Source organism: Arenibacter aquaticus (assembly GCF_003957295.1).
GTDB classification, from domain to species: Bacteria; Bacteroidota; Bacteroidia; order Flavobacteriales; family Flavobacteriaceae; genus Arenibacter; species Arenibacter aquaticus.
Window position 1 is genome coordinate 576715 of the sequence record NZ_RQPJ01000002.1, and the last position, 115343, is coordinate 692057.

Below are 115343 nucleotides of genomic sequence, written 5' to 3' on the forward strand. Positions count from 1 at the left end.
GCAAAGGCCAACATCATCTGGCTGGGGTCGTTCTCAAATATGACCTTTACAAATTCCCTATATGCCAAATGATGACGCATTTCGTCACCGGCAATTATGGTACACATCTTACCTAAAAGGCTATTCCCTCCTTTTTTGCACATTTGCCCAACTCTTTTATGGGAAATATTGGTAGCCAATTCCTGAAATGTAGTATATACAAAGTTCTTATAGGGATCCCTATCTGTTCCAATATCAAAACCATCGGCAATTAAATGCTGGGTGGTAATTTCCATTTCCCTCATATTTACCCTACCGGAAAGATATAAATATTTGTTCAATACATCCCCGTGACGGTTTTCCTCCGCAGTCCAATGACGGACCCATTTAGACCAACCGTTCTTATTTTCACCATGTTGGTCTATCCCTTCTACATCCATTAACCAAGACTCATAGGTTGGCAATGCTTCCTCGGTTATGGTATCGGCTACCAAGGTAACCCAAAGATCATAACCCAATTCTTTTGCTTCTTCCCTAATCTGGTTTACATGATCCATAAACCCCTCACTTTGGGTATCGGGCAAAAAATCTGTGGGCTGCCAAATATCCTGGATTGGAATAAGGTACTGGTCTATAAACCCATCCACCTTATCCTCTATGGATTTCATTACTTCTATTCTAACGTTCTTATTAGACATGCTTCAAATTTTATGTAAATATCTTCATTAATCTTGATAATCTACCTGTGGAGACAGATTAATTTAATTCCTACCACTTTCGGAAGGATAAAACAAATATACCGGATCACTTTGCCAATATTGCTTGGTACTTATATCCATTATGGTCAAAGGCCCCCGAAAGGCAGCCCCAGTATCAACATTCCAAATATTGGCCGCATTTTTAGGGGTAGTCCTACCTATTCTGGTAACAGGGGTATGCCCTATAAATATCTCCTTATAATGGGTTAGTCGCTGTGGGTATATTTCATCCCCTAACGAAAGGTTTGGATCTAACGAAAGCGCCATTTCCCACAAGGTCCTGTCCCAATAATAAGTTTTGGTAAAATATTCATGTGACACTCCCCTTAAGTTAGTAAATCCTGCATGGATAAACAAGCGATTATCCTCATCTAAGTAATAATTCTCTAAATTATCATAAAAATCTATATGTGCCAATTTTATTTCTTCCCCCGCCTTGGCATACGATTCCAAGGTTGCCTTGCCCCCATGTTGCAACCAGAGTGGATTGTGCTTCCTTTCTTTTAGCCAATCATTACAGAGTTCATCATGGTTACCCCTAATAAAAGTACAGCGATGGGTGGTTTTAAGTTCCATTAAAAAATTCACCGTACCAACAGCTTCGCTCCAACCGTCTACATAGTCCCCTAAAAATATTAGATGGTCACTTGGAGTGACTTTTGCCTTTTCCAATACCTGCTTAAGAGCTTTTAATCCGGAATGTAAATCTCCAATTACCAATTTTCTCATTCCGCAAAAATCGCAAATAACAGGAAAATAACCATGGTAAAAATGGAATTTTATAAAACCATAACACTTCCAACAGCCCTTTTTTTTCCTTCGTTTACATCCTTAAAAAATAGTCAGACCCTAGCCTCCTTAAAAAGAGATCTTTACAAAACACATTAAAAGAAAAGTAATATTTATTTGTTAACTTTTTTATGTTGATAAATTCTTAGATTACTGACTACTAGCTCTTTACATCAATTTACTTGTAAACTTTCATGATATATGTCATATTATATGTACCTCTTTTTTTAATACTTTTGCACCTTATCGCAGAAGCACATTAACTTAAAAATACCACTATATGTCAACAGAAATTGCCAAGGAACCCAAGAAAACATACACTCAGGATGAAGCTTTCAATGCTTCCCTGGAATATTTTAAAGGAGATGACCTTGCAGCCAGGGTTTGGGTCAACAAATACGCTCTTAAAGATTCTGAAGGCAACATATATGAGTTGACACCAGATGACATGCATAGGCGCATTGCTAGAGAAATTGCACGCGTAGAACAAAAATACCCCAATCCTTTAAGTGAGCAGGAAATTTTTGAGCACATCCAAAACTTTAAATACATAGTACCCCAAGGCAGCCCAATGGCCGGCATAGGAAATCCATTTCAAATTGCCTCCCTGTCCAACTGCTTTGTTATTGGCAACGAAGGGTTATCGGATTCCTACGGAGGAATCATGAAAATAGATCAAGAGCAGGTACAGCTTATGAAGCGCCGAGGCGGCGTTGGCCACGACCTATCCCACATTAGACCCAAAGGTTCGTCAGTTAAGAACTCGGCCCTCACCTCTACCGGGTTGGTACCCTTTATGGAACGCTACTCCAACAGTACCCGTGAAGTGGCCCAAGATGGCCGGAGAGGCGCGCTAATGTTATCGGTATCCATAAACCATCCGGATGCGGAAGACTTTATTGATGCCAAAATGGAACAAGGAAAAGTAACCGGGGCCAATGTCTCCGTAAGGATAGACGATGATTTTATGTCCTCTGTTGAAAGCGGAAAACCATATACCCAAAAATTCCCTACCCATAATTCCAATCCCAAAGTGTCCAAAAATATAGACGCAAAAAAAGTATGGGATAAAATAGTTCATAATGCATGGCAATCTGCCGAACCCGGTATTCTATTTTGGGATACCATTATTAAGGAATCCGTTCCGGATTGTTATTCAGACTTAGGCTACAAGACCGTTTCAACAAACCCCTGTGGCGAAATCCCGCTTTGTCCCTACGATTCCTGTAGATTGTTGGCCATTAACCTATTCTCCTATGTAGAGCAGCCTTTTACAGACAAGGCCAGCTTTAATTATGACTTGTTCAAGAAACATATTGCCGTGGCCCAACGCATAATGGACGACATTATTGACCTTGAATTGGAAAAAATAGATGTCATCTTGGAAAAGATAGAGTCGGATCCAGAATTGGAGGAAACCAAATCCGTGGAATACAACCTATGGAAGAATATAAAAGAAAAAGCCGCCCAAGGACGCAGAACTGGGATAGGCATCACTGCCGAAGGGGATATGCTGGCTGCTCTGGGCCTACGCTACGGTAGTGACGAGGCCAACAAATTTGCAATAGAAGTCCATAAGACCATTGCATTGGAAGCTTACCGCGCCTCTGTACATACGGCTAAGGATCGTGGTGCGTTTCAGATTTTTGATGCTGAAAGGGAAAAAAACAACCCTTTTATATTGCGACTAAAGGATGCTGATGAGAAGTTATATTATGAGATGCTGGAATACGGGCGTAGAAATATAGCCTTGTTAACCATTGCCCCTACTGGCACCACAAGCCTTATGACCCAAACTACCTCGGGTATTGAACCAGTATTCCTACCTGTATACAAGCGCCGTAGAAAAGTTAATCCCAACGATAAGGATGTCCGGGTAGATTTCGTGGATGAAGTAGGGGACTCTTGGGAAGAATACATTGTTTTTCACCATAAATTTAAACAATGGATGTCTGTAAACGGTTTAGACACCACCAAAAATTACAGTCAGGAAGAACTGGAAAAGATAGTACAACAATCCCCGTACTATAAAGCCACCTCCAATGATGTGGACTGGCTGCAAAAAGTACGTTTACAAGGTGCCGTACAAAAATGGGTAGACCACAGCATAAGTGTTACCATAAACCTCCCCAACGATGTCTCCGAATCCCTTGTTGGGAAATTGTATTTGGAGGCTTGGAAAGCAGGTTGCAAAGGTGTTACCGTATACAGGGACGGCTCCAGGTCTGGTGTTTTGATCTCCAACGAAACAACAAACGCCGAAAAAGAAGAATCCCTAACCCCTTTCCCCACCAAAAGGCCCCAGGTCCTGGATGCAGATGTGGTTCGACTCCAAAATAACAAAGAAAAATGGATTGCCTTTATAGGTATAATAGACGACCGTCCTTATGAGATTTTTACGGGTATGGCAGACGATGAAGATGGGATCCTTCTTCCACGTTGGGTAAATAACGGACTCATCATTAAAAGCAAGAACGATGACGGCACTACCAGATACGACTTTCAGTATAAAAACAAGAGGGGATATAAAACCACCATTGAGGGCCTATCACATAAATTTAATCCAGAATACTGGAATTACGCCAAATTAATTTCTAGTACACTTAGACATGGAATGGCTATAGAAAAGGTAGTAGACCTAATTAACAGCCTACAATTGGACAGCGAGTCTATAAACACTTGGAAGAATGGGGTGGCCAGAGCCCTAAAACGATATGTGGCCGACGGAACGGCTGCAAAGGGTCAAAAATGTGATTCCTGCAGTTCCAGTAATCTAATCTATCAAGAAGGTTGTCTTACCTGCAAGGATTGCGGATCCTCTAAATGTGGATAAACATCTTATTTGGAACTTTAAAATAGTTACATTTCACAACTTGCCCCTAATTAAACTAAATTAGGGGCAAGTTGTTTACAATAAATCCATATTTCTGCTTAATTTACACTTTAAAACAACATAGGGGATGAAAAATGTTTTCTGCATTGGGGAATTACTAATAGATTTTGTAGCCGAAAAACAGGGCAATGACCTTTCCAAGGCCACCAATTTTAGTAAAAAAGCCGGTGGTGCCCCGGCCAATGTAGCCTCTGCCATTTCTAAACTGGAAGGCAACAGTTATTTTATAGGCTGCGTAGGCAACGACCCATTTGGCACTTTCCTTATGAATACCCTAAAAAATTACCGGGTAGATGTTAGCCTGGCACAGCGCTCCAATACTTTTACCACCTTGGCTTTTGTTTCTTTGGCCGAGGATGGGGAACGCGATTTTGTCTTTAGCCGCGGAGCGGATAAAGAATTGACCCATGACCCCAATCTAAAAAGTAGGTTCAAGGATCAGATTTTACATTTTGGTGCCGCCACTTCTTTTCTCGGCGGTCAATTGGAAGAGACCTATTCCCGATATTTCCAGGAAGCCATTTTGAGTGATAGTTTTATTTCCTTCGACCCTAATTTCAGGACCGACCTCTGGAAGGGAACAGAGGACGTTTTTGTGCAAAAATGCCTCCCGTTCATTAAAAAATCCCATTTGTGCAAATTTAGCCTTGAGGAAGCCCAGCTCATTTCAGGCAAAGACAATATTGAAGATGCCTGTACGTATTTACATGGCCTTGGAACAAAGATAATAACGGTAACCCTAGGCGGGGAAGGCACGTATTTGAGCAGCCCGACCCATAAAAAAATAATCCCCAGCATCAAGGTTAACCCTGTAGATACCACCGGAGCAGGTGATGCCTTTATTGGGTGTCTACTTAAACAAATCTCCCAAGTCAAGGAGGTGGACACTCTATTTTCCGAGTCTGCCATATTGGAAAAAATGGTAGAACAGGCCAATAAGGCCGGAGCTATCACCACCATGAACTATGGAGCCATAGAATCCCTACCAGACCAGACACAACTAGATAAGGCCTAAGATAAAGACTATCTAATTGTATTTCATCTTTCTTATTATGCGCAAGGATTCTTTAAGGGACTGATATACATGATTGTTATACCTTTTCATCATAGGTTTTGCATTTTCCATGATCTCCTTGGAATCTTCAAAACCGTTGACGTAACAAATTAAAAAAGTATCGGAAATAAGTTGCAGATCCTCCTCTTCATGCGGAACCAAAGGAATGCCTTTTTCTATTTTCTTTAGTAAGGCAATATTGGCATTATATATATGGTGTAGATTCTTTTTATCATATTGGGGCGGCTCAAATATTAAATCACTCTTAATGGTATAAGTACCATTATCCATAAAGGTAATGACTACCTTTTCCAGAGGAAAGTATTTTTGTCGATTGCTCAAACCCAACTGCACATATTCTATGGTAGTAAAGGAATCTTCGTCATAGGCAATAGTAATCTCGTCAAATTCCGAATAAAACAGTTTGACCTGTTCATTAATGAGTTCTATGTCCACACGCGAATAATAGGTTTCATCCTTGACCTTCTTTTGAATGCCTGCCCAACATACCACAAATTGCTCCTTAAACACCTTATAGTAGCTGTTCAAATCCTTATGACGCTCATTGAGAAAATCTACTACCCCGTCAAGGGTCAGCTCTATATTATTTTTGGCATGTTGCTCTATCCTTGCAACTGCCCCCGCATTGGTGTCCTTTAATTCGATGCCATAAGCTTTGGGCATACTTATACTCCCATCCCTAAAAAAAACAGCCCCTCCGTAATACTTCCAAATATTCTTTCGCAAGGAACACACCTTACCACCCGATTTAATGGTGACCAAGCCAACCACCTTGCCTTGGGGCAAATTGGGAAAGGGTATATTTTCATAGGCAATCAAGGGCGGATTGTCCAAATAGGCATTGACTAGATTTTGAATTTTACTATCATCAAAAAAATCTACCCCCACTATCTTATTGTCCTCATCCTCTACCCCTACAACAATAAAGGAATTGTTGTAAGGATTACTATTGGCCAAGGCGCAAACATGTTTTAAAAATTTGGCCTTCCCTTCCTTCTGCCCAATATTGATAAAGCGCTTTTTGTCATAAAAACTATTTTCATCATTATGGGCCAGCAGGTTTTTTACAAGAAGGCGCTTATTGATCATTTTTGCTTATTCACTATAGTAGCACTGGCCTGTGCCGTTGGCAACACCAGCAAGTCGGCTATGTTTACATGGTATGGCCTCGTGACCACAAAATGGATTATATCCGCAATATCCTCGGGACGCAAGGGCTGGTAGCCCTCATAGGTATCGGAAGCTTTCTCCTTATCGCCTTTAAATCGGACCTCACTAAATTCTGTTTCCACCAATCCCGGATTTATGGCACCTACACGAATGCCGTATTTGTTCAAATCTATACGCATCCCCTGATTTATTGCATCTACCGCATACTTACTTGCACAGTACACATTACCTTTTGGATATACTTCCTTGCCCGCTATAGAGCCTATGTTTATAATATGTCCAAACTTATTCTCTATCATTTTAGGCATAATGGCCTTGGAAACGTACAACAGCCCCTTCACGTTTATATCCATCATAGCTTCCCAATCATCCAAATCCCCATCCTCTATAGAATGTAGTCCGTGGGCATTGCCCGCGTTATTGATTAAAATACTGATGTTGGAAAATTCTTCCGGAAGAGAATCAACAGCCTCAAATACGGCATTTTTGTCCTGTACATCAAACTCCAGAAAAAAAACCTTGGTATACCTGGAAAGCTCTTTTTTCAATGCCTCCAAACGCTGCCTGCGCCTTCCGCAAATAACCAAATTTATTTTATGTGTTGCAAAAAGTTTGGCCGTCTCCAAACCTATCCCACTGGTGGCCCCTGTTATAAATGCTATTGGTTTCTCATTCATGGAAATACTCATAAAGCTAAATTCTATATTAATTAATTCTTTTACTGGTCTGCCCATTCTCAAGCATCACCCACCAATCCGTCCTATACAACAAAAAATAAATCTTCAAAATAAACGATGATCTTGACAAAAACGGCAATAGCCTAAGAGCCTCTGGGCACAAAACTTGCTGTAAGATATTAAGAAATACAAAAAAATCCCTACATCTCCCTCATATTTCCATCAAGTCCACCAAGCTCTATTCTTAAAATAAAAAGGCCCCCTTAGACCCAAGCAGGTCTAATAAATAAAAGCAACCACAATTAAGTCAGGACATAAATTATCTGGAAACGGCCTAAAGGCAAATAGGGGACCTTTAATTCCTCCTCAAGCCAAGGCCACTATAAAACTTGCGAAACAACTACTTTCTTATGCCCAGTACTGCTCCCCAAAATAATTCTGGAATAAGATGTTTTATTTTTCATATGTTTGTGAAATTATGAATAATTCCCTTAAATAGTTCATAAAACTAGGGGCATTGCATAACTTTTAACCATACATTAACAGCCATTAACTAAATAAATTTTCAATTTGCATCCACTTTTTGGAGCAAACCACTTTAACAAAACAAAACAAAGGATTATATGGAAGAAAATACTTCGGTTGATATTAGCGCCGTGAATGAGAAGATTGCCAAGGAGAGTGCTTTTATAGACCTACTTATTTTGGAAATGAACAAAGTAATCGTTGGTCAAAAACATATGGTTGAACGATTGCTTATTGGTCTTTTGGGAAAAGGGCACATTCTTTTGGAAGGTGTTCCCGGATTGGCAAAAACATTGGCCATAAACACTTTGGCAAAAGCTGTCCAGGGAAGTTTTAGCCGAATACAATTTACCCCGGATCTTTTACCTGCCGATGTGGTAGGAACCATGATCTATAATATGAAGGTAAACGACTTTTCTATCAAGAAAGGCCCCATATTCGCCAATTTTGTTTTAGCGGATGAGATAAACCGTGCTCCTGCCAAGGTACAATCTGCCTTACTGGAAGCCATGCAGGAAAAACAGGTGACCATTGGAGATGAAACTTTTACTTTGGACAAGCCATTTTTGGTTATGGCAACCCAGAATCCCGTGGAACAGGAAGGTACTTACCCTCTACCAGAAGCCCAGGTAGACCGTTTTATGTTAAAAACCGTTATAGACTACCCTAAGCTCAGCGAAGAACAATTAATTATTCGCCAAAATCTCAACGGCGCCTATGAGAAGGTAAATCCAGTGGTGAGCATTGAACAGATTTTAAGTGCCCAAAACGCGGTCAAGGATGTTTATATGGACGAGAAAATTGAAAAATATATTCTGGACATTATTTTTGCGACCCGTTATCCCGAAAAATACAATCTGGAAAGCCTAAAACCTCTAATTAGCTTTGGTGCCTCCCCTAGGGGTAGTATCAACTTGGCGGTTGCTGCCAAATGCTATGCCTTTATCAAGAGGCGGGGCTACGTTGTACCGGAAGATGTAAGGGCGGTTATCCATGACGTGCTTAGGCATAGAATAGGGATCACCTATGAGGCTGAAGCCGAAAACATTACTTCTGAGGAGATCATAAATAAGATCGTAAACGAGATAGAAGTACCTTAATCAGTCTACAGTTATCCGCCCACAGTAAGCCAAGGTCTTTTTACCCCTAAAAACTGTGCCTGAATACTTTTACTGCAAACTGAAAACTGAAAATGGACACCAAGGAATTATTAAAAAAAGTTCGAAAAATTGAGATAAAGACAAGACGTCTTTCCGACCATATCTTTGGTGGGGAGTACCACTCTACCTTTAAGGGAAGGGGTATGACTTTCAGCGAGGTGCGTCAATATCAATTTGGTGATGACGTACGCTCCATAGATTGGAATGTTACTGCCCGCTACAATGAACCATACGTAAAGGTCTTTGAAGAGGAAAGGGAACTTACCATGATGTTGATGGTAGACGTTAGTGGATCGGAGCTCTTTGGAACCAGCAATCAGTTTAAGAAAGAAGTAATCACAGAGATATCGGCCACATTGGCTTTTTCTGCACTCCAGAACAATGACAAGGTTGGACTCTTATTATTTACCAATGAGGTTGAGCTCTACATACCTCCAAAAAAGGGAAAAAGTCATGCCCTGAGAATTATAAGGGAATTATTGGAATTCTCCCCAAAAAGCACGGAAACAAATCTAGGGGCCGCGCTTAAATTCCTTACGAACGTAATGAAGAAAAAGGCTATTGTATTTGTTCTCTCGGATTTTATCGCCGACGATTATTTACAAACCCTACGCATTACGGGCAAGAAACACGATCTCACCGGAATTAGGGTTTTTGATGAAAGGGAAGAGACCATTCCCAATTTAGGAATGGTTCAAATGCAGGATGCGGAAACAGGAGCCATTCAACTGGTAAACACCCAGTCCAAAAAAGTAAGAATGGCCTATGGCAAGCATTACAATGAACGTGTTGCCTATTTCCAGGATACCTTCACCAAATCTGGTTGCGGGGTACTGAACTGTAGGGTGGATGAAAGTTATGTGAAAAAATTATTGGGCTATTTTAAGCGAAGAGGTTGATATAAATGATGAACTTGAAATTGAGATTAAATACCGGTTGCCTGCAGTTTCTGCACTGTATTACCTTGTGCCTTTTATTTGCTACAACACAGGGTTTTTCCCAAGAAGACCCTATCATTAGATCTGGGGTAGATACCACCTCTATAAGGATAGGTGAACAAATCCAATTTAAGGTAAGCGTAGAAACCGATACCCTGGCACAGGTAATATTTCCAGAGGGGCAAACCTTTTCCCCGTTAGAAACCATAGAGGCCCTAAAGACCGACACCATAAAGGAACAGGATAGGATGACCCTACAAAGAATATACGCCCTGACCCAATTTGATTCGGGCTCCTACACCCTTCCCCAACAACAGGTGATGATTAATGGGAAGCCTTATTTCACTGATTCCCTAAACATTGACGTAGCAACGGTACCCGTAGATACCCTGAAACAGAAGATGTACGATATAAAACCCATTATCAATGTTGAAAAGGCCCATACGGACCTTTGGAAAATTCTTCTTTGGATATTGGGCATAGCCATTATTGCCGCAGCCTTATTATATTGGTTTGTTTTCAGAAAAAAACCATTGAGCGAAGAAGAAAAGGCAGCCTTATTACCTCCTTTTGACCGTGCTATTCTAGGGCTAAAACAATTGGAAAAATCCAAATACCTGATCCAAGACGACTACAAGACCTACTATTCTGAACTTACGGACATAGTACGCTCTTATTTGGAAGAAGATGTACACGTTACCGCTCTTGAAAGCACCACGGAACAGCTGATAGACAAATTGGAAATGATGAAGGATGCGGGACAGTTGAAATTGGATACGGAAACCATACAACAGTTTAAAAAGGTATTGCAGACCTCAGATTTGGTGAAATTTGCCAAATCCAAGCCAGAAACCTCTGTTGCGGAACAGGATAGGAAGTCCGTGGAACAAATTGTAATTAAAACAAAGGAGGCCATTCCAGAGCCCACTGAAGAAGAACTGCTGCAAAAGGCAGAATATCTGGAGGAACTTGAAAGAAAGAAACAAAAGAAAAAAGTTGTTCTAACTGCAGTAGCGGCTGTAGCCCTACTGTTATTGTCCACTGCGGCCGCAATTGGGTATTACGGTTTTGGTTACGTTAAGGATACCGTGTTGGGCCATCCCACAAAAGAACTATTGGAAGGGGATTGGGTACAAAGTGATTATGGATACCCCCCTGTTAGCATACAAACACCAAGGGTACTGCTTCGCCAGCCCGTAAAGTTACCGGCAGAGGCCAAGGCCTCCATAAAGGAAATGCAGGCTTTTGCATACAGGAGCTCTATAGGTCTTTTCAGCATAGGCACCACCTCCATCACCCTGGCACAACCAGAAGAGCCGGATTTTGAAAAGGCTTCGGAACAAATTCTGAAAAATTTTGAGGCACAAGGCGCCAAAAATATTATCACTAAACAAGAAGAATTTACCACTTTAACCGGGGTCAAAGGCGTAAAGTTATACGGGAGTGGCAAATTTAGCATCCCGGGATCGGACGAATTGGTATCAGGAAATTACGCGGTTCTCTTTTTTGGAGGCAAAGGCTTTCAACAAAATGTGATCTTGACCTGGCTAGAGGACGATTCCTATGCCGACCAGATCGTGGAGCGAATATTAAATTCTGTAGAAGTAAAAACGAGCTTATAAATGTTTGAGAATATCTCCTTTGCGAATCCACAGTTTTTCTGGCTGTTATTACTACTGCCAGTGGCCATGCTTTGGTATATCTTTAAAAGAAGGGAACAGTCGGCTTCTTTAAAAATATCCAGTATCAAAGGGTTTTCCAAAGGCGGGATTTTACCCAAGTTAAGACCTGCCCTTTTTGTGATGCGCCTTTTGGCCCTGTCGGCAATTATTGTCGCCATGGCCAGACCACAGACCGAAGACATTTCTACAAGGACCAAAACCACAAAGGGCATTGATATTGTTATGGCCATAGACGTTTCGTCCAGTATGCTTGCCAAAGATTTAAAGCCCTACCGTTTGGCAGCCCTAAAAAAAGTAGCGGCCGATTTTATAAACGAACGCCCCAACGACCGTATAGGATTAGTGGCCTATGCAGGGGAGAGTTATACCAAAACACCCATTACCAGCGATAAGTCTATTGTACTAAGGGCACTTGACGAGATTACCTATGGGCAATTAAATGATGGAACGGCCATAGGAATGGGACTCGCTACTTCAGTAAATAGACTGAAGGAAAGCAAAGCGCTAAGTAAAGTCATTATTCTCCTTACTGATGGTGTAAATAATCAAGGTTTTATAGAGCCTCAGACCGCCGCAGAACTCGCCGTAGAATTTGGGATCAAAACCTACACCATAGGCCTTGGCACCAACGGAAATGCCATGACGCCCATTGCCTATAACGCAGACGGTTCCTTTAGGTATGGTATGCGCGAGGTGGAAATAGAGGAAGACCTTTTAAAATCTATTGCAGCAACTACGGGAGGACAGTATTTTAGGGCCACCAACAACAAAAAACTGGAGGCTATTTATGAAGAAATAAACAAGTTGGAAAAGACGGAAGTAGAGGAATTTAAATATTACAAATACGAGGAAAAATTTAGGCCCTGGGTTTATTTGGCAGGGATCTTACTCCTATTGGAATGGTTACTTAGGAATACCTTATTCAGAAGTTTCATTTAAAGAAGGCTTTCCAATGGATGTACAAATGAAGAAAACAAAATGATTCAATTAGACGAGAAAACATATCTATACCTGTTGTTCATCATTCCTATGATGATAGTCCTTTTTGTACTTCTTCAAATATGGAAAAAAAGAACACAGAAAAAATTTGCAGACCTGAGTCTTTTAAAGCGATTAACCCCGGAGCGATCCAAATTTAAGGCAACCGTTAAACTAATTTTAATACTATTGGGAATAGCCTCGCTTACCTTGGCATTGGCTAATCCGAAAATTGGCACTAAACTGGAAACCGTAAAAAGGGAAGGGGTAGATATTGTCTTTGCCGTTGACGTTTCCAAAAGTATGTTGGCAGAGGATATAGCCCCAAACAGGTTGGAAAAAGCAAAAAGATTGGTATCAGAAATAATAAACCAACTGGCCAGTGATAGGATTGGAATCATAGCCTATGCCGGCCAAGCATTTCCTCAATTGCCCATTACAACCGATTATGGTGCCGCTAAGATGTTCCTGCAAAACATGAACACCGATATGCTTTCTTCCCAAGGAACGGCAATAGACCAGGCCATAGAATTGGCTTCTACCTATTACGATGATGAAGAACAGACCAACCGCGTTCTCTTTATTATTTCTGATGGGGAAGACCATTCTGAGGGGAATACCGCCAATGCCGTAGAGGAAGCTACCAATGAAGGCATAAGAGTTTTCACCATAGGGGTAGGAAAAGCAAAGGGAGCACCCATTCCCCTTAAAAGAAACGGTATAGTTGAAAGCTTAAAGAAGGATAGTAAGGGAGAAGTGGTAATTACCAAACTAAACGAAACAGTACTCCAAGAAATAGCCAACGAAGGCAATGGGGAATATATAAATGGGGAAAATACCGAAGAGGCCGTAGCGATTATTAAGGAGCAACTAAACCAAATGGACAAAAAGGAGTTTGAGGCCAAGCAATTTGCCGAATACAAGGATCAGTTCCAATGGTTTTTGGCCGCAGGGCTTTTATTCTTATTTTTAGACATTTTTGTCCTAGATAGAAAAACAAAATGGCTTAAAAAATTGAATCTATTTAACGAGCAATAAGGGAGCGGACATGAAAAAGATATTATTGATCATTGGTTTATTAGGTTCTGTTGCACAGGCACAGGAGTTGGATAAGGAAAAAGAAAAAGCGGCAAAAATTGCCACCAATTTCACTTGGGAAGGCAACAAAGAGCTTTCCGAAAGCAACTTTGTAAATGCAGAAGCCAATTACCGCAAGGCCATATCCCAGAATGCAGCGAATAGTATTGCCCCCTACAATCTGGGGAATGCGTATTACCAAAATGAAACCTATAGTGAGGCCTTTGGACGTTTTAAACAGGCCGGAGAAAATGCCACTAACAAGGCAGACAAACACAGGGCATACCACAATATGGGCAATGTCTTTATGAAAAACAAAGAGTACCAAAAAGCGGTGGATGCCTATAAGGAAGCCCTGAGAAATGATCCTACGGACGAAGAAACCCGTTATAATCTTGCCCTTGCCAAGGAAATGCTGAAAAAAGAACAGGAACAACAGCAAAACGATCAGAACCAGGACGACAATAAGGATCAAGACGATCAAAAAGATCAAGATCAGAATCAGGATCAGGATCAGGATAAAAAAGACGGGGACAATAAAGAAGATAATAAAGGTGGCGAGGACGAGCAGGATCAAAACAAGGATGAGGGCGACCAAGAAGATAAAGGAGACGAAAAGCAAGAAGAGAATAAAGAGGGTGAAGGAGACAATGAAAATGAACAAGATGACATACCCAACACTGATGATCAACCACAGCAACAACCCCGACCTAATCAACTATCTCCACAGCAGATAAAAAATCTGCTTGAGGCCATGCAGAACGAGGAGAAAAAAGTGCAGGAAAAAATTGACGCCCAAAAAGTTAAAGGCGCCAAAATTAAAAATGAAAAAGATTGGTAAGAAAAGTGAAATATAAAAGATACATATCAATATTTTCGCTATTGTTCTTGGGAATACTATTGCACGCCCAAAACGATGAGACCGTAACCTTTCAAATGAAACTAAGCAAAGAGGTGCTAGGAATCAATGAAAGGCTAAGGGTAGACTTCACCATGAACAGGGATGGCGATAATTTTGTACCTCCAAATTTTGAGGGCTTTAGAGTAGTTATGGGGCCTTCCCAGTCCATTAGTTCATCTTGGGTGAACGGGGTTCGTAGTTTTTCCAAAACCTACAGTTACACCTTGGCACCAACGGCCAGGGGGAAATTCACCATAAATCAAGCAACCATAGTGATCAAAGGGGAAACCTATAAATCACTTCCAAAGGAGGTAGAGGTCACGGCTGCTGTAGACCGGCCCGATGGTGAAAAAACTGCTGATGATGTTGCCGATGAAAGTCTGCACCTAGTTGCCGAAATATCCAAAACCAGTCCCTATCTCAATGAGGCTGTTACAGTGGTTTACAAACTCTACGCCAGTACCTCAATAGATGTCACCAATTTTAGGGCCTTGGACAACCCCAAGTACAACAATTTCTGGAGCCAGGACATCCCGGTAACCAAATATGACGTTCAAAATACCACCTATGATGGAAAGCCCTATAATTCGGTAATTTTAAAAAGAGTGGTCCTCTACCCCCAGAAAACCGGCAAATTGGCAATAGAACCGCTTTCGTTGGACGTCAGCGTACAGGTTCCCACCAATAAACGCGATTTTTTTGGAGGACGAATATTTGCACAAACCAGCAAAACCGTATCGGCCGGTAACAGGACCATTAACGTGAAAGCCTTGCCAACCCAAGGAAAACCCACGGACTTTAGCGGAGCAGTAGGTGATTTTAAATTTTCTGTCACTAGCAGCAAAACCCATTTAAACGCTTCCGAATCCCTACAGGCCAAGGTATCTATTAGCGGAAAGGGGAATTTAAAATTATTTGAAATCCCTAGTTTAAACCTCCCCAGTTCCTTGGAAGTATACGAACCGGAATTCAATGAGAGCGTTAGAACTACCCTCTCCGGTATGGAAGGCAGTGTAAGCGATAGCTATACGGTGGTTCCCACATATAGGGGAAAATACCCCATACCAAGCATAAGTTTTAGCTATTTTAACCCCAAGACCGAGACCTATCAGACCCTAAACTCTGAAGAAATCCTCATCAACGTTTTGGAAGGTCCTACAAGCGGACCATCCAATACTGCCAATTCCAATTCCAGCAACAAACAGATGGTTGTGGCCACAGGAAATCAATTTGTGTTCAACAAGTTAAAGCCCAACCTCACTGCCATTGGACGCCAACATTTTTTTGGAAGCCGCAGTTTTTATCTTTGGTGGCTGCTTCCCCTAATCCTTATACCATTGGCCATTCTTTTTGGAAAGAAAAGGGAAGCCATTGCCAGTGATGTTGAAGGAAATAAAATTAAAAGGGCCAATAGGCTGGCAAGGAAATACCTTTCGGCAGCTAAAAAAGCCCTGGGTTCCAAGGACTCCTTTTATGTGGCACTGGAAAAGGCCTTACACAACTATTTAAAGGCCAAACTAAAAATTGAGACCTCGGAATTCAGCAAGGACAAAATAACGACTTTATTGGCCGAAAAAAATGTAGACCCAACTACCCAGGAAGGTTTTGTTGGATTACTGAAAAATTGTGAAATGGCCAGGTACAGTCCGTTCTCGGATGTACAAATGCAGCAAGATTACAAGAAAGCCAGTGAAGTAATTTCGCAATTGGATAAACAAATTTAAGCCATGCTACGTGTAATAAACATTTTCGTCTATTTGTTCTGTATTTTGGGATTTTCCCAAAACCAAGAACTATTCAACAAGGCCACCACTTATTACAATGAGGGGGAGTACACCAAGGCAGCGGACAACTATTTACAAATATTGGAGAATGGCGAGCATTCGGCCGCACTTTATTTTAATTTGGGCAACACCTATTACAAGCTCAATGATATAGCACCCAGTATATATTATTATGAAAAGGCCCTATTGCTAAAACCCAATGATAAGGACATAAAAAATAATTTGGCCTATGCCCAAAATATGACCTTGGATGCTATTGAGCCTCTTCCCCAAACCAGTTTGGCCAAATTTTACAACAAGCTTACACACTATCTTACTTTTGACCAATTGGCCTATGTAGGCATCGTCTTAATGATGCTATTTGTTGGCTGTTATATAGCCTTTTATTATTTTAAGTTTGCCACCCAAAAACGAATAGCCTTTATTAGCAGCATTATTTTCCTATTGGGCAGTCTTATGGCCGTTTTTTTAGCCTACTTTCAATTTCAAAAGTTTAATTCTGACCAACCAGCCATAGTTTTTGCCGAAGAGGTGAGTATAAAATCGGAACCCAACAACAGGGGTCAGACTGTTTTTAGCTTGCACGCCGGCACTAAAGTCAACATCCTTGAACACTTAAACGACTGGACAAGGATAGGTATTTCGGACGGATCCACGGGTTGGATACCATCTGAGGAAATAAAAAATCTCAAAGATTTTTAATATTTCCTTAACGACTATTAAAACAGTTGGTGTTATATTTGCTGCAATCTTCATTTTTATGAAAGTATTTGCTCGTTTTGTTTTACTTGGTTTTTGGCTATTTGCCATAGTGGCTCCGAGCGCCATAACATTACTGGATAAAGACAATCCGGTTATTGTAACCAACCTTAACGAAGAAGAACAACAAGAAATCCTTAAGAAATCTCCGGTTGAGGAGAAGTTCGTAAATAATGGATATCTTGATTTTTTGTTGATAGCCCTCTCCCAAAAATCTTTGAAGGGACTATACCATCCTATGGGCATCAAAGACTTTTCACTAGAAATTCTCCTACCTCCACCTGAACATATAGGTTAATCTTATCAGTCACATTTTTATTTGATTAACTAATAACCTGTCCTTTCTTATCATTAAGGACAAAACTATTATTTTTATATGTTTAAAACTTTAAAAAGCGACCTTCCTGCAAGTGTCGTAGTATTTTTTGTTGCTTTACCCCTTTGTTTGGGAATTGCATTAGCCAGTGGAGCACCTTTATTTTCCGGTTTAATTGCCGGTATTGTTGGCGGTATCGTTGTTGGAGCACTTAGCGGTTCCAAAATTGGAGTTAGTGGACCTGCAGCCGGATTGGCCGCGATTGTATTAACGGCTATAGGCGCCTTGGGAGGCTATGAAAACTTCCTGGTTGCAGTTGTACTTGGAGGAATCATTCAATTAATATTTGGTATACTCAAGGCTGGAATTATTGGGTATTATTTTCCCTCATCGGTCATAAAAGGTATGCTTACCGGTATTGGAATTATTATCATTTTAAAACAAATCCCTCATTTCTTTGGTTACGACCCAGATCCTGAAGGCGATCTCGCATTTTTTCAGGTAGATGGGGAAAATACCTTTTCAGAAATTTTTAATACCGTAAACAATATCAGCCCTGGGGCAACACTAGTGGCCATCATAGGTTTGTCCATATTATTGTTGTGGGATAAAGTACTTTCCAAAAAAGGTAAGATCTTTCAACTAATCCAAGGACCTTTGGTTGCTGTGGCAATAGGTATCATCTTCTTTGTTCTTACCCAGAACAATACATTTTTGTCCATTTCTTCCGATCACTTGGTAAGTGTGCCGATCCCAGAGGATGCCGCATCATTTTTAGCACAATTCAGCTTCCCCAATTTTTCTGCCATCACCAACCCGGATGTATGGGTCACGGCTTTTACCATAGCATTGGTTGCCAGTCTTGAAACCCTTTTATGTGTAGAGGCTACCGATAAATTGGACCCAGAAAAAAACGTAACGCCTACCAACCGCGAGCTACTTGCCCAAGGGACTGGAAATATAATTTCCGGATTAATTGGAGGGCTTCCAATTACCCAAGTTATTGTAAGAAGTTCTGCCAATATTCAATCTGGCGGAAAATCAAAACTATCGGCTATTATTCATGGTTTTCTACTACTTATATCCGTTATACTAATCCCAACATTGTTGAATAAAATTCCTTTGTCGGTATTAGCCGCTATATTGTTTATAGTTGGTTTTAAATTGGCAAAACCAGCTCTATTCGTTCAAATGTATAAATTGGGATGGAAGCAATTTGTGCCCTTTACGGTAACCGTTGTGGGTATCATATTTACTGATCTACTGGTTGGTATAAGCCTTGGTCTTCTCGTTGGAATAGTAGTAATTCTATTGAAGAACTACCAAAATTCCCATTTTCTGCATATTGAAGATGTAAGCAATGGCAAGCACAAGATAAAAATGACCCTTGCAGAAGAAGTTACCTTCTTTAACAAAGGAGCCATCCTAAAGGAATTGGATAGCCTTCCTCGCGACACTTATTTAGAAATAGATTTGCTCAAGACCAGATATCTTGATATTGATATTATTGAAATTCTGGACGATTTCTCGGTAAAAGCCAAAGAACGCAATATAGATATACAATTGGTCTCAAAACGCGGGGTAGTGGAAAACCCCAATAGTTTTTCCGAATTCTTTAGAACAAGGCCAAAATCAAAACTAAGTCTAAGTTAATGGAACCAGCAAGAAACAAACAGCATATAGCTGTAATCACAGATACGGAGGATGACATGTCATACCTTCTAAAAAGCGCTGTTAGTTTGGCTAAAATGATTAGTGGTGAAATTCAGGTTTTAAGCGTAAAAAAACCCACCCAAGTTATTGGGAAAGGCAATCAATTGTCTGCCATGCGCTCTATAAACCAAAACTATATTCTCACGGACAAACGAATAAAGAACCTTGTCCTTCCCATAATGGAAAAATATGATGTTTCCATCAATTATACCAGTACTTTTGGAAATATAAAAAGTGAAATTGAAAGATACTTGAATGTAAATAAACCTGACATTTTGGTATTGGGAAGACGTAAGAGCAAAGCTTTTAATACGGCTGACGACAGGATTATCAACTTTGTCTTAGGTATATTTGAAGGTACGGTACTAATTGTTTCGCCCAACAAAGGTCTTGAACCTGGCAAAAAGATAGGTATAGGCTCCCTCAACTGTTCCAAGGCGGCCTTTGCCACCTCTTTTACCGAAGACCTCTTTTTTAATGCGAACAGCAGCTTGAAGTCGTTCAATTTATTGGAGAATTCAGATTTGGAACAAGGAATTGGTAATGTTTTAGGACGAAAGACCATCAATTATGTTTTTGATCGCAGTGAGAATACCGTGAAAAAACTTCCCGACTATCTGACAAAAAGCAAAATTGATCTTTTGTTTATGGAAAGAAGAAAAAGGGAAAAAATAAGTCTGTCCAAACCATTAAACACCTATGATATAGTTAGGAATTCTGATATAAATCTTTTAATAATAGGAAAATCACAGACCTATTACAACAACAATTTAAAAATAGCTTAATTTAAATAAATAGATATGAAAGCACATACTAAAGAAACCCAAGCCACAATGACTCCTGAAAAAGCGATGCAGTTTTTAAAGGAGGGCAACCAGCGGTTTCAAGACAACCTGAAGGCCAACAGAAACCTTCTTGAACAAGTAAATGATACTAGTGAGGGACAATTTCCATTCGCTACCATTTTAAGCTGTATAGACTCCAGGGTTTCTGCCGAATTGGTCTTTGACCAAGGTTTGGGTGATATTTTTAGCATTAGAATAGCGGGTAACTTTGTAAACGAGGATATTTTAGGAAGTATGGAGTTTGCTTGCAAACTTGCCGGAACCAAACTAATAGTTGTTCTGGGCCATACAAGCTGTGGTGCCGTTAAAGGGGCATGTGACCACGCAAGATTGGGCAACCTTACCGCCCTTATCAACAAGATTGAGCCAGCAGTGGAAGCAGTTACGGAACCTGCCGATGAGAGTCTGAGAAATTCCAAAAATCTGGAGTTTGTAGATAAAGTTGCCGAGAAGAACGTACATTTAACCATTGAGAATTTACGTAAGCAAAGTCCTGTTTTGGCCGAAATGGAAGAAAATGCAGAAATTAAAGTAGTTGGTGCCATGTACGATGTTTCTAATGGCAAGGTTGTTTTTTACGACTAAACACCTCATATTATAGAAGGTCAATGTAGCAACATTGGCCTTCTAATTACTGAAACCAAGGATTGGTTTCTAGCTTAAACTAAAACGAGTACTAAATTCAATATTATGAAAAATCTATTTTCACATTTTAGAGGAGACCTTTTTGGAGGAATTACCGCTGGTATTGTTGCCCTTCCATTAGCCTTAGCTTTTGGTGTAAGTTCTGGTCTGGGCCCAAGTGCCGGACTTTACGGAGCCATATTCATCAGTTTCTTTGCTGCCCTTTTTGGCGGTACCAATACTCAAATTTCTGGCCCCACGGCTCCAATGACTGCCGTTAGTATGGTAGTCATTGCCGGGATCGTAGCCCTAAATGATGGAAGTATAGAGAAAGCACTTCCCGCCATTCTTCTTGTTTTCTTATTGGCCGGCCTGATGCAAATTGGACTTGGTCTTTTAGGAATTGGCAAGTACATCCGCTATATCCCCTACCCGGTGGTTTCCGGTTTTATGACAGCAATAGGGGTAATTATATTGGTTACTCAAATTCTTCCCGCTGTTGGATATTACCCAAAAGAAGACGTGGATTTTGTATCGCAATACAAACCAATGGCCGAAGAAATCATATTGGAAAATATTTTAAAAGAAGAGGCCGGCGAAGGTATTTTGGTTTTGGAAGATTTTGAAGAAACTATAAAACGTTCCTCAAGCATTACCCAGGACGACGTACTAAAAGAAGCTGCCACCTTGGCTAAAAGTGAGGCTTCAGGGGTTTTTGGGACTATAAAAGTACTTCCCAGGGCCATGCAAAACATTAATTGGCTAGAGCTTATCCTAGCCCTAGCAACAATAGCCATAATTTACGGCTTTAAAAAAATTACAACGGCCATTCCAAGTGCCTTGGTAGCCCTAATTGTTGTCTCTGGTGTGGCATACGGATTTGGACTCAATTACCGCCCTATAGAGGAAATCCCCAGTGGCTTTCCTGTCCCTAACTTGGACATATTCACCGGTTTTCAACTTAATTCGATAACCCCTTATATTTTCACTGCTTTGACCTTGGCCCTTTTAGGAGCTATAGACTCCCTTTTAACCTCCGTTGTAGCGGACAACATGACCAAAACTAAGCATAAGCCCAACAAAGAGCTTGTAGGCCAGGGTATAGGTAACAGTATAGCTGCTATTTTTGGAGGAATTCCCGGAGCCGGTGCCACCATTCGTACCGTAGTAAACATAAATGCAGGGGGCAAGACACGGTTATCAGGGATGATCGCAGGTGTTCTGCTATTGGTAATTCTTCTGGCCTTGGGCCCAATTGCATCGCAAATACCTGCAGCTGTACTAGCCGGTATTTTGGTTACCGTAGGTATAGGTGTAATGGACTACAAAGGCTTAAAAGCCATACCAAGTTTACCTAAAGATGTAAGCCTAGGGCCTATAAAATTGAGTTCTGAAGTAATGATAATGCTTGTGGTACTTGTACTTTCTTCTGTATGGAATTTGGTTTATGCAGTGGGTGTTGGCCTGGTTATAGCCTCCCTAATGTTTATGAAAAAAATGGGCGACCTAACAGCCGAAAGATCGGATGTGAAAACCTTGGTGCATGAAAAGGGATGGGCAGATGAAGCCAATTTTCCACAACATTTAAAGGAAAAAGTATTTATAAAACACATTAAAGGACCTCTTTTCTTTGGTTCTACCAGTGACTTTCAAGTTCTGGCAGACCAGATTCCAAGAACGGCCTCTACGGTTATTATCCGTATGGACCGTATGCAGTACATGGACCAATCCGGTCTCTACACCCTGGAAGATGTTCTTATAGATTTATACAATTCCAATATAGAGGTATTATTGGTAGATGTACTGAATCAGCCACGCTATATGATGGAACGTGTAGATATAATACCCGATCTGATACCAAAAGAACACATTTTTGACACCTTTGATGAGTGTATAAAATACTTGGACCAAAAGAATAATAACCAGAGGGTTGAAGCTTCGGCTTAGGCAGTAAACCAATTTATGATGAAATATGTATTCGGTAATGCCGTAAATATCTTAAATTTGCGGCATTAGCCGAACAACATGATCGATACTATAAAAAATCACATTAGAGAGGTAGAACATTTTACTGCCACCACTAAGGAAGAACTAGAAAGTTTCCGTATAAAATACTTAGGTAAAAAGGGACTTTTAAACGATTTTTTCTCCGAGTTCAAGAATGTACCCAATGAACAAAAAAAGGAATTTGGGCAGATCATAAACCAACTAAAGACCCTTGCCTCCGACAAGGTTACTACCCTAAGGCAGTCACTTGAAAACAACAAGGAAGAAAAGGGCATATACGGGGATTTAACCAGGCCAGGGGAACCCTTACAGCTAGGTACACGACACCCCATTTCCATAGTCAAAAATCAGATAATCGAAATTTTTTCGAGAATAGGCTTCAATGTCTCCGAAGGTCCTGAAATAGAGGATGATTGGCATAATTTTACGGCCTTGAACCTCCCAGAATATCACCCGGCCAGGGACATGCAGGATACTTTTTTTATACAGACGGACCCTGATATTCTACTTCGTACCCACACCTCATCGGTACAGGTACGCTATATGGAAAACAACAAGCCGCCTATACGGACCATTTCTCCGGGCAGGGTGTATAGAAACGAGGCCATATCGGCAAGATCACATTGCTTTTTCCATCAGGTTGAAGGCCTGTACATAGACAAGGATGTATCATTTGCCGATCTTAAACAAACCTTACAATTTTTTACCACCGAGCTTTTTGGTAAATCCAAGATAAGACTTAGACCATCTTACTTCCCCTTTACGGAACCTAGTGCCGAGGTAGACGTATATTGGGGGCTGGAAACCGAAACAGATTACAAGATGACCAAAGGAACCGGTTGGCTTGAAATCATGGGCTGTGGTATGGTAGACCCCAACGTTCTCACCAATTGCGGTATAGATGCCAATGAGTACTCTGGATTTGCCTTTGGAATGGGTATAGACCGAATTGCCCTGTTACTCCATCAAATTTCCGATATTCGCCTTTTAAGTGAAAATGACCTGCGTTTCTTAAATCAGTTCAAGAGTACTTTTTAGGTAACCATCCCTTGCTTCTATGTATTATGGACAAACCGAAATATAAATAATTCAAAGGGTAGGGATATACAACTACTATTGGTACATATTAAATAACCCCCTTAGCTCCTAAGGGGATTCTTAAAAATTGGGTTAAAGTGAAAAAAGATATAGAAATTCCAATCGCAAAAGATGTTCATGTGGCCATTGTACATGAGTGGAATTCAGAATTTTTGGAAAAAAATTGGAACGCCTATATAATCAATGATAGGGACACCATCATTGAGGCTGTGATTGTAGTGTCCAACGGTTATGAAGGCGACAGAAAAACCTCTACTATGCGCCACGGTTTGGGCGACATTCGCGCTAAGGACTTCAAAAAAATAGAAGTATTACAAGAAGATGTTCTGGCCTTTAACAACGAGTTCTTTGTAACTTATTTTGCCGATGACAAGTTATATGAAAAACGATTCTTGTTTAAAAAACATTCCATTAAGGAATCTAATGCCCAATCTCTGCCAGTAATGGACCTTGAAGGCGTTATGACAAAATAGTAAACCCCTCCATATCACATAGATAACACAGCTATTCCCCAGCCCATTACTTCATTGGGCCGAGCGGGATAAAAAAGATAATGCCCTACGCTTTATCTTATTTAACAAAACTTTAATTTCGTTTAGTTCGGATTGTTCAGAACTAACAGGTAAATTTGCATCTTATATTATTGCAAATGGATAAATTATAATTGAAAAACCGCAATAAAATACTTAAAAATGAAACAGAACATCTGCAAGAAAAAAATGGCACTAGTTGAAAAACTGGGCGTTCATTTAGAAGATAGAGAGCAATTGGCCCCTGTTGCAGCACGTATTTTAGCCTATATAATCCTTACGGGGAAAAAAGGATCCACCTTTGAAGACATGGTTACTATACTATGCGCAAGCAAAAGCACTATTTCCACACACCTTAACCATTTACAGGACTTAAACAAAATTCAGTATTTCACCAAGACAGGAGACCGCAAAAAATATTTTATCATCAACAAAGGAATGGTGGTACACCATATAGATAGCATGGTAAATAAATGGAAGGAAGAGCGTGAAATACACTTGGAATTAAAAAATTACAAAGAGACCATAAACAACAATAAAATTGAAAATGAAGATGAAAAATTCGATTTAAGTTTTCACGATGACTACATCAAATTCATAAATGGAGCAATAGCTTCGGTACAGGAATTAAGGACAAAATTAGCCGACAATAAATTCAACATCTAATCTCAAGCAAAAATGAAAAATAATAAATTATATAGCATTCTAGGACTAAGTTTATTCTTGGTAATAGTGAGTTGTGGCAACAAAGAAAAAAACACTGCTGCAGCACAACAAGCAGCCCCTCCTCCTTTTCCCGTGGCTCAAGTGCAACCTAAAACCGTAACGGGATATACAGATTATCCTGCTACTATAGAAGGAGTGGTAAACAGTGATGTAAGAGCAAAAACAACGGGATATATTGAAAAGGTATATGTGGATGAAGGACAAAAAGTAGAAAAGGGACAACTGTTGTTTAGATTAGAAACCCAATCCTTGAGCCAAGATGCAGGAGCGGCAAAGGCACGTGTTAATCTGGCGCAAGTAGAAGTAGATAAATTAATTCCACTTGTAGAAAAAAACATAATCAGTCCTGTACAATTGGAAACAGCCAAAGCAAATTTGGCCCAAGCAAAAGCCAGCTATAGCAGTATAGTGGCAAACATTGGTTACGCAACAATTAAAAGTCCTATAGATGGCTATGTTGGTTCCATAAATTTTAGGGAAGGTACCTTAGTTGGCCCAAGTGACGCAACACCGCTAACTACGGTAAGTGAAATTGACCAGGTATATGCATTTTTTAGTTTTAACGAAGCACAGTACATAGACCATTTACAGCGATCCAAAGGGAAAAGCAAAGCAGAACGCATTAAAAATTCGCCCGATTTAAGCCTGGTATTGGCCAACGGTAAAATTTATTCCGAAAAAGGCCGTATACAAACCAGTACCGGTCAAATAAATCAGAACACCGGTACTATCAAGATTAGGGCTGCCTTTGATAATCCGAACGAAATCTTGACCAATGGAAACAGTGGTAAAATAAGGTTTCCCATAGAATATAAAAACGCAATAGTAGTACCACAATCCGCCACTTATGAGCAACAGGGAAACATTATGATCTTTAAACTTGGCGCAGACAACACAGCGGAAACTACCATTCTAAAAATTAAAGGTACTGTAGATAATTTATATGTGGTAGAATCCGGAGTGGAGGAAACCGATAAAATTATAGTTTCAGGTGTTGGTAAATTAAGAAACGGAATGGCCATTACTCCACAGGAAACTTCTTTTGAAGAAGCCATTGCCCCAGTCGCAACTTTATTCAGAAATTAGGTAAACAAAAAACATATTAGGCATGTTAAAAACATTTATTGAAAGACCTGTTCTTTCAACGGTAATCTCTATTATCATAGTACTGTTGGGAATTATCAGTATTACTAGCTTACCTATAGAGGAATATCCAGATATTGCACCACCAACAATTAAGGTTACAGCCAATTATACTGGAGCGAACGCAGAAACAGTTTTGGAGAGTGTCATAGTTCCAATTGAAGAACAAATTAACGGTGTAGAAGGTATGACCTACATTACCTCTACCGCATCCAATACAGGATCTGCAGAAATTACCGTTTATTTTGACCAGGCCATTGATGCAGATATTGCTGCGGTAAACGTACAAAATAGGGTTGCCAGGGCAACCCCTTTACTGCCCCAGGAGGTAACCCAGACTGGTGTAACTACCCAAAAGCAAGAAACCAGTGCGTTAATGTTTATCTCCATGTATTCTGAAAGCGAGGATTACGATGCTACCTTTATTCAGAATTATTTAAAAATAAACGTTATTCCGGCCATGCAGCGTATTAACGGTGTTGGGGATGTTAGTGTCTTTTCACAACAGGACTATGCGATGCGAATCTGGCTAAACCCTGAAAAATTAGCTTCCTATGGTTTAATCCCTTCTGATATCTCTGCGGCATTGGCAGAACAAAATTTGGAAGCAGCGGCAGGTTCCCTAGGTCAAAACAGTGGAGAATCGTTTTCATATACTTTAACCTATAGCGGTAGATTTAAAGATGAAAGTCAGTATAGTGATATCGTAATTAAGGCCTTGGGGAATGGTGAGTTTTTACGTTTAAAAGATATTGCCACCATTGAATTGGACGCTCAATCCTACGCGGCCAATGCCATGAGTAAAGGTCATCCAGCAGTGTTTATGGGTATCTTTCAAACAAAAGGTTCTAACGCCCAGGAAATTATTGAAGATATTAAAGTTACCTTGGAGTCGGTCAAAGCTGATCTTCCAGAAGGTCTGGACATTTTTGTACCCTACGACACAAGTTTGTTCCTAAATGCATCTATTGACAAGGTAATAACCACTTTGCTAGAAGCATTTTTATTGGTATTCCTAGTGGTATTTATCTTCTTACAGGATTTTCGTTCTACGCTTATACCCGCCATTGCTGTACCAGTTTCCATTATAGGTACATTCTTTTTCTTGAACGTTTTTGGCTATTCCATCAATTTATTAACACTATTTGCCTTAGTACTAGCCATTGGTATTGTGGTAGATGATGCCATTGTTGTTGTAGAGGCCGTTCATGCCAAACTGGACCAGGGTGAACGCAATCCTAAAAAAGCCACCTTAACAGCGATGAACGAAATTTCTGGCGCTATTGTATCCATTACATTGGTAATGGCGGCAGTTTTTATTCCAGTAACTTTTGTCACGGGCCCAACCGGAGTCTTTTATGAACAATTTGGGGTTACTTTAATTATTGCCATCCTTATTTCGGCTGTAAACGCATTAACCTTAAGTCCGGCCTTATGTGCACTATTATTAAAAGGACACAAAGAAGACGAAGAGCTAAAGGGAAAAAGCCCCTTACAACGTTTTTACACATTGTTTAATCGTGGCTTCAATGCAACCGTTGACAAATATGGCAAATCACTTCAGTTTTTATACAAAAGAAAATATGTTTCCGCTGTATTATTGATCATTGCTGCAATTGGGATCTTTTGGGCATCCACTACCACTCCAACAGGTTTTGTGCCCAATGAAGACAGGGGGATTATTTTTGCAAATATCGAATTGCCTCCAGGAGCCTCCTTGGATAGGACCGATGCTGTGGCCAGAAAATTATACGACAAAATTGATGGTATGGATGGCATCGTAGCCGTTAACTTCATTAAAGGTAGAAGTATCATTAGCGGAACGGGCAGCAACTTTGGTTTTGGTATTATTAAACTTAAAGATTGGAGCGAACGTAAAGATGACGCACTATCCGCACAGGCCATTACAGGAAAATTGTTTGGTATAGCTGCCACCATTCCAGATGCCAATATTATTTTCTTTTCACCACCAAGTATTCGTGGTTTTGGTAATTCTGCTGGATTTGAGATTAATTTACTGGATAAATTTGGGGGGGAATTCTCGGATTTGGACCAAGCCAAGAACGACTTTACAATGGCTTTAATGAAGCATCCTGAAATTAAATACGCCACCTCTGCTTTCAACACCAATTACCCACAATATGAAATGGAGGTAAATGTACCATTGGCAAAGGAAAAAGGAGTTTCCATAACCAGTATCTTTTCTACCTTACAAGGTTATATAGGTGGTATTTATGCATCCGATTTCTCTAGATTTGGAAAGCAATTTAGGGTATATATACAGGCATTACCGGAAGATAGGGCGGATGAAAGTGCCTTAAACAGTATGTACGTGAGAACAGATACCGGAGAAATGACACCCATTACGCAGTTTGTAAAATTAAAACGTGTTTACGGTCCTCAATCGGTTACCCGTTTTAACTTATTTAATTCTACCACCATAACAGGAGCAACCAACGACGGTTATAGTACGGGTGATGCCATAAGGGTTATTGAGGAAGAAGTAGCAAAACTGCCCACTAATTATACCGTTGCCTATTCTGGCCTAACACGGGAAGAGGTGAATGCAGGAAACCAAACTACCTTTATTTTTATATTGAGCATTTTGTTCGTGTATTTCTTATTGAGTGCCCAGTACGAAAGCTATCTATTGCCTTTTGCTGTAGTTTTATCGCTTCCATTTGGTGTATTTGGGGCCTACATTAGTACAAAGTTTCTAGGACTTGAAAATAATATATATTTCCAAATAGCCCTGATCATGCTTATTGGTCTGCTCGCTAAAAATGCGATTCTTATTGTGGAATTTGCCCTACAAAGAAGAAAGAATGGTGAAAGTATTGTTGATGCGGCCATCCATGGTGCAAAAGCACGTCTACGTCCAATTTTAATGACCTCATTTGCCTTTATTTTAGGACTAATGCCATTGGTGTTGGCAAATGGTGTAGGAGCAGAAGGAAATAATTCCATTGGTACTGGAGCTGCGGGAGGAATGCTTATTGGTACCGTTTTAGGGGTCTTTGTAATACCCATCCTATTTATTTTATTCCAATGGTTACAAGAAAAAGTCTCCAGTAAACCAGCAGTACAAACTATTGAAGAATAAGAATTATGAAATTAACAATAACACATAGAAATTTTAGTAAAGGTGCGCTTTTACTAGTCGTAACCCTCACATTACAAAGTTGTTTTGTGGCCCGGGAGTATGTAAGGCCAGATTTAGAGATAGAAACCGAAGCCCTTTATAGGACCGAAAACCTGCCTACAGATAGTGTATCCATAGCAGACATTTCCTGGAGAGATTTATTTACAGATCAATATCTTAAAAATTATATAGAAGAGGGTCTGCAGAATAATATGGACATCAGAATAGCTCTTCAGCAAATGACAGCTGCCGAAGCCTATGCCAAACAAGGGAAGGCAGGTTATTTGCCAACATTAAGCCTAGGCCCAAACTACACCCATCAAGAATATTCAGAGAACAGTCAGTTTGGATCTATTTTTAGTGGAGGATTGGATACTTATGATGTTACGGCCAACCTGTCTTGGGAAGCTGATATTTGGGGAAAGATCCGCAGCAACAAAAGAGCTACGCAGGCAGCCTATTTACAAAGTGTTGCCGGACATCAAGCTGTAAAAACACAATTGATTTCCAGTATTGCGAATGCCTATTACAACCTGTTGGCCCTGGATGCACAGTTAGAAGTAACCAAGCAGACCATAGCAACAAGGGAGAGTAGTGTAGAAACTATAAAAGCCTTAAAGGATGCGGGGCAGGTAACCCAGGTTGCAGTGGACCAAAACATAGCCCAATACAACAGCGCTAGAGCACTACAAGTAGATATTGAAACCGCTATTTTTAAGACCGAAAACACCCTTAGTATTTTATTGGGCAAATCTCCCCAACACTTTGAAAGAAGCAGTTTGGATAACCAAATAATTAAAAGGGATATACAACTTGGGGTACCGGCCAGTTTACTTAGCAACAGGCCAGATGTTATGGCTGCCGAGTATGGCTTAATACAATCTTTTGAACTTACCAATGTGGCCAGAAGTAATTTATATCCGTCCCTAACCTTAACAGCTTCGGGAGGCTTACAGAGTTTGGAGCTGGACAATTTATTTAATGCAAATTCCTTATTTGCAACTGTGGTAGGCGGATTAACACAGCCACTTTTAAACCAACGTAAGCTAAGGACCCAAAAAGAAGTAGCTATGGCACAACAGCAACAATCCCTACTTCAGTTTAAAAAGGCACTGCTGGTGGCAGGAAGTGAAGTTTCCAATGCTTTGTTTACTTATGAATCCGAAACCAAAAAATTCGTATTCAAAAAAAACGAGGTAGAAGCCCTACGAACCGCCGAAGCCAACTCAGAGGAGTTACTTAAAAATGGTTACGCCAACTATTTGGATCTATTAACTGCAAGACAAAGTGCACTGAGTGCAGAATTAAATCTTATAACCAATAAGCTATCCCAATTATCCGCAACCGTAGAATTGTATAGGGCACTTGGTGGTGGTTGGAAATAGATCAACATCTTAAAAACATGGAATCAGCCCTATTTTATTAATCTAAAGGATTAGCAAAATAGGGCTGATTCTTTTATGGACTTTGTTTCCAGCTGTTTATTTATCTGGAACAATACTAGCTCAGAAATAACGATATGGTTCGGAAATCTTGCAAATTTCCTCAGCTGGGTACTAGAAAGAAAATAATATTGTGATTGGACTACCTCAACTTAAATCCCTTTGCTGCCCACCAAGGATGTATCTCAATCGTTAACCTTCCCGATTTCACCATGGGATCCATCTTGGCCAAACTATCTGCCATTTGTAGATTGGGTACATTGTAGATTGTAATGCCACGTATCTCCCCGTCATCACCAAAAGGTCCTGAAATATCGGCAAAACCCTCTTCGTACATCCGACCCAAATGCGCAAGGTGTAGCCTCTGAAGACTATCAACTTCCTCCTTGGAGCTGGATCTATTGGGACCCTTTTTTAAAAAGGCAATAAAATATTGCTGCATCAATAATGTATCCTTGGTCTTTTCATCCACATAGTCGAAAGTTTGAAACCCTCTTTCATCCAATTCCTTTTTTAATTGGGATACAGGAATCTCCTGAACAGAAGTTGTTTTCTCCACCACATTTACTTTTGTCTTTGTTGCTTCCATACAGGACAGAAACAGTGCACAAACCAAAACAGTATATAATTTTTCCATTTTTACCAGGCTTTAAAGGGTATTTTACTTAGTTGTGAGTTGTAATATTTAACTTCATTTGTAACCTCCTCCCCTAGCCAATCCGGTCTTGTGTACGCTTCCTCCTCATGGTTCAACTCAATTTCCGCTATAATCAGTCCGGCATTATCCCCAAAAAATTCATCCACTTCAAAAACATGCTTCCCCACCTCCACAAAGTACCTTTTCTTATCTATTACCCCAGGCTCACACAAAGGAATTAAGGCCTCTGCCTCATGTATTGGTATTTCCTTTTCCCATTCAAAGCGGGTGGTGCCACTTTGGTTTCCCTTCCCCTTAACGGTTATGAACCCTTTATCCCCACTTACACGCACCCTAACCGTCCTTAAGGGGTCGGTATTTAGAAATCCCTGTACAATTCTATTGCTTGACTTGGCCTCCTTTTTAAAAGCCTGTGACTTCACCAAAAACTTCCGCTCTATTTCTACCATTTTACCTATGCAATCTTTATATTTTTAACGGGCTAACTTCCCATTTTTTTTATTTCATCGGAAGCTATACGTAGCCTATCATCACTGTTATTGGCCAACCAGACCATGGCCTTGGCTATAGATTCCGGATGTATGGACCTATACTTTCCCAATGGCCCTACCATAACCAAATTTAGCACCTTCATAAGCTGTTTGGCCACCCATTCTCCCCATCTTTTCTCTTTCCTTTTTCCAGCTATCAATGATGGCTGTAAAATATGGGTTTTGGGCAATCCAAGGTCTATAACGGCCTCTTCCATTTCTCCCTTTAGGCTATTATAGGTTATGTTGCTATTGGCATTGGCCCCAAGGGCAGAAATCACCAAGAATGTCCCTATATTGTTTGCCCTGCACAAAGTTGCAGCGGAAACCGGTATCCCATAGTCAATGCTCCTATAAACTTTGGGGTCTGGGGTTTTTGCCTTGGTAGTACCCACACAACAAAACACTTCGTCTGCCGTGAACTGGGCTTTAAATTCATACAGCTTTAATAGATCCCCAATATGTTCTTCCACTTTGGGATGTTGTAGTCCGAGTCTAGTCCTGGAAAAAATCTTTATCTTGCTATAGCGCGTATCCTTTAGTAGCAGTTGCAGCACATTTCCGCCGCTTAGCCCTGAAGCCCCCAATATAATGGCCGTTTTATCCTGTGTTTTTAATTGTTCCTGTTCCATTGTTGCGCTTTAACAATACTGGGGAATCCCTTTACCGTAAACTTGTTATAAATTTACGGTATGAAAATGGATTTCCCACAACGAAAGATCATCCATGTGGACATGGATGCATTCTACGCCTCTGTAGAGCAAATGGATGACCCCAATCTAAAGGGCAAGCCCATTGCCGTTGGAGGGGCAGAAAAGCGTGGTGTGGTTGCCGCAGCCAGTTACGAAGCCCGGAAATTTGGCGTACGTAGCGCCATGAGCGGCTTTATGGCGAAAAGAAATTGCCCAGAGTTAATATTTGTACCCCCTCGATTTCCCCGCTATAAAGAGATTTCCCTGAAAATCAGAAATATATTCTTTGATTATACCGATTTGGTAGAACCGCTTTCATTGGATGAGGCCTATCTGGATGTTACCCTAAACAAGAAGGGAAATCCCTCTGCCTCCCTAATTGCCGCAGAAATAAGGCAGCGAATATTAGAAGAAGTAGGACTAACCGCCTCGGCAGGTATATCTATCAATAAGTTTATTGCCAAAGTGGCAAGTGACTACAATAAACCCAATGGGCAAAAGACCGTTAACCCAGAAGAGGTTCTTGCCTTCCTAGAGCAACTGGAAATACGTAAGTTCTATGGAGTAGGAAAGGTTACGGCCGATAAAATGTACCACCTTGGCATTTTCACCGGTAACGACCTAAAGAGCAAAAGCCTTGAGTTTTTACAAATGCATTTTGGAAAAAGTGGCAGTTATTACTATCAGGTGGTAAGGGGAATACACAACAGCCCGGTAAAGCCCAACAGAATTCCCAAATCGGTTGGTGCAGAACGCACATTTAACGAAAACCTCAGTAGCGAAATCTTTATGCTAGAACGCTTGGAGCATATCGCCATAGAACTGGAAAAGCGACTAAAAAAGTCCAAAATCTCCGGAAAAACCATCACCCTTAAAATAAAGTACAGTGACTTTACCCTTCAGACACGCAGTAAGACCCTCCCATATTATATAGCGGAAAAATCCTTGATCTTGGAAACCACCAAGGAGCTTTTATACCAAGACCGACTAAATAACTCGGTTCGACTTTTGGGCATCTCCATATCCAACCTAAATACCGATAGGAACAAGCCCTTGGAAGAAAAGTCGTTATCGGTACAATTAAAGTTTGATTTATAAAAGCAAAAAAGCCTGACCGATATACGTACCGACCAGGCTTATAAAATACTTAACCTCTATTCTAGAAGTTACAACTTTCAATTTCAGAAACCCTAAGGGTATTTACCATCCCCTTATCTTTGATAGGCATGGCTGCCAAACTTACCAGCATGTCCCCAACATCCAAATATCCTTTCTCACAGGCTATTTTGTTAACGTCCTCAATAGTTTCATCCGTAGAGACAAACTTATCGTAGTAAAAAGCCTTTACCCCCCATAAAAGGTTAAGCTGGGTCAAGATTCTTTTATTGGAAGTAAACACTAAAATATGTGCTTTTGGTCTCCATGCAGATATTTGAAAAGCAGTATATCCACTATTGGTCAATGTAGAAATGGCACTTGCCTCAATCTCATTGGCCATAAGTGCTGCATGATAACAAATAGACTTGGTAATATATCTATTGGTCCTAACATGTGGTGGCTGATGTGGTACTTTTATCAATTCCGAATTTTCCACACTTTCCAAAATACTGGACATTTTCTCTATCACTTGTACGGGATAGTTACCAACAGAAGTTTCACCAGAAAGCATAACGGCATCTGCACCGTCCATAACAGAATTAGCTACATCGTTTACCTCTGCACGGGTAGGGGTAAGACTGGTAATCATGGTCTCCATCATTTGGGTTGCAATAATCACCGGTATACGCGCCTTTTTTGCCCGTAGCACCAATTGTTTTTGTATTAAAGGCACTTCTTGGGCAGGAACCTCAACACCTAAGTCGCCCCGTGCCACCATTAATCCATCACAATAGGCAACAATCTTATCTATGTTCTCTACTGCTTCCGGTTTTTCTATTTTGGCAATGATCGGAATTTTATGTTCTGAATGCTCTTTTATAATATTTTGTAGATCTATAAGATCCTGACTAAACCTCACAAAAGATAAGGCAATCCAATCAACATTTAGGGAAATGGCAAAAATAGCATCTTTAACATCCTTTTCTGTAAGGGCAGGTAAGGAAATATTGGTATTGGGCAGGTTAACCCCTTTTTTGGACTTCAATGGTCCTCCTTGTATAACCTTGGCCTTTACCTCGTCCTTTCTATTGGTAGTCACCACTTCAAACATCAACTTCCCGTCGTCCAAAAGGATGCGCTCTCCAGCCTTTACATCTTGAGGGAAATTGGTATAGTTCATATATACTTTCTCGGCATTTCCTTCAAAAGGCTCGCCCGTAACAAAAGTAATCTCATCATCTGGTGCTACCACCACTTCTCCTGCCATTACCCCAACCCTTAATTTAGGGCCTTGTAAATCTGCAAGGATAGAGGTATAGGTACCCATTTCCTCACTTAACTCACGAATCATCTTTACACGTTCGGAAACGTCGTTATAATCTGCATGGGAAAAATTGATTCTAAAGACATTCACTCCAGCCTCAATCATGTCCTTAAGAACACTCTTCTTACTAGTAGCTGGTCCTAAGGTAGCCACTATTTTTGTCTTCTTTTTTGTCGGCATTATGTTAAAATATTAAATTATTTTTAGATTTTAGTTTAGTTGCATCCACCAGATAGGCCGTAATGACCTTTGGTATTGATAGGACGGATTTTAAAATATTTCCTTCAACGTCCAGCTCATCGTGTTCTATTTTTAAAAAGTAGTCTACATCCCTATATTCCGGAACCAAGTGATAGGAGGTAAACGAGGGCTGGTCTTGGAAAAGGGTCCCTAATCCCGGTTCTTCCTCCTTTCTATCCTTATTCGCAACGAGGGCATAATAGCGATCATTTATTTCATCTGTCCACGAAAAAATTGGAAAAGACCCATTTTGCGAAACCTCTATGTCCTTCACCGCCCTCTTTAATTTTGTTTTTAGACAGGAATTAAGCGCGTAGACCAGCATATGATCTTCAATACTGCTGTGCAAAGCGATTAAGGTAAAAGTTTCTTCATAAAAGTCTTCCGAAATTTTGTGTATCGCTGCCATACTTTCCGTGAAAGGCGTAAATATAGGATTAATAACGAAACCAGCCTAGTCCATTTTGGTATATCAGCTATGTGAACCCCACGAAAACGTTGGAGTTTTTGGTTTTTTTAATGCAGTTGCAAAATTGTGGAAGGGGATTTGCAAACATAAGCCACAATCACCATCATACCCTCACTCTCCCTTAGATTTTTCTATCCTGTCCTGCATGGCAAAATAAGCCCTTTTGGAAGCTCTTTCTTCTGCCTTTTTTTTGGATGTTGCCCTAGCTTTTGCCACAACCTTCCCATTAATGGACAATTTTACGGCAAAATGCTTTATTACATCCTTTCCCGTATCCTCGTAAATATCATAATTAAAAGACTTCTTTTGCTTTTGGCACCATTCTATGACCAAACTCTTATAGCTTATAACCTTCCCCTCCAATTGCTCTATATCCACATAGGGCTTTATAATCCTTTTATTGATGAACTTCTCACAATATTTATAGCCCCTATCCAAGTAAATGGCGCCAACCAGAGCTTCAAAAACATTTCCATGGATATTGTCCCCGAAACGCGATTTGGGTATCCTGCTTTCCACAAAATCGATTAGCTTTAGATCCTTGCCCAGTTCATTAAGGTGTTCCCTACTTACAATCTTGGACCTCATCTTGGTGAGATAGCCTTCATCGCCATCAGGCACCATGCTGTATAAATGCATGGAAATTATGGTGCCCAACATGGCATCTCCCAAAAATTCCAAACGCTCATAATTCATAGGATGACCGTTTTTATCCTTTCTATTGGCAGAGCGGTGCACAAACGCTTTTTGGTAAAATTCCAGGTTTTTAGGCTTGAATCCCAAAATTTTTTTCATTCCCAAAAAAAAATCCCCATCCTTTTTTGAATGGGAATTAAATAAATTGGAAAAAGCGTTCATAATATGAATTAGCTAATTTTTTTAAATATCACACATGCATTATGCCCTCCAAATCCAAAAGTATTGCTCAAGGCAACGTTCACTTCCCGTTTCTGAGCCTTGTTAAGGGTTAGGTTTAATTTAGGGTCTATATTCTCATCTACCGTACTATGGTTTATAGTAGGTGGCACCAAACTGTGTTCCATTGCCAAGATGGAGGCTATGGCCTCAATGGCCCCGGCCGCACCCAATAGGTGTCCTGTCATGGATTTGGTAGAGTTAATGTTCATTTTTGGTGCGTGGTCACCAAACACTTGGGTTATCGCCTTTAATTCGGCTACGTCTCCCAATGGTGTGGAAGTCCCGTGGGTGTTTATGGCATCTACGTCCTCAGGCTTCAATCCTGCGTCCTTTAAACAATTCTCCATAACGCGTACAACCCCCACTCCATCTGGATGTGGTGCTGTCATATGATAGGCGTCACTGGACAATCCCCCTCCGGCCACTTCGGCATAAATTTTTGCGCCCCTAGCTTTTGCGTGCTCGTATTCCTCAAGAATAAGAGCTCCCGCTCCTTCCCCTAGGACAAAACCATCCCTGGTTGCATCAAATGGCCTAGAAGCTGTTTCAGGGCTGTCATTTCGAGTAGAAAGAGCATGCATGGCTCCAAAGCCACCCATACCTGCTATGGTTACCGCCGCCTCACTACCTCCTGTTACGATTACATCGCAATATCCCAAACGAATATTGTTCAACGCGTCTATAATAGCGTTGGCAGATGATGCACAAGCCGAAACAGTAGTGTAATTAGGCCCCATAAAGCCATGCTTAATGGAAATGTTTCCAGGAGCAATATCGGCAATCATTTTTGGTATAAAGAAGGGATTAAACCTAGGTGTTCCGTCCCCTTCGGCAAAATTCAATACCTCGTTCTGAAAAGTTTCCAATCCACCTATACCTGCTCCCCAGATTACGCCGGTGCGGAATTTATCTATTTTATCAAGGTCTAACCCAGAATCCTTTATGGCCTCATCCGAAGAAATTAGGGCATATTGCGCAAACCTATCCAGTTTACGGCCTTCTTTTCTATCAAAATAATCCCCTGAATTGTAATCCTTAAGTTCGCAGGCAAATTTTACTTTAAACTTCTCCGTATCATAATAGGTAACGGGCGCAGAACCACTTTTGCCGTTCTTTAGGCCCTCCCAGTACTCTTCTATATTCTTGCCAATAGGTGTTAAAGCACCTAGACCGGTAACTACAACTCGCTTTAATTGCATTGAACTAAATTTTTGTTTAACGTATAAGTTAGGTGTAAATTAAAAAAAATTATCCATGCAGCGTCTTTACCACATGGATAATTTTGAAACTTGTTCAAGAAATCATAAAATTACTTGGCTTCTTCTATATAACTTATAGCTTGACCAACTGTAGCAATGTTCTCGGCTTGATCATCTGGAATCTGAATATCGAATTCTTTTTCGAACTCCATGATCAACTCAACAGTATCCAATGAATCTGCCCCTAGGTCGTTAGTAAAGCTAGCTTCCGTTACAACTTCGTTCTCATCAACACCTAATTTATCTACGATGATAGCTTTTACTCTTGATGCAATGTCTGACATAATAATATCGATTTTAAAAATTTAAATTGATGGCAAAAATAAAAAACTTTGGTTTAATAACACTATTTGTCGTTAAAATGTGTCCTAATTTAATAAAATTAAATACAAGTGTACTATTTTAGCCCTAAATTATTTTGATCCACAACCCCAAAATCAAAACATGAAAAGTATCGTCCTGTTCGCCTCCGGCTCTGGCTCCAATGTTGAGAACATAGTAAAATATTTTCAAAATAATTCTGATGTAAGCATAGATTGCGTACTTACCAATAAAAAGGAGGCCAAGGTTTTGGAGAGATGCGATAGGCTTAACATAAATGCCCTGTACTTTAACAAGCATTCATTTTACCAATCGGATTGCGTCTTAAATGTTTTGGAATCCCTAAATCCTGATTTAATTGTTTTGGCGGGATTTCTTTGGAAAATACCCCAGACCCTAATTCACAACTTCCCTAATAAGATTATAAATATACACCCTGCCCTACTGCCAAAATACGGAGGCAAGGGAATGTACGGCATGCATGTACACGAGGCAGTAAAGCTTAATAATGAAGGGGAGACCGGAATTACCATTCATTATGTAAATGAAAACTATGATGAAGGGGCCATAATTAAACAGGCAAAGGTTGCCCTAGCTCCCAGTGACAGTCCTTCTGAGATAGCCAATAAGGTTCACCAGTTGGAATACGAATACTTCCCCAAAGTGATAGAACAGGTATTAATGGGGGAATAATGGCCAAAAAAGAAAAATTTTACACCGTATGGAAGGGGCATAACCCCGGGATATATACCAGTTGGAAGGACTGCAAGGCCGCCATTAGCAATTACAAAGGCGCCCAATACAAATCCTTTACCACTTTTGAAGCGGCAAAAAAGGCCTTCAACGGTAATTATGACGACTATAAGGGCAAAAAAACCAATAAGCCCATGCCCAGCAAAGCACTACTGCAGAAAATTGGACAGCCCAATTACCATTCCATATCCGTAGATGCCGCATCTAGTGGCAACCCAGGGATAATGGAATATAGAGGTGTGGATACCAAGACCAAAAAAGAGCTATTTAAACAAGGGCCATTTAAACAGGGGACCAACAATATTGGGGAGTTTTTGGCCCTAGTTCACGGCCTGGCATTTTTAAAACAACAAAATAGCGACAGAATTATCTATACCGATTCCAAAACTGCCATGAGCTGGGTGCGAAAAAAGAACTGCAACTCCAAACTCACTGAAACCCCAGAAAACAAAGAAGTATTTGATTTGGTCAGACGAGCCATTTCCTGGCTTCAAAAAAACACCTATCAGACCACTATTGTAAAATGGGAAACCAAAGCCTGGGGTGAGATCCCTGCAGATTTTGGCCGTAAATAGCCATTGCATCATTTTTTAAAATTTGATTTCCCATGCCATGGAATTGGCGATTCAAAAACCTATCTTTGCAGCAAATTTTTAAATTTAATGGGCAAACTTTTAATTGTAGGCACCGTTGCCTTTGATGCTATTGAAACACCTTTTGGAAAAACCGATAAAATATTGGGAGGTGCAGCCACGTTTATTGGCCTGGCGGCATCCCAGTTTGGAGCAAAATCCGCGATTGTTTCGGTGGTTGGTGAAGATTTTCCAAAAGAATACCTAGATCTCCTGAGTGATAGAAACATAGATATCTCTGCCCTGCAGGTGGTAAAGGGCGGCAAAACCTTCTTTTGGAGCGGCAAGTACCATAACGATCTAAATTCTAGGGACACCTTGGCAACAGAACTTAATGTCCTTGCCGATTTCGATCCCGTTGTACCCGGCAATTTTAAAGACGCCGATGTCCTTATGCTAGGCAACTTGCACCCTAGTACCCAGTTAAGTGTAATTAAACAGATGGAAGAACGACCAAAACTTATAGTATTGGATACTATGAACTTTTGGATGGACAATGCCCTGGAGGAATTGAAAGAAGTAATTGCACATATAGACGTTATTACCATAAATGATGAGGAGGCCAGACAGCTTACAAATGAGTATTCTTTGGTTAAAGCTGCAGAGAAAATACAACAAATGGGGCCAAGATTTGTGGTCATTAAAAAAGGGGAGCACGGCGCCCTACTTTTCCATAATGCAGAAGTATTTTTTGCGCCGGCATTGCCCCTAGAGGATGTTTTTGACCCTACAGGAGCCGGAGACACTTTTGCTGGTGGCTTTGCAGGCTATTTAACGGAGACCAAAAACATTAGTTTCAACAACTTAAAAAGTGCGGTCATCCACGGTTCCAATCTAGCATCTTTTTGTGTAGAACGTTTTGGCACAGAAAGAATGGTGAATTTGAACAAGAAAGAAGTTAACCAGAGGTTGCTCCAATTTAAGGAGCTTACCCAGTTTGATATTGAATTACAATAAATACGTGCCCTATTTTCAGGGCATTTTTAATTTTATGTTACCATGAGCGACGCTATAAAGCATGAGTGTGGAATTTCCTTAATTCGGTTATTAAAACCATTGGAGTACTATCAAAAAAAGTACGGTACCGCCTTTTACGGGGTGAACAAGATGTACTTAATGATGGAAAAACAACATAACCGAGGCCAGGATGGTGCCGGTTTTGCCAGTATTAAATTAGATATGGATCCTGGGGAGAGGTATATGAGCAGGGTGCGCTCTATAGACCAACAGCCCATACAGGATATTTTTGCCCAGATAAATGAAAGAATCAATAATTCGTTCAAGGAACATCCAGAGTATATCAACGACGTAACAAAACAAAAAAAGCACATACCTTATATTGGGGAGTTACTATTGGGTCATGTACGCTACGGAACTTTTGGAAAAAACAGTATTGAGAGTGTGCACCCCTTTTTAAGACAAAACAATTGGATGCACCGAAGCCTGATAGTTGCGGGCAACTTTAACATGACCAATGTTAATGAGCTGTTCGATAATTTGGTCCAAATAGGACAACACCCCAAAGAAAAGGCCGATACCGTTACGGTCATGGAAAAGATAGGCCATTTCTTGGACGATGCAGTAGCCAAACTGTACAAGGAAATAAAAAAGGAAGGCTTTAACAAAAGGGAAGCATCCCCTATAATAGCGGAAAGACTTAATGTTGCCAAGATCCTAAGACGGGCCGCAAAAAACTTCGATGGCGGTTACGCCATGGCCGGTTTACTTGGGCACGGCGACTCCTTTGTACTAAGGGACCCGGGAGGAATAAGACCTACCTATTACTATCAGGATGATGAAATAGCCGTGGTAGCCTCTGAACGGCCTGCCATACAAACCGTTTTTAACGTAAGGTTTGAGGATGTAAAAGAACTTGATCCGGGCCATGCCATTATCATCAAGAAAAATGGTCAGGTAAAAATCAAAAAAATTCTGGAGCCTACAGAAAGAAAGGCATGCTCGTTTGAACGAATATATTTTTCCAGGGGAAGTGACAAGGAAATATACCAGGAAAGAAAGATGCTGGGGAAACTGTTGTTCCCCTTGATCCTGAAATCGATCAATGAGGACATTAAGAATACCGTCTTCTCCTATATCCCCAATACGGCAGAAACCTCCTTTTTTGGGATGGTCATAGCTGCACAGGACTATATGAACAAAAAGAAGGAAGAGCAAATTCTTTCTATAGGCAGAAAAATAACCCGCGAAGAACTGCACGACATCCTTGAGGTACGCCCCAGAATTGAAAAAGTAGCTATAAAGGATGCAAAGTTAAGAACCTTTATTACGCAAGACAGTAGCAGGGACGATCTTGTGGCCCATGTATACGACATCTCTTATGGCTCTGTTAAAGAAAACGACAATCTGGTAATCATAGATGACAGTATAGTCCGTGGCACTACCCTACAGAAAAGTATACTTAGGATTCTAGACCGACTCTTACCCAAGAAAATAATTGTAGTTTCCTCTGCTCCACAGATCCGTTATCCCGATTGTTACGGTATAGACATGGCCAAATTAGAGGATTTTATAGCCTTTAAAGCGGCTTTAGCTCTTCACGAAGAGCGAAACACTATGCACCTAGTGGAAGAAATATACAAGAAATGCCTAACCCAGGTAAACACGCACGACTCAGAAGTAGTGAACTACGTTAAGGAATTCTATTCCCCTTTCACAGCCGATGAAATTTCTGATAAGATTGGACAATTGTTAAGTCCGCCAGATATTAAAGCAGAGGTACAGGTCATTTATCAAAACATAGAAAACCTACATGTGGCCTGTCCAAAGAACTTAGGGGATTGGTATTTTACCGGTAATTACCCCACTCCCGGTGGAAACAGAGTAGTAAACAAGGCATTTATCAATTTCTTTGAAGGAAAGAACGAACGAGCTTATTAACATTTTCATCGATGAAATACACATTTATATGTATTTCATCGATGAAATACACCCTTTAACGTCTTTTTGACCATTTAGCTTTTTGGCGCTTGTATTTTAGTACTGCCATAGCATAAGTAGGTTAAGTATATGGTAAGATTTGGGGCAAAAAAGGTGGAGACTTCTCCACCTTTTTTATTGATCAATTTTAAGCCCGGCAGGGATAATGCAGTACAGCGCCAATATTGCACATTTAATCGAACAAGCTGTATTTCAACCTATTAAAAAGACATTCATCTAAAACCTTTTTCGCACAAGCCTAAACACTTTACTTTTGGAGGACCATAGCATAAGTAGGTTAAGTTCATGGTAAGATTTGGGGAAAAAGGTGGAGCCATGCTCTGCCTTTTTATTTTTTACAAAGTGGCCTAAAAACATACACCAGGGATTAAGCAAGAGTTCATGAAACAATTATTGCCTCTTGACCAACCATCATCTACATTAAACGGGTATTATTTTGATCGAACTCCTTTATCCAATTAAGGCCAACCACCTTGCAGATGTCATTATTTCGTGATATAATGTCGTGCGTACAAGTGAAGCTTCAAAGGGATATATAATTATTCAAAGTTGGGTGTGTGGATTAGAAAAAGCGAAAAAACAATCGCAAACCGCCTACAAACCAAAAAGGGTTTCAAAAGAAAAATCTCTTGAAACCCTTGTATTTATTGGTGGAGAATACCGGAGTCGAACCGGTGACCTCTTGCCTGCCAGGCAAGCGCTCTAGCCAGCTGAGCTAATCCCCCATATTTGGCTGCCGCAAAGAAAATACTTTTTCTAACATTATCAAAGTACTATTTGCGCTTATTGCAATATTATTAGTCTTTTTTCACACTTAGCACCAAAACTGGCACCGCGGCGTAAAATTCCGACTTTGGGATAGTGTTTTTTTCCCATAATTTTTTAAAAAAGCCTCGTTTTCTCCTAAATACACAAAGTAGATCTGGATGTTTTGCCTCAAAATGTTGCAATACCCCTAAATAGGTAGACGGGTTTTCGGACTGGGTGAGCTCAGAACTTAAACCCATTAAGGACATATTTATTTTTAGATCGTCTTTGGTATATCCAGGGGTTTTTACAAAAAGCAAACTTATTTTTGAATCAAATTTCTTTTTGATCTCTTTTAACGGATTTAGAATGCTCTTATCCTTTAAAACTCCCGATTTAAAAGCTGTCAATATAGTTTTGAAGGGTTTGTAAACAGTTCCTTTGGGTACTATTAAAGTGGGGATATCGGTCTGCTTTACAATTTTACCGGAGGTGTTGCCCAAATACAATTCTTCCTGTATGTCATTGCTTCTAGGGGCCATAATAATCAAATCTATCCCTAGGTCTTTATCTATATCTTTTAGTCCGTTTACAATATCGCCCTTATAGGTGGCTATCTTGATTATCACATTTTTTGCATCAACCTGATCTAGAACTCCTTTTATATGTTCTTTACTTTTTTCGGAAAGTTTTTCGCTAATGTTTGCCAAAGAGCTTGCGCTAGGACTAACACTAAACACTTCCATTATATAAATATTGGAACCAAATTCGGTCGCAAAGTCTACAGCATATTGTAAGGTTTTGTGTGCTCTTTCAGAGGCTCCAATTGGAACAAGGATATTTTTCATTGGTTTCTATTTAATTTATTGTTGGTTAGATGTATTGCTCCATAACCATCATTTTGGTCGGTCTCCAAAATTCATAAGGCCCAATACATGTGTTTGGTTTTAATTGCTTTTTTGCGCCTTTATAGGTGTGTTATACTGAAAGGCAAAATAGAAGATTTTGGTTATACTTGCTTAAAGGCTTCTATTTTTCATGATATTATTCCTCACGAATAGCATAAATTTACAAATTAAATTTAACCGTACATGATTAGACTGGCAAAGAATTTGGAAATCCCCCATATTCTTAATATTACCAAGGCTTGTGCCAAAAGCATGATAGATCAGGGTATTTATCAATGGAACGAACATTATCCTTCCCATGAAGCATTTGAAAGAGATATTGCCCGAAAGGAACTTTATGTGTTGGAGGTCAACAACAAAATACTAGGTACAATAGTAATTTCTACCTATATGGATGAGGAATATTTACCTGTTAAATGGTTAACAGCTAACCAACGCAACATTTATATTCACCGTTTGGCAGTGCACCCGGAAGAGCAAAAAAAGGGTTATGCACAGAAACTCATGGATTTTGCGGAGGCTTACGCCAGAAAAGCGGATTTTGTTTCGGTAAGATTGGACACCTTTAGCCAAAATAGCCGTAACAATTCCTTTTATCAAGCTAGGGGTTACCAAAAGCTAGGGGATATTTTTTTTCCAAAGCAAAGTGAATTTCCTTTTCATTGTTATGAACTAATTTTATAAAACAGCCTTTCTTTTATTTGAATACAGCAATTAACTTTAGGACTATTAACAAACTTGCCATTCCTGCCACTGTAGCGGGAATAGCCGAGCCAATTTTATCCATAACCGATACGGCTATTGTTGGTAATATACCCCAGGACGGAATGGAATCTTTGGCGGCAGCGGGAATAGTGGGTTCCTTTTTATCCATGTTGATATGGATATTGGGGCAGACCCGAAGTGCTATTTCGGCAATTATTTCGCAATATCTGGGCGCCGGAAAGTTGAACAGGGTAAGTACATTACCCGCGCAAGCCATATATTTAAACATTTTACTGAGTATTATAATACTGCTTTCCACCATTTTTGTAGTAGAGGAGATATTTGTTCTTTTAAACGCTTCGGGCCGAATTCTGGAGCTTTGTATTTCCTATTATTCCATAAGGGTATGGGGCTTTCCGTTAACCTTATTTGTTTTTGCGGTCATGGGCATCTTCAGAGGCCTACAGAACACCTATTACCCCATGCTTATTGCCATTACAGGAGCTGTGTTAAATATAGTTTTGGACCTAGTTTTGGTCTATGGGGTAGACGGATTGGTAGAACCAATGTATTTGGAAGGTGCTGCATGGGCCAGTTTAATAGCCCAAGGAATTATGGCCATAATGGCTTTTGTACTGTTGGTGGTAAAAACCAATATCCGTCTGGCCCTAAAATTCCCCTTACATCCAGAACTAGGAAGATTGGTAGTCATGAGCCTCAATCTTTTTGTTAGGGCACTAGCTCTCAATACGGCCCTAATATTGGCGGTAAGGGAAGCAACAGCCTTGGGGGACAGGTATATTGGTGCACATACCATTGCTATAAACCTTTGGTTGTTTTCTGCATTTTTTATAGACGGCTACGGAGCCGCCGGCAATATAATGGGCGGGAAATTACTGGGAGCAAGGAATTATGACGGACTATGGAAACTTGCGAAAAAAATTATGTTCTACGGATTCATCATAAGCCTGTTGTTGGTTCTTGTCGGATTTTTGTTTTACAGGCCTATAGGACGAATTTTCTCCAATGATATTACCGTCTTGGAAGCATTCTATTCCGTATTTTTTATTCTGATACTTGGGATACCAATGAATATGGTGGCCTTTGTATTTGATGGATTGTTTAAAGGCCTGGGAGAAATGAAATACCTTAGAAATGTATTGTTGGTAGCCACTTTTCTATGTTTTGTCCCAATTTTATTCTTGGGTAAATTCTTGGATTGGGGACTTTACGGTATTTGGGTTGCCTTTACCTTATGGATGGCCATTAGAGGAGGTGCCTTGGTATGGAAATTTAGGCGAAAGTTTCGTCCGCTACTGCAAAACCATTAATTTTGGGCTATACTATAAAAGCATTGAAGCCCAACCACAAGGAATATTCAGCATAAATATGATATGCAATTTGTAGCCGGCCAATGTCTATGCAAATTATATAGAACTTAGTATAGTAAGTAGGATACGAACAAGACTTAAAAATCACTTATGGGCACTACCCGATCCAATGGAAGTTTATATACCAGTATCGTCAATAAGGTTGCCACAGTAGAATTTGGGCATCCGGCCAGTAATTCTTTTGTTGCGGATTTATTAAAAAGGCTGGGCAAGACTTTAAACGAATTATCGGAAAATGATGCTGTGCACCTGATCGTACTTAAATCTGAAGGGAACAGGGCCTTTTGCGCCGGAGCTTCTTTTGATGAGCTGTTGGCCGTTGACAATATAACAGAGGGGAAGGTTTTTTTCAATGGTTTTGCCCATCTGATCAATGCCATGAGAAATTGTAAAAAGCTCATTATAGGCAGGGTGCAAGGCAAGGCTGTTGGTGGAGGTGTGGGTGTTATTGCTGCCTGTGATTATGTTTTTGCTGCCGAAGCTGCCGCAATACGATTGTCGGAACTTTCCATTGGTATTGCTCCCTTTGTAATAGCCCCGGCAGTAAAACGAAAGATTGGTGTCGCCGCCTTATCGGAGCTCTCACTATCTCCCAACGAATGGAAAAATGCCTATTGGGCCCAAGAAAAAGGATTGTTTTCCAAGGTCTTTGTAGGTATGGATGAGCTGGATAGGGAGCTGGGGATTTTTGCGGAAAAGCTGGCCGGGTATAATCCCGAGGCCTTGGAGGAGTGGAAGAAAGTATTATGGGAAGGTACCGGTAATTGGGATACATTGTTAGCGAACAGAGCTGAAATATCTGGGCGTTTGGCACTTTCGGAAGAAACAAAAAAGGTACTTAACAGCTTTAAAAAATAACAATTATGAGTAAATTTCGGATTGAAATTAAGTGGGGCATTATCTTCACGGCCGCTACCCTTCTTTGGATGGTCCTAGAAAAGTCTTTGGGATGGCATGATACGCTTATTGGCAAGCACGCCATCTATACCAATTTCTTTGCTCTTATTGCCATTACGGTATACGTTTTAGCTTTGCTGGATAAGAGAAAGCAGGAGTACAACGGAAAAATGACCTGGAAGCAGGGGTTTGTAAGTGGTATCATACTTAGTGTAATTGTAGCCCTTTTAAGTCCGTTTGCTCAATACATAACCCATACAATGATCAGCCCGGATTATTTTGCCAACATCATTGCCTATGTAATAGAGTCCGGCAAAATGAGCCAGGAGGCCGCTGAAAATTATTTTAGCTTAAACAGCTATATCCTACAGAGTGTTTTTGGGGCGCTCACCATGGGGATCGTAACTTCTGCCATTGTGGCAATTTTTGTAAAAAAACAATAAGCTACGCTTTTAATCGTTCTACATTTTTAAATTTTTATTATGGATATTTTATCTTTTTTAAACGGAAACTTTGTTTTTCCAATTCTTGCGCTTGTTTTGGTAGTGGTATATTTCGTTAACCGACTTAGAAATAATAGAAAATACAAAAGGTAAGGGCTTATTTTGCTGTTGATCTGCAGAGGCACAGGATACCTTAAAAAGCCTGATTATGCTTCACGCGTTTTTTTAACCTTCCACGATTACTAATACTTCCTGGGACAATAGTGATTGTTTTATTGCTTTGCATTCATGTCTAGCACAAAGAAGCTAGTGCATATAATACTAAGGTACCCTATGTTGCGATTCAAATTTTTTTTATAATATGCCACCTTCGGGCAAACGAGGTAATGGGACTTCTTGACCGTTTCTTTATAGGCAAAAACTTATAGCGTTACTGTATGCGGAGCGGATATCAGCAGTTGGTCTATCCTCTTTAAACGGTAATTTCCCATTGAATTCTGCTGTCGTTTTGGTTTTTATTTTTACCAATAAATTAGTACGTAATACAGGTAATGCCAAGGTGTTAAGCCTGTATTATGTGGGATGGCCGGGGATTAACTTAAGGTGATGTTTTATGGCCATTTTAGGGCTACTACGCTCTATCTGCTTCTTTTTCATTAACTTTTAGGGATCTAATCAACCAAACTAACAATATGAAATATTTATTATCATCAATTTTGTTGCCTCTGGCTCTGGTGCTGGGAAGCTGCGGGGATGTAAAGAAGAATACGGATACCCCCCAAAAGAAAAAGTGGTATAAGGGCAATTTGCATACCCATTCGTTTTGGAGTGACGGGGACGAGTTCCCAGAGACCATCTTGGATTGGTACAGCTCCAATGACTATCAATTCATTGCCTTATCTGACCACAACACAATATCCATGGATGAAAAATGGATACAGGTCCGTGAAGATTCAATTTACCAAAAGAGCTTTAAGGATTACTTGGATACATATGGGGACGAATGGGTAGATTATAAATTGGATTCCGGGAAAATACATGTGAAGCTTAAGACCTATGCAGAGTATAGGGATCTATTTGAAAAGGCGGGTGAATTCCTGGTTATTCATTCTGAAGAAATCACTGATAGGTATGAAGATAAACACATTCATATGAATGCCACCAATATTCAAAACAAAATAGATCCACAAGGGGGTAATAGTGTGTCCGATGTTATGCAAAATAATATCAACGCCGTACTGAAACAACGCCAGGAGACGGGAGTGCCTATTATGCCACATATTAATCACCCCAACTTTTACTACAGCATAAGCCTTGAGGATATGATATCCTTGAAGGGAGAGCGCTTTTTTGAGGTATACAACGGCCATCCAATGGTACATAACATGGGAGATTCAACTCATATATCCACAGAAGAAATGTGGGACCAGATCAATATTTCCTATGTAGCAGCCAAAAAGCCCATTATGTATGGACTGGCAACAGATGATTCCCATAGTTACCATAAAATGGGCAGTAAATGGAGCAACTCTGGCAGGGGCTGGGTAATGGTACAAGCAGACACCTTATCTGCAGCCTCCTTGATAGGGGCGATGGAAAAAGGGAATTTTTACTCCAGTACAGGAGTAACACTAAATTCGCTGGATTATGACGGGCAGCAATTATCGGTAGAAGTAGCATCGGAAAGTAATGTGGACTATACAATAAGTTTTTTGGGTTGCCTAAAAGGAGAAAGTGAGGTAAAGGAATTGAAGTCGGTTCAAGGCAGTTCAGCTACCTTTAATGTAACCGATGATATACTCTTTGTAAGGAGTAAAATTACCTCAACAAAATTACAGCAGAATCCCATTGAAAATATAATATATGAAACCGCTTGGACACAGCCGCTGCTTAACGATTAATTTCCAAGAATAAATTACCTTTGCTGTCCAAATACATATTATGGGCAACATAAGGATTACCAAACAGTTTAATTTTGAGACGGGACATGCATTGTACGGTTATGATGGCAAGTGCAGAAATGTACACGGCCACAGTTATAAGCTTTCGGTTACGGTGATCGGCAGGCCTATTACCGATACCTCACATGTTAAACTGGGAATGGTAATAGACTTTGGGGACCTAAAAAAAATAGTCATGGAAGAGATTGTAGATCAATTTGACCATGCCACGGTTTTTAACAAGAATACCCCACATGTGGATTTGGCCAAGGAATTAATGGATCGGGGCCATAGTGTGATTTTGGCCGATTACCAGCCTACCAGTGAAAATATGGTGATCGACTTTGCCGCCAGGATAAAGGCCCGTTTGCCCCACAATATAGCGTTACATTCCTTAAGGTTACAGGAAACCGATACTTCCTTTGCCGAATGGTATGCTGCTGATAACTAAAAGACCTGGGATGAGAACGATTGAGGTGCCAAAAGGCAAAAAGGTCTATTTTTCTAGTGATAACCATTTAGGGGCCCCCACAAAGGAATTAAGCTTTCCCCGTGAAAAAAAATTTGTGGCTTGGCTGGATACCGTAAAACAGGATGCCGCGGCCATATTTCTTTTGGGAGATTTATTTGATTTCTGGTTTGAATATAAGACCGTGGTACCCAAAGGTTTTACCCGAACCTTGGGAAAGTTGGCGGAAATTACAGATTCAGGTATTCCGGTTTATTATTTTGTGGGCAACCATGACCTGTGGATGAACGGTTATTTTGAAGAGGAGTTAAACATACCCGTGTTTCACAAACCACAGCTATTTCAACTAAACCAGGCTACATTTCTAATAGGACACGGCGATGGCTTGGGACCCGGGGACAAAGGCTATAAACGGATGAAGAAGGTGTTTACCAATCCGGTCTCCAAATGGCTCTACAACTGGCTCCACCCTGATTTGGGAGTAAAATTGGCCCAATACCTCTCTGTAAAGAACAAGATGATTTCTGGTGTGGAAGACACCAAGTTTCTTGGGGAGGACAATGAATGGCTGGTACAGTACTGCAAGCGGAAATTGGAACAACAACACTATGATTATTTTGTTTTTGGACATAGACACCTTCCTTTGGAAATTTCCTTAAACCAACAATCTACCTATGTTAATCTGGGAGACTGGATTACTTATTTTACCTATGGGGAATTTAACGGATCTACTATGACCCTAAAAAAATTCGACCTTCCCAATTCCAAATAAATTGGCTTTTTTTCTATTTAAAGAAGTTTATTGGCGCTCGTGCATAAATTGCTAAAATTATAGCAGCTTTTTGTCGCAAAAAAACAAATTCAGAGATCGGAATTAAATAGAAAATCCCTTTTATAACAGGTTTTATTGATGCTTTTTAGTTATTAATTATATAAAATTAATAACCAAGGTTCTATTTTATGTCCTTTAATTTCAATTGTAGGCTTATTTTGCCCTGCCATTCGTTTTCATCCAAAGTAAAAGCGGCACTTATGGTATTATTCTGCAATGTGGACAATTTGTTGCCCAAATTAAATCCAATGGCATCTATGGCAGTCCGGTTGTTACCGGAATTTTTGTCGAAAAATTTACATTTTAGGTGTTTTCCATCCTGCCCAACCACTTTGGCATATCCGGTATCCCTCATATTTTCTGCCATAAAAACGGGAGTGGAATTTCCGGGTCCAAAAGGGGCAAACTGTTTAATGATCCGCATTAACTTAGGGCTAATGTCATCCAAGCCAATAAGGGCGTCGATCATAATTTCTGGGGATAGCAATTTGGGGTCGATGGTTTTGGCCACCACTTCTTCAAACTTGGATTTGAAGGCTTCGTAGTTTTCTTCCAGCAAAGTGAGGCCGGCTGCGTACATATGCCCTCCAAACTGCTCTATGGTCTCCGAACAGCTTTCTAGGGCCTCATAGACGTCAAAGCCTTTTACAGAGCGTGCAGAGGCCGCCAATTTGTCGCCACTCTTGGTAAAGACCAAGGTTGGTCTGTAATAGGTTTCTATAAGGCGTGATGCCACAATTCCTATAACCCCCTTGTGCCATGTTTCCTTATAGACCACCGAGGTAAAGCCGTTCTCCTCCTTATTTTCTTGAATCTGTAACAAGGCCTCATTGGCAATTAGCTGATCCAGGTTCTTTCTATCGGTATTGAACTGTTCTATTTCCGAAGCAAAAAACAAAGCCCGCTCCGTATCGGTTTCCCTTAGAAGGTTAACCGCGTGCTGACCGTGTTCCATACGCCCAGCGGCATTGATCCTGGGAGCAATAATAAATACCACATCGGTAATGGTGAGCACCTTTTTATTTATCTGGTCAATGATGGCCTTAAATCCGGCTCTGGGATTTTCGTTTATTAGCTGTAACCCCCAATAGGCAAGCACCCTATTTTCTCCGGTAATGGGTACAATATCGGCCCCTATCGCTGTAGCTACCAAATCCAAATAAGGAATAAGGTCCTCTACCGTCTCTCCTTTTTTGGTGCCTAGGGCCTGTATAAGTTTAAAACCTACCCCACAACCACAAAGTTCATCATAAGGATAGTTGCAATCCGCCCTTTTTGGATCCAGAATGGCCACGGCATCAGGGAGTGTACCGCCAGGCCTATGGTGGTCACATATGATAAAGTCGATTCCCTTTTTCTTGGCATATTCAACCTTGTCTATTGCTTTTACGCCACAATCCAAGGCAATAATCAGGCTAAAGCCATTATCTTCGGCAAAGTCTATTCCTTGGTAGGATACCCCATAGCCTTCCTTGTAACGATCCGGGATATAGGTGGCAACATTGGAATAATACTGCTGTAAATAAGAGGACATTAAGGCAACGGCTGTGGTGCCATCCACATCATAGTCTCCATAGACCAAAATATTTTCCTCATTGGCAATGGCTTTTTCTATCCTGTTTACGGCCTTATCCATGTCTTTCATAAGATAGGGGTCGTGCAAATGGGACAGCTGGGGCCTAAAAAACCTTTTGGCCTCCTCGTAATTGCCAATACCGCGTTGTAATAACAGTTGGGCCACCAGATCCTCAACCTGTAGTGCCTTTGCCAAGGCATCAATTTCCTGTTGTTCGGGTTTTGGTTTTAGGGTCCAGCGCATGGCAATTATTCCTTTAGCCTAATTCTATTCTTAAATACTTCCTTGCCGTCTATGATAACTTTTAAATAGTATCGCATCTTGGGCAAATAGCCGAGGTCATAGGTAAATGCGCCCTTGGTAAAAGCCTTATAGGTATGGGATTCCACTATTTTTGTCTCGTCTTCCTGTTGAGCAATAATTACGGTTATATCTTTTGGCTCATTGGCAAAGTAATCTAGGGTAATTGGGCCTTTGGTCCTGGATGGAAACATGGTAATAGATGGTTCATTGTCCAAATGATAGGCTACATTGGGCATCACCCTAAAGTTATAGATAATATGGCTACCAAAATCCGAATTAAAATGTTTAATGGCCTTTCCCAGGGTATCCAATAATTTTACATCCCCTCGTCCGTCCTTTGCCTTATACCAAAACTCCAGTCCGTCACCAGCCTTGTCATCCACCTTAAAAGTATAGCTTCCCATTGGCAGCTGCAGAGAGTCCAAATAAGTGGTATTGGGCTTAAGTTCCAGACTATCGCGCTTAAATACTACCGTCCCTTGGGTATTGATTATATTATATGAATTTTGACGGGGCTTATTATTGGTTTTAAAGTAAATAACAACGTCTTGTGGCAGGGTATCGGGCTTTGTATAGGTTGTAGATTCGATATTGTCTGCCTTAAAGCCATCCTTTTTGCCATTGGGCCTTTTCAATTCTACGAAAAAGGTGGCGGAATCCTTTTCGCTATATATCTCCTCGGGCAGGGTTATTAAGGCGGTCTCCCCAAATGGGATGTTTCCTTTCCATTTAAACTGTTTCGCTTTGTTGCCCTCCAAATAATAATTTATGGTCAAAGACCTTAAATTGTCGCTACCGTTATTTTTGATCCTTATAACCGCTAGGGCCCCTGATTGATTTTTACGGCTATGGATTTTTTCTTTGGAAGGGGATATGATGTCTACTAGGCTAACGTCGTTGTCCGAGTATATTTCTCCATATTCCATGACATAGGCAACCAAGAGTTCCTTGGCACTGGGCTTTTCGGTTTCATATGGTTCCATGTTTACATCAATGAGAAACGGCTCGCCCTGTTCTATATCAAAACTCACCTCATCGGGCTGTAATAAATAACCTGGGCACCAATTTGCCCTATCAAAAATCCATGTTCCCGCCTGTGGATACAATGGGTTGTCCCCACACTCCATCCACAATTGCTTGGCATCTATTATTTTGTTGTTATGCCATATTTCACGGTATTTGTCGCAAAATTCCCCACAGCCATTGGCATCCATACCATGTCCGGTTTGATGTATTTTTACTTTCCCTAAGGTAGATTGGGCATGGGGTTTTATGGTTATAGGCTTTAAATGCTTTTCTATAGGATCTTTTTTATCGCCATAATTAAAATTCCCATCGTATATCTTATGTATGGCAAGAGGTTCCACCACTGGTTTTCCATAGGTTATCTCAAAATCTACGGTAACCTTCCATCCTCGGGTTTTATTGTCCTCGTAACCTGTATGGATATAGTCTACCTCCAGACTGTCCCTTAAGATAGGACTGAAATCGGTTATATCTACCTTCCAATCAAATTTCCAATCTTCCTGGAACCTTCCACCATATGGGGTGAGCATTCTTGCAATTTCATAGGAAACCGAATCGTTTTTTTGGCGCACCTTAATATGGTCTACATAGTCCCAATCTGCACACCGCATCTTGTCTGGGCACTCAAAGGTAAGATTTAGGATTATTTGCCGTATGTCCTTGTCCTTAGAAGGAAAAACGGTCCAGCGCTTATAGCTATTGGCTCCTTTGGATGGGTCGGTAACAATGGTTTCTTGATTATGGGAAATAATATTTTCGGTTAATTGTGCCCTTAGGCCCGAATAGGTCATAATTAGACCGATAAAAAGAAAATATGCTCTTTTGATCATTGGAAGAAAGAGGGATTTTATATTATTTATTGTTGAAAAAGGTCTTGATCTCCAAGGTGGCGAACTTTCTAAACATTTCCATTACACCGCAATATTTTTCTACAGATAAATCTACTGCACGTTGTAACTTTTTTTCATCCAAATTTTTTCCCGTAAAATGGTATTCTATGGATACTTTGTCATAGTATTTTGGATGTTCATCGGTAAGATTGGCTATGGTTTCTATCTTAAAATCCTCGACATCCAATTTCATTTTCTTGATAAGGGAAGCTACATCCAGACCGGAGCATCCGGCTAAACTGGACAACATAAGTGCTTTTGGCCTGTATCCTGTTCCATCGCCACCATCTTCAGGGGCTATGTCAATAGTTAGGTTGTGCCCGGAAGGATTATTGCTTTCAAAGGCCATGTTTCCAAGCCATTTAGTAGTTATTTGATTTGTCATGAGGATAATTTTTTGTGAGTTGAATAGGTCAAAAATACGCATAATTAAGAAATCTTGAGGCTTGAATTTCCTATAGATTTCTATTTGGATTTGGGGACTGCTTGCCAAGGTTGTTTTATGAAGTAACTATAGGCTTGTAGTCCTATGTTTATCTTGTGCCAGACTGTATGTATTCTTGAAAGGCGGTAACGGCACTTAGCCTTAAAAAGGACTTTTCTACTTATTGTCTGATGGCCAAACTGATAAGGAGGAGCCTGCTATACATAGCTTGGCATTCTACATATGACAATAATTGACGATATTAGAACGAATAAAACCCACTGTTATGAAAAAAGCACTTCTAATTACTGCCTTTTCTTTCTTCTTTATGGGATGCAATATAAATCCCAGCAAAGAAGGCCGAATCCGGAAACTTGAAACTGAAATGTTGAAAGTAATGAATGAAATTGAAATGCTCCAAAGCAGAATTCAATTCCTTGAAGTCATCAATAAGGAACTAAATACACGCATTAAGGAACTTGAACAATAATACGTTTAAAATATCGCAATATTACACGGCCTTAATAAAACCATAGGCTGCTTACCAATCAATAAATACCTTGTGCGATACAATGTACCCTGTATGATATTCTAGTGCCCTTTCAAGCAGTCTAGTATGAATGTTTATGGGAAGGTGGGCTATTGGTAATTTTCTTTAGAATTTTTACTTCCCTATAATCTAAAATTTTACTACGCACCTGTTCTATGGAAGTAGAAAGATACTATTATTAATAGCAACCATAAAATAGAAAGCATATCACTGACACCTGTCTGATTATGATAGTCGCGTGATGATAAAGCTAGCTATCAATGGTATGCTTATACCTCCCGACGTTATAAAAAATACTACAAAAATGTGTGGAAAACACCTATTCTTGCTGTTCATTTTGGTCCTAAATTTAGCTATAACAAGAATAATCTTATACTTAAAATGTTAGAGTATTACACTTAATATCAGTTAGTTCGACGAAAAAATTATGTTAAATGAAAAAAAATAACTACTTTATAAAACATAAAGAACACGCCATTGTTCAAACTTATATGCCCTTTTATGATGTGCTGTACGTTTGGTTTTTCCCAGAGTATCAACTTTGACCAATTGGGCAAAGAAAAATTGCTGCGCTATAATGGCGGAATTTCAACTAGTGCTGTTCTCTACGACGGCACCGCCAACAGGCAAAGTTTCACCTACTTCTTAAGCGGAAGTCTCAATTTTAATATTGGCGGAATATATAGCATTCCCTTATCGTTCACCTACTCCAATCAAGATTTTGCTTTCCCAAATCCCTTTAAATTTAATCGTCTAAGTCTTCACCCGTCCTATAAATGGGCAACAGCACATATAGGGGATGTCAATATGACCTTCTCTCCTTACACCCTTAGCGGACACCAGTTTAGCGGGGCTGGGTTCGACTTAAATCCTGAAGGAAAATTTAAGATCAGTGCCATGTACGGCCGCTTCTTGAAAGCAACAGAATACAACACCGAGGAACCAAGAGCACTTACAGCGTATAAACGCATAGGTTACGGAATAAAAACGGCCTATGATTTAGATTTTATGAAAGTAGGGATTATCCTTTTTAAGGCCAGTGATGATGAAAATTCCTTGGAAAACCCTTTCCCTATAGAACTGGGACTTACTCCAAAAGACAATGCCGTACTTTCGTTCGAATCGGAAATCCGATTATTGGACAAAGCCCAAATCAGAATTGAGTATGCCATTTCAGGAGTGACTGAAGATGCAAGGCTAACTGTTGCCCCGGCATCCAACGGTATACTTTCTTTTATGCTAAATGAGAATATTAGTACCAATTATTACAAAGCATTGAGCGCTTCTTTCTCTTATCCTGCGGGTAAGGGCACTGTGGGCGCTGGTTATGAACGTATAGATCCGGAATATAAGACACTGGGTGCCTATTACTTTAACAATGATCTGGAGAACATTACGCTTAATGCAAGTCAGACCCTCCTTAACAACAAAGTAAACCTCAGTATAAATGCTGGCCTTCAACAAGACAATTTGGACAATGCCAAGAAATCGGACCAACAGCGTATTGTCAGTGCCATCAATCTTAATTATACGGCGTCGGAACGTTTGGGCATCAATGCAGGATACTCCAATTTTCAAACCTATACCAACATTCGGGACCAATTCGATTATATCAACCAAGTTGGGAAATTCGACAATATAGACACCCTGAATTATAGACAGATATCGCAAAATGCCAATCTCGGTATAAATTATATTCTAAAAAAGACGGAGAACAAACAGCATAGTGCCAACCTCAATTTGGTGTACCAAAATTCCAATAATCAACAAGAGGGAGAAATCATAGAGGGAGGTAATAATGCATTTTATAACGGCATGGCCGGATATACCCTTGGGTATCCCAAACAGAACCTGACCGTTAGCCTAGCCGCTAACACCTCTTACAACACAATAGGTGAATCGGACAATAACCTTACTTTAGGCCCAACATTGGCAGTTGGCAAACAGTTTATAGACAAACAACTACGCACCAATCTTTCTACCTCCTACAACACTTCTTATGCCAATGGCCAGCAACAAAATAATATATATAATTTTAGATTGAGCAGTAATTATGCCTTGTTTGAAAAACATAACCTTAGTCTAAACTTTTTAGCGCTTTTTCGGAATTCTTCATTAAATACAGGGCGCGACCTCACAATTACTGTTGGATACAATTATACCTTTGATAACTTCAATCTAAATTTGGAGCTTGAAGGCCGCACACAAAGAGCAAATACAAACCCCCTGGGAATAAGCACAAACACCCTGAGCTTCCGATATAGAAATGTAACCTATAGTGGTACAATTCCAGAACTGAATCGACAATTATCTAACGTATTTCAAAGCACACAATTTGACAATATTCCTCTTTTTAAAAATAATGAACTAACACTTTTGCTGGCTTTGGTGAAAGATCAAAAACAAGAGCAGCCTTATAAAGAAAATGCTATTATTTTTTTAAAAGAACTTTACTCTTTTGAAGATTTCTTGGCAACGTTTAATAATGCCCTATTTAGCGTTATACAAAAAATTAAATTGGACATGCATAATATCGACTTGACTTTGGAAAATAGCTTCGTAGATTCCAAAGTAAAAGTTGACGCACACCCGTTGAACAAAAAGGACGAGGAAATTGAGGCTACTGAAGAAGAAAGGTCTGCTTTTAATACGCTTTTAGCAGAACGGGAAGAGCGACTGCAAAAATTAGTAGGCCACCGCTGGATGCAAAGGATATTTATAGAATTCAAGTCAATTGATGTTGTTCAAAAACCAGAAGGATTTCTAAAGGAATTCAAACAGTGGGCATCCATAAAATCCTTTGAAATTTTTGATCAAACTAAAGATCTCAGTGAATTGAAAGACTATATAGAAAATAAGATTATTGATTTTTATTATAAGAAATCCTTAGGAAACGTAAGCCCAGATGATTTTAAATTGAAGTATATAAATAAAAACTAAGGCCCTACCCCCCTAAAGGCCTATAATTCTAATATCCAACCGGATACTATTATTGTATGGCGAAACTGTTACGATTGCATGTCTTAATTTTTACCATTTATAAAGGGGGGATTCCCTTTAAAGGGTTGCGTGCGGGTATATTACGTCAAAATCAAATTCTTTCGATTAATGCTGATAATCTTCAATCCTTAAGTAAAAAGTCTATTGGGCCTAAACGATTGGAGATCGTATTCCTTTGGATTCTGCTAGCAGTCAATTGCTTAGTTGCTACAGCGCAATCCTTTCCTGTACAAGTAATCCCCCAAGTTAGCCCACCACCACCTATATTCTTTTCGCAATATGCCAATGCCAGTACCGCAAACGGTCCCTTACGGCTTCAAATTATACTGAACGATTTAGAAATCAATAATCGTGAAATTCGGTTAAAGGCCTATTTTCAAGGAAATGGAATTTCATTCCAGAGCAATGATGTAATAATTGGCTCAAGGCCCTTATTTTTAGAAGGCGGTGTCCCCTTGGTATTGACCAACGAAGAACTGGCGCCATATTTTCGCTTTGAAAATATTACGGGTATTTCGCCTACTGTTTATGGACAAGTTATTCCCGAAGGAGCCTATCAGTTTTGTTATGAGGTGTATGATGTCCTTACCGGCAATCGCCTTTCCCAAAAAAGCTGTGCCGTTAGTGTAATCTTTCAGAACGAACCACCTTTTTTAATATCCCCTAGGAACAGAACATTCATTGCCGAAAATAATCCGCAGAATATAATATTTCAATGGACACCTAGGAGTATTAACGTTAGTAATGTGGAATATGAGCTAAGCATGGTAGAAATTTGGGATAACCAAATAGACCCGCAAGCCGCATTTTTAAGTTCCCCTCCTGTTTTTCAGACTTCTACAACCGCCACCACCTATGTATATGGTCCATCCGACCCTCTATTACTATCTGGCAAAAACTATGCCTGGCGGATACAAGCAAAAGCCAAACAAGGTGCAGAAGAAATTGGACTATTTAAAAATCAGGGCTATAGTGAGATATTCTACTTCAGCTTTGCTGGATCCTGTGATTTGCCCATAGGTATAAGCCATAAGGTAAAAGGTAGCAGCAATACCAACATTTTCTGGGATGATTTTACTACTGATATTCCAGAGTATACTATTCGCTATAGACAGAAATCGAACCAAGGTGGAGGGAATGAATGGTTTTTGAATAGAACCACTACCAACCAAACTACACTATGGGATTTGAAGCCCGGTACCACCTATGAATACCAATTGAAGAAAAAATGTGTGGTTACAGGCAGCGAATGGAGCACGGTCCAACAATTCACCACCTTTTTAGCCGATAATGAAACCAGTGTTTATCAATGTGGAATTACGCCTAATTTTAGCCTCACCAATAAAGAACCACTTCCCAAATTAAGTACTGGAGAAAGTTTTATAGCAGGGGATTTCCCTATTAATGTTTTAGAGGTTAGTGGCAGCAACGGCAGATTTACCGGCAAAGGCTATGTCACTATTCCCTATTTGAACAGTATTAAGGTTGGGGTAGAATTCACGAATGTATCGATCAATACCGATAAGCATATGTCCGAGGGTGCCGTGAATACTGTGTATGATCCCAACTTAGCGAGTATTCTGGATGTGGATGAGGTGGTGGATACGGTTACTGACGTTTATGATGCTGTCGCGGATTTAGGAGCAAGTGTAGATGACATACTTAAAAATGTTTTTGGTGATGATGACGAAAATGAAGAAAATGCACCTAGGATAGAGTCGGAAGACATTGAAGATAAACCGATTAACCCTACAGGTGATAATATTGCAGACTTAGACACTAATGGAAATAACAGATATGCACATGTCGATACCACAAGTGGCGATTCCGGCAATACCTCCAATACAACTAGTGGGCCAAACAATAACGACAATGAAGGTGTTAATTTGAATTCAAGCCCAAGTCTCGAGTCCGTTACTACAACCAATGAAAAAGTTGTAATTGAATTTAACGGAACAGCTTATAACAATAACGACGTAATAACAGTTCCATATGACAAAGATAATTCGCACTATGCTTTTTTGTTGAAGAATTATCCAAAAGACGATTCGCTCAATTGGCAGGTATTATATCTAGGTTCAGATTACACTTCAAAACATGTCACAAATGAGCCTAAATATGACAACTTAGGGATCGATATGAAAAAAGTTTACAGCTTAGATATTGTAGCAAATTATAATGACCAAAAAATTAAAGTAACTATAAAAAGGGAACTTGAAGATTTTAATTTAGTGGACATTTATGCCAAACCAGAGGATAGCCCCAGAAGAATTGCTAAAACAGGGAAGAAATTGTATTTAAAGGGGTCTGCAACATCTCTCACTAAAGCAAATCGGAAACTAGATTTCAGTGTCAACATCAGTCCTAATCTTTCCACAGGAGATATTTCTGTACAGGATATTATCTGGTATTATGAGAAACCCAATAGTCAATATAATTTAGGCCAAAATTATGGTGATAAAGACATCCATATCAGCCTTACCGAACAAGATAAAACCTATTGGGTTAAAGCTAAAGCAGGAAACCCTGAGTCGATGGAAAAGGCCATTGAAGTTGTTTGGTTTGATACTAACAGGTCTACCTATAATTTTTTGCCTCCAAATGTGAATGCCTTACTGTCCGATACTTTCAAGGAGATTGAAAACAACTTCGATTTAATGGGCAAATACATTCCTATTGCAGGAATGAAATTCAAATTAGATCCTATTAAAACCGAGGGGTTAAAATACAATGAAGAAGATCCCAACTCTAGATTATATAAACAATATGAACAAGGTTCCGTTAAAGGAGGGATTTCAGCTGAATTAAAGAAAATACAAATAACCCATCCTGTGCTTAAAATATTATCGGAAGTGGGTATCGCGGATATTGGACTCTATGTTAAAATAAAAGCGGCTATTGTGGCAAAAGGCGGTGTTGAAAGATTTAAGTATATAGAACATACTGAGTTTGAAAATAACAATCCATTTCTAGAAATAGGTCCAAGTGGTTGTATTGAGGCCGGTGTTGAGGCAAAATTATTGGTGGCAAGGGATTTGGTAGACTTCGATGTTCGGGGTTTTGCTATGGGTTGTTTAGCGGGTAAAATAAAGTATGGATTTCTCTCCAAAAAATTAGAAGGTGAACTTTATATACCTCCAGTTGTCTTAGGTGGTAAGGTTAAAATAGAGACTAAGGGGACACTAGAATATGAATTGATTGATTGGAAAAGTACAATTAGTATATCCGATAAAATTGAATTGGGCAAAATTGAAAAGCAATTTTAACTAACATAATAACTTAAGTTTTTAGAGAATTCATAGGGTTGTATATCCACCTACCCATAGTAAAATATACATCTTTCTGTTTTCTGGCAATCAATGAACAGGGAACGAAAACTAAATGTTTCCATTATTAACTAATTGAATTTGATTGACCATATTACTGTAAATAATTGTAAGTCCAATAGTTATCAATGATATAATTTAAAAAAATGATTGAAAATAGAATGTTTTTTATAGTTGCATTATTAATACACACACTAGGGAATGCACAAGAAGAAAATGCAAATCTGATTCTAAGCTACCCAGAGGAATCAGAAATATCTTTTTTTCAATATCCGGAGGGTACCAATGCATATGCCATTTATAAAAGTAGAGCCGAAATCACCAATGAGTATCCCGAACAGCTATTAGAGTCCATTATTTCAGCTACAAATCAAGATTGGGTAGACTATAATACTCTGGGCGGTGCAGAAAAGGTATCAAAAAAGAAACAAAGCCATTTTGACAAAGTAAAGGCCATGGATAAGGCCAATAACTACTTTGAATTGGCCCATAAACTAACATTTGATGTAGGAGGGGTGTCCACTGCTATAATAAAATTCTTTACCCACTTTCAAGAGATGGAAGTACTATCAGGTGTTGCGGTAATGCAATTTGTGGATGGCAGATGGCAAAAAACTTCTCACCATTCCTTGTCTACCCTCTCTATAGTTGTAATGAGAATGAAACCAGAAGTGCTAGAGGGAATTGTATTGCTAAATTCAGATGATCCTAATATAAAGGCTTTAGCTGAACGAGTTACCCGAGAGGGTGTCTTGGATTTATCCTTACTTGAAGATGAATTTAGAAGCTGGTATTCCCCAGAAAAAGATGAAACAAAAATAGAACTATATAAAGACCCAAGAACTTGGTAAAACTCCTAAAACACCACATATGAAAATTAAGATTATAGTAGCCCTCTTTTTTATATCACACTCATTGTTCTCTCAGTTAGACTACGAAACATTTAATGGAAATAAAGGAAAAATGAGATTTAGCAAATCATACGGCTATACCAATCTATATGACTATAGGGTAAACGCAAGTGAAGAGGATTCATTAATAACTAGAAAATTAAGTTCATCAATTCCTGAAGGTTTACTTACTGACCAATATGTTAAGGAGCTTTTGTCCAATAAAAGGGATTCTATAAACTTCAAAATTATTATGGATTCCAGGTTGCTGGTAGACATGAATGCAGATCGTGTTTGCTTGATTAAATACAGTACAGGTTCCAACAACACAGTATCGGAAAAAAACATTTTTAAAGCTGTTAAAACTGGCGGTAGTTGGAGAGAGCTCAACATTGCAAATAGCGAGATAAGCCTTTTAGAGCAGATTCTATTGGGAGCAAGTGTAGAGGTGCTATTTCAATTCTATAACCGTTGGAACGATCCCGAATACCCTGATATAAATAAAATGAAACTAGAAGTAAAAGACGAAGAGGGAGCTTTAAACATAAAAAAACTAGCAGAAGTAGTAACTAACAATACAGCAGTTCTGCAAAAATATGATCATAAATAAAGGGCATAGGTTATCGCAGTAGTAGTTCCCCTCGCTAGCGCGAGCGTCACGCTCGTGCCGTCAACAGTGAGCGGTAAAGAGCAAGTATTGTAGAACATTGTAGTCAGTAAATAAGTATGAGCAGAAAATATAAATTCCAAAATCCCTCGGGGGCCTACTTCGTGAGCTTCGCTACCGTGTATTGGATAGATGTGTTTGTAAGGCAAGCTTATTTTTCAATACTACAGGAAGCTGTAGAACATTGTAGGACAAAAAAGGAGATGGAAGTCTTTGCGTATTGTTTTATGCCGAGTCATGTTCATTTAGTTTTTAGGTCTCAGAATGACAACCCTGGGGGACTTTTAAGGGATTTTAAAGGCTTTACCGCTAGAAAAATAATTAAGGCGATCAAAGAAAACCCACAGGAAAGCAGAAAAGAGTGGCTACTTAGGTTGATGGAACACGCAGGCAATAAAAACAGCAATGTGGGCAAAAGACAATTTTGGCAACAGCATAATAAACCTATTGAACTGTGGAGTGGAAAAGTTATCAAACAAAAAATAGATTATATCCACAACAATCCCGTAGAACAAGGATTTGTTACGGATCCAGTGGATTGGAAATATAGTAGCGCAAGAAACTATGCAGAAGATAATTCGATTCTAAAAATAGATAATGAAGGTTTGCATTTAGGAATGATGGAACTATGAAGGATGATGTTCTAAATAGTAGCTGTATGGGCACGAGCGTGACGCTCGCGCCAGCGGTTATAGATGTTTTACGACCATAATTGCTTATAGAAATGAACGGTAACAGCCCTCAAAGTCAGGAGACTTTGCGGAGCTTAAAAAAGAATAAATTATAAGGAAGGAAAACTAAAATAAGCCGAATAAAAGTAACTAATCATAACCAAAGATTATGACTAAAAACTACATACATATCATCCTGTTCTTATGTTGCAGCCTACTTTGGGCGGTTCCAACCAACTCTCCTCATGAGACCTGTGCTGAGTGCAGTCGAAGTAGGGGTGGTGAATCCGGGGTGTGTCTTTCTGAAGTCATATTTACCATCTCCAAAGACTCCCTATTTCCAAAAGAAAAAGACTCCACCAAACTTAAGAAACCAGACCCAAATCATTTGGTGCATTTGCAAAAGCTCGTAGCGTTTCAATCCTCTAATAAATTTTCTGTCATAAACGAAAAAACTCCACTAATCCCGGTAGTTATTGGGACGCATGGGGAAAATTCTTCTCACATAAACGAAAAAGAAGGAAAAACCTTCCGTACCTTCCCCTCACTTGACCAAAAACTAGTACAAAAAGAAGATTTCAAAGTTTCCTTTACCAACCTTAAACCTGAATTTACATCAGAATATATTTCCACTAATTTTTCCAAAAATCCCAAAACGGATACCCTTGTAGCTAGGGCCAAAAGAGCTTTCAAGGCAGTTAAGGAATTGGGCAACTTTGTCGACATTATTACAGGGAAAGAATTGTTGCAACTCCCCGTTGGACTAAGTAAAAAAGATTCTACCTCCGGGAATCGTGTGGAACTTGCCATCACCCAAGTAAAATTTCTGCCACAATATGCGGAACTCAAAGCCTGGGCTAAAATGATAATCCCCGTAAAAGGACCCAATGGGGAACCTAATAGGGAAATCTATTTTGGTGGAGAAGGTATAAAACTCTCTCATGATGGAGCCCTTTTGGGAGATATGAAATTGGTCTTATTAGGCGATCAGGCCATTCCTCTAAATGGAGATAATTGGCTACTGACCCTAAAAGGAGGAATAGACTTAAAAAATGGTGCCTTTGGAGATCAATCGTATGTAGAATTCGACTGTGCTGGCTTAAAGTCCATTGGTCTGGAGGCCGACTTAAGGATTTCCAGAAACATTCTGCTCCCCATTACCAGTGGTGGAAATTATGTATGTGGTGAGAGTGCGGATAACAAATATTTTAAGGATTCTAATGTTGTAAACAATAAATGCTATGTAGGTGCATCCTTTGGTGTTAAAGCGAATGGCTGGAACGACCTTTTGGTAGATATTTCGCTGCCCCAATTTGAAATAAGGGGATTAAAAGGTTGGGGGTTTAATGTTAAAAGAGCAGTGCTGGATTTAAGTGACAGTCGGAATGCTGCTGGCATTAAATTTCCAAAAGACTACAGCGAGGTATTGGTACGTGGGGAAAGAAATCTCTGGCGAGGGTTTTACGCCAAGGAACTAAGTATTATGTTGCCAAAGGGGATAGAACATACTAAAACATCTAGCAAGAGGGTGCAATTTGGCGCGGAACACCTCATCCTGGATGCCCAAGGAGTATCAGGCTCCTTTTTTGCAGAAAATGTATTAAATGTAGGGGAAGGTTCTGCCGGTAAATGGGCTTTCACTATTGCCGATGTAAGTCTTTCTCTCTCCAGAAATTCCCTGACAGGGGGGGCATTGGCAGGTGATATTTCCGTGCCAATTTTTGAGAAACCTATGGACTATTCTGGATACATACAACAAGACGGCTACGGACTGGCAGTTGGCTTGAACAGTACTTACAAGACTCCTGTCTTCCTAGGTGAAATGCAATTGGAGAAAAATTCCAGTGTGGCCATAGATGTACAGGACGGCAATGTATACCCCTCTGCCAACCTCTCAGGCCAACTGACTATAGTTGGTAAAATTGGTCAGAAAGAAGGGGAAGAGTCGCCCTCTGCAGAAATGGCCACAGATGGTGGTAAAGGATTTAATTTTCCGGGTATTGTTTTCGAGGGATTAAAGCTGGAAACCGAACCGGGCAAAAAACCCATCAGTGCCAAAAACTTTGGATTTGAAGGAGAAATGAAGCTGATGAATTTCCCGGCTTCCGTTGAGAAGGTAGAATTGATTACGCCCAATAACCAAGCTGGTCTTTCGTTCGACCTAAAAATAAATTTGGATGGTGAAGGATCCCATGCCACTACCAGTATGCAAGTAATGGGAAAATTAGAAGACGGTGCCAAAATACAGAAATGGCAATTTGAAAGGGTTAAGGTAAATGGAATTGATATTGACTATGAAAAAAGCGGAATCACCTTAAAAGGTGGACTGGAAATTATGGAGGACCATAGTTGGTATGGCGATGGTTTTCGAGGCAATATTACGGCCACAATAAAGAGCGTTAACTTAAAGGTTAATGGCAAGGCCATTTTTGGCGTGAAGGACTTTAGATATTGGAATGTGGATATATGGGCCAAAAACGATGAAGAAAGTAGCTCTAAATTTATGATAAACGCTATGGTTGGGGGCGTGACCTATCGTATGAAAAAAATTCGGGGCAACACGGATGGCTTTTCCCCCTCATCAGCCGTTTACCGACCAAATGCAGATTATGGATTGGGCATACGTGCTGGGGTAGATATCAGCACTCAAAATTCGGATACCTTTAGTGGAAAGGCCTATTTGGAAATGGTATTTAATAACCATGGTGGACTAAACAGGATAGGTTTTACAGGAGAAGGTGCTTTCATGGGGGACAATACTAGCGGAAACTTAAACAGCTCCGATTTTGGTGCGTTAAATTCAACATTCGAGAAAGTAAACAATTTTGTTGAAGACAATAAGGCTGTGGTGGACAAACTGTCCAAACATGGTAATTTCTTGGAGCTCGCCAAAGAATCGATTCCCGTCCACGATGTGGCCGCTTCGGGAAAAGCAGGGGCTTTCGTAGGAATTGAAAAGGATTTTGTAAATCAGACATTTGACGGTGAATTTGAGTTGTATCTGGATCTAGAAGGTGTTAAAGGGGGCGGGGAAAATAATTTAGCGGGCTATGCCAAAATGCACACGGGACCAGAAGACTGGTACATATACCTTGGAACTCCGCAAAAAAGGATAGAGCTACTGTTTCAGGTAGGGACACAACTAAGGGTAGGAGGTTATTTCATGACCGGCACCCAACTACCCTCCCAATTGGATCCACACCCAATGGTGGTCAAAATATTGGGGGATGATATGCTGAACAGTAACCGCCAAGACAATCAGTTACAATCAGGTAAAGGTTATGCTTTTGGGTTAAATTTTGGATACGGATATAATTTTGATTATTTAATTTTTTATGCCTTTGTAGAACTAGGGGCCGGCTTTGACGTGATGCACGCGTATTATCCTAATGCAAAATGCGCAGGTCGTCCAGGCCCTATTGGAAACAATGGATGGTACTCCATGGGGCAAGTTTATGCCTATCTATATGGAGAATTTGGAGTGAAGGTAGATTTGGCATTTATGAAAGGTAATTTCCCCATCGCAGAAGCCGGTATTGCCGCTCTGTTACGTGGACAATTCCCCAATCCGGCATATTTCCAAGGCCATGTGGGAATGAATTATAGAATATTAGGTGGACTCGTTTCGGGCCGAATGCGTCTAAAGGTAGAGCTAGGAGAAGAATGTGAATTGGAAAATATAAACAATGCTGTAGGTATACCCATGATATCTGACATAAACCCCCAGGATAACAGCAATGATATTTCTGTTTTTACAGCACCCCAAGCAGTATTTAACTATGCTGCTAATTCTGATTTCAGCTTAGAACTGGATGAAGGGGTCAGGACGTTTAAGCTCCAACTTAAAAACTTTTCTGTAACCGCGGAAGGCCAAGAATTACAGGGGGATTTGGAATGGAACAACACCAATGATGCCGTAACCTTTAAACCTGAGGAAACTCTCCCTTCCAAGAAGGAAATTCAAGTGGTGGTCGAGGTGAGCTTTGATGAAAAAATAGGGGATAGTTATCAAACCATGATAGAAAATGGCAAGCCGGTAATAGAAAAACGGGAAATTACATTTATAACAGATCGTGCCCCGGATTATATTCCATTGGAAAATATAGCCTATATGTATCCCGTCATTGATCAACAAAGTTTTTATCCAGAGGAATATAACAAGGGGTATGTGAAAATGAAAACTCCCCAGAATTATCTCTTTGACAGTGGATTTGAAACAAGGGCAGAGTTTGTTTCTATGACCGGTAATCAAGGTATCCGAACAAATTTATCATATGACAGATCAAAGGCAACGGTATTTTATGATGTGCCAGAAGGCATGCCCCTAAATTCTTATCACAAAATTAATTTACTGGTTTTTCCGCCAGGTTCAGATATTAAGACCGAAATAATTGTGGAAAATACAGAAACTCTTGCCGATCGGGAAAGCGGAGATACAAATTGGTTTGACCCCTCCAATGGAAAGCAAGATACCAGAAACGTCTCCGGTAGCGCCGTAGTTGCCAATAAAAAAGCTGCCAATATTATCATCTCCAACGTAGCACCCAAATCCATTTTGGATTATGGCTTTAAAACTAGCAAGCATCCCAGTTTTAGGGACAAAGTCAAGGAATTAACAGTTACCAACAACCTTACCAATTACATTTTTGCAGACGTACACTCAATGTCACTTCAAGTGGGCGATTATGAATATTTGGAAAAATTGGAAGTGATTGGAAGTAGATTCACCAATTCTAAGCCATTAGTTTATGCACAAGCCGTTTTGGAGGATTCCTATTACAAAAAGAGAATATTTCCACTTCTATACCAGAATTACCCCCTTGATGGTAATATTAGAGTTAATCGGCAGGAATCAATTATGGGCCTACCTCCTGTGCGCTCCTTTTATGTTGGCAATGAATATTTGGTAAACTTGGACAACAACCCTAATTCTGAATGGGTCAAAAACAGAATCCCTTTTGTATATAATTTACCATATCAATATAAAGCAGACATGGTCTATTTAAGGGATAAAATCTTGAGTAGATATTATGAAAGTGATGGCGATATTCCCAAGTATGAAAGGTATAAATATTTAATCGAAAGCACTTTTCCTCCTTTGCCCTTGGGTAGATTTAAAGCTAAATTGATTTACCGAACACCTGGTGATATATATCAAAAAGGATATGAAATAAAATATGTGAACGACTAGCCCAAAGCTCATTGTAAAACTTATTCATCGTGAAAGAACTTGTACTATTACTCTTACTAACCTCTGTTCTCTGTGCCCAAGATACCGCATCGGTCAAGGTTATAGCACGCTCCTTGCCAAACAAAGTTCTTTTGGGATGGGCAGTGGACGAGCCTTTGGCCTGGAAGAAAGCCAATGAAGTAGGTTTTTGGATAGAACGTGCAACCATTTCCAGAAATGGCGAGGCAGTGGTGCCAATAGAAAGGAAACAATTGGTCGCACAACCACTAAAACCGAAACCTCTGGGTGAATGGGAGGTATTGGCCCTAAAAGATCAGAATGTAGCCATATTGGCCCAAGCCTTATATGGAGAAACCTTTGAGATTAGTCCACCTGGCAGTCAGATGGGTGCTATTTATACAATAAACGATGAATTGGAACAGCGCTTTACTATAGCCTTGGTAGCGGCCGAACAAAACTATGAGGCTTCAAAATTGGCGGGATGGGCCATAGAGGACCCTTCGGTTATTGCTGGTGAAAAATATGTTTATTCAGTCTCGGTGGCAAAACTAGCGCAAATAAGAATTCCTATTAATAGTGGAACAGTATATGCCAGCACTGATGATTTCGAAGCCCTTCCGGAACCCATAGGTTTGACTGGTGTCTTTACGGATCAAAAAGTTACATTGAGCTGGAACTTTAATTTGCTACAACATGTTTACACAAATTATCATATCGAAAGATCAAAGGATAATATTTCCTATGAACAATTAAATGGGGTTCCCATCTTTAGCGCCCAACAGGACAAGGAATCCTCTGATATATCCATGTTCTATATGGATTCTATTCCCAATAACACTAATTTCTATTATCGAGTAATAGGAAAGACCGCCTTTGGGGAAACTGGACCAAGTTCGAAAATAGTACAGGGCAAAGCAAAAGAAACATTGGGTTTTGTGCCTAGAATATATCAAAAAGAACTGTCCACGGATAATAAGGTATTACTCCGATGGGAATTTAAGGAGGAAGGAAACAAATTAATTGATAAGTTTCAACTGCGCAAGGCAAACAGCAACCAAGGTCCCTTTTCTACAGTAGTAGACAATATTCCGATAACAGCTAGGGAAATAACTTATGAAGGTTTGGAAAGGGTTAATTATTTCACCATCGTCGCTATAGGCAAAAAAGGTACGGAAAGTGAATCTTATACCTCCTTGGTACAACCAGTAGATTCCGTACCTCCCTCTCCACCAACTGGCCTGAAAGGAACAATAGACACAACTGGAGTCGTTACCTTATCCTGGTCAAAAAATCTGGAAGAGGATTTAGGCGGATATCGAATATACCGGTCATATAATCTACAGGTGGAGTTTAGCGAAATTACACAGAGAACTTCTAAACAAGAAAATTATACTGATACTGTAGCAATAGCCAATTTAAATAAAAAAGTATACTACAAGATATTGGCGGAGGACAAACGTTTTAATCGATCGCTGTTTTCTAATGTATTGGTCATTAACAAACCTGACCTTACTCGTCCGTCTTCTCCAATACTGAACAATTATGAGGTTACAACTGATGGGATAAAATTATTTTGGATCCCAAGTAGTAGTGATGATGTTGCCTTCCACAAATTATATCGAAAAAAAGAAAGCGTACAAGAAACACTCTGGGAAAAATTACACGAATCGAATTCAACTGTGGATTCCACTTTTTTTGACTCCACATTGAAGAAACCGAGTGTTTACCACTATACCGTGGTGGCTACAGATTCTGTTGGATTGGAAAGTCTACCGGCCAAGCCCATTAAGGTAATATGGAAGGGAAAAACTATTAAAGAAGAGGACATTAGGTTCTCAGGAACTGTAAATCGTGAATTGCGATTTATCAACCTCACATGGAGGGTAAAGGATTTTGATGCTGTAGAATTCCGCCTATATAAGGGAACGGAAGGAAAGGGTCTTAAGCTATATAAAACTATGGGGGGATCGGCCAAAGGGTATAACGATGTGGATTTGAAAATTAATTCAGATTATTTATATGGTTTGCAAGTAATTCAAAATGGTGGCGGAACATCCAAACTAAAAAAGATTAATGTAAAGTACTGAGATATGAGGGAATTTCTTTTAATTCTATTTATCCAATTTACCGTGTTTACCTGCTATTCTCAAAATTATTATAAATTGGAATGCGATTTTTCAACTACAGGTACAGTGTCAAGAGCTAGAACTATAGTAAATGTTTTGAAAGCTAATGGAAATTCCGAAGAAGTTTTTGTTGATTATTTCGAAGGAGTTAATGGAGAAAAGAATATTATATCTGTCCTGAATCTAGATTCAAAAATAATTGAATTTACAGTCGAAGTTTTTTGGTTTCAAGCAGAAAAATTACCCATAGGTAGCTGCAGAAATTCTGAAGCCATTATCTATGATTCTGCCAGTTGCAATAGTACATTAAGTGTTAATTGTAACAGCAACGGGACGTCCAGTGGTTTACCTGGTTCTGTTAATTCTGTTGTCCAAATTAATGGCATTAATATAGTATCTCCGGAAATAAATGAACCTTTTTCCCAATGTAGTCCTATTTCAATTCCTGTTATTGCAAATTGTAATAATTTAGATGTTGACAAATGGTATTATACTCTACAAGATGGAACTATTCAATATCTTGATGGCCATGATGGCGAAAATCCAATTGTATTTTTACCATCTGAATTGTCCAAGAATTCTGTAGATTATATTAACAATCCTGTTAAATTAACAGCTCGATTTGTACTTTACCCTAAAGCTTTTAATACTATTATAGATATAAAAGCATGTTCCCCCACCCTTATCCCTGAATTAACATCAACAGGCAACACAAGCTGTTATGGTACTAACGACGGTGCTGTTACCCTAACCTTTGATAACGATGTAGATCGTGCGGAAGGGTATGAAATGCGTTATTTTATTTATCAGGGAGACCCTCCTGAAAATCCAGGGCTTTTAGACCTGGAAAGCGATAACCCTCCATTTCCAAATCAAGCTTTCGCCGATCCCCTTGGAATTGATATGGAACCCTTGGCCGATGGCAGTGGGAATTACTCCGGAACATATGCCGGACTGGATGGTAGTAGTACCGTTGACAATGGCAATACAATACTTAATCATGCCGACTATTACATAATTTATCAGGAGGTGCGTTATAATTTTCCAAACCCCGGAGACGTTGAGGTGAAAAGTGGAAATATTACTCCAATGTTCACCATTGCCAGACCCACAGAAATAAGTTTGTCCCTAGAAAATATAATTCAGCCTAATTGCGCTGGAGAAATGGGGTCTGTCACATTAACTGGACAGGGCGGAGGATTCCCTCCCAATGAAAATATATCCTTGGAATATGGCATTCAAGGCGATGATGATAGCTGGCAACTAGAACCCACGTTTTCTGACCTTGCATCAGGCACCTACATTTTTTTAGCGCGCAGTACAGATGGGTGTGTAAGCCTACCTACTGATCAAATTACGATATCCGAGCCTACAGAATTAACCTTTTCAACACCATCTCACGGTAAAACATCATCAAGTATAGCGATGGATGGGGTCATCAGCATATATTATGATGGAGGAACTCCCAATTATACTTTTGAATTGACCAAGGAAAACGAAACTACTCTAGAATTTGAAACAATTACAAACCCCAAATTATTTCACAATAGTCTAAACCAAAAGGTTGAATTTCAAGAACTAGGAATTGGCACCTACAGGGTAACTATAACAGACACCAAGGGTTGCAATTTAACTTCCGAAAATATTGAGGTTACAACAATACCACCTCCCGAGATTGTTGACCAGCAAGTGAATCAAATAGTCTGTCCCAATGGTAGTGATGGAAGTATCTCTTTATCTATTTCTGGAGGAGTCCTTAATTATAACTACCAATGGACTATTAACGGGCTCATATCCCCCATTCAAACCACAGGAAATCAAACAATCTCACTAAACAATCTATCAGAACCTGGAGAATATATTTTAAAAGTCGCTTCAACCGGCTTTACCGATTTTAATGAACCATCTGGATACGCCAGTACCACTATCACTATGAATACTCCAGAAGAGGTAATTATCACTTCCGTTGAGCCAACTAATATTAGTTGTTTAGGGGCACAAGATGGATCTATTGCAATCAGCACTTCCGGCGGCTTAAACTACGAATATAAATTGGACTTTTTCGATATATGGAAACCTCTTAACAACGGAATGATTCCTATATCCAATGGTGGATTCTATGATGTTTATCTTAGAAACGAGAATAATTGTGAAGCCAATCCTGTAATTAATGTATTGGTCTCAGAACCGGATGAACTTACAGTTTCGTCGACTTCAGATAATGCAACTACAAATGGTGGAAATCAAGGGAGCATTACGCTCAACATAGTTGGAGGAACACCATTTTCCGGTCCTGCAGAACCATATGTGATTTCGTGGACCAAGGACGGTCAACCCTATTCGATCCCAACCGGATCTACCGGTTCCAATCTTATCAACTTGGAAGCTGGCGAATACATAGCTCAAATCACCGATGCCAACGGTTGTTCATCCACTAGTAACCCACCAATTACTATAAACCAACCAGATCCATTGGAAATTAATAGTGTTTTAATTCAAAAAGAAATCTCTTGCTTAGATGCCGCCGATGGTATTATCATTGCCGATGTAAATGGAACCTCACCAATTACTTTTGAATGGTATTTAAACGGATTTCCTTTTCGCACCTTGATCGATAATAATACTTTAACTGATATTGGACCGGGGGATTATCAACTTTTCCTCAATGATGAATCTTCAAATACTCCCTTGGAAAGTGAAGTAATCACCGTGACATCACCATTACCTATTTCGGTTACTACAGACATAAGCCCTATCTCATGCTATGGAGGGAATGATGGTATTATAAGAGTCAATGTTATTGGAGGCACAGGAAGATTAAACTATCAAATCACAGGGCGGTCACAACAAACCAGCCCATTATTCGACAATCTATTTTCAGGCACATATTCCCTAATAGTAACCGATGAAAATGGTTGTACTTCTGTTCCAATTGATGTTTTTGTTCCTGAGTCAACGGCAATTCAAATATCTGAAAATACCATAGTACCTGTATCCGTTTCGGGAGGAAATAACGGAGCAATATCTATTTCAGTGCTAGGGGGAACCAGTCCGTATACATTTGAATGGTCAGGTCCCAATGGATATACCAATACTACCCAAAACATTTCCAACCTCAGTACTGGATCATATACCCTGATCATAAGAAGCTCAGGAAACCAAGGGGGTATAGATGGATGTTATGCAACTGAAACCTTCTTTGTGGATGAGCCAGGGCCACTTGCCATATCCAATATTACTACTACAGATGTAAATTGTAAAGGGGAAAGCACTGCAGGTATTACCACTACCGTTACCGGACAAGGAAACATTTTGTATGCATGGACAATGGCTGATGGAAGCCCCATAGTAATGAGTAATGGTACGGACGGTCCAAATATCTCTGGTATTGCTGCTGGCAGCTATATTTTAACCGCGACCAACAGTATTGCTACCGTGTCAACCAATCCAATCATTATTGCTGAACCACTTTCCCCATTGGCAGTAACCAATATATATGTTACCGATGCAAGTTGCTCTGGAAGTAGTGATGGATCCCTTCAAATTGAGGCTAGCGGAGGTACGGCACCGTACACTTATTCGTTGAACGGCACCGACTATCAGAGTTCCAATGTATTTAACAATCTACTTTCCGGAGACTATACTATTCATATTCAAGATAATAAGGGGTGCACACTAAGCTCAAACACTGTGGCTTTACAACAACCTCAACCATTATACTTTTCAATTGATGAACAGCATACAATATCTTCTCCCAATGCATCGGACGGTGCCATAGGTATAACTGCATGGGGAGGAACTGGGGATTTAAATTATAGTTGGACAGGACCTAATGGGTTTACCTCAATGGATGAAGATATTATTGACTTAGCTGCTGGGGACTACGTACTGACAATTACCGACAATAATTATGTTCTCAACAATGACCATGGCTGTATGTTGATATCGGACCCCATCACCATCTCTGAGCCTAGGGCCCTTATAGTCGACCTTGTTCAAACCGTAATGCTCGAATGTAACGGAGATGATTTTGGTGAAATTACGGCTACCGTTCAAGGTGGAGTCCATCCTTATACCTATGAATGGTTTGAGGCAACACATAGTAATTCTATCTTGGAAGAGAATACAGAAATTATTGGAAATCTCTCAGCGGGACAATATTTTGTCAGGGTTACTGATGCCAACGCTATTTCGGTAGATGCGACCCCCATAAATATAGAACAACCCGAAATACTGGAAATAATAGCAGATGAAATCACAAATGTGCTATGTGATGGTTCCGCTGATGGAATCATTACGGTTTCCGTATCAGGAGGAACCGGCCCATATAACTACTATTGGAGCAATGGGTCTACCGATAAAAATTTATCTGGCCTAGAATCTGGGGAATATACTGTGGAAGTTTATGATGATAATGGTTGTTATACGGAGGCGACATTTACCATTCAACCTACATCTGATCCAGTGCATATAATAAATGCAGCGGTAAGCAATAATTCGGAATACATGGCCAACGATGCAAGCATCTCTATTGAAATTGGAGGTGGGACCTCACCGTATGCTATTGATTGGGTCCGACTTTCGGACAATATGGCAATGGGAAGCAACCCGGAAATTACTAATCTACAAGCAGATTCCTATGAGGTTTTCATTTCTGATGCCACTGGGTGTTTTATATCAGAAACCTTTGAAATAAGCGAACCTGGTATTGTGGAGGAAACCATAAAACACCCCAGCTGTTCTGGCCAAAATGATGGGAGTATAGAGGTCATAGTAGATCAAGGTAACGGCAATTTCTTTTATAGTTGGGACACTGGCCAAACAACAAACAACATCTATGATTTAGCTCCGGGAGAATATACCTTAACTATCAATGGGCTGGGTGATGTTCCATTAACAAGAACTTATCTGATTGAAGAACCAAGGTCCCTAGAAATTGATTTGGGAGGGGACAGGACCCTTTGTTCTGGGCAAGAGTTGGTGTTAAATGCTAGTATAGACGATTACAATGCCACTTACAGTTGGACTTCAGATAACGAATTTTATAGTACAGCCCCAAGCGTTACTATTAATAAAAGTGGCACTTATTCTGTAGTTGTTTCCAACCAATATGGGTGTACGGGAAATGCAAGTGTTTTTGTTGATGTATCAAATGATGAAATCACAGCAGAATTCGCCGTTTCAAGTCAAGTTTTTGTAGGTGAACCGTTAATTGCTGTGGATATAAGCTATCCCCTGCCTGAAACCCAAACCTGGATTTTGCCAGAGGGCGCAACAATTTTAAAAGAAGATTCGGACGAGACTGAAATGGTATTCTCTGAGCCTGGTGAATACGAAATAGGGATTATAACGCAAAATGGTGAATGTTTCGCAGAACAGACCAAAAAAATTCTGGTTGTTAAGAATGAGATATTAACGGAAGAAGGGCAGATAGAACCAGATAGGTTGATTACAGATTTTATCATTTATCCCAATCCGACAAATGGAAAATTTACTGCCGACATTGGCCTTTCTGAGAGGGGCAATATCAATATTAAGATCTTTAATTTTGCCAACAATGCCCTTATGTCCTCCAAAAAGGACAGGGGAGAATCTTCTTATACCATACCCTTTGATCTCTCTGGCCTGCCATCTGGAGTATACGCTGTGTTACTGGAAACCCCTTTTGGAAATTCATTGAGAAAGGTTATTTTGAAATAATCGTTTCCAAAAAAAGGTAACTGCCAACACTAACCCTACTCCTCCCAAAGTTCTTTTGCATAGATAGCTATTAAATGGGTCCTGATCTTAAAGGAGGTTTCCAGGCTATCCTGGGGTAACTGTACCATCATGGACCGGGAAGGCATAGCAGGCATATGGCAGGCAATACAGCTATTGGACATTTTGTTTTTGTCTGCCTCTACAACCGTACACATTTTTACATTAGTATTGTGGCACTCCATACACTTACTATTAAAGTGGCTCGTATTGCCCCTTTCTTTTTTATGTGGATCATGACAGCTGCTACAATCCATGGTAGTGGTTTCCTTAAAACAACTGCTTTCTATTAATAGCCCGTATTGGTTGCCATGTACATCCAATGTTGTCTCCGCAGTGCTTGTAGACATATTCTTGGAATACGCACTCAAATCCTCCCCAGGCAAATAAGAAAATGAACCGCCCTTTAGCAGTACGTTCCTTAAACCAGAATGACATTGGGCACACAGGTCCAATTGCCGTTGCCGTGATAGCGAATCTATCTGTAGGGTGTAATTGGCAACCTTGAGCCCCGGATTTTGCCTGTGAAAGGCTACATGCTTGGCCGAAGGCCCATGGCAGCGCTCACAATCTATACCGTAAATCATGGCGTTTTTATTAAACCTGTTGCCATGGGGATTATCCGCAAGGGGTTTTGCAAAGGTAACATGACATTTTAGGCAGGCATCCCTTACCGGCCTTTGTTCGTCATAATAGGTAGGATAGCCCGGACTATTCACCCAGCCATCTGTGGGGGTATAATAAGAAGCTTGTAATTGGTACAAAGCGTCCTTATCCCAGCTTAGGTACGACTGCCCCCTTACCCCTGATCCAATTACGATATCAAATTTTGAAGGCGGGATCTTTGTGGCCCTATTTTTTATTCTGGTATGTTGATAAAAGGAGTCTTTTTCCGCCAACATGGTAAACTCCACGTCCTTTAGATCCAAAATATTCTCCCCTTCCTTAAAACTACCCTTAATATGAACCGAATCTGCAATGGCGGAGGTATTGAAATGTGCAGTATTTATATAGTCCTTAAAAATAGCTGCGTGACATTCCCTACAGGTTTGCGACCCTACGTAATGTTCTCCATTATCATGGGTGGCCAGAACTTCTGGGCTGTAATAATCAGACTCCGTTTTTACATTCTTGCAACGATATATAACAGAGGCCAACCCCAATAAGAGGATGACCAATGCTATATTCCCGAAAAATCCATTATGGCCTGTCTGCATAGAGGCGTATTCTCCATTTTATGTTACACTTGGTTCATATAAACCCATCCCCTTCTTTCTAGGTCTATAGTGATTAGAGGATAGGTGGTAGCAAAAATGTCCCTTAATCCTGTAATCCTTGGCAATACGAACCTAATTGACCTTTATCAATTGCATATAGTCATCATTTTTGGCCACCAAGATATGTTTCTGCCCTTGAAGGTTTAATAATTCCATTCCACGGACATCACCAATAATTTTAAGACCGGACTCCAACATGGTCTTAGCAACAAAGTCGCCCTTGCCGTTACCCTGCAATAACAGACCAAAACTGGAATCGTTTCTAGGGGTCTCCACTTCCGCATTGTATAAGTTGCCCGCTAAAACCACATCTAAATTGCCATCCGAATCAAAGTCGTCTACCACAAATTTATTGATACTGCTAAGCTGCGCCAATTGGGGCAAGGGCCTCATGGTAAACTTCCCCTCATTGTTCTCTAGGTAAACACTGGCAAAGGAGGTGATCTCATAGCCCAATGATTCCTCCAACATCTTATCCGTATATATTTGGTTGAGGGAGGCGCTTGCAAAAGAATTATAATCCTGGAATTTAATCTTAATGGCAGGCATTTGCTGGGAGGAACACTGGCGGCCCCGAACGGGAAATTCTTTTTCGCCCTTCTTATAACTCAGTACAATATCTGCTTTATCGTTGCCGTCAAAGTCATTTAAATACACCTTAAAAGGTGATTCCGGACTGGCTTGGTATTTATAATTTTGGCCCAAATTACCTACTATAAGGTCTAAGTCCCCATCATTGTCAAAGTCTCCTTTTTCAACGGAAAACCACCAGCCAGAGGTATGTCCGGGCAACAGCTCTTGGGACACCTCCTTAAACACGCCCTTGTTATTTTTAAAGAATTTGATGGGCATCCATTCCCCAACCACAACCAAATCTTCCCAGCCATCCTGGTCAAAATCTACCCAGGTAGAGGAGGTTACCAATCCCAATGACTTTAAGTCTGGCAATCTACTGGCTGTAGCATCTACAAATTTCACCCCTTGGGCACTACTTACATTTTCCAAGAAATAGGAATCTGCAGGATAAGGGTACTTCTTAGGGACCAGCCTGCCTCCTATAAACAAATCCAAATCTCCGTCCTGGTCAAAATCCGAAGCCGAGACATTCATTCCACTTATCTTAAGGTCTGGCAGTGCTTCTTTATTACGCACAAAGCTATTCTGTCCTTTATTTTCGTAGAAACGATCTTCGTAGCCCTGTGATCCTGGTTTAAATTCATTACCTCCACTGGCAATGTAAAAATCCATATCGCCATCATTGTCGGCATCAAAAATCAGAATTCCCAAATCTTCGTAATATTTGTCCTTTACCAGGTCTGGGATTTCCAATTCCACAAAGCCCTCCTTATTGGAGTTTTGAAGAAAGACCGAAGTGGGCTGCCCAACCGCACCGCCAACTATATAATCGTCCAGGCCATCGCCGTTTAGGTCCCCTGTAGCCAATGAGGGGCCCAAGGTAGAATTCTTATGGGGCAATAATACTTCTACTTCAAAGTCGTTAAAAACATTTTCATTGTGCTTAAAAATATTGGGGGTTTCAACGGTTTGGAACCGCTTGTTGCCTACCGCACCATTGTTGTTATCTACAATAGCTTCATTTTCCTTATAATCTATTACCAGTCTTTGATTGGATTTGATCTTGCTTAATCTGCTAGACTTCCCATTGGGCCATGCCACAACAATACTATCTACTTGTTTGCTGTCCCCAAGGCCAAAGTGCAATAGGGGAGAGACAGAGGATAAATATCCGCGAACGGTATTGTGTTCCTGAACCTGTAGACCGTCCTTGGTGTACAATGATACCTTGCTCCCATTGGGCAGGACCTTTCCTTTACCATCTAGCTCAATGGTAAGCTGATGGCCACCGGTAGAATTGTTGCGGTAAACACCCGCCGTATCCTCCAGATTGTTGATTACCAGGTCTAAATCCCCATCATTGTCCAGATCAGAATATGCCACTCCATTGGAAAAGGTCTTTTCTCCAAATCCCCATTCCTTGGTCTTCTTTGTAAAGGTGAGGTCCTTATTATTTTGAAAAATATAATTGCTCAACTTCTCAGAAGGTAATTCCTCCAGATATTTCAACAAGCCAACCTCTTCTTCCTTGTTTTTGTAATTGGGGTCGTTTTCCATCTTATCAAAAAACTCCCGGTGCTTACCATAGAAATCCTTGTTGTTTACATCCCTGCGTATACCGTTGGTTACGAACAGGTCTTTCCAGCCATCATTGTCGAAATCTGCCAGCAGCCCTCCCCAACTCCAGTCGGTAGAGGAGACTCCGGCCAATCTGGATATATTGCTGAACAAGGGTAGCTCTCCTTCTTCATTGCCATTGTTCAATTGAAGTGAATTTTGCATATACTGGTGGTGCAAGCCTATGTTTACCGACTTGTAAAAGGCATCCGGATCCATAGAGGACATATTGGCCTTGGACCTAAAGTTGTCTTCTGCAGACATGTCCAGCTGAAAAATATCCATAAATCCATCGTTATTAAAATCTGCGATGTCCGCACCCATTCCAAAAAATGAGATCTGTTGAAGACTGGTATTGATCTGATTGGTAAACGTACCATCCTGGTTGTTAATAAACAAGAAGTCCGGGGCATTAAAATCATTGGAAATAAAGATGTCCGTATAGCCATCATTGTTAACGTCCGAGGCAACCACTCCTAAGCTAAGTCCAAAAGAACTTAGTCCGGCTTCTACGGTTACATCGGTAAAATGGCCGTTGTCATTCCTATACAATTTGTCGGAATCCTTTTCTTCATGATGGTCCAGCATATACTGGTAGTACTCCACAGGGGCCGTAAAACTGGTTGGTGGATAATTAATTACATATAGGTCCAGATCGCCATCCTTGTCATAGTCAAAAAAGGTTGCGTGCATACTTATCCCATCACAGTCTATCCCGTATTCCCCGGCCTTTTCTGTAAAAGTATTATCCTTGTTATTAATATAAAGCACGTTGTTGTTAGGACCGTATTTACCACCTACGGAGCAATAGATGTCCAGGTAGCCATCTTGATTTATATCTACAAAAGTAGTACCTGAATACCACCTGTCGTCACCCATAATTCCCGCGCTTTCGGAAATATCCTCGAACTTCATGTTTCCTTTGTTCAGATAAAGCCTGTTCTTGACCATATTTCCCGTAAAGAAAATATCTTCCAATCCATCATTATTTATATCTCCCAAGGAGACACCGCCCCCTAAGTACATATATGGATAAGTAAAATAATTATAGGAATGGGTCTCGGTTAGCGTATTGGCAAAATCAACACCCGTATCGGTTGCATCAAGCTTGGAAAACAAAGGCTTGGGCTTGTTGGTACATGAAAAGAACAATAGGCCCAATAAAGTAAAGTAAATAAATCTGCTCATCATCAATCTGTGTTATCTAAATATCCCTAAAATAAGAATAACCCCGCAGATAAGTGCTAAGGGTCATTCTTATGATTGGTTAATTATATTTATTATTAATAGCCAGGGTTCTGGATAATAGAGGGGTCCTTATCAATTTCCTCTTGTTTAATAGGCATAAAATACACATGGTCCTGCCATATTCTATTTTCAAACACTATATCCGTTGGTCTGTAGTTATAGTCAAATAAGGCGGTATCCTTTCTATAATCGGTCACCGTGGTACCTGGCTTTTGTGTTGCCTGGATCAATATCTGCTGTACAGGTTTGTTTAGCGATTGAGGTCCTTCCAGCCATCGTTTCATATCAAAGAGTCGGGCATCCTCATTAACCAGTTCCTTATCCCTTTCCCTTTTGTAGAGCTCCAACAACTCACCTCCTGAGGCCGTTACTGCTGGCAATCCGTTTCTAAACCTAAGTTTATTGAGCCAAGTTATGGCTTCCCCTTCTTCCCCAGTGTTAATATTGGCCTCCACATAGTTCAGCAACACCTCTGTGTACCTAAGGTAGGGAGCATCAACTTTTTGTAGGTTATTGGGCCAGGATGCTGGTTGTCTGGGATCAGCAAATTTTCTGAAGTAATAGCCGGTCCTGGAACCGTTCCAGTCTTCTATAGGTCCCTGCCTTGTATCCACTCCATTTATAATAGTCCCATCAGATAGGGTATAGTAACCGGTCTGAATCTCATTGAACTTATCATATTTAACTACATCATCGGTCCTTTGCTTCCATGAACCCCCGTCATACAAGAAGGTACTATAAAAACGTGCCTCTCTATTATCGTAGGGAGCTGCGGCATGTGTAGGATTGTCCCAATCAAACTTGGTCCCATCCGCAAAATCATATTTGGAAACCAAGGCTTCTGTAGGTGTGGTCCCCGCCCATTCGTGATATCCATTAGGGCCATGGTACAAGGCTACCATTCCGGGTCCTTGTGACCAGCCGTCCCCTCCAGGGTAGGTTCTGGAACCAAATCCGAACTCTTCCACCAAACGTCCCCAAATAAAATCTTGGTTCTGGTCTCCCTGAAGCCATATATCCTCATAGTTCTGTATAGCTTCTTCTTGTGAGGCGGGCGCGGTGTAATCCAATTTATATCCCGTGGTGGCATCCAATAGGGCCTTTGAGGCCACTTTTGCGGCTTCCCATCTGTCTTGTTGGGAACCGCTGGTCCACCCAATAAGTTCTGGATGGGCATAAGATGCAATGGTTGAAATATTAGCAACCTTGGAAGGCTCGTACAGGTCACTTGCCACATGGGTAAGCACCCTGGATTTCAAAGCCAAAGCGGTAATTTTGTGAGCCCTTGCAGGGTCTATTGGTGCTTCTTCCAATAAATCGATTGCGGTATCCAAATCGGATAATATTTGATTCACTGTTTCCGCGAAGGTCGCCCTTGGGTTGCTTGCCTCACTTTCCAAGGTCAGGGGGTCTGTAAGCAGAACCACACCTCCAAATTGCCTCATGAGCTGGGAGTAGTAGAAGGCTCTCATAAAATATGCCTCTCCAAGTAATCTATTTACCAAAGTCCCATCTATTTCCGCTTCATTGGCGGTAAGATTTTGAATGGCAATATTGGCACTACGGATAAATGGATATAACTGTGGCCAACTCATCCATTGCATGTCCATGAAATTCCCGGCCGGGTTCATCTTTCCTTCCGTGTACCCGTCCACGCCCCTACCGGGGTGGGTAAATACCGCCTGATCTGTAAAGGCATCCGTTGTCTCTTCACGGGTAAGCGTTCCGGCCCATGTTCCCTGATACAGATCCAATACGGCGGCCTCTGCAAGCTTTTTATCAGCCCAGACATCGTCTTCCGCCACTTCACTAAGTGGGGTAGTTTCCAAGAAATCCTCGTTACATCCCACAACCAGAAATCCGAAGACCAAAAAGGTTGTCAATTTTATAATATTCTTCTTCATTTCAGTATTTTTTAAAATGTTATTTGCAATCCGGTAATTATCGTCTTCAACATAGGATAGGCGCCACCATTGTTTACCGCGCCACCACTCGCATCTCGTGTACTACCTACGTCAACACCATTTTGGGTTACCTCTGGATCAAAGGGAAAGTCAGTTATCGTTATTAAGTTAGTACCAGATAATGAAATACGCAAACTTTTTGCCCCAAATTGTTTGATAATATCCTTGTCAACACTATAGCCGATCTCCAAAGTCTTTAGACGGAAAAAATCCCTGGTAATAAGAGCATAGTCTGTTTGTCCGGAATACCATTGGTCTCCCCTGTCTGCCAATCTAGGAGCAGGCGCATCCGGATTGTCTATAGACCAAGCACGATCACGTACATCACGCTGCACATTGGCCAAGGTACCGGACATAAAGCTCCACTCATAAGTGTTGTATCCACCGGCTGATCCTGTCCAGTACATGTTAAAGTCCAAATTCTTATAGTTAATTGCGGTGTTCCATCCAAACTGGGTATCGGCGAAAGCACTTCCCCCAACCCTGGTCTTGTCCTCTGGACCAATTTTACCATCACCGCTAATGTCCACTACCCGGGCATCACCTGGTTTAAGGGCAGGGGTTACTCCACTATAATCCAAAGTTTCTGCATCAATTTCGGCTTGAGAACGGAAAACCCCATCAAACTTATAAAGTAGCGGTCTTCCTATTTCCCCACCTGTTTCACGTTGCCATGGACGGTCTGCCAAATCTGGCTCATCAAAGAACACCAACTTGTTATTGGAGTCACTAAAATTAAAAGTTAGGTTATAACTAAAACCTTTCTCGTTTCCTCCATTGAGCCCAAGTGTTATTTCATAACCGGTATTTTCAAATTCACCGATGTTAATAGCTGGGGCTGCAATACCACTGTACTCTGGCAAGGTCTTTTGCGGCGTGGTCAAAATATCCGATCTTGAATTCTTGTAGATATCAAAACCTAGCGACAACTTACTGTTCCATGTCCGCAAGTCAAAACCGGCGTTCCGTGAAGTTGCAGTTTCCCATGATATGTCAGGGTTGGCTACTTTACTTTCGAAGGCGGTTGTATATACAGGTCCTAAACCAGTAGCCGACAATTCATATGTTGAGATATACTGAAAAGGCTCTACATTGTCGTTACCCAATTGTCCCCATGAACCTCTTAACTTAAAGAAGTTTATAAATGGTAAAGCTTTCTGAAAGAAAGGCTCTTCAGACACTACCCATCCAGCAGATACTCCTGGAAAGAATCCAAAACGATTGTTTTCTGGGAACAAGTAAGAGCCATCGTATCTAAATAAGCCCTCCAATAAATACTTGTCCTTATAGGTGTAATTTAACCTACCGTAATAATTTAAACGGGCCGTTTCGTATCCATTACCAAAACTATTTTGGCCGTCATTACCACCTACGTCCAACTGCGCCAGATCACTGGACAGGAAGAATCTTCTAAAGGCTCCAAAGAAACTTTGTTCCGATTCCTCACGGGTAACACCACCCAACAGTTTAAAATAATGGTTTCCAAACTCTTTTTCATACGACGCATTCAAGGACGCTGTAAAGTCGGTCAAGGTTGTATGCTGTTGATTTAAACTAGGATCCCCAGGACCTCGATCGGCTGCAGTTAACCCGGAAGAATTCCTGTTAACCCCATCCCAAGTATACAATTGCCAAGGACGTTGCCACTGTTTAAAATCATAGTTCATTTTGTCATATGATATGTTTGTCATAAGCTGCAATCCCTCTACACCGGGCACATCAAACGTCACGCCTATGTTACTTTGCACATAATTAGTGCTGTTATCATTATATCCTGGCAGATCTGTAACCCTAATGGCCGGATTGTTTCCATTTTCTATATCCGGACCAAATTCTCCAGTTGGCCAATAAGCAGGAAACCAAGGATATTGTCTTACCAAGTCGTTAAAAACATTACTGGGCGAATTGGTAGCTGTATAATTCTCTTCCTGGCGCGAATAGAGCCCAACGTTCATTTTAAGATGGTCATTTATTCTCGCATCAAGGTTAAGCCTTAGGTCGTACTGCGTATAGCCTTTTGGTGCATTTTTAAAGTTTACATCCTGTCTTAGATGCCCCAAAGATGCCAAATATTTCACGTGTTCCGTTCCACCTGATACCTGTACCCCTTGTCTTTGAATAGGAGCCCCGGTAGTGGTTACTTCCTCCATCCAGTCCGTATCCGGATATTCCCAGGGATCATCGCCCGCGGCAGTCCTTTGAATCCTTTCTGTGGTGTATGTGGGGTTCAGCACTTCGCCATTAGGCCGAGTGAAAGGCCTACCTCTTACCGCATTTGCATCTGCCCACTCATCAGTAGGTAATTTGTACACATTTAAAAGGTTAACCAAATCCATGTATTCGGCACCGGTCAACATATCCGGAGTAGTGGTAAAACTCTGTAATCCGTAGCTACTTGTAATCTTAACCTCCGGGGCACCTATTTTACCCCTCTTGGTAGTTACCAATATAACCCCATTGGCAGCTCTGGCCCCATAGATGGCCGCAGAAGCATCCTTTAGTACCGAGATACTCTCAATATCTGCTGGGTTGATCCTAGTAATACCTCCGGCACGATCCGGAATACCATCTATAACCACTAGAGCAGAGGAATTATTAAAAGTGTTGGTTCCCCGTACCCTTATTCCTGTATTTTCGGCACCAGGAGCGGCATTTCCTGTATCAATGTACAACCCAGCCACTTTCCCCGCCAAGGCAGTACCAAGATTAGGAGAAGAAGACTTTTCCAAATCCTCTCCGCCTACAGTGGCTACAGATCCGGTCAAGGTCGCTTTTTTCTGTGTGCCATAACCTACCACAACCACCTCTTCTAGCTGACTGGCATCTTCCTCCAAGGTTACATTTATTGTAGATTGATTGTTTACTGCTACTTCCTGGGTCTTGTACCCTATGTAGCTAAATACCAAAACTGCATTGTTTGCAACATTGGACAAGGTGTAATTACCATCAAAATCCGTTTGAGTACCATTGGTAGTTCCTTTTACAACAATACTCGCTCCAGGCAGGGGGCCTGTTTCATCCGATACCACACCGGAAACGGTTTGTTGAAGCGTTTTGGGATTAATTCTGTCTGCCTTGTCATTTGCATAGGTGATCATACTAGGGATGATCATGGCAAACATCAAAACCGAAAGCTTGATCTTGTGCTTCCACTTTGGCATGTTTCCTGCTTGAACAGAAAACCTGGTTTTTTTCTCCATAATGTCAATAGTTTAGTTAGTTAGTTAAGCTCCAAAACAAATGGCAAACAGATTTTTTTTTCATTTTAATCCGCATCTGCCCCGTTAATTTCTTTACCATGGTTAAAAATGTAACCACTAATCTTAGAAATTCTCGGAACCCTAATTGCGTTTAAAAGAAGTAAGAAATCGAAAAAGAACTACCTTTTTAGATTGATTTCACATACAGTCAATGCCACTATCTCAGAGTACTTAAGCACCAAATATATTAAATATATGTTAAAGTTTAGTAATTTGTTTGTTATTATGGTCTGTTAATTATTCGAGGTAATAAATTATCAACTCATTATCAGGGTGTTCTAACTGTGGATAAAAAAATAAATTGTCATAAAATTTTAACATTACAACTATTTAAAGTAAATGTTATAAGTAGCTATTTTAACAAAAACACCCACACCTAATTTCGTATTTGTTAAACAAATTTTATGACCTAAAACTGTACAGAGCAAGCGTTGTTTCTTGTTTAAATAAATGGTGGCTTTTTTTTGGATAATAAGTCTCCTCTATTTCTTAACTTAGTATAATTGGTTGACTCCCATAAGATAAACCTTTGTATGCCAAAAAGTGCACACCACAATGCTGAATATTAATCAAAACCACCCATATGAAACTAGGAGCCTTTTCTATCAGCCTAAGCGTTAAAGACCTAATGCTTTCCAAAGAATTTTATGAAAAATTGGGGTTTAGCGTATTCGCTGGGGACCCCTCCATGAACTACCTGATCATGAAAAACGGCAACGCATTGATCGGGTTGTTCCAAGGGATGTTCCCTGAGAACATTCTCACCTTTAATCCAGGCTGGGATCAAGATGCAAATACCCTGACCTCATATGATGATGTGAGAAAGATACAGAACCATCTAAAAAGCAAGGAAATACAATTGATACAGGAAATAGACGAAAAATCCGAGGGACCCGGGAGTATCACGCTAACCGATCCCGATGGAAATCAGATTTTGATAGACCAGCATGTTTAATCCTTTCAAGAGGCTATTATAAATACTTGGCAAACAGCATAACCGCAGCAGCTATATAAAACTTCCATATATTTGAAGAATAAAATTTCAAATTAAGATGAGCAACAAGCAATTGACCATTACGGCCACTATAATGGCAAAACCTGAAAAACGCGAATTTGTAAAACAGGCCCTCTTAAAACTTATACCTCCTACCTTAAAAGAGGAAGGCTGCCTAAATTATGATCTGCACCAGGACAATGAGGACCCGGATCGTTTTTTCTTCTATGAAAATTGGGCCAGCTATGATCTCTGGCAAAAACACCTCAATAGCCCTCATATCAAAGCCAACCAAAAGGCTACCGAAGGAGCAATTGAATCGGTAACCATTGGACAATTAAGCCCTGTACAATAGGCAAAAGCAGATGGTGGGGAAAACCAATTAAAAAAATTCCCTACCATCTTGGGCACCACTAATACCTTTAACTTATGAAATCCATAGCAAGCTTTTTTCTCTATTTTATCTTATTCTGCGGTACCGCACAGGAACAGGCCATAAGACTTGGGGTTGCAGGGCTATCCCATGGGCATGTTGGCTGGATCTTGGGAAGGGAAAACAAGGAGGATGTGGTTATGGTAGGTATTGTGGAAACCGATCGCAATCTGGCTGAGAGATTGTCAAAAGCCCATGGTTTTCCCATGGAAATGGTCTTTAATACTTTGGATGAGATGATCGCAGCCGTAAAACCCGATGCCGTAGCCGGTTTTGGGAGCATATACGATCACCTGGCCATAGTAGAGGCCTGCGCACCAAAAGGCATCCATGTAATGGTAGAAAAGCCCTTGGCCGTAAGCTTGGATCACGCCAAAAAAATGAATGCCCTTGCCAAAAAACACAACATACATTTGCTTACCAATTATGAGACTTCTTGGTACCCTACCAATGTAAAGGCCTTTGAGCTGCTGCAGCAAGGCACCATAGGTGAACTCAGAAAGGTAATTGTTAGGGACGGACACAAGGGACCTAAAAAGATTGGGGTCAGCAAGGAATTCTTGAGTTTCCTTACCGATCCGAAACTAAATGGCGGAGGGGCCATTATGGATTTTGGGTGCTATGGGGCCAATCTAATGACTTGGATACAACAGGGTAAAAAGCCGAATAAGGTTACAGCGGTAACGCAGCAGCTTCAACCGGAAAACAATCCAAAAGTAGACGACGATGCCACTATTATCCTATCCTACGATACGGCAATGGCTATTTTAGAACCTTCTTGGAATTGGCCCATAGGACGTAAGGACATGGAGATCTACGGGGTAAAAGGGGTTGTTTACGTCGATAACCAGCACGACCTTAGGCTGCGTATTGCAAAAGGCTATAGTGGTTATGAGGAAGAGCAGTTTAGGTTGGAAGAAAGACCTGAACCATTTAACGACCCATTTAGTTTGTTTGCCTCTGTAATCAGGGAGGAAACAGTCCTGCCTCCCTACGATCCCTACTCCTTGGAAAATAACATGATTACCATGGAAATACTGGACGCCGCCCTTCAAAGTGCCAAAACACAGCGCAGTGCAGAACTTAAAAAATAGCCCTACCAAACATATCCATAAAAATAAAGCAAAATTTTTGTGTTTTATGGTGCCTCAAGCTGTCTTTCCCAGTGGCTTATAATGCCCAATTTCCCCCTTGTTTTTATAACCTTAAAACCAATGGAGATCTCTTTTTAAGCTTAACTTTTTATCCATTTGTAGTTATGGGGCACTCTAGCATCCAACAGATCCACCTTTAAGGATTTGGCAGTGTTTTCCCCCATAGCAAACGTGCTTTCCATATGGCTACTTTCATATACGGTAAAGCTTTTGTTTCCTGTTAACCACAAATTCACCTCATAGGTATGGGAACCGTCCTTTTTTAATTGCCTAAACACCGATACGTACGCTACATTTGGTAGTTGTTTCCAACTACCTACCTTGATAGGGCCAACGGAATACTCCGTTTTATAGGTGTTGTCTTTTAGATTAAAATAAATACTTTTTACCGAGGAGAACACTACTCCCTGTGCAGCACATATAATAGCGCTATAGCACAGCTTCACATTCCATCTATTGTCTATCCCTGCCTTTGGAAACAGCTCATAACCAAAAAAGAAGGTGGCCAGTAAAAGTACGGCCAAGGTATAGCATGCCGCAGCCAATAGGGTCTGCCATAGCGGACGGACCCCTTCCGTAATAATTACATTCTTGTTTCCCATTGGTGTTAAAACGACAAAAGTCATACAATTTGTATGACTTTTGTTAATTTATATATTGGATAGGCCTTAGTCTGCCAAAACAATAACCTTATTGTTTTTCATCTCAACAGTACCACTGCTAATTGCCAATACTGTATCGCCATTGGATGCCTTTGAGAATTTTTCCTCATGAGCTCCATCCAATTCCACATTTCCTTTGATCTTTACATTACCCGCCTGTAGTATAGAAACAATAGGGGCATGATTGTTCAACATTTGAAATTCACCGTCTACTCCGGGTAGCGTTACGGCTGTAACCTCTCCTGCAAATAGGGTTGCTTCTGGTGATACAATTTCTAGATACATATTATTTAAATATTTAGTATTGGGTATTCTTGGATACAGTAATTAGGCAACTGTATGGAACGCCCTTTACCAGTTTATGCTTCGGCCAACATTTTCTCACCAGCCTCTATAGCTTCCTCTATGGTTCCTTTAAGGTTAAAGGCAGATTCTGGAAGGTGATCCAATTCTCCGTCCATAATCATATTAAATCCTTTTATAGTGTCCTTAATATCTACCAATACACCTGGGATACCTGTAAATTGCTCCGCTACGTGGAAAGGCTGGGAAAGGAAACGCTGTACACGTCTTGCCCTACCTACTGCCAGTTTATCTTCTTCTGACAATTCTTCCATACCTAGAATGGCAATGATATCCTGAAGTTCTTTATATCGCTGTAAAAGCTCTTTAACTCTTTGCGCACAAGCATAGTGATCATTTCCTAGAATGTCAGCTGTCAAAATCCTAGAAGTAGAATCCAATGGATCCACCGCAGGATAAATACCCAACTCGGCAATTTTACGAGACAATACCGTTGTAGCATCCAAGTGGGCAAATGTTGTTGCCGGTGCTGGATCCGTTAAATCATCCGCAGGTACGTAAACCGCCTGTACAGATGTAATGGAACCTCTTTTGGTTGATGTAATACGCTCCTGCATGGCACCCATTTCAGTTGCCAAGGTAGGCTGGTAACCCACAGCTGATGGCATACGTCCCAAAAGGGCCGACACCTCTGAACCTGCCTGGGTAAAACGGAAGATGTTATCTACGAAAAACAATACATCTTTCCCCTGACCTTCACCTGCACCATCACGGAAGTATTCTGCAATGGTAAGACCTGAAAGTGCTACCCGAGCACGTGCTCCGGGAGGTTCGTTCATCTGTCCAAATACGAAAGTCGCTTTGGAGTCTTTCATCGCTTGTTTATCTACTTTGGATAAATCCCATCCGCCTTCTTCCATAGAGTGCAAAAAGTCGTCCCCGTACTTAATAATACCGGATTCCAACATTTCACGAAGCAAATCGTTCCCCTCACGGGTACGTTCTCCAACCCCTGCAAAAACAGAAAGTCCACCATGTCCTTTTGCAATGTTGTTGATCAATTCCTGGATCAATACCGTTTTACCAACACCTGCTCCACCAAACAATCCAATCTTACCACCTTTGGCATAAGGCTCAATTAAGTCGATTACTTTAATTCCAGTAAACAATACTTCGGTAGAAGTAGACAAATCCTCAAACTTAGGAGCATCCCTGTGAATAGGAAGACCATCTTTACCGGCTTTGGGCAAATCCCCAAGACCGTCAATAGCATCCCCGATCACGTTGAACAAACGACCATAAACATCATCTCCTACGGGCATTTGAATAGCGCCACCTGTTGCATTTACGGCAACTCCCCTACTTAATCCATCGGAAGAATCCATAGAAATAGTCCTTACCGTATTTTCACCTACATGTGACTGTACTTCCAAAATTAATTTAGAGCCGTCTTTATTGACGATTTCCAAAGAATCATAAATTTTGGGAAGGTCCACTCCGGACTCAAATTCAACATCAACAACCGGGCCGATGATTTGGGAAACTTTACCTGTAACTTTAGACATTACTTGAGTATTTACGTTTTACTGATATCTTTAAATTAAAAACACCGCATACTTACCGCTTTGTTTTTAAGGCTGCAAAGATATGTTTTACTTCTTAAAACGGAAACTACTTTTTCCTTTTTTTACCAATAAAAATGGCATCAATTCTTTTGATGCCATTTTTTGGATAGATTTTTTAAGTAAATTTTGTATGCCTATGGATTTATGGTCCAGGATAAATAATATTGTGATCCAATATATCCTGTACCAAAGGCGGTATTGTACTCATCTCCCAGAACATTGGAAGCTCCCAATTTAAAAGCAGATTTAATACTTGCCGCCTTATAACTAACTTGGGCATCCACAACATGGTAGGCCGGTATTTGCCCGTCACCAAAGGTAGCCTGCCATAAATAGGTATCACTCCATCGCCAAGCCACATTAAATCCAAAGTTCTTAAACAATTCAGTATTGCCAAAAGTGGCCTTCACCTTATGTTCCGGGGTATTAAAATTGGTTACGAAGTCAGGATCCTGTGATTGGTCAAAGTCCAATTTTGCATAGGTATAGTTCATTCCCAGATCATAATTGCCCCATATTTTAGTATTGATTCCCAGGGCTGCACCATAAGAGTTTACCTTGGCATCCGTATTGGTATAGGCTTGGTAGCCCTGCCAATCGCCATTGGCCAGTGCCACGATGGCAGCAGGAAGCGGACCGCCTGGTGTTGGAACTGTTTGGGTTAATTGTACGTCACCATAAAATGGTACTACCACATTCTCTCCAGATAAAAAGTTCTTATATGAATTGTAATAGGCGCTAACATCCAAGGTTACCTTATTCAATTTTCCCCTATACCCTAATTCATAGGAAGTAACCTGTTCTGGTTTAACCATTTCCGGATTGGCCACTACCAGGTCGGCAGGGTTCTGACTCTCTGAAAAAGCGGTGGCCGAAGCTGCAGAAAAAGAGTTATTGTACACCCCTTCACCTGTAAAGTTCAAGGTAGGTGTTCCAAGAATGGCCGTACCTGTAGGACTCAAATCAAAAGTCCTTACTTCCCTGGCAGGATTATCAGGTGCGCTACCTACTAGAATACCCCTTCCTGCATTCAACCCAATATATAGGTCTTGGGTGGTAGGATTCCTAAACCCGGTTTGATAGGAGGCCCTTATATTATGGTTGCCACTTTCCCCGGCAGTATACCCCAAGGATAGCCTTGGTGAGAAAAACCCATCAAATAGTTCGGATTTATCATAACGCAGGGAAGCGGTTAGTTTTAATCGGTCTTCCTCCATAAATTTCTTTTGAACCTGTGTATATAGACCGTATTCGGAATAGGTTATGGGACCGCTGGCATCGGTATAAATAGTACCAAAGGAATTTAGTCTGTATTGTCTATACGAGCCGCCTAACTGAATTTCGGCAAAGTCTATTAAATGACCCAAATTGTAGTTGGCATCTGCGTGATAGAATTTGGAATTATCCTGAAATTTGGATCCACTGGTTAGATCCGGGTTCGTGGTAACGCGGTTAAAGGCGCTTTCAAATTCTGCTGTTCCGGGAATTAAGCGACCTGTATCTGCGGCCTGTCTTGCCAATATATGCGCTTGATCCGATGGCACACTTTGTGAAACTGCACCCACATAAGTGCCCACATACTGCCCAAACCAAGTGCTGTTGTCTTTCCATAAATTATTAATGTTTATGCCCGTAAACACCATATCATAGGAATCACCGGCCTTGTCCTCGTTTAAATAGCCGCGAATGAAAAAATTATCATTTCTGATTTCAAATTTGTGCTGTTGCATGAAAAAATTATCAATGGCATATCTGTTGGTACCTTGATATATGGTACTTCCTTTCCCTACCTTCCCTACATAGGAAAGCTCAAGATCATTTCCCCAAGGACGATAGTACAAGCCCCAGTCGGCTTTTATACTTTCTGCCTTATAATCCGTTAGGGCCGCTTCATCATAACCGGTTCTGCTAATTACCTGTGAAGGGATCAAGGCTACTGCTGCGGGGTTTAGCAAACCCTTATCCACAAGCTGAGCAGCAACTACTTGCATGTTTTCCGAGGCTTCATCCCCATAAACGTTAATACCGTCATAGTCTGTGGATGCCCTTGTTGCCCCTCCGCCTTGTTTTCCGGCCGTATCATTGGCCGCCCAATCTGTACCTTTTAAATAGGCAAAATTGACCTTACCGGCAAATTTATCACTGAACTTGTGCGCCGCTCTGATTCCAAAATCGGTATAGGCATTGTCCCCGGCCGCTTCCTGTGAGGTAAGTCCCCTTTTAAAATAAGCGCTGATACCAGGATGATCAAATGCGCTTTTGCTTCGCATAAAAAGAATCCCGTTAAAGGCATTGGCCCCATATAGGGCAGAAGAAGCTCCAGGAAGCAATTCCACACTTTGAACATCGGTTTCAATCATCCCCAGCAAGTTTCCCATGGGGAAGTTGAGCGCAGGGGTGGAATTGTCCATTCCGTCTATCAATTGCATAAAACGCGTATTGGCAAAGGTGGCAAAACCCCTGGTGTTTATGGCCTTAAACGTTAAACTGTTGGTGTTGATGTCTACCCCTTTTAAATTTTCCAGCCCATCATAAAAATCTGCCGAAGCAGTATTTTGGATGTCACGTAGACCAAAACGTTCTACCGTAACCGGGGACTCAAAAATACGTTCTGGGGTTCTTGAGGCAGATATCACCACCTCATCCAAACTAGTTTGCTCCTCATTCATTACTATGGCAAGGGTCTGATTGTTCTGGGTAACTTCTGCAGTGGTGGCATTAAAGCCAATACTGCTTATGGTCAAGGTGAATGGAGGGAGTTCCGAAGTGTTCAGGATAAAGTTGCCATCAAAATCGGAAACCGTACCAATGGCCTTGCCAGAAATCACAATGTTGGCCCCAGGGATGGGGTCGTTGTTCTGATCTACAACATTCCCAGTTATGGTCGTTTGGGAATAGGTTACAAGACCAAACATTAAAAAGATTAATACAAGAGAATTTCTCATACTTTTTTGAGTTAATTTATCATTAGTATTTAGTAATATATCACGTATCCAATATACATTAATTTTCAAATTAACAATAGCAAAATCAAATAAATTATGCATGCATAATATTTTTTGTTCAAAATTTAACATATTATATTGCATTTTTGACAAAATTAAACAAAAAAAATCCATGAATCAGAAGCCAAAAAGGCTGCAATTCATGGATTTAACCAATGTTTTAGGGTGCTTCCCTTACTCTACTGTCACCGACTTGGCCAAATTACGGGGCTGATCTACATTACAACCTCTCATCACGGCAATGTGGTAGGATAATAGTTGCAAAGGAATAGTAGTTAGCAGTGGGGTAAGGCTTTCCAAGGTTTCAGGAATTTCTATAACATGGTCTGCCAATTCTTTAACCTGCACATCTCCTTCTGTAACCACGGCTATAATTTTACCTTTCCTGGATTTAATTTCTTGGATGTTGCTCACCACTTTTTCATAATGTCCTTTGTTGGTGGCTATTACCACAACCGGCATATGCTCATCAATAAGTGCTATAGGTCCGTGCTTCATTTCTGCTGCGGGGTAACCTTCGGCATGGATATAGCTGATTTCCTTTAGTTTAAGGGCGCCTTCCAATGCAACCGGGAAGTTGTAGCCTCTGCCCAAATACAAGCAATTGGCCGAATCTTTATACACCTCCGAGATTATTTCTACCAAGGGATTGGAAAGCAAAGCTTTTTCTACCTTTGATGGAATATTCTCCAATTCTGTTAAAAACTCGTGGAAACGCGTTGTATTGAAAACTCCTTTTTCCTTTGCCAATTTCAAGGCCAATAGGGTTAGCACCGTAATCTGTGTGGTAAATGCCTTTGTGGAGGCCACACCAATTTCCGGTCCCGCATGGGTATAGGCTCCGGCATTGGTCTCCCGGGCTATTGAAGAACCTACTACATTACAGACCCCAAATACAAAAGCTCCTTTTTCCTTGGCCAGTTTTATGGCTGCCAAGGTATCTGCTGTTTCCCCAGATTGGGAAATGGCAATTAGCACATCCTTGTCCGTAATTACGGGATTTCTATACCTAAACTCCGAGGCATATTCTACTTCAACCGGAATTCTGGCCAAGTCCTCAAAGATATATTCTGCTACAAGCCCGGCATGCCAGGAGGTACCACAGGCAACAATAATGATTCTATTGGCATTTAAAAACTTTTCCAAATTCTGATCAATACCGGCCATCTTAATGGTCCCGTCATTTGCTAGGAGTCGCCCCCTAAAAGTATCCAAAATAGCTCTCGGCTGCTCATAGATCTCCTTTAGCATAAAGTGATCAAAACCTCCTTTTTCTATTTCCTCCAGGTTTAACTTTAATTCCTGTATAGACGGATAGGCTATGGCATCATCCTTTATTTTTCGTAATTTAATTTCTTTGCCCAATCGTATTACCGCCATTTCCTCATCTTCCAAATAAATGGCATTATTGGTAAACTCAATAAATGGTGATGCATCCGAGGCAACAAAGAATTCATTGTCACCCACCCCAATAGCTAAGGGGCTACCTAATTTGGCTACGACAATCTCATCTGGTTTTTGCTTGTCAAAGACAGCAATAGCATAAGCCCCAACCACCTGATTTAAGGCTATTTGAACTGCCTTGCCCAGCTTTACGCCTTCTTGGCGCTTTACCTCCTCTATGAGGTTTACCAATACCTCGGTATCTGTTTCAGAAGAAAAAGTATAGCCTCTATTAATAAGTTCCTTTTTAATGGAATCATAGTTTTCAATGATACCATTATGGATAATTACCAATTCGCCAGAATTGGAATAATGGGGATGGGAATTTATGTCATTGGGTACCCCATGAGTGGCCCATCTAGTATGTCCTATTCCCAATTTTCCCTCCAGGGAAATGGTGCTTTTGGATTTATTATTTAAATCCTCTACTTTACCCTTGGTCTTTGCTAAATTTATATTGTTGCCGTCATACAATGCTATTCCGGCACTATCGTACCCCCTGTATTCCAGCCTTTGAAGTCCTTTTATAATAACAGGATAAGCGTCCCTGTGTCCTAAATACCCTACAATTCCACACATAACTTTAAAGATTAATCATTAAAATAGAAAAAGGTTCTATGTAACAAATGTAGCATCTTGTTACATAAAACCCCTTAAGTTTTAGATAATTAACGAAAAAAGCCTTTAAGTGGTATTTTTCTAAATTTAGTTGGCTTTGGTATAAAATATTTCCAGCTTCAACTTTTTGTCTTCCATACCACTAGGTAAATTGTTACTTCCGTAAAGCACGGTACCTAGGGGATTTACAGTTGACATTACAGGCACATTGTCTTCCTCGCCGTTGGCCATCATGGCCTTATTGGTGGCGGTAATCCTAATATCGGATGTCACCGTTAGATTCAAGGTGGCATTCGTAGAATCGCGCACTATAATATCGTTGATATGATTAGTGATCTTTACTTTATAAGACTGACCCTTTCCATTCTCCTCATTGAGGCCCCCGTCATAATTGGTAATATTCCCATCGCTAAAATCCTGTTCAGTCTCCAAGAACTGATTGTAAACGGAAGTATTGGTGTTATCCTTATACAAGTACAGTTTTGAAGGCTCTATTTGGGTTCCTGCGGCATCCAAGGTGCTGCGATCAACATAAAACACCAAGTTGGCTTCGTTGATGATCCAATTACCTTGTTTTATTTGATTGATAATTTCTGCACCGCCAGATTCATCAAAAAGTTTTATCTGTGCATAACTACCGGCTCCACCTTTTAAATATATCTTGGAAGCGTTCTCTCCGGTATCCATACTGTTTTCAATTTCTGCTGGATAGGCCTCATTAACAAAACTATTCACAGCATTGCCAATAGTTGCGCCAGTACTACTGTCCCGTCTTGTAAAGTACAGCACAAAATCCCTCTCATTATCTATTACAGTGCTATCTGTGGAACTGGTTACGCTTTTATAATTGTAGTTTATGGTGATATTTCCTTGTGTAAGATCCAAAAGCAATAAAATATCGTCTGGAACGGATAAATGTACTCCCCGGAAAAATTCGGAAAAATTGGCCTGACTCAGCAATTCTGAAGATCCCTCTTTATCCAAGATATTTTCTTGAAAAAAAGCGTTGTTCAACTTAACGCGTATTCCTGGAGCCAATCTTGTAGGGGCTTCTTCCGATTCGTCTACATCTTCTGTCTCCGGGTCATCTTCCTGAAATATCAATTCCTCCACATTGGTAATTTCAACTGGTCCGTCAAACAGTACATCGGACACAAAATCTGGAGAAAACCTTTGGGAAGAATAATACTGTTGTGCTTCCTGAAAATTACTGTTGGGGTCCAAGTCCCTTAAAAAATAAGTAGATCTTTCTACCTTAAAGTTAAAGGGTATGTCCCTATTGCCGTATATGCTATCCAAATCATATTTAACAGGAAATCTATTTGGGGAAGTCTCCGCATCCTCAGCGTCATTGGTTCCGTCCCCATCGGTATCCTTGTTCAATGGATCGGTGCCCAAAGACTGTTCTTGCACATCGGTTAGACCATCCCCATCGGTATCACTATTGGCATCATCCGGATCCGCATCGTATTCGTCTGCAACACCATCCAGATCCCTATCGCCCTTTGGATTTGTCAGGAACGGTATAAATAGAGTAACTTCATTTACCGTTTCCTCTTCTTTGATGGTCATGGTACTGGAATCCGTATCGGCAGTTTCCTCAACGGATGCAGTGTAATTGCCAAAAGTAGGATTGGCTGAGGACAATTGTACCTGTGTAGTGATACTTGCCTCCGTTTTGCCGTAAATGGGATCATTGAAGTTCCCTATTTGATATACTGGAAGTTTATTGGTCCGTACTGCCTCTATTTTCTTGTTATAAGCGAAAACATCATATTCGGCCCTATTGGCGGTAAATGGTTCACCACCTACCACACCAGCACCAATGGTGGTAATATCCTCCTCGCAAGACACTGCAAGCAGCAGCATAGCCAACAAAGTAGGCCATCTTAATCCTTTCAGTAAGTTCATTTAGATTATTTTAGTACTTCGGTGTTATAAAAATTCATGTAGGCCTCCTCAAATTCCTGCAACGGCACATAGGGCAATACAGGCTTTTGGAGATTGGATATATAGTCACCTAAATCAGCCGGAATATCCTCGGCAGCTAAAATAACTGCATCGGAATAATCCACTGCAACTTTTAACAAATTATTATAATTGGGATCCTCAAGCGCCTCCACGCTCTCTTCGGGAATGCCATCAAAAGCAATTTTTTTTATAATATCCTTATTCAAGGAACCGTCAAATCCTTGACCAAAGACAGACATCACTATCTTACTTTCGGAAAACAAGGGTTCGTCCGAGTAGAATTTCTTAAGGTACAGGGGAAGCAAAGAAGCCATCCAGCCATGTACATGTATAATGTCCGGGGACCAATTTAATTTCTTTACAGTCTCAACTACTCCCTTTGCAAAAAAGATAGCTCTCTCATCGTTATCGGGGAAAGCCTTGCCTTCCTCGTCCGTAAAAGTCGCCTTTCTTTTAAAGTATTCATCATTGTCGATAAAATACACCTGAATACGTTCTCTAGGTATAGATGCCACTTTTATGATCAAAGGCATATCCATATCGTTGATCACCAAATTCATTCCAGACAATCTTATTACCTCGTGTAGTTGGTGCCTTCGCTCGTTAATATTTCCAAACCTAGGCATAAATATCCTAATCTGGCCCCCATTACTATTGACCATTCTTGGGGTTTCGTAAGACATTAAGGAAACTTCGTTCTCTGGTAGATAGGGTACTAATTCTGAAGATACAAACAATATCTTTTTGCCATTCATAAAAGCAATATTTTATTTATAGTGTAAGAGAAAGTGCAAAATTACAAAAATTATGCACATTAGCAGTATTTATAGTAAGTTTGCTCTCTTTTAAGTAAAACGCATGCAGTTAATTAACACTAAAAAGGACCTAAAAACGTATTTGGAAGGCCTGTCAGAATCCACATCAGTCGGCTTGGTACCTACCATGGGAGCACTGCATTCCGGGCATATTTCCCTAGTTGAGCGCGCGGTCAGGGAAAACCATGTTACCATTGTGAGTATCTTTGTGAACCCCACACAGTTCAACAACCAGGAAGACCTTGAAAAATACCCCAATACCTTAGAGGCCGACATCTCGCTTTTAAGTTCTGTCACGGAAAACTTGTTGATTTTTGCGCCTTCTGCCGCAGAAATGTACTCTGATAAAATCTCCTCCAAATCCTACAATTTTGAAGGTTTGGAACATGTTATGGAAGGAGAATTTAGACCGGGTCATTTTGACGGGGTGGGGACTATAGTGGAAAAATTGTTGAGATTGGTCTCGCCACACAGGGCCTATTTTGGTGAAAAAGATTTTCAGCAGCTGCAGATTATCAAGAAACTGGTGCGTATTACGGATATAGATGTAGAAATTGTTGGCTGCCCCATTGTTAGAGAGCCCAACGGTTTAGCTATGAGCTCTAGGAACGAAAGGCTGTCAAAAGACCAAAGAAAAGAGGCTGGTTTTATATACCAGACCCTAAAAGCTGCCAAAAAGGAATTTGGCACGAAAAGTGCTGATTATGTCATGGATTGGGTTAGAAAAGAATTTGAAACCCATCCAGATCTAAAATTGGAATATATTAAAATTGCCGATGTAGACCAGCTACAAGCTGTTACCACCAAAAACAACTCGCAAGAGTATAGGGCCTTTATTGCGGTTTACATTGGTGATGTAAGACTTATAGACAACATAGCCCTATAACCCCTAAATGGTTCCATAAGCTAAATTAGGGTAATAACTAGCAAATTGATTAACTTTGTCCCATGCAAATAGAAGTAGTAAAATCTAAAATACACCGCGTAAAAGTGACGGGTGCCGACCTAAATTATATAGGGAGCATTACCATTGATGAAGATTTGATGGATGCGGCGAATATTATTAGAGGCGAGAAAGTGCAAATTGTAAACAATAACAATGGTGAGAGGCTGGAAACCTACGCCATTCCCGGGACCAGGGGCAGTGGAGAGGTAACCCTTAATGGTGCCGCTGCAAGAAAAGTAGCCGTGGGCGACATATTAATACTCATAACCTACGCACATATGGATATTGAATTGGCCAAAAAATTCAATCCTTCCTTGGTTTTCCCCAATGAGGAAAACAATCTCTTGACCTAAATTTTGAAAGCTTCCATAGAGAAAACGCTAAAAACGGTACTACCAATTGGCTTGGGGGTATTTTTAATATGGTATTCTTACTATTCCACTTCCAAAGAAGATAGGCAACAAATCCTGCATTATATTAAAAATGCCGATTTGTTTTGGGTAGGCATATCCGTTTTTTTAGGAATTCTAACCCACATCTCACGTGCCATTCGTTGGAATTATTTACTGGAGCCATTGGGCTACCGACCAAAATTATTCAATAATATCCTGATAATTCTAACTGCCTATTTTACCAATTTAGGTATTCCGAGATCCGGGGAAATCTTAAGGGCCACCGCCTTAGCCTCCTATGAAGGGGTTCCTTTTCAAAAAGGATTTGGTACCATTGTTACGGAACGGGTGATAGATTTGATCATGTTACTGCTTGTGATTGTCATAGCCCTAATTATGCAAACCGATATCATCTGGGGTTTCTTACAGGAAAAGGGGTTTAGTCTTGCGCTTCTGTCCGTTGTCCTAACTTCTGGTATTTTAGGGTTGATTCTATTGCTGTATTTTGTTAAAAAATCCAAAATAGGCCTTGCTGTTAAACTAAAACACTTCCTAAAGGGAATGCTAGACGGTATTCTTAGCATTTTTAAGATGAGGTACAAATGGCGGTTTATATTCCACACCATTTTTATATGGGCAGCCTATATCGCCATGTTTTGGGTAATAAAGTACACGGTTGTAGATACTACTGACCTGGGTCTAAGCCAGTTGATTGTTGCCTTTGTGGCCGGTGCATTTGCTATGTCCGCTACCAATGGAGGTATTGGCATTTATCCTATTGCCGTTAGTGGGGCTTTGGCCATATTTGGCATAAATAAGATTTCTGCAGATGCCTTCGGTTGGATAATGTGGATTTCACAAACTTTGATGGTTGTAGTTTTTGGTGCAATATCTTTTCTGATATTACCGTTATGGAACAGAAACAAATAGTTTTCTATTGCCCAAAAATTACGCTATGCAACGTATACTCACCTTATTGCTCCTGTTTCTATGTCTTGGGATCAACGCACAGGTAACCCAAGAAATTTTTGAATCCTTTAAATTACAGGAAAGACGGGATGTGCGGTATTATTTTCCAGAAAGCTACACCGAAGAAAAAAAGTACCCGCTCATTGTGGTTTTGGATGCTGAATACCTGTTTGACCAAGTAGTGGCCAACTCCAAGTTTTACAGTAATTTCCACGGTATGCCCGAAGCAATAGTGGTTGGGGTTCACCAGTCCAAAAACAACCTAAGGGAGTTTGACTGCGGTTTTGAAGCCGATAGTGGTTTGCCAACAGAAAAAGGAAAATTGTTTTTTGAATTCTTGGGAATGGAACTAATTCCATATTTGGAAACCAAATACAATACGGCGCCTTTTAAAATGTTCGTAGGTTATGACATTACCGCAAACTTTGGCAATTTTTACCTGTTTAAGGAAGATTCCCTCTTTAACGCCTATATCAATATTTCACCAACACTGGCCCCGGAAATGGAAAACAGAATTCCCTCTAGGCTATCTGCAATGAACAAAAAGATATTTTATCAATTGATATTGGAAGGGGAAAAAAGTGAATACACCAATAGAATACTTGACTTGGACCAAGCCCTTAAAACTTTAGAGGCAGATAATATACACTACTACTTTGATCACTATAAGGATGCCGATCATATTTCCGTGGCCTCCTATGGAATAGGCAAGGCCTTTGACAATATCTTTGGCATGTTTAAACCCATAAGCCCGAAGGAATACAGGGAAAAGATCTTAACCTCGGTATACCCTGTCTTTAAGTATTTGGAAGACAAACAAAGTTCTATAGAAAATCTTTTTGGCTTTAAAAAGAAAACAAGTCTTAATGATATTATGGCCATATATGCAGGTTCCAGGAAAAAGGAGGATTTTGAATCCCTGAAACCCTTATCCGAACTGTGTAAAGAAGAATATCCCAACACCATGCTGGGCTTTTACTTTGAAGGGGAGTATTATGAGCAAATGGGCGAGCCCAAGAAAGCACTTAGAACTTTTGAAAAGGCTTTTGGTATGGAGGAAATAGATTTCCTTACCAAGGAAATGGCTTTGGAAAAAATAGATGCACTGAAGGCCGATTTCGGCTATTAATAACAGTAGCACATCACCGTTGGTTATCTATCCAGGCATACACTTGTTTGTATTCCTTGCACATGCATAGTTGAACATAATTCCAATGTTTTGCTACAGGTCTTTAAAAGACTTACTCTTTTTGAAACTTCTTATTACCTTAGCGCAATTAGTTAGTTAGATAATGGCCAAAACAAAAACAGCTTTTTTTTGTCAGCACTGTGGCACCCAATACCCCAAATGGGTAGGACAATGCGGTGCCTGCAAGCAATGGAACACGGTGGTGGAAGAAGTAATCCAAAAAGAGGAAAAAGTCTCATGGCAAAGCAGTTCTCCCGCCTCAAAGAAAGTTGCCAAGCCCTTGAGGGTCAATGAAATTAGCACTGATAAGGAGCTTAGGATAAATACGTATGACCAAGAATTCAACAGGGTTCTAGGAGGGGGGTTGGTTCCTGGATCCTTAACACTCTTGGGCGGTGAACCGGGCGTGGGCAAGAGTACCTTGCTCCTGCAAATAGCATTAAGGCTTCCTTACAAAACCCTTTATGTTTCCGGGGAAGAAAGCCAAAAACAAATTAAGATGCGGGCAGACCGTATACAGCCCAATAGCGAAAACTGTCTTATTCTTACCGAAACCAAAACACAAAATATATTTAAACAGATAGAATCTACGGAACCGGACATTGTGGTGGTAGACTCCATACAGACATTGCATACCGATTATATTGAATCTACAGCAGGGAGTATTTCCCAAATTAGGGAGTGTACCGCAGAGTTAATAAAATATGCAAAAGAGAGCAATACCCCTGTGATACTCATAGGCCATATAACAAAGGACGGCACTATTGCAGGTCCAAAAATCCTGGAGCATATGGTAGATACGGTATTACAATTTGAAGGAGACAGAAATTATGTATATCGGATCCTTAGAGCTTTAAAAAACAGATTTGGTTCTACCGCGGAATTGGGTATTTATGAAATGCAGGGTGGCGGATTGCGGGAGGTGAACAATCCATCCGAAATTTTGATTTCCAAGAATGACGAGGGGCTTAGTGGCACGTCAATAGCTTCTACGGTAGAAGGTATGCGCCCATTGATGATAGAAATTCAGGCCTTGGTAAGTACTGCCGTGTACGGTACTCCCCAACGCTCTACTACGGGCTATAACGCCAAACGATTAAATATGCTTTTGGCAGTATTGGAAAAAAGAGCTGGTTTTAAACTGGGCGCAAAAGATGTTTTCCTGAATATCACAGGGGGAATCTCGGTAGATGATCCTGCCATAGACCTGGCAGTGATTGCTGCCATTCTCTCCAGCAATGAGGATGTCCCCATTGAAAAAGGGGTCTGTTTTGCGGCAGAAGTTGGTCTGGCTGGTGAAATTAGGCCTGTACAACGAATAGATCAGCGTATTTTGGAGGCCGAAAAACTGGGTTTCTCTTCCATATACGTGTCCAAAAACAATAAGATTACCCTTAAGAAGACCAACATCCAAATTAATCTCGTAGCCAAGATAGAAGATGTAGCCAACAGCCTATTTTTATAGGGCTCGGACAAGCTTATAATTGTGAATTTTATTCTCTCGGACGTGGGTTCATTGGGCCATTGGCATAACCACAGCTATAATTCAGCTTGGCCACACTTAGTTTTTGGAGTTAAAGATTCTTGCCAAAACCAACATTAACACAACAACAACAACTATGAGCCCCAGTTGCCAAAAACCTACTTTCAAATAATTCATCAGTGTGTACATAGAATCAAGGAGCTGGATTTGGAATTTGGTTATGTATGGCTTCTATGCCTTTTAGGACCTCATCACTTAGTGTTAAGTGTATACTATCAATATTCTCTTTTAGTTGTGCCATAGTGGTGGCTCCAATGATATTAGAGGTAAGGAACGGCCTTGAGGTTACAAAAGCAAGCGCCATTTGAGCCAATGATAAATTGTTGGCCTCGGCCAATTCGTAATATTTTTGGGTGGCCTTAACGGCTGTATCACCACTATACCTATCATAATTGGGAAACAGGGCTATCCTGGATTTTTCTGGCTTATTGCCATCCAGATACTTTCCGCTCAATACGCCAAAAGCCATAGGGGAATACGCCAAGAGTCCCAAGTTTTCACGATGGGAAATCTCTGCTAAACCAACCTCAAAAAGTCTATTTAAAAGACTGTAAGGATTCTGTATGGTAGCCATTCTTGGCAGGCTTGCATGGACCTTGCTTTCCTCCAAGTATCGCATGGCGCCCCAAGGAGTTTCATTGGATATGCCCACATGCCTAATTTTTCCTTCCTTGATAAGGTCTCTCAAAGTTTCCAGGATCTGATGAATATTATCTTCCCAAAAATCGCTTATATCATATTTGTACCCCCTTTTTCCAAAGTAATTGGTAGAACGGTCTGGCCAATGCAACTGGTATAGGTCTATATAATCTGTCTGCAGTCTTTTTAAACTGCCTTCCACGGCTTCGGTAATAGATTCCCTATTTATACCTGTTGGCCTGATAAATTTTGCCATTTCCGATTTACCCACAATTTTGGAAGCCAAAACTATTTTATCCCGATTTCCACTTTTCTTGAACCAGTTTCCAATAATACGTTCCGTATCGGCATAGCGCTCCTTGGTTGCTGGAATAGGATATAATTCTGCGGTGTCAAAGAAGTTCACTCCTTGGTCCAGGGCGTAATCCATTTGTTGGTGCCCCTCTTCCTCGGTATTCTGTCGGCCCCAGGTCATGGTGCCCAAACATATCTTACTTACTTCTATATCCGTATTTGGGAGGTTTGTGTATTTCATATGATACTATCGCTTATGTATTATGGGTCTATGTTAAGGCAATTCATTTTATTCCAATTCCACCAGAATGGGACAGTGATCACTATGAACAGCCTGTGACAAAATTACAGATCGCTTAAGCCTATCCAAGAGTGGTGTGCTCACCAAACCGTAGTCTAAACGCCACCCTTTATTATTGGCGCGTGAATTGGCCCTATAGCTCCACCAGGTATAATTGTCCGGCTCTTTATTGAAATGTCTAAAACTATCTATAAATCCGCTGTCCAAGAAATTACCGATCCATTCCCTTTCTACGGGCAAAAATCCGGACACATTCTTATTTCGCACAGGATCGTGTATATCTATAGCCTGATGACAAATGTTGTAATCCCCACAGATAACCAAATTGGGTTTGGATTTCTTTAAATCATCAACATACTCCTGGAAATCGGCCATATATTGCAATTTATGGTCCAACCTAGCTATGTTGGTTCCAGAAGGCAAGTAAAGGCTCATTACCGATACCCCATTAAAATCGGCTCGGATATTCCTGCCTTCAAAATCCATATACTCTATTCCGGTCCCAAACTCCACATGGTCCGGTTCCGTTTTGGCAAGAATGGCCACCCCACTATAGCCCTTCTTTTGAGCGCTGTACCAATAGTGGTGCTTATAGCCCGAAGCTTCAATAAGTGAAAGGTCCAATTGCTCCTTATTGGCCTTTATTTCCTGTAGGCAGACCACATCCGGATCCACACTTTTTAACCAATCCAAAAAACCCTTGCCCAAGGCGGCCCTTATTCCATTTACATTGTAAGAAACAATTTTCATCGCAATCTGCTAGATTTGTAGGTTATGAGAGGTGAAACATTTTCATCTCCAATCCCATTGAGCCCCAGAGGGCTTGTTTAAATAAGGCCAAAAATAGACAATGTTTTTGTAACTGAAAAAGTCCAGTTAAGGTCGGGACACATATATCCCTGACAGTCACCCTTGTAGTATTATAACCAAAATGATGCCCCTGAAACATATGATAATAATCATTATGTTTGCCCCTATATTTACGCACTATGAGAACTACAGGTATTTGTATAGTTTTTTCCTTTCTAGCCCTTTGCCTCCATGCCCAGGATCCCTCTAAAAATGATAGTATTACCCAACTGGAAGAAATTATCCTATTGGATACCCTTCTCTCCAATACGGATAAAGGCATAATCCCCACTAAAATAATTGGCCAGAAGGTTTTTCATAACTATAGCCCTGTTGACATGGTTTCTGCCATAAATCAGGTCTCAGGGGTGTATATTCTTTCCGGGGCCTTGAATACCAATAGGATCACTATTAGAGGTGTTGGGGCCAGGACCCTATACGGAACGGATAAATTACGACTCTACTACAACAACATACCTATCACCAATGGGTCTGGATTCTCTACTATTGAAGCCTACGATTTGGAAAACCTAAGTTCCGTTGAGGTCATAAAAGGCCCCAAGGCAACTGGATACGGAACTAATCTAGGAGGGGCTATTTTATTGAATTCCAAACAGCCTATGGCCGGGTCTACTTATTTTAGGAATAACTTCACCTTTGGTTCATACGGATTATTGAAGAACAATTTTGTTTTTAGCCATAATGAGGACAAACTATCCCTTAACCTGCAACACGGGTATTTGGAGCAGGATGGTTACAGGGAAAACAATGCGTTTAAACGAAACGGAATTCTATTGGATGTAAACTATAGTCTTGGCCCCAAGACCAATATTGGCTTACTAGTCAATCATATAGATTACATTGCCCAAATAGCTAGCTCATTGGGAGAAACCGATTTTAAGGAAGATCCAAAACAGGCTGCATTTACTTGGAAGTCCGCAAAAGGCTATGAGGACAATAACTATAGCCTTACCGGACTATCCCTAAGGCATTCCTTTAGCGAAACATTTAAAAACCAAAGCAGTATTTTTTACACCTATTTGGACCATTACGAACCCAGGCCCTTTGGAATCTTGGACGAATATACCCATGGTTTTGGCTTTAGAACCAAATTTATGGGACAATTCATCCTTAACCGCTCATCGTTGGATTATAATTTTGGGGCAGAATTGTACAAGGATGAGTACAATTGGGACGAGTTTGAGAATTTATACCGGGAAAATAATGGCGAAGGAAGCCTTGAGGGCGACCAATTTGCCAAAAACAAAGAATTTAGGCGGCAATTCAATGCCTTTGGCCATCTTCTTATTCCTATTACCGATGCCTTATCGGCCCAGTTGGGACTAAATATCAACAAGACACTTTATGATTTTAGGGATTTATTCAATACCGGCGACGCCAATAAAAGTGCTGAAAGGAATTTTGATGCCATTCTCTTGCCCAGCCTTAACTTGAATTACAACTTATCTAAGGGAAGATCCATTTTTGCCAATATAAGTCGTGGATTTTCCAATCCTACCCTTGAGGAGACCTTAACTCCCGATGGTGTAATAAACCCCGACATAGCTCAAGAAACAGGTGTTAATTATGAAATTGGTTCAAGCTTGTTTTTCTTGGACAACAAATTACACCTAAACCTTGCCCTGTATAGAATGGATATTAAAAATCTATTGGTGGCACAGAGGGTAGCAGAAGATCAATACATTGGTAAAAATGCAGGGAAGACCAAACACCAAGGACTGGAACTGGAAGCGGAATACCGCTGGGATATATCTCCCAGTGTCAATATAACGCCGTTTCTTAGTTATACCTTTAACGACCACAGCTTTGTTACCTTTGTAGACCAAGAAAACAACTATTCCGGAAACCCTCTGACAGGTGTGCCCAAACAGCGATTAAATTCTGGTTTCCAAGCACATGTCAACAATCAATTTTACTGGAATACTACCCATCAATTTGTTGGTGAAATCCCATTAACGGATGCCAATAGCCTATATAGCGATGCCTTTGGCGTGTTGAATAGCAAAGTTGGGTACAAGAACAAATTGGGCAAAAACATTTCCCTGGATGTGGCCTTTGGCCTTAACAACATCCTTAATACGAATTATGCGCAATCTGTTCTCATTAATACCACAGGTTTTGGCGGATCTGAGCCTAGATACTACTACCCAGGTAACAACAGAAACTACTACGGCAGTCTTAGGTTGGGGTATAGTTTGTAACAAAAAAAGGTCCGATATAATAGAAATATACCGGACCCTTTATTTTTAGTTAAAAAAGATTAGAGCATACGCTGTAGCCAAGTTTTCATATCTACTTCCTTATGGATAATTCCTTTTAGATCTGCAATGGATACCCGTTCTTGTTCCATAGTATCCCTGTGACGGATGGTAACGGTTTTATCCTCCAGCGATTGATGGTCTACCGTAATACAGAAAGGGGTGCCATTGGCATCCTGTCTTCTATATCGCCTTCCTACGGCATCCTTTTCATCATAGACCACATTAAAATCCCATTTAAGATCGTCTATAATTTCCTGGGCCAATTCTGGCAAGCCGTCTTTTTTTACCAATGGCAATACAGCTGCCTTGTTTGGGGCCAATACTGCTGGAAGCCTCAATACGGTCCTTGTGGTGTTGTTCTCCAATTTCTCCTCTACCAGTGAATTGGAAAAAACAGCCAAAAACATACGGTCCAGACCAATGGAGGTTTCTACCACATAGGGTACATAGCTCTCATTAAGTTCTGGGTCAAAATACTGTAATTTTTTACCCGAGTGTTTTTCATGGCTTCCAAGGTCAAAATCGGTTCTGGAGTGAATCCCTTCCAGTTCTTTAAATCCAAATGGAAATTTAAACTCTATATCTGCGGCGGCATCGGCGTAGTGGGCCAATTTTTCATGGTCATGGAAACGGTAGTTCCCTTCTCCCATTCCTAGGGACAAATGCCATTTCATCCTATTTTCCTTCCAGCTTTCATACCATTCTTTTTGGGATCCGGGCCGTATAAAGAATTGCATTTCCATCTGCTCAAACTCCCTTTGCCTAAAAATAAATTGCCTTGCAACAATTTCGTTCCTAAAGGCCTTACCTACCTGTGCTATACCAAAAGGGATTTTCATTCTTCCCGTTTTTTGAACATTAAGGAAGTTTACAAAAATACCCTGGGCGGTTTCGGGCCTTAGGTACAGGTCCATGGCACTATCTGCCGAAGCACCCAATTTGGTCCCGAACATGAGGTTAAATTGTTTTACATCGGTCCAATTCTTTGAACCGGATAAAGGGCAGGCGATTTCCAATTCCTCTATAAGCTTTTTAACATCGGCCAAATCCTCTTTTTCCAAGGATTGTCCCAGTCGCTTTAAAATGGTATTAATCTTTTCTTGGTAGCCTACCACCCTAGGGTTGGTAGCCAAGAACTGTTCTTTGTCAAAGGCATCCCCAAATCGCTTGTTGGCCTTGGCGACTTCCTTATCTATCTTTGCTTCTATTTTGGCGGTATAATCTTCCACCAAAACATCGGCCCGATATCTTTTTTTGGAATCTTTGTTGTCTATTAGTGGATCGTTAAAGGCATCCACGTGTCCAGAAGCCTTCCATACGGTTGGGTGCATAAATATAGCAGAATCCAGCCCCACGATATTGTCGTTCAGCTGAACCATGGCTTTCCACCAGTACTCCCGGATATTCTTTTTTAACTCGGCGCCATTCTGGGCATAGTCGTATACGGCACTTAGACCGTCATAAATTTCGCTGGACTGGAAAACGTATCCATATTCCTTTGCATGCGATATTACCTTTTTAAAATCGTCTTCTTGTTTCACCATTTGGCAAAAATATAATATTAGCTTAAAAGGTAGAGGTTTATTTTAACTGAAATTCTGAAGTTGCCAATAATTTTTCGTTCTCAAATACATTTAGGGTGTACATTCCATCCTCCAAAGACCCCTCAGGCACGGTAATAGCATCACAAACGCTAAATTCCTCGCCCATAAATACGAGTTCTACCCGCTTGCTGTAGACATTGCCATTGACAGATATGGTATTGGCATTATCTTCAATAACCCCCATATTGGGATCTAAAAATTGAAAATATATTACGCGCTCCTCATTTTGGGAATTGGGATTACCTAAAATAGTTACACAGCCCCTAAGCTTTGAGATGATATTGGCCTTATTGGTCTTAATATGTTTCCCGCTACGGAACCTAAACCCACTGCCTTCGGAACCTTCCATCTTCAGGTAGCTTTTGGTCTTGAGTTCCTGACTAAGCTCTCTGTTCTTTTTTCGCAACAGAGCTTCGGCCTCTGCCAGGGAACTGCTTTTGCCCCGGAGCTCTTCAATCATTTTTTTGGTCTCCTCGTACTTATTACCAAGAAGCATATTGTTGTATTTCAAGAAATTGTTCTTCAATTTTAGGCTGTCATTCTTGGCCTCCAACTTTCTAAGTTCCGTTTTGTACTCCTTGAGTTTTTCAACAGTGAAATTCAATCTGCCCACAGAATCCAATAATTGCTGTACGCGATACCTGGAATCTTGCAGTTCAATCTCGTTGACCTCATTAAGGGCTGACAATCGGTCTACGTCAGATTTCATCAGGGTAAGGTCCTTTACCAACAGTTCTTTCTCCTGTTCCAGGAAGCTTATCCTACTTTTAGATTGTGCATAACTATAATAAAAGGCAATAAGAATACCCAATATAATGGCTGCCAAAGCGGCAAGTATTATCTTATAATTAAATTTATTATCTTCAATATCCATCTAAAAGCATGCGTATTAAGTAGGTTAACTGTAACAAAAATCCGTGTATTACAAGATTTCAAATATACTAAATGATATAAATACCATCCTTGTACCTCCCCAGTGTTTTGGATGTAATGCACTTTTATCTAGAGGAGAAGTACACATATGTACCGTTTGTCGCAATCAACTGCCACTCACCGAATATAACTTTAACGCAGAAAACAGTGTTGACCGTATATTTTATGGTAGAATTAACATAATTAAAGCCAGTTCTTTCCTGTTTTTTACCAAAAAAGGCATAGTAAAGAACCTTATACACTACCTTAAATATAAAAATCAGGAGCAAATAGGATTATTCTTGGGCAACTGGTATGGTCACCTCTTACATCAAAACAATTTCTTGACCAATATAGATTTAGTTGTCCCCGTACCTTTGCACCGCAAAAAGCTCAGAAAAAGGGGCTATAACCAAGTGGCCTTATTTGCTAAAACAGTTGCCGACCATATAAAGGCTGAATATCGGGACGATATACTTCTTAAGACAGCCAATACAAGAACCCAAACCCAAAAATCCAGATTATTAAGATGGCAGAATAAGCAGGCCCTCTACATACTGTCCGATCCTATGTTGCTGGCCCATAAAAATGTGCTCCTAATAGATGATGTTATTACCACTGGGGCCACAATGGAAGCCTGTGCTACCGCCATATCCCAATCCCCAGGGGCAAATATCTATCTTGCCTCTATCGCCATTGTCCCTTAATTTTACCATTCTACAAATTAGTTGTTTCTTTGTTGAATATTTTCATAATTGCTATGATTCAACGCTTTTTAGGGATATTATTTTTGGCCATAACGGTCTCCGCCCTGGTACAGTGTGCCCGTAGGGGCACTCCCAGTGGGGGTCCCAAGGATATCTCCCCACCCGTTCTGGTAAAGGCAGAACCGGAAAATATGTCCATAAATTTCAAGTCGAACAAGATTAGATTATATTTTGACGAATACGTAAAATTAAAGGATATAGACAAACAGCTCATTGTCTCCCCTCCTTTAAAATACACCCCATTAATTACCCCACAGGGGTCGGCCAACAAGTTTGTTGAAATCATCTTAAAGGATACTTTAAAGGAAAATACCACCTACACCTTTAATTTTGGACAGAGTATAATTGACAATAATGAAGGAAATCCCAGTTCTTATTTAACCTATGTTTTTTCTACTGGTGATTATATAGATTCCCTAAAGGTATCCGGGGTGGTAAAGGATGCGTTTAACAAAGATGCAGATACGTTTATTAGCGTTATGCTCTACGAGATAGATAGCACTTATACGGATTCTACCATCTATAGGCAGCCTCCAAATTATATCACCAATACCCTGGATAGCACTACAATTTTTCATTTAAAAAACCTTAAGGAAGGTAGGTACGCCCTTTTTGGGGTAAAGGACGAGGCTAAAAACAATGTTTTTGACCAAAGGGCCGATAAAATAGCCTTTATAAAGGACACGGTATCCCTGCCTACCGATTCTATTTATCTGCTGACCATGTTCAAGGAAAAACCGGACTACAGTATTTCGGTGCCTAATTTTGCAGCTAGTAACAAGATAATTTTTGGGTATCAGGGCAATGCCAATGATATTGTTATAGAAACCCTTTCCACCCTGCCCGATACCGTTAAAACTGTAATCCTAAAAGAGCGTGAAAAGGATACCTTAAACTATTGGTTTACTCCTTTTGAGGCCGATTCATTGATTTTTACCGTTACCAATACCAAGGAGGCAGTAATAGATACTTTTTCGGTTAAAACCAAAAAAGCCGCTATGGACAGCTTGGTCCTACAAGCCAATCAGCGTGGAAGCTTAACATTTGGGCTGCCTTTTTTCATTGGGTCCAATACGCCACTTACCAAGATAGATAGTGCCAAAGTATCCCTGATACGTAAGGATTCCAGCCTTGTAGATTTTGATATGACCTTGGACAGCTTGGACAACAAAATTGATTTTGATTTTGAGGTAGAGCCGAACGAGAATTATGTTTTGGATCTTCTCCCAGGGGCAGTGGAAGATTTTTTTGGTATGGAAAACGATACGCTGTCTTACAAACTATCAACCAAGAGTTATGCAGATTTTGGCAATTTGAGCCTTACTTTGGAAGGGCCTGCCCGCTACCCCATAATTGTTCAAATGACCGATGAAAAAGGGGTGACCAAAAAAGAATTATATGCTACCGAACCCAGAGTGTTTGAATTCACTAATATTGAACCCTCCAAATACCTGATCCGTGTAATCTATGATGACAATGGCAACCAAAAGTGGGATACGGGGAACTATCTGCAAGGCATACAGCCAGAAAAAGTAAGTTATTACCCCAATACAGTGGAAGTAAGGGCCAACTGGGAACTGGATCAGACCTTTATTCTTTTAGACTAAAGCGGTCCCTATCATCCAAGAATTTGAGTTCCTCCCTAGTCTGTATTAAATGTTCCTTTTGAAGGGTAGCATATAGTACCATTTCCTTTTCGGAAAAAACCAAGGTATCCCCCAAGGAGTTGTAGGCGGCAGAGTGCCCGGAATAGGCATGCCCCAGGTGGTCTGTTCCAATTCTATTGACCCCCAAAACATAGGCCATATTTTCTATTGCTCTTGCCTTTAGCAGCGCGTCCCAGGCATTGACCCTGGATTGTGGCCAGTTGGCCACATAGATAAGTACGTCATAATCCTCGGTATTTCTGGACCAAACAGGGAAGCGCAGATCATAACAAATAAGCGGACAGATCCTAAATCCTTTAAAATCCACTATTATTTTCTTTTCCCCTCTATGATACACCTTATCTTCTCCGGCAAGAGTAAAGGTATGTCGCTTGTCATAATAGCCCTTTATTTCCTCTGGCCCTACAAACCATAGCCTATTATAATAACGCCCATCTTCAAAATATACCATACTTCCTACCAGGCCAACATTCCTAGCCTTAGCCTGTTGCTGCATCCATTGGACCGTTTTATCACCTTCTTCCTTTTCTATGTTTTTTGGGTTCATGGTGAAGGCAGTAGTGAACATTTCTGGGAGTATCACCAAATCCACATCCGGGGAAATAGAATCCATTAGTTTTGAAAAGTGTTCCCTATTTTTGGCGGGGTCCTCCCAAAAGATGGAAGATTGGACAAGTGCAATGTTAAGTGCTTTTTCCATTTGTCTGTGATT

85 protein-coding genes and 1 tRNA gene (1 of these 86 running past the window's edge) are annotated in these 115343 nt (G+C 40.4%); 53 read left to right on the plus strand and 33 right to left on the minus strand.

Going from position 1 to position 115343, the window contains the following annotated elements; all coding sequences use genetic code 11:
- A protein-coding gene (locus EHW67_RS05355; RefSeq protein ID WP_126161329.1) for an acyl-ACP desaturase crosses the window boundary here: on the minus strand, nt 1–677 show its 5' portion. 322 nt of this gene lie to the left of the window's left edge; only the first 677 of its 999 coding nucleotides appear in the window; its start codon is at nt 675–677; the stop codon falls past the left edge of the window.
- A 63-nt stretch (nt 678–740) separates the two neighbouring features.
- Nucleotides 741–1466, minus strand: coding sequence for a metallophosphoesterase (locus EHW67_RS05360; RefSeq protein WP_126161330.1), 726 nt, complete (start codon nt 1464–1466; stop codon nt 741–743).
- A 340-nt stretch (nt 1467–1806) separates the two neighbouring features.
- Between EHW67_RS05360 and EHW67_RS05365 the strand changes: the two genes are divergently transcribed.
- The gene (locus EHW67_RS05365) at nt 1807–4359 is read left to right on the plus strand and encodes an adenosylcobalamin-dependent ribonucleoside-diphosphate reductase (protein WP_126161331.1); all 2553 of its coding nucleotides are present in this window, start codon (nt 1807–1809) and stop codon (nt 4357–4359) included.
- 127 nt (nt 4360–4486) lie between these two features.
- Nucleotides 4487–5434: a carbohydrate kinase family protein gene (locus EHW67_RS05370; RefSeq protein WP_126161332.1), complete on the plus strand. Its 948-nt coding sequence runs from the start codon at nt 4487–4489 to the stop codon at nt 5432–5434.
- Between the two features lie 12 nt (nt 5435–5446).
- Here the strand turns inward: EHW67_RS05370 and EHW67_RS05375 are convergent, their stop codons facing one another.
- Both EHW67_RS05375 and EHW67_RS05380 read right to left on the minus strand, forming a co-directional pair.
- Nucleotides 5447–6583, minus strand: coding sequence for an ATP-binding protein (locus EHW67_RS05375; protein ID WP_126161333.1), 1137 nt, complete (start codon nt 6581–6583; stop codon nt 5447–5449).
- Entirely contained in the window at nt 6580–7353 is a 774-nt protein-coding gene (locus EHW67_RS05380; RefSeq protein ID WP_394343577.1) for an SDR family NAD(P)-dependent oxidoreductase, read from the minus strand. Before EHW67_RS05380 ends, EHW67_RS05375 begins: the two co-directional genes overlap by 4 nt.
- A 611-nt stretch (nt 7354–7964) precedes the next feature.
- Between EHW67_RS05380 and EHW67_RS05385 the strand changes: the two genes are divergently transcribed.
- The 19 genes from EHW67_RS05385 (at nt 7965) to EHW67_RS05475 (ending at nt 30674) form a co-directional block, all read left to right on the plus strand.
- Nucleotides 7965–8966, plus strand: a complete 1002-nt coding sequence (locus EHW67_RS05385) for an AAA family ATPase (RefSeq protein WP_126161334.1) — start codon at nt 7965–7967, stop codon at nt 8964–8966.
- A gap of 92 nt (nt 8967–9058) precedes the next feature.
- The gene (locus EHW67_RS05390; RefSeq protein ID WP_126161335.1) at nt 9059–9925 is read left to right on the plus strand and encodes a DUF58 domain-containing protein; all 867 of its coding nucleotides are present in this window, start codon (nt 9059–9061) and stop codon (nt 9923–9925) included.
- A gap of 8 nt (nt 9926–9933) precedes the next feature.
- Nucleotides 9934–11586, plus strand: a complete 1653-nt coding sequence (locus EHW67_RS05395; RefSeq protein ID WP_394343581.1) for a hypothetical protein — start codon at nt 9934–9936, stop codon at nt 11584–11586.
- Nucleotides 11587–12585: a vWA domain-containing protein gene (locus EHW67_RS05400; protein ID WP_126161336.1), complete on the plus strand. Its 999-nt coding sequence runs from the start codon at nt 11587–11589 to the stop codon at nt 12583–12585.
- A gap of 39 nt (nt 12586–12624) precedes the next feature.
- Nucleotides 12625–13662 carry a vWA domain-containing protein gene (locus tag EHW67_RS05405; RefSeq protein ID WP_126161337.1) on the plus strand — a complete coding sequence of 346 codons (1038 nt, stop codon included), beginning with the start codon at nt 12625–12627 and terminating at the stop codon, nt 13660–13662.
- 10 nt (nt 13663–13672) lie between these two features.
- The gene (locus tag EHW67_RS05410) at nt 13673–14542 is read left to right on the plus strand and encodes a tetratricopeptide repeat protein (protein ID WP_126161338.1); all 870 of its coding nucleotides are present in this window, start codon (nt 13673–13675) and stop codon (nt 14540–14542) included.
- A gap of 5 nt (nt 14543–14547) precedes the next feature.
- Nucleotides 14548–16326 (plus strand): BatD family protein, encoded by a 1779-nt coding sequence (locus tag EHW67_RS05415; protein ID WP_126161339.1) that lies wholly within the window; start codon nt 14548–14550, stop codon nt 16324–16326.
- 3 nt (nt 16327–16329) lie between these two features.
- Nucleotides 16330–17088, plus strand: a complete 759-nt coding sequence (locus tag EHW67_RS05420; protein WP_126161340.1) for a tetratricopeptide repeat protein — start codon at nt 16330–16332, stop codon at nt 17086–17088.
- 58 nt (nt 17089–17146) lie between these two features.
- Nucleotides 17147–17443, plus strand: coding sequence for a hypothetical protein (locus EHW67_RS05425; protein WP_126161341.1), 297 nt, complete (start codon nt 17147–17149; stop codon nt 17441–17443).
- A 78-nt stretch (nt 17444–17521) separates the two neighbouring features.
- Nucleotides 17522–19114, plus strand: coding sequence for a SulP family inorganic anion transporter (locus EHW67_RS05430; protein WP_126161342.1), 1593 nt, complete (start codon nt 17522–17524; stop codon nt 19112–19114).
- A complete protein-coding gene (locus EHW67_RS05435) occupies nt 19114–19959 on the plus strand; it encodes a universal stress protein (RefSeq protein WP_126161343.1) in 846 nt (281 codons plus the stop codon). The genes EHW67_RS05430 and EHW67_RS05435 overlap by 1 nt, the downstream gene beginning before the upstream one ends.
- Before the next feature lie 15 nt (nt 19960–19974).
- The gene (locus EHW67_RS05440) at nt 19975–20604 is read left to right on the plus strand and encodes a carbonic anhydrase family protein (RefSeq protein WP_126161344.1); all 630 of its coding nucleotides are present in this window, start codon (nt 19975–19977) and stop codon (nt 20602–20604) included.
- A 105-nt stretch (nt 20605–20709) separates the two neighbouring features.
- A complete protein-coding gene (locus tag EHW67_RS05445) occupies nt 20710–22590 on the plus strand; it encodes a SulP family inorganic anion transporter (RefSeq protein WP_126161345.1) in 1881 nt (626 codons plus the stop codon).
- Nucleotides 22591–22668: 78 nt separating this feature from the next.
- Nucleotides 22669–23688, plus strand: a complete 1020-nt coding sequence (gene pheS, locus EHW67_RS05450) for a phenylalanine--tRNA ligase subunit alpha (RefSeq protein ID WP_126161346.1) — start codon at nt 22669–22671, stop codon at nt 23686–23688.
- 137 nt (nt 23689–23825) lie between these two features.
- Nucleotides 23826–24221 (plus strand): hypothetical protein, encoded by a 396-nt coding sequence (locus EHW67_RS05455; RefSeq protein WP_126161347.1) that lies wholly within the window; start codon nt 23826–23828, stop codon nt 24219–24221.
- Between the two features lie 219 nt (nt 24222–24440).
- Nucleotides 24441–24944: a GbsR/MarR family transcriptional regulator gene (locus EHW67_RS05460; RefSeq protein WP_126161348.1), complete on the plus strand. Its 504-nt coding sequence runs from the start codon at nt 24441–24443 to the stop codon at nt 24942–24944.
- A 12-nt stretch (nt 24945–24956) separates the two neighbouring features.
- The gene (locus EHW67_RS05465; RefSeq protein ID WP_126161349.1) at nt 24957–26090 is read left to right on the plus strand and encodes an efflux RND transporter periplasmic adaptor subunit; all 1134 of its coding nucleotides are present in this window, start codon (nt 24957–24959) and stop codon (nt 26088–26090) included.
- 22 nt (nt 26091–26112) lie between these two features.
- Nucleotides 26113–29250 carry an efflux RND transporter permease subunit gene (locus EHW67_RS05470; protein ID WP_126161350.1) on the plus strand — a complete coding sequence of 1046 codons (3138 nt, stop codon included), beginning with the start codon at nt 26113–26115 and terminating at the stop codon, nt 29248–29250.
- Between the two features lie 5 nt (nt 29251–29255).
- Complete coding sequence (locus EHW67_RS05475) at nt 29256–30674, plus strand: efflux transporter outer membrane subunit (protein ID WP_126161351.1); 1419 nt, start codon at nt 29256–29258, stop codon at nt 30672–30674.
- A gap of 199 nt (nt 30675–30873) precedes the next feature.
- On the opposite strand, the gene EHW67_RS05480 is transcribed toward EHW67_RS05475, so the two are convergent.
- Genes EHW67_RS05480 through EHW67_RS05490 form a run of 3 tightly spaced genes read right to left on the minus strand, consistent with a single transcriptional unit; the run spans nt 30874 to nt 32551 of the window.
- The gene (locus EHW67_RS05480; RefSeq protein ID WP_126161352.1) at nt 30874–31368 is read right to left on the minus strand and encodes a YciI family protein; all 495 of its coding nucleotides are present in this window, start codon (nt 31366–31368) and stop codon (nt 30874–30876) included.
- A 2-nt stretch (nt 31369–31370) separates the two neighbouring features.
- On the minus strand, nt 31371–31838 hold the full coding sequence (locus tag EHW67_RS05485) for a CYTH domain-containing protein (RefSeq protein WP_126161353.1): 468 nt from the start codon (nt 31836–31838) through the stop codon (nt 31371–31373).
- Between the two features lie 32 nt (nt 31839–31870).
- On the minus strand, nt 31871–32551 hold the full coding sequence (locus EHW67_RS05490; RefSeq protein WP_126161354.1) for a Rossmann-fold NAD(P)-binding domain-containing protein: 681 nt from the start codon (nt 32549–32551) through the stop codon (nt 31871–31873).
- Nucleotides 32552–32611: 60 nt separating this feature from the next.
- Between EHW67_RS05490 and dinB the strand changes: the two genes are divergently transcribed.
- Nucleotides 32612–33709, plus strand: coding sequence for a DNA polymerase IV (gene dinB, locus EHW67_RS05495; RefSeq protein ID WP_126161355.1), 1098 nt, complete (start codon nt 32612–32614; stop codon nt 33707–33709).
- A gap of 61 nt (nt 33710–33770) precedes the next feature.
- Here the strand turns inward: dinB and pyk are convergent, their stop codons facing one another.
- The 5 genes from pyk to EHW67_RS05520 all read right to left on the minus strand — a co-directional run bounded on the left by pyk (nt 33771) and on the right by EHW67_RS05520 (nt 38203).
- Nucleotides 33771–35213 (minus strand): pyruvate kinase, encoded by a 1443-nt coding sequence (gene pyk / locus EHW67_RS05500; RefSeq protein WP_126161356.1) that lies wholly within the window; start codon nt 35211–35213, stop codon nt 33771–33773.
- Nucleotides 35214–35217: 4 nt separating this feature from the next.
- Nucleotides 35218–35682: an IPExxxVDY family protein gene (locus EHW67_RS05505; protein WP_126161357.1), complete on the minus strand. Its 465-nt coding sequence runs from the start codon at nt 35680–35682 to the stop codon at nt 35218–35220.
- Nucleotides 35683–35853: 171 nt separating this feature from the next.
- The gene (gene rnc / locus EHW67_RS05510; RefSeq protein ID WP_126161358.1) at nt 35854–36600 is read right to left on the minus strand and encodes a ribonuclease III; all 747 of its coding nucleotides are present in this window, start codon (nt 36598–36600) and stop codon (nt 35854–35856) included.
- 8 nt (nt 36601–36608) lie between these two features.
- Nucleotides 36609–37859 carry a beta-ketoacyl-ACP synthase II gene (gene fabF / locus EHW67_RS05515; RefSeq protein WP_126161359.1) on the minus strand — a complete coding sequence of 417 codons (1251 nt, stop codon included), beginning with the start codon at nt 37857–37859 and terminating at the stop codon, nt 36609–36611.
- A gap of 110 nt (nt 37860–37969) precedes the next feature.
- A complete protein-coding gene (locus EHW67_RS05520; RefSeq protein WP_008269813.1) occupies nt 37970–38203 on the minus strand; it encodes an acyl carrier protein in 234 nt (77 codons plus the stop codon).
- A gap of 160 nt (nt 38204–38363) precedes the next feature.
- Between EHW67_RS05520 and purN the strand changes: the two genes are divergently transcribed.
- The 4 genes from purN (at nt 38364) to EHW67_RS05540 (ending at nt 42523) form a co-directional block, all read left to right on the plus strand.
- Nucleotides 38364–38933 (plus strand): phosphoribosylglycinamide formyltransferase, encoded by a 570-nt coding sequence (gene purN / locus EHW67_RS05525; protein WP_126161360.1) that lies wholly within the window; start codon nt 38364–38366, stop codon nt 38931–38933.
- Nucleotides 38933–39568 (plus strand): ribonuclease H1 domain-containing protein, encoded by a 636-nt coding sequence (locus EHW67_RS05530; protein ID WP_126161361.1) that lies wholly within the window; start codon nt 38933–38935, stop codon nt 39566–39568. Before purN ends, EHW67_RS05530 begins: the two co-directional genes overlap by 1 nt.
- 87 nt (nt 39569–39655) lie before the next feature.
- A complete protein-coding gene (locus tag EHW67_RS05535) occupies nt 39656–40582 on the plus strand; it encodes a PfkB family carbohydrate kinase (protein ID WP_126161362.1) in 927 nt (308 codons plus the stop codon).
- 42 nt (nt 40583–40624) lie between these two features.
- On the plus strand, nt 40625–42523 hold the full coding sequence (locus EHW67_RS05540) for an amidophosphoribosyltransferase (protein WP_126161363.1): 1899 nt from the start codon (nt 40625–40627) through the stop codon (nt 42521–42523).
- Nucleotides 42524–43231: 708 nt separating this feature from the next.
- Here EHW67_RS05540 and EHW67_RS05545 read toward each other — a convergent pair.
- Together EHW67_RS05545 and EHW67_RS05550 are read right to left on the minus strand one after the other, a co-directional pair.
- Nucleotides 43232–43308: transfer RNA gene (locus tag EHW67_RS05545), tRNA-Ala, on the minus strand.
- A gap of 72 nt (nt 43309–43380) precedes the next feature.
- Nucleotides 43381–44178, minus strand: coding sequence for a universal stress protein (locus EHW67_RS05550; protein WP_126161364.1), 798 nt, complete (start codon nt 44176–44178; stop codon nt 43381–43383).
- Between the two features lie 243 nt (nt 44179–44421).
- Between EHW67_RS05550 and EHW67_RS05555 the strand changes: the two genes are divergently transcribed.
- The 7 genes from EHW67_RS05555 (at nt 44422) to EHW67_RS05585 (ending at nt 50855) form a co-directional block, all read left to right on the plus strand.
- On the plus strand, nt 44422–44922 hold the full coding sequence (locus EHW67_RS05555; RefSeq protein ID WP_126161365.1) for a GNAT family N-acetyltransferase: 501 nt from the start codon (nt 44422–44424) through the stop codon (nt 44920–44922).
- A 17-nt stretch (nt 44923–44939) separates the two neighbouring features.
- Nucleotides 44940–46274, plus strand: a complete 1335-nt coding sequence (locus EHW67_RS05560; RefSeq protein ID WP_126161366.1) for an MATE family efflux transporter — start codon at nt 44940–44942, stop codon at nt 46272–46274.
- 150 nt (nt 46275–46424) lie between these two features.
- A complete protein-coding gene (locus EHW67_RS05565; protein WP_126161367.1) occupies nt 46425–47192 on the plus strand; it encodes an enoyl-CoA hydratase/isomerase family protein in 768 nt (255 codons plus the stop codon).
- A gap of 5 nt (nt 47193–47197) precedes the next feature.
- Complete coding sequence (locus EHW67_RS05570; RefSeq protein ID WP_126161368.1) at nt 47198–47674, plus strand: DUF4199 domain-containing protein; 477 nt, start codon at nt 47198–47200, stop codon at nt 47672–47674.
- A 692-nt stretch (nt 47675–48366) separates the two neighbouring features.
- Nucleotides 48367–49575 (plus strand): CehA/McbA family metallohydrolase domain-containing protein, encoded by a 1209-nt coding sequence (locus tag EHW67_RS05575; RefSeq protein WP_126161369.1) that lies wholly within the window; start codon nt 48367–48369, stop codon nt 49573–49575.
- Nucleotides 49576–49615: 40 nt separating this feature from the next.
- Nucleotides 49616–50065, plus strand: a complete 450-nt coding sequence (locus tag EHW67_RS05580) for a 6-pyruvoyl trahydropterin synthase family protein (protein ID WP_126161370.1) — start codon at nt 49616–49618, stop codon at nt 50063–50065.
- Nucleotides 50066–50084: 19 nt separating this feature from the next.
- Nucleotides 50085–50855, plus strand: a complete 771-nt coding sequence (locus tag EHW67_RS05585; protein WP_126161702.1) for a UDP-2,3-diacylglucosamine diphosphatase — start codon at nt 50085–50087, stop codon at nt 50853–50855.
- 181 nt (nt 50856–51036) lie between these two features.
- On the opposite strand, the gene recJ is transcribed toward EHW67_RS05585, so the two are convergent.
- The 3 genes from recJ to EHW67_RS05600 are packed head-to-tail and all read right to left on the minus strand — an operon-like array spanning nt 51037 to nt 55095.
- Nucleotides 51037–52734 (minus strand): single-stranded-DNA-specific exonuclease RecJ, encoded by a 1698-nt coding sequence (recJ, locus tag EHW67_RS05590; RefSeq protein WP_126161371.1) that lies wholly within the window; start codon nt 52732–52734, stop codon nt 51037–51039.
- 5 nt (nt 52735–52739) lie between these two features.
- On the minus strand, nt 52740–54650 hold the full coding sequence (locus EHW67_RS05595) for a peptide-N-glycosidase F-related protein (protein ID WP_126161372.1): 1911 nt from the start codon (nt 54648–54650) through the stop codon (nt 52740–52742).
- 22 nt (nt 54651–54672) lie between these two features.
- Nucleotides 54673–55095 carry an OsmC family protein gene (locus EHW67_RS05600; protein ID WP_126161373.1) on the minus strand — a complete coding sequence of 141 codons (423 nt, stop codon included), beginning with the start codon at nt 55093–55095 and terminating at the stop codon, nt 54673–54675.
- Nucleotides 55096–55420: 325 nt separating this feature from the next.
- Between EHW67_RS05600 and EHW67_RS05605 the strand changes: the two genes are divergently transcribed.
- From EHW67_RS05605 to EHW67_RS05645, 9 genes are all read left to right on the plus strand, one after another.
- Nucleotides 55421–55624, plus strand: coding sequence for a hypothetical protein (locus tag EHW67_RS05605; protein WP_126161374.1), 204 nt, complete (start codon nt 55421–55423; stop codon nt 55622–55624).
- A gap of 561 nt (nt 55625–56185) precedes the next feature.
- Nucleotides 56186–58624, plus strand: a complete 2439-nt coding sequence (locus tag EHW67_RS05610; RefSeq protein ID WP_126161375.1) for a TonB-dependent receptor — start codon at nt 56186–56188, stop codon at nt 58622–58624.
- Between the two features lie 56 nt (nt 58625–58680).
- Entirely contained in the window at nt 58681–61950 is a 3270-nt protein-coding gene (locus EHW67_RS05615; RefSeq protein WP_126161376.1) for a fibronectin type III domain-containing protein, read from the plus strand.
- Between the two features lie 206 nt (nt 61951–62156).
- Nucleotides 62157–62861, plus strand: coding sequence for a hypothetical protein (locus tag EHW67_RS05620; RefSeq protein WP_126161377.1), 705 nt, complete (start codon nt 62157–62159; stop codon nt 62859–62861).
- A 19-nt stretch (nt 62862–62880) separates the two neighbouring features.
- Entirely contained in the window at nt 62881–63510 is a 630-nt protein-coding gene (locus EHW67_RS05625; protein WP_126161378.1) for a hypothetical protein, read from the plus strand.
- Between the two features lie 116 nt (nt 63511–63626).
- Nucleotides 63627–64199: an REP-associated tyrosine transposase gene (locus tag EHW67_RS05630; protein WP_126161379.1), complete on the plus strand. Its 573-nt coding sequence runs from the start codon at nt 63627–63629 to the stop codon at nt 64197–64199.
- Nucleotides 64200–64407: 208 nt separating this feature from the next.
- Entirely contained in the window at nt 64408–69429 is a 5022-nt protein-coding gene (locus EHW67_RS05635; protein WP_126161380.1) for a hypothetical protein, read from the plus strand.
- Nucleotides 69430–69458: 29 nt separating this feature from the next.
- Complete coding sequence (locus EHW67_RS05640) at nt 69459–71516, plus strand: fibronectin type III domain-containing protein (protein WP_126161381.1); 2058 nt, start codon at nt 69459–69461, stop codon at nt 71514–71516.
- A gap of 3 nt (nt 71517–71519) precedes the next feature.
- Nucleotides 71520–77255: a T9SS type A sorting domain-containing protein gene (locus tag EHW67_RS05645; protein ID WP_126161382.1), complete on the plus strand. Its 5736-nt coding sequence runs from the start codon at nt 71520–71522 to the stop codon at nt 77253–77255.
- Nucleotides 77256–77290: 35 nt separating this feature from the next.
- Here the strand turns inward: EHW67_RS05645 and EHW67_RS05650 are convergent, their stop codons facing one another.
- The 4 genes from EHW67_RS05650 to EHW67_RS05665 form a co-directional block, all read right to left on the minus strand.
- Nucleotides 77291–78529 (minus strand): multiheme c-type cytochrome, encoded by a 1239-nt coding sequence (locus EHW67_RS05650; protein WP_126161383.1) that lies wholly within the window; start codon nt 78527–78529, stop codon nt 77291–77293.
- A gap of 132 nt (nt 78530–78661) precedes the next feature.
- A complete protein-coding gene (locus tag EHW67_RS05655; RefSeq protein WP_238389849.1) occupies nt 78662–81973 on the minus strand; it encodes a VCBS repeat-containing protein in 3312 nt (1103 codons plus the stop codon).
- 92 nt (nt 81974–82065) lie between these two features.
- Complete coding sequence (locus EHW67_RS05660) at nt 82066–83934, minus strand: RagB/SusD family nutrient uptake outer membrane protein (protein ID WP_126161384.1); 1869 nt, start codon at nt 83932–83934, stop codon at nt 82066–82068.
- 11 nt (nt 83935–83945) lie between these two features.
- Complete coding sequence (locus EHW67_RS05665) at nt 83946–87194, minus strand: SusC/RagA family TonB-linked outer membrane protein (RefSeq protein WP_238389851.1); 3249 nt, start codon at nt 87192–87194, stop codon at nt 83946–83948.
- Nucleotides 87195–87837: 643 nt separating this feature from the next.
- Here EHW67_RS05665 and EHW67_RS05670 point away from each other — a divergent pair.
- The 3 genes from EHW67_RS05670 (at nt 87838) to EHW67_RS05680 (ending at nt 89775) form a co-directional block, all read left to right on the plus strand.
- The gene (locus EHW67_RS05670; protein ID WP_126161385.1) at nt 87838–88209 is read left to right on the plus strand and encodes a VOC family protein; all 372 of its coding nucleotides are present in this window, start codon (nt 87838–87840) and stop codon (nt 88207–88209) included.
- A 97-nt stretch (nt 88210–88306) separates the two neighbouring features.
- Nucleotides 88307–88603, plus strand: a complete 297-nt coding sequence (locus EHW67_RS05675) for a putative quinol monooxygenase (RefSeq protein WP_126161386.1) — start codon at nt 88307–88309, stop codon at nt 88601–88603.
- Between the two features lie 74 nt (nt 88604–88677).
- A complete protein-coding gene (locus EHW67_RS05680; protein WP_126161387.1) occupies nt 88678–89775 on the plus strand; it encodes a Gfo/Idh/MocA family protein in 1098 nt (365 codons plus the stop codon).
- A 140-nt stretch (nt 89776–89915) separates the two neighbouring features.
- On the opposite strand, the gene EHW67_RS05685 is transcribed toward EHW67_RS05680, so the two are convergent.
- From EHW67_RS05685 to EHW67_RS05715, 7 genes are all read right to left on the minus strand, one after another.
- Nucleotides 89916–90461: a hypothetical protein gene (locus tag EHW67_RS05685; RefSeq protein WP_158285078.1), complete on the minus strand. Its 546-nt coding sequence runs from the start codon at nt 90459–90461 to the stop codon at nt 89916–89918.
- Between the two features lie 42 nt (nt 90462–90503).
- Nucleotides 90504–90782, minus strand: a complete 279-nt coding sequence (locus EHW67_RS05690) for a FoF1 ATP synthase subunit delta/epsilon (RefSeq protein WP_126161389.1) — start codon at nt 90780–90782, stop codon at nt 90504–90506.
- 74 nt (nt 90783–90856) lie between these two features.
- Complete coding sequence (gene atpD / locus EHW67_RS05695) at nt 90857–92365, minus strand: F0F1 ATP synthase subunit beta (protein ID WP_126161390.1); 1509 nt, start codon at nt 92363–92365, stop codon at nt 90857–90859.
- Between the two features lie 194 nt (nt 92366–92559).
- Nucleotides 92560–95370 carry a TonB-dependent receptor gene (locus tag EHW67_RS05700; RefSeq protein WP_126161391.1) on the minus strand — a complete coding sequence of 937 codons (2811 nt, stop codon included), beginning with the start codon at nt 95368–95370 and terminating at the stop codon, nt 92560–92562.
- 234 nt (nt 95371–95604) lie between these two features.
- Nucleotides 95605–97452: a glutamine--fructose-6-phosphate transaminase (isomerizing) gene (gene glmS / locus EHW67_RS05705; protein ID WP_126161392.1), complete on the minus strand. Its 1848-nt coding sequence runs from the start codon at nt 97450–97452 to the stop codon at nt 95605–95607.
- Between the two features lie 126 nt (nt 97453–97578).
- Nucleotides 97579–99402 (minus strand): DUF4270 domain-containing protein, encoded by a 1824-nt coding sequence (locus tag EHW67_RS05710; RefSeq protein ID WP_126161393.1) that lies wholly within the window; start codon nt 99400–99402, stop codon nt 97579–97581.
- A gap of 5 nt (nt 99403–99407) precedes the next feature.
- Nucleotides 99408–100217 carry a glycogen/starch synthase gene (locus EHW67_RS05715; protein WP_126161394.1) on the minus strand — a complete coding sequence of 270 codons (810 nt, stop codon included), beginning with the start codon at nt 100215–100217 and terminating at the stop codon, nt 99408–99410.
- 103 nt (nt 100218–100320) lie between these two features.
- On the opposite strand from EHW67_RS05715, the gene panC reads away from it, so the two are divergent.
- From panC to radA, 5 genes are all read left to right on the plus strand, one after another.
- A complete protein-coding gene (gene panC, locus EHW67_RS05720) occupies nt 100321–101163 on the plus strand; it encodes a pantoate--beta-alanine ligase (RefSeq protein ID WP_126161395.1) in 843 nt (280 codons plus the stop codon).
- A 62-nt stretch (nt 101164–101225) separates the two neighbouring features.
- Nucleotides 101226–101576 carry an aspartate 1-decarboxylase gene (panD, locus tag EHW67_RS05725; protein ID WP_126161396.1) on the plus strand — a complete coding sequence of 117 codons (351 nt, stop codon included), beginning with the start codon at nt 101226–101228 and terminating at the stop codon, nt 101574–101576.
- A gap of 3 nt (nt 101577–101579) precedes the next feature.
- A complete protein-coding gene (locus EHW67_RS05730; protein ID WP_126161397.1) occupies nt 101580–102545 on the plus strand; it encodes a lysylphosphatidylglycerol synthase transmembrane domain-containing protein in 966 nt (321 codons plus the stop codon).
- 25 nt (nt 102546–102570) lie between these two features.
- Entirely contained in the window at nt 102571–103713 is a 1143-nt protein-coding gene (locus EHW67_RS05735) for an alpha/beta hydrolase (protein ID WP_126161398.1), read from the plus strand.
- A gap of 163 nt (nt 103714–103876) precedes the next feature.
- Nucleotides 103877–105238: a DNA repair protein RadA gene (gene radA / locus EHW67_RS05740; protein ID WP_126161399.1), complete on the plus strand. Its 1362-nt coding sequence runs from the start codon at nt 103877–103879 to the stop codon at nt 105236–105238.
- Nucleotides 105239–105449: 211 nt separating this feature from the next.
- Here radA and EHW67_RS05745 read toward each other — a convergent pair whose 3' ends face one another.
- The gene (locus EHW67_RS05745) at nt 105450–106490 is read right to left on the minus strand and encodes an NADP(H)-dependent aldo-keto reductase (protein WP_126161400.1); all 1041 of its coding nucleotides are present in this window, start codon (nt 106488–106490) and stop codon (nt 105450–105452) included.
- 48 nt (nt 106491–106538) lie between these two features.
- Nucleotides 106539–107300 carry an exodeoxyribonuclease III gene (locus EHW67_RS05750; protein WP_126161401.1) on the minus strand — a complete coding sequence of 254 codons (762 nt, stop codon included), beginning with the start codon at nt 107298–107300 and terminating at the stop codon, nt 106539–106541.
- Between the two features lie 239 nt (nt 107301–107539).
- Between EHW67_RS05750 and EHW67_RS05755 the strand changes: the two genes are divergently transcribed.
- Entirely contained in the window at nt 107540–109621 is a 2082-nt protein-coding gene (locus EHW67_RS05755) for a TonB-dependent receptor (protein ID WP_126161402.1), read from the plus strand.
- Between the two features lie 59 nt (nt 109622–109680).
- Here the strand turns inward: EHW67_RS05755 and EHW67_RS05760 are convergent, their stop codons facing one another.
- Nucleotides 109681–111225: a glycine--tRNA ligase gene (locus EHW67_RS05760; RefSeq protein WP_126161403.1), complete on the minus strand. Its 1545-nt coding sequence runs from the start codon at nt 111223–111225 to the stop codon at nt 109681–109683.
- Between the two features lie 37 nt (nt 111226–111262).
- Nucleotides 111263–112159, minus strand: a complete 897-nt coding sequence (locus EHW67_RS05765; RefSeq protein ID WP_126161404.1) for a hypothetical protein — start codon at nt 112157–112159, stop codon at nt 111263–111265.
- A gap of 43 nt (nt 112160–112202) precedes the next feature.
- On the opposite strand from EHW67_RS05765, the gene EHW67_RS05770 reads away from it, so the two are divergent.
- Both EHW67_RS05770 and EHW67_RS05775 read left to right on the plus strand, forming a co-directional pair.
- Entirely contained in the window at nt 112203–112904 is a 702-nt protein-coding gene (locus tag EHW67_RS05770; RefSeq protein WP_126161405.1) for a ComF family protein, read from the plus strand.
- A 29-nt stretch (nt 112905–112933) separates the two neighbouring features.
- Nucleotides 112934–114571 carry an Ig-like domain-containing protein gene (locus EHW67_RS05775; protein ID WP_317126849.1) on the plus strand — a complete coding sequence of 546 codons (1638 nt, stop codon included), beginning with the start codon at nt 112934–112936 and terminating at the stop codon, nt 114569–114571.
- Here the strand turns inward: EHW67_RS05775 and EHW67_RS05780 are convergent.
- Complete coding sequence (locus EHW67_RS05780) at nt 114555–115331, minus strand: nitrilase family protein (RefSeq protein WP_126161406.1); 777 nt, start codon at nt 115329–115331, stop codon at nt 114555–114557. The genes EHW67_RS05775 and EHW67_RS05780 overlap by 17 nt on opposite strands.
- Nucleotides 115332–115343: the final 12 nt, after the last annotated feature.

Coding starts and splice junctions, on each gene's coding strand:
- EHW67_RS05360 (WP_126161330.1), bottom strand. CDS start 1,466: ATGAGAAAATTGGTAATTGGAGATTTACATTCCGGATTAAAAGCTCTT.
- EHW67_RS05365 (WP_126161331.1), top strand. CDS start 1,807: ATGTCAACAGAAATTGCCAAGGAACCCAAGAAAACATACACTCAGGAT.
- EHW67_RS05370 (WP_126161332.1), top strand. CDS start 4,487: ATGAAAAATGTTTTCTGCATTGGGGAATTACTAATAGATTTTGTAGCC.
- EHW67_RS05375 (WP_126161333.1), bottom strand. CDS start 6,583: ATGATCAATAAGCGCCTTCTTGTAAAAAACCTGCTGGCCCATAATGAT.
- EHW67_RS05380 (WP_394343577.1), bottom strand. CDS start 7,353: ATGAGTATTTCCATGAATGAGAAACCAATAGCATTTATAACAGGGGCC.
- EHW67_RS05385 (WP_126161334.1), top strand. CDS start 7,965: ATGGAAGAAAATACTTCGGTTGATATTAGCGCCGTGAATGAGAAGATT.
- EHW67_RS05390 (WP_126161335.1), top strand. CDS start 9,059: ATGGACACCAAGGAATTATTAAAAAAAGTTCGAAAAATTGAGATAAAG.
- EHW67_RS05395 (WP_394343581.1), top strand. CDS start 9,934: ATGAACTTGAAATTGAGATTAAATACCGGTTGCCTGCAGTTTCTGCAC.
- EHW67_RS05400 (WP_126161336.1), top strand. CDS start 11,587: ATGTTTGAGAATATCTCCTTTGCGAATCCACAGTTTTTCTGGCTGTTA.
- EHW67_RS05405 (WP_126161337.1), top strand. CDS start 12,625: ATGATTCAATTAGACGAGAAAACATATCTATACCTGTTGTTCATCATT.
- EHW67_RS05410 (WP_126161338.1), top strand. CDS start 13,673: ATGAAAAAGATATTATTGATCATTGGTTTATTAGGTTCTGTTGCACAG.
- EHW67_RS05420 (WP_126161340.1), top strand. CDS start 16,330: ATGCTACGTGTAATAAACATTTTCGTCTATTTGTTCTGTATTTTGGGA.
- EHW67_RS05425 (WP_126161341.1), top strand. CDS start 17,147: ATGAAAGTATTTGCTCGTTTTGTTTTACTTGGTTTTTGGCTATTTGCC.
- EHW67_RS05430 (WP_126161342.1), top strand. CDS start 17,522: ATGTTTAAAACTTTAAAAAGCGACCTTCCTGCAAGTGTCGTAGTATTT.
- EHW67_RS05435 (WP_126161343.1), top strand. CDS start 19,114: ATGGAACCAGCAAGAAACAAACAGCATATAGCTGTAATCACAGATACG.
- EHW67_RS05440 (WP_126161344.1), top strand. CDS start 19,975: ATGAAAGCACATACTAAAGAAACCCAAGCCACAATGACTCCTGAAAAA.
- EHW67_RS05445 (WP_126161345.1), top strand. CDS start 20,710: ATGAAAAATCTATTTTCACATTTTAGAGGAGACCTTTTTGGAGGAATT.
- pheS (WP_126161346.1), top strand. CDS start 22,669: ATGATCGATACTATAAAAAATCACATTAGAGAGGTAGAACATTTTACT.
- EHW67_RS05460 (WP_126161348.1), top strand. CDS start 24,441: ATGAAACAGAACATCTGCAAGAAAAAAATGGCACTAGTTGAAAAACTG.
- EHW67_RS05465 (WP_126161349.1), top strand. CDS start 24,957: ATGAAAAATAATAAATTATATAGCATTCTAGGACTAAGTTTATTCTTG.
- EHW67_RS05470 (WP_126161350.1), top strand. CDS start 26,113: ATGTTAAAAACATTTATTGAAAGACCTGTTCTTTCAACGGTAATCTCT.
- EHW67_RS05475 (WP_126161351.1), top strand. CDS start 29,256: ATGAAATTAACAATAACACATAGAAATTTTAGTAAAGGTGCGCTTTTA.
- EHW67_RS05480 (WP_126161352.1), bottom strand. CDS start 31,368: ATGGAAAAATTATATACTGTTTTGGTTTGTGCACTGTTTCTGTCCTGT.
- EHW67_RS05485 (WP_126161353.1), bottom strand. CDS start 31,838: ATGGTAGAAATAGAGCGGAAGTTTTTGGTGAAGTCACAGGCTTTTAAA.
- EHW67_RS05490 (WP_126161354.1), bottom strand. CDS start 32,551: ATGGAACAGGAACAATTAAAAACACAGGATAAAACGGCCATTATATTG.
- dinB (WP_126161355.1), top strand. CDS start 32,612: ATGAAAATGGATTTCCCACAACGAAAGATCATCCATGTGGACATGGAT.
- pyk (WP_126161356.1), bottom strand. CDS start 35,213: ATGCCGACAAAAAAGAAGACAAAAATAGTGGCTACCTTAGGACCAGCT.
- EHW67_RS05505 (WP_126161357.1), bottom strand. CDS start 35,682: ATGGCAGCGATACACAAAATTTCGGAAGACTTTTATGAAGAAACTTTT.
- rnc (WP_126161358.1), bottom strand. CDS start 36,600: ATGAACGCTTTTTCCAATTTATTTAATTCCCATTCAAAAAAGGATGGG.
- fabF (WP_126161359.1), bottom strand. CDS start 37,859: ATGCAATTAAAGCGAGTTGTAGTTACCGGTCTAGGTGCTTTAACACCT.
- EHW67_RS05520 (WP_008269813.1), bottom strand. CDS start 38,203: ATGTCAGACATTGCATCAAGAGTAAAAGCTATCATCGTAGATAAATTA.
- purN (WP_126161360.1), top strand. CDS start 38,364: ATGAAAAGTATCGTCCTGTTCGCCTCCGGCTCTGGCTCCAATGTTGAG.
- EHW67_RS05530 (WP_126161361.1), top strand. CDS start 38,933: ATGGCCAAAAAAGAAAAATTTTACACCGTATGGAAGGGGCATAACCCC.
- EHW67_RS05535 (WP_126161362.1), top strand. CDS start 39,656: ATGGGCAAACTTTTAATTGTAGGCACCGTTGCCTTTGATGCTATTGAA.
- EHW67_RS05540 (WP_126161363.1), top strand. CDS start 40,625: ATGAGCGACGCTATAAAGCATGAGTGTGGAATTTCCTTAATTCGGTTA.
- EHW67_RS05550 (WP_126161364.1), bottom strand. CDS start 44,178: ATGAAAAATATCCTTGTTCCAATTGGAGCCTCTGAAAGAGCACACAAA.
- EHW67_RS05555 (WP_126161365.1), top strand. CDS start 44,422: ATGATTAGACTGGCAAAGAATTTGGAAATCCCCCATATTCTTAATATT.
- EHW67_RS05565 (WP_126161367.1), top strand. CDS start 46,425: ATGGGCACTACCCGATCCAATGGAAGTTTATATACCAGTATCGTCAAT.
- EHW67_RS05570 (WP_126161368.1), top strand. CDS start 47,198: ATGAGTAAATTTCGGATTGAAATTAAGTGGGGCATTATCTTCACGGCC.
- EHW67_RS05575 (WP_126161369.1), top strand. CDS start 48,367: ATGAAATATTTATTATCATCAATTTTGTTGCCTCTGGCTCTGGTGCTG.
- EHW67_RS05580 (WP_126161370.1), top strand. CDS start 49,616: ATGGGCAACATAAGGATTACCAAACAGTTTAATTTTGAGACGGGACAT.
- recJ (WP_126161371.1), bottom strand. CDS start 52,734: ATGCGCTGGACCCTAAAACCAAAACCCGAACAACAGGAAATTGATGCC.
- EHW67_RS05595 (WP_126161372.1), bottom strand. CDS start 54,650: ATGATCAAAAGAGCATATTTTCTTTTTATCGGTCTAATTATGACCTAT.
- EHW67_RS05600 (WP_126161373.1), bottom strand. CDS start 55,095: ATGACAAATCAAATAACTACTAAATGGCTTGGAAACATGGCCTTTGAA.
- EHW67_RS05605 (WP_126161374.1), top strand. CDS start 55,421: ATGAAAAAAGCACTTCTAATTACTGCCTTTTCTTTCTTCTTTATGGGA.
- EHW67_RS05610 (WP_126161375.1), top strand. CDS start 56,186: ATGATGTGCTGTACGTTTGGTTTTTCCCAGAGTATCAACTTTGACCAA.
- EHW67_RS05615 (WP_126161376.1), top strand. CDS start 58,681: ATGGCGAAACTGTTACGATTGCATGTCTTAATTTTTACCATTTATAAA.
- EHW67_RS05620 (WP_126161377.1), top strand. CDS start 62,157: ATGATTGAAAATAGAATGTTTTTTATAGTTGCATTATTAATACACACA.
- EHW67_RS05625 (WP_126161378.1), top strand. CDS start 62,881: ATGAAAATTAAGATTATAGTAGCCCTCTTTTTTATATCACACTCATTG.
- EHW67_RS05630 (WP_126161379.1), top strand. CDS start 63,627: ATGAGCAGAAAATATAAATTCCAAAATCCCTCGGGGGCCTACTTCGTG.
- EHW67_RS05635 (WP_126161380.1), top strand. CDS start 64,408: ATGACTAAAAACTACATACATATCATCCTGTTCTTATGTTGCAGCCTA.
- EHW67_RS05645 (WP_126161382.1), top strand. CDS start 71,520: ATGAGGGAATTTCTTTTAATTCTATTTATCCAATTTACCGTGTTTACC.
- EHW67_RS05650 (WP_126161383.1), bottom strand. CDS start 78,529: ATGCAGACAGGCCATAATGGATTTTTCGGGAATATAGCATTGGTCATC.
- EHW67_RS05655 (WP_238389849.1), bottom strand. CDS start 81,973: ATGATGAGCAGATTTATTTACTTTACTTTATTGGGCCTATTGTTCTTT.
- EHW67_RS05660 (WP_126161384.1), bottom strand. CDS start 83,934: ATGAAGAAGAATATTATAAAATTGACAACCTTTTTGGTCTTCGGATTT.
- EHW67_RS05665 (WP_238389851.1), bottom strand. CDS start 87,194: ATGGAGAAAAAAACCAGGTTTTCTGTTCAAGCAGGAAACATGCCAAAG.
- EHW67_RS05670 (WP_126161385.1), top strand. CDS start 87,838: ATGAAACTAGGAGCCTTTTCTATCAGCCTAAGCGTTAAAGACCTAATG.
- EHW67_RS05675 (WP_126161386.1), top strand. CDS start 88,307: ATGAGCAACAAGCAATTGACCATTACGGCCACTATAATGGCAAAACCT.
- EHW67_RS05680 (WP_126161387.1), top strand. CDS start 88,678: ATGAAATCCATAGCAAGCTTTTTTCTCTATTTTATCTTATTCTGCGGT.
- EHW67_RS05685 (WP_158285078.1), bottom strand. CDS start 90,461: ATGACTTTTGTCGTTTTAACACCAATGGGAAACAAGAATGTAATTATT.
- EHW67_RS05690 (WP_126161389.1), bottom strand. CDS start 90,782: ATGTATCTAGAAATTGTATCACCAGAAGCAACCCTATTTGCAGGAGAG.
- atpD (WP_126161390.1), bottom strand. CDS start 92,365: ATGTCTAAAGTTACAGGTAAAGTTTCCCAAATCATCGGCCCGGTTGTT.
- EHW67_RS05700 (WP_126161391.1), bottom strand. CDS start 95,370: ATGAGAAATTCTCTTGTATTAATCTTTTTAATGTTTGGTCTTGTAACC.
- glmS (WP_126161392.1), bottom strand. CDS start 97,452: ATGTGTGGAATTGTAGGGTATTTAGGACACAGGGACGCTTATCCTGTT.
- EHW67_RS05710 (WP_126161393.1), bottom strand. CDS start 99,402: ATGAACTTACTGAAAGGATTAAGATGGCCTACTTTGTTGGCTATGCTG.
- EHW67_RS05715 (WP_126161394.1), bottom strand. CDS start 100,217: ATGAATGGCAAAAAGATATTGTTTGTATCTTCAGAATTAGTACCCTAT.
- panC (WP_126161395.1), top strand. CDS start 100,321: ATGCAGTTAATTAACACTAAAAAGGACCTAAAAACGTATTTGGAAGGC.
- panD (WP_126161396.1), top strand. CDS start 101,226: ATGCAAATAGAAGTAGTAAAATCTAAAATACACCGCGTAAAAGTGACG.
- EHW67_RS05735 (WP_126161398.1), top strand. CDS start 102,571: ATGCAACGTATACTCACCTTATTGCTCCTGTTTCTATGTCTTGGGATC.
- radA (WP_126161399.1), top strand. CDS start 103,877: ATGGCCAAAACAAAAACAGCTTTTTTTTGTCAGCACTGTGGCACCCAA.
- EHW67_RS05745 (WP_126161400.1), bottom strand. CDS start 106,490: ATGAAATACACAAACCTCCCAAATACGGATATAGAAGTAAGTAAGATA.
- EHW67_RS05750 (WP_126161401.1), bottom strand. CDS start 107,300: ATGAAAATTGTTTCTTACAATGTAAATGGAATAAGGGCCGCCTTGGGC.
- EHW67_RS05755 (WP_126161402.1), top strand. CDS start 107,540: ATGAGAACTACAGGTATTTGTATAGTTTTTTCCTTTCTAGCCCTTTGC.
- EHW67_RS05760 (WP_126161403.1), bottom strand. CDS start 111,225: ATGGTGAAACAAGAAGACGATTTTAAAAAGGTAATATCGCATGCAAAG.
- EHW67_RS05765 (WP_126161404.1), bottom strand. CDS start 112,159: ATGGATATTGAAGATAATAAATTTAATTATAAGATAATACTTGCCGCT.
- EHW67_RS05780 (WP_126161406.1), bottom strand. CDS start 115,331: ATGGAAAAAGCACTTAACATTGCACTTGTCCAATCTTCCATCTTTTGG.